Genomic DNA, 114,747 nt, shown 5'->3' with positions numbered 1-114,747 from the left:
ATCAACCCCGCCAGTGCAACACGCAGACCAGCGTGAATAGCCGCCGCGCGGTGCTGAAATCGACATCGATTTTGCCTTGAAGCCGCGCCTGCAAGGTCTGCGAGCCTTCATTGTGCAGCCCGCGCCGTCCCATGTCGATGGCTTCGATCTTGCTCGGCATTGCCGAGCGGATCGCCTCGTAATAGCTTTCGCAGATCAGAAAATAATCGCGCACGACGCGGCGCATCGGCGTGAGAGACAAGATATGCGTAGCCACCTCCTCACCGTTCTCGCGGCTTATGGAAAAAATCAGCCGCTTTTCGAGCAACGAGAGCTTCAGCTTGTAAGGGCCGCCGACAGCGTCACCGACAGGATGAAAGGCGTTCTCCTCGACCAGATCGAAAATAGCCACCGCACGCTCATGCTCGACATCGGGCGTAGACCGGCCGATGGTTTCATCGAGCTCGACATCGACAAGACGGGCATTGGGAGCGCCAGCACTCATGATCCCTCATAGATTAAGGCGAATGGCCACCGAATTGGCGTGCGCATCAAGTCCTTCGGCGCGCGCGATTTCAATCGCCGCCGGACCCAGCGCCCGCAACTGATCGGGCCCGAGTTTCAAAAGCGAGGTGCGCTTCATATAATCAAGCACCGAAAGCCCCGATGAAAACCGCGCCGAACGCGCCGTCGGTAAAACGTGATTGCAGCCGCCGACATAATCACCGATCACTTCAGGCGTATAGGCCCCGATGAATACCGAACCGGCATTACGGATTTTTGGCAAAAGCGCCTCCGGGTCGGCTGTGGCAATTTCAAGATGCTCTGCGGCAATGCGGTTGGCAAGCGGGATAGCGGCCTCAAAATCATCGACCAGAATGACGGCACCGAAATCGCGCCAGCTCGCGCGCGCGGTCTCGACACGCGGCAAGGTTTTCAGCTGGCGTTCGACTGCGCCCTCGACCGATTTTGCAAAAGTCTCGTCATCCGTCATCAGGATCGACTGCGCAGCGGTGTCGTGTTCTGCCTGCGCCAGAATATCGGCAGCGAGCCAGTCGGGATTGTTGTCCTTGTCGGCAATGACCAGCACTTCCGAGGGGCCTGCAATCATATCGATACCGACGGTGCCGAAAACAATGCGCTTGGCGGCCGCCACATAGGCATTGCCGGGACCGACGATTTTTGCAACAGGCGCAATCGTCTCCGTGCCATAGGCAAGAGCAGCAATGGCTTGCGCACCGCCAACCCGGTAAATCTCCGACACACCGGCCAGACGCGCTGCCACCAGCACCAGCGGATTGAGAATGCCGTCCGGGGATGGCACCACCATAACGATACGCTCGACGCCCGCGACCTTGGCGGGAACCGCATTCATCAGCACGGAACTTGGATAGCTCGCCGTTCCGCCCGGAACATAAAGACCAACCGCCTCGATCGCCGTCCAACGCGAGCCAAGCTCGACGCCCAGCGCATCTGTATAACGATCATCCTTCGGCAATTGCCGCGCGTGATGCTTTTCAATGCGCTCATGCGCCAGTTTCAGTGCCTCGATGGTGGAGGCCGGAGCGGCTTCGAAAGCTGCGTCGATTTCATCGCTCGTTACGGCAATGCCGGTCTTTTCCAGATCGATACGGTCGAAATGGCGCGAGTAATCGATCAGCGCGGCATCGCCTTCGTGGCGCACGCGCTCGACGATTTCACGCGCGGTGCGGTCCACATCCGCAGAAGCCTCGCGCTTGCCCGAAAGAAAAGCCACGAACTGGCGTTCGAAGTCGGGATCGTTTTGTCTGAGCGTCGTGACCACGCTTTATTCCTTCAAATGCTGATTAACTTGGACCGTGTGCAAGCCGTCCTGTCAGACGCCGTGACGCGGCAGGGATTCGGTTTCCCATGCCGCTCCCAGATCACTCAGTTGCGCTTCAATACATTCCACCGCAAGACGGATAGCTGCATTTGCGGAAAATGTCAGTTCTATTGTGCCAGCAGGCGTTTCGCCGGGCGCGAAACGGATTGCCAGCAGCGACAGAACATCGTCGGGCTTCGTACGGTCAACACCAGCAAGCTGCGCCGACAGCACGCGGTTGAAATGCAGGGCCGTGCGGCGGCGCTGATATTGCGGTTTGCGAAACAGTTTTGGCCGCGCCTCTTCCCATGCAAAACGGTTGGCGGTCAGAACAAACCGCTGTTCCTTCGCCAGATATTGCAGGTCGGATATTTTGAGAACCGCGTCCTGAAGATGGGTAGACAACACCTGCAAATCTTCTTCATCCAGCGCCGCAAGCTTCAACATTTCCATATCCGGCATCGTTTCCCGCTATTTTCAGATGACATCGTGCCAAGTTTTACATGCCGACACAAAAAAATCGACAGGCTTTTCAATCTGTTGCTGTTCGTGTTTTGAAAAAGCCAAAACACGCGTTCCGGCTTTAGAGCGCCGTGCGTCCATCCTGCCGCACGAAGGTCGCTCTAACTTATTGAATCTACGTATCGTACTATCCTAAAATTCCGCTTTCCGGACAGTACGATGCGCTAGACAATCAACCGCTGATGCGCTCCACATTAGCGCCGCAGCGCGAAAGCTTTTCTTCCAGACGCTCGAAACCGCGATCGAGGTGATAGACGCGGTTGACCGTGGTTTCGCCTTCAGCAGCAAGACCGGCAATGACCAGCGATACGGAAGCACGCAGATCGGTCGCCATGACCTGCGCACCCTTAAGGCGTTCGACGCCCTCAACCGTGGCCGTCTGGCCGGAAAGCGAGATTTTTGCACCCAGTCGCGCCAGTTCCTGCACATGCATGAAACGGTTTTCAAAAATCGTCTCGGTAATATGCGAGGTGCCTTCTGCCATGGTCATAAGGCCCATGAACTGCGCCTGAAGATCCGTTGGGAAGCCGGGGAAAGGATCGGTGGTGACATCGACCGGATGAATGCCGTGGCCGTTGCGCACCACGCGGATACCGCTATTGGTTTCAGTGATCTCAGCACCCGCCTGACGCAATGTGTCGAGTGCCGAAGAAAGCAGGCTGCCTTCTGCGCCTTCCAGCAATACGTCGCCACCGGTCATGGCAACCGCCATGGCATAGGTGCCGGTTTCAATACGGTCCGGGATAACGCGCACACGCGCACCCGACAGGCTTGTGACGCCCTCAATGTGGATCGTGCTGGTGCCTGCACCCGAAATCTTTGCGCCCATAGCATTGAGGCAGTCGGCGAGATTGACGACCTCCGGCTCGCGCGCCGCGTTCTCAATGACCGTTTCGCCCCTGGCAAGCGCTGCGGCCATCAGCATGACATGGGTGGCGCCGACCGAAACTTTCGGGAATGTATAATGCGCACCGACGAGCCCGCCTTTGGGCGCACGCGCCTTGGCATATCCGTTTTCGATATCAATCTTGGCACCCAGCGCCTGGAGGCATTCGAGCAAGAGATCAACCGGGCGTGTGCCGATGGCACAGCCACCCGGCAGCGACACATTGGCCTCGCCCATGCGCGCCAGAAGCGGGCCGATCACCCAGAAGCTCGCACGCATTTTTGAAACCAGCTCATAGGGCGCTGTGGTGTCGACAATGGTGCGCGCAGTGAAATGTATGGTGCGCGAATAGGCACCATTCTGGTGCTCGCGGCGGCCATTGACTGAATAGTCGACGCCATGATTGCCCAAAATGCGGATCAATTGTTCGACATCGGCCAGATGCGGCACGTTTTCGAGCGTCAGCGTATCGTCGGTGAGAAGCGAGGCGATCATCAGTGGCAACGCGGCATTTTTGGCCCCGGAGATGGGAATGACGCCATTGAGCTTGTTGCCGCCAATGATTTTGATGCGATCCATGCTGTTTCACCTTCCAAGCCGGCGCGTGGCGTCCGGTAATCAATTGGAGCCGTCGCCAGTTGCCTTCGAGGCGCGGCGGCAATGTCTGATAAAATAGAGCGTCTCGCGGCAAGACTACGTTTGATTGCGAATCGCTTTCTGACGGTAATCTTTGCCGGGAACAGGAACGCGCTTTTACCTTAGGCGCGCATGATCTTCAAGAAAGGGTTTTTGCGTCATTAAAGCGCCGTGCATCCATCGGGGCGCACAAAGGTCGTGTCTCAATATTTTATCTACGCATCATACATTCCAAAAATCTTAACCGATTTTGGGGCCGATTCTGTTGTCCTATATGTCGCCCTGGTCTTTTTCTTCGCTGGCAGCGGAAATACCATCGTTGCGCAGATCAGCCTCGCCTGCACGGCGCGAACGCGCCTGCTCCTTACGGCGCATCAGATTGGTGCGCAACTGCTCTGCCAGCCGCTTTTTGTGGCGGTCCGCCTGATCCTGCTTTTCCGGATTTACTGTCTTGTCGCTCATGGCCTTGTTTACACCGTTAGAAAGCGACGTGAAATGCCCATTTTTAACGATTTCCACATTCTGCAAAAAGAATTTCGCATGGTCGCTTGCGATTTGCCGAATGATGTGGCAGAAGTCCGCCGCACTCAAGAGATTGCTGCGGTAGCTCAGTGGTAGAGCACTCCATTGGTAATGGAGAGGTCGGGAGTTCAAACCTCCCTCGCAGCACCAGTAAATTCCTTTTATTCAAGCTATATTTGAAGGCGTTGCATCAGTTGCATAATTAAATGCAGATCGATATGTCGTGAATCACGCGGCAAGCAGCGATGTGAAAAAGGAATTATCGTCGGCCAAGCTTGCCGACGCATCACTTACGAAACTAAAGCGTGCTACATTTTATCGTATCAGGTAGAAATCCGGCATCACACGTTATTGTCATGGACATCTGACTGCAATTCATAAAGCGGGGCCAGCATTTGTGCCTCAAAACCTTGCGGCAGGAAATCCATTGTCACCTTGCCCGCGCCCAGCAAACCCATCCTGATGAGCTTGGTACCAAAACCTTTGCGGCTCGGTTTGGAGACTTCAGGGCCGCCCTCTTCCTTCCAGTGCAAGAAAAGATTGTCAGTATTTTCATCCGTCACAATAGACGCTTCGATATGAACGCGACCCTTGTCGTTGGAAAGCGCGCCATATTTTATGGCATTCGTCATCAGTTCGTGAATGAGCAGAGAAGTAGAAGCTGCTCCCTTAGAGCCGATCGCAATATCGGGTATTTCAGTGTCAACCCTGCCCTCAACGCCGAGTGCCGAAACGATACCGCCAATGATCTGCGCCAGCGCACCCTGGGAGGTCCTGCCAAGCCTGAGCACGTCATGCGCATTGCTGAGCGCTGAAAGGCGCTTGGCGAAAATGTCGAGCTTCTCGCTGTCGACATCGTGAAACGTCTGGTTGGCAATGGCGTTGACTACGCTAAAGGTGTTCTTGATCCGATGCGCCAGTTCAGCATTGAAGACGGCGGCGTTCTTTTCCGCCTGAACCTTGGCCGTCGCCTCGATGACCGTATCCATCATGCCGCCGACGCTGCCGTCTTCCAAACGGATCGGACTATAGCAGAAGGTGAAATAGCATTGTTCAGGATAGCCATAGCGCTCGATAAGCAACGGAAAATCTTCGATGAACGTCGCCTCACCCCGATAGGCTTTTTCGGCAATCGGCGCGATTTCGTCCCAGGCTTCAGACCAGATTTCGTTAAAGGGACGCCCCATGCAGTTCTTCTTGGCGCCGAGAATCGGGCGAAACGCATCATTGAAAAGCGTGATATATTGCGGGCCCCAGACAACCGCCTTCGGAAAATGCGACGCCAACATCATCTGCACAACCGTGCGCAACGACGCCGGCCATGTATCTGGCGTTCCCAAAGGATTTTCGGACCAGTCAATTTTTTTGATCTCCGCAGCCGAACAGCCATCGGCATGCAGGAATTTAAACCGAGCACCCATCCCAACTAACTCCAATCTACACTAGACAGCACAGGGAATAGAAAGGATTTAGCTGCTAATTTAGTAGCAAATATAGCTGAGAAATTTTTGATTTAAAATAGGAAATCGAAAGCTGGCAGCAGGCGGCCCCGATGCTGTGGCAATGCCGGGCACAAAAAAACCGCTGCGGGCTTGTCGCCCGGATCGTCTGCCATTACTCAATGCTCCGATACGAAGCGGCCACTTTTAGAAATCAGGAGAATTCATCTATGCTGTGGACCTTATTCGGCATTCTTTCGGGTGCCTGCATCGCGCTTCAGGCACCCATTAATGCGGCGCTTTCGCGCGGCCTTGGCTCTCCTGTTACCGCCGCCGCCATTTCCTTTCTGGCGGGCGCTATCATTCTGGCACTGGTCGCAGCGATTACAACAAAAGCCACCGGCACCATACCCAATTTCCATATACCGCCGGCATGGCTGTTTGTGGCCGGCGGCGCGCTTGGATGCATCTATGTGACAACGTCGATCATACTGACACCCCATATTGGCGCCGCCGCCGTCATGGGCCTTGCTGTTACAGGGCAACTACTGGCTGGGCTCGCCGTTGATCGTATAGGTTTCATGGGTATGGCGGCACGTGAAATCACTGCAGGGCGTATTGGTGGCGCAGTTCTGCTCCTCACTGGCGCATTGATGATCCGCTTTCTTTAAAAAACCGCGCTGTCGGAGTGCATCCCTGAAAGGGTGAACCAATTTCAGGAGGCGCGGCACTAAAATGCACAGCGCGGCTTTATAGGCTAACCCTTGAACGTATAATCGGCAATCGATTGCGGTTTCATTTCAATGGAAAAGCCCGGCAGTGACGGCGGCATGTAGGCCGCATTCTTGATCACGCAAGGGTCGAGAAAATGCTCGTGCAAATGATCGACATATTCGATTACCCGGCCATCGAGTGTACCGGAAACCGCGACATAATCGATCATTGAGAGATGCTGCACATATTCGCACAAGCCAACACCGCCCGCGTGCGGCCAGACAGGCTTATTATACTTTGCGGCAATCAGAAGCACCGCCAGCACTTCATTCAAGCCGCCCATGCGGCAACTATCGATCTGTACGATATCGATGGCACCTTCAGCGATGAACTGCTTGAACATGATGCGGTTCTGGCACATTTCACCGGTTGCCACCTTCACATCGCCAATGGCTTCGCGGATCTTGCGATGACCTGCAACATCATCCGGGCTGGTCGGCTCCTCAATGAAGAACGGCTTTGAGAAGGCAAGCCTGTTGACCCATTCGATAGCCTGATCGACTTCCCAGACCTGATTGGCATCGATCATCAGATAACGATCCGGGCCGATCACCTCACGAGCGATAGTAAGCCGCCGAATATCGTCTTCCAGATCGCGGCCAACCTTCATCTTGACGTGGTCAAAACCCTGATCGATCGCCTCCTGACAGAGACGGCGCAGTTTGTCGTCATCATAGCCAAGCCAGCCTGCCGAGGTCGTATAGCAAGGGTACCCCTTGGCTTCGAGATTTGCGATTCGCTCCGCCTTGCCGCTTTCGGCCTTGCGCAGGATTTCGACTGCTTCGTCGCGGGTCAGCACATCGGTTAGATATCGGTAATCGACGATATCGGCGATTTCCTCGGGCGAAAGCTCGGATACAAGTCGCCACACCGGCTTGCCGGACTGTTTGGCGAGCAGGTCCCAGAACGCGTTGACCACGGCTCCGGTTGCCAGATGCATCGCACCCTTGTCCGGCCCGATCCAACGCAACTGGCTATCACTGGTCAAATCGCGCCAGAACTTTCCCGGTGCTGCACGAACCTCGTCGAGGTCAGTGCCAACCACCAGATGGCGCATGGCAAGAATGGCTTGGCAACAGATATCATTGCCGCGACCGATGGTAAAAGTCAGACCATGGCCTTTCATCGCTTCGTCATCCGTATCGAGAATGACATAAGCAGCGGAATAATCAGGGTCCGGGTTCATCGCATCCGAACCGTCCAGACTTTGCGACGTCGGAAAGCGCAGATCGAAGACGCGCAGATCAGTGATTTTTGTCATGATTTGTCTGCCATCAGCTATCAGCGCGCACGTTTTGCTTCTGTGTACCCAGACCTTCGATACCGAGTTCGACGACATCGCCAGCCGTAAGGTAACGCGGCGGCTTCATGCCCATGCCGACACCCGGGGGCGTGCCGGTGGAGATAATGTCGCCGGGTTGCAGCGACATGAACTGCGAAAGATAGGACACCAGATGACGCACGCCATAGACCATGGTCTTGGACGAGCCGTCCTGCATGGTTTCGCCGTTGACCTTAAGCCACATAGCAAGGTTCTGCGGATCGGTAATCTCGTCCTTGGTCACCAGCCAAGGGCCGGTGGGGCCAAACGTGTCGCAGGATTTGCCCTTGGTCCACTGACCGGCGCGCTCGGTCTGGAAGGCGCGTTCCGACACATCATGCACGGTGCAATAGCCGGCAACATAATCGAGCGCATCTTCTTCCGAGACGTATTTCGCGGTCTTACCGATCACGATGCCAAGCTCGACTTCCCAGTCGGTCTTTTCCGATCCGCGCGGGATAAGAAGATCATCATTGGGGCCGACAATGGCCGAAGTGGCTTTCATGAAAATAACTGGCTCTGGTGGCACAGTCATGCCGGATTCTGCTGCGTGATCGGCATAGTTGAGACCGATGCAGATAAACTTTCCGGTACCGGCAACGCAAGGGCCAAGGCGCGGATTTCCTTCGACTTTGGGCAGCGCATTCACATCGAGTGCACCAAGCTTTGCCAGCGCATCGGGGTTGAGGGTTGCACCCGACAAATCGGAAACATGGGCTGATAGATCGCGGATCGTACCATCAGCATCGAGAAGGCCCGGCTTTTCCTGTCCGGTTGCGCCATAGCGAAGAAATTTCATGGGGTTACTCCTTTGGGGGCATTAAGCGGGTGGAGACAGGGCTAGATGCTCCAGCCGCCATCAATGTTATAGGCCTGACCTGTCGTATAGGTGGCACCGGCGAGATAGACGGCGAGATCGGCAATTTCTTCCGGCTGACCGATACGGCCAATCGGTTGACGCGCAATGAAAGCGGCGCGTTGTTCCTCGTAATCGCCCTGTGCCCGCAGGCGGTCCCGCAAGGACGGGCTTTCCACCGTGCCGGGGCAGATGGCGTTGCAGCGGATGCCCTTGGCCACGTAGTCAGCGGCGACAGACTTGGTCAATCCGATGACGGCAGCCTTGGTCACGCCATAGGCAAAGCGGTTTGGAACACCCTTCACGCTCGACGCTACTGAAGCCATATTGACGATAGAGCCGTCTCCCCGCTCCAGCATACCCGGCAACACGGCGCGAATGGTGCGGATCATCGCCTTGACATTGAGATTGACAGCAAAATCGAGATCTTCTTCCGCCATGTCGAGGATAGAACCGCCATGGACGACCCCGGCACAGTTGAACAGAATATCGACCTCACCAATCTCGGCGATCGTTGCCTTCACTTCCGTCTCGTCAAGCACATTGAGCTTGCGCGTGATAATGCCCGAAACGCCTTCGATCTCTTCGAGTGCAGCCTCGTTGATGTCGGTTGCATAAACTGTGGCTCCGGCCTCGGCAAAAGCCAAGGCGCTGGCCCTGCCGATGCCTTGGGCGGCCGCTGTAACCAGTGCTACTTTGCCATCAAATCGTATTGTCATGTTATGCCTTCCGTTCGACAAGCAGAATGTGGTCGCAAGCCAGCACCACTTCATCCCGCTGATTAAGCACTTCGCAACGCTCGGTCACACGGCCCATATTTGCGCGCTTTGGGTCGTTTTCTTTTGCGCTGATCGTTACACGCGTGCGGATCGTATCGCCAATATGCACCGGACGCACGAAACGAAGTCGGTCATAGCCATAGGAAAATGCAACCGGATTAATCAGTGTCGCAGTCAGTCCGACGCCGATGGCAAAGACCATCGTGCCATGCGCGATACGTTGGCCACCGGGTAGGGTTTTTGCAAATTCTGCATCCATATGGTGCGGAAAGAAATCGCCGGTGTGGCCTGCATGAACCACGAAATCCGTCTCTGTGATGGTGCGGCCAGAGGTTAAGCGCTCATGGCCCAAAGCGTAGTCTTCAAAATAGATCGTCTGCTCGCTCATCATCAAAACTCCGGCTTTGCGGCAAGCGGCGTGGCCGGCAAGCTGCTCGACTGATAGGCGGCTTCGACCAGAGCCATGGTGTGCCAGGCATCCTCGACCGAGCCGGTCAGTTCTGCATCCTCGCAGCAAGCAAAACGTTGCAATTGCGCCATACGATTGAGGAAGGCATCCGGGAACCACGCACCTTCAAGCGGCACCTGCACCCAGTCGTCCTGATTCTTGGCTTTGATCCAGAGCTCATCCGGCTCGCCATGCGGATAGTCGAGATTGACGCCAAGCTTGACATAGGCCGCACCTTTTGTGCCACAGATACGAAACTCGCAGGCCTGAAATTTGCGCCCGAAGCCATGGTCGTGATTGATCGACAGCGCACAACGCACGCGGTCGCCATAATCGAGGATCGCCGCCGTGCGGGTTTGCGCGACATCGTGATTGGGATGGCCAAGCGTTTTGGCATGTACGCCTTGCGGATTGCCAAGCAGACCGCGCACGAAATCGAGATAATGGATCGAATGCATGGTGAGTTCGATGCGCGGCAGGCCTTTGAGGAAAGCCCATAAGTGCCAAGGTGTATCAAGTGCCAGCCAAGCGTCAAAGTCCACCACTTCGCCGAGCAGGCCCTTGTCGACGGCATCGTAAAGAGCCAGCATCATCGGCGCGAAACGAAGCTGGAAATTGACCGCAGCTTTCAGCTTGCGCTCACGGCAGATTTTCAGAATTTGTGTTGCCGCATCAAGATCGGCACCCATCGGCTTCTGGATCAGAACGGCAGCCCCGTGCGGCAATTGCGAGAGAATAGAAGCATGGGCTGACGGCGGCGTTGCCAGATCGAAAATCGCGCCTTCGACTGCCAGCGCCTCATCTATATTAGAAAATGCTTTAATTCCGAATGGCTCAGCGAGTTGCTTCGCCTTGTCCCAGTTTGGGTCGAAAATACCCGCCACCCGAAAACCGCCCTTTTTATAGGCCGGCAGATGCGCGTCGCTGACAATGGAGCCTGCACCGAAAATGACGATTGGTCTGGGCTGTGCCGGTTTGGGCCACCATTGCCGCAGGCTCTTGGGATCGAAAGCTTTAGTCATGGTGAAAGACCTCCTCCATCATTGCCCACCACTCGCCGTCTTTTCGCGTGTCGAGCGGCTTCTGGCACGGCATGCAGACCGACCACCATTGCTGGTTTTTGGGATTATCCGCCATCTTCTTCATGTCGGCGTCAAAATCCGCGCCGACATACTCCCATGTCGCAAACAACAAGTTTTCCGGCTCTTTCAAAAAGATCGTGTAATTGGTGATGTTGCATTCAGAAATGAGCGCCAGAATTTCCGGCCACACGCTCGCATGCAGCTTTTTATATTCCGCCACTTTCTCCGGGTGCAGCCCGATCAACATGCCCATTCTTTGGGGATTTAGGCGGGGATTTAGGTGCTGCATGTCATTCTCCCTAGACAGCAAGACTCTTGCCGCTTGCGCTATCGAAAAGATGCGCCTGCGACAGATCAAAATGCATGGCGACTTTTTCGCCCGGATTAAGTTGACGCGGGTTCAACATACGCGCCACCCATTCCTTGCCTGCAAATTCAGCAAAGACCAGCGTTTCATTGCCGAGCGGCTCGGTGATGGAAACCGTCAAATCCTGTTCATGCGATGTGCCTGCATCACCCGAAGACAATCCATGACCGCTCGGAAACAGATCATCCGGACGAAGACCAAATGTGACCTTGGCGCCATCGCTGACTTTATCCTTGAACTGTGCCGGCACCGGAAGGCGGTCGCCATTATCGAAAACCAGTTCAGCCCCTTCGACGCTCGCTTGAGCCATATTCATCGGCGGCGAGCCGATAAAACCCGCAACGAACTGCGTAGCGGGACGCTTGAACACTTCATCGGGCGTTCCGACCTGCTCGATGTATCCGTCGCGCATAATGACGATGCGGTCGGCAAGCGTCATGGCCTCAACCTGATCATGCGTCACATAAACCACTGTCGATTGCACCTTGGCATGCAATTTCTTGATCTCGGTGCGCATCTGCGTTCTGAGTTTTGCATCGAGATTGGATAGCGGTTCGTCGAACAAGAACACTTCCGGGTTGCGAACGATGGCGCGGCCCATGGCCACGCGCTGACGCTGGCCACCGGAAAGCTGCGCCGGACGGCGCTCCATCAGCGCTTCGAGGCCAAGAATGCTCGATGCCTCATTGACGCGACGGTCGATTTCGGCTTGCGGCTGTTTAGCGATCTTGAGCGAAAAGCCCATATTCTCACGCACCGACATATGCGGATAAAGTGCATAGGACTGGAACACCATTGAGATGTTGCGGTCACGCGGTGGCAGATCGTTGACGTGCTTGCCGCCGATTTCCAGTGCGCCATCGGAGATCGATTCAAGCCCTGCAATCATGCGTAAGGTCGTTGATTTTCCGCAGCCGGACGGGCCGACAAGCGCGACAAACTCCTTGTCGGCGATTTCCAGATTGATGCCATGCACCACTTCAATAGTGCCGTAGCGCTTGACGAGATTTTTGATGGAAAGCTGTGCCATTCTATTAACCTTTAACCGCGCCGAATGTCAGACCAGCCACAAGATGTTTCTGGACGATGAATGTGAGGGTCAGCGCCGGGATAATCATCACCACGGCAAGCGCGCACATGCCGCGCCAGTCGATGGTGAATTCTGCGGTGTAATCGAGAAGTCCGACAGGAAGGGTTTTTGAATTGACGGAACGGGTGAGCTGGGAAGCCAGCGCATATTCGTTCCATGAGGTCAGGAATGCAAAAATGCCTGCGGTAGCGATGCCGGGACCAGCCAACGGAAATTCCACCTGCCAGAAAGCTTGCCAGCGTGTGCAGCCGTCGATTTGGGCTGCTTCCGCGAGATCCTTTGGTACCTGACGGAAGAAACCGTCGATCAGCCATATGGTGAAGGGGACGTTCAACGCCACATAGGTGATGATCAGGCCGAAATGCGTATCAATAATGCCGATACGCGAATAAAGCATAAAAAGCGGCAGGGACAGCGCAATACCCGGCACCGCACGCGTCAGCATGAGGCCCAGAAATGTTGCCGACTTGCCCCAGAAACGAAAGCGGGCAAAGGCATAGCCGCCCGAGACGCCAATGATCAGTGCAATGATGGTCGATGTCACCGAAATGATCAGCGAGTTGCGGAAATAATCCCAAACCGGAATGCCGCCGCCGCCTGCGCCTGAAAACATCGCGCTATAGGCATCGAGTGTAATCTCACGTGGTATCCAGACCGGCGGTTTGGCCATGATTTCGACCGGCGGGCGTAGCGATGAGAGCACGATCCATATCCCCGGCAAGCAGATCACCGCCATAGCGAGGAACAGGCCGACGAGATAGGCCGCTTTTTTCAACCGGCGGATAAGACGGTACTGATTGTTGGACAGCGTCGTTGACATGATTACCACTCCGCTCCGATCTGCGCGCGAGCGCTCGCAAGCTTGCGGAAGAACATGACCGTGAAGATGATCGACAGCAATATCGCTACATAGGCCATGGCGTTGGCCATCCCCATCTGCGCATCCGAATAAGCAGTGCGCCCGACCAGCGTCCAGATGAGTTCGGTGCGCCGCGCCGGACCGCCATCGGTCATGATTTTCACAATATCATAAGCACGCGCCACATCGAGCGAACGAATGGTCATGGCAATGAAAGCAAAGGGCATCAGATAAGGCCAGATGACATAGCGGAACGTCTGCCACGGTGTGCAGCCGTCAACACGCGCCGCCTCGACTGGGTCCTGCGGCATAGACAAAAGCCCGCCCAAGATAAGGATTGCAAAAACTGACGTCGACATCCAGACTTCGGCCATCAAAATGGCGAATAGCGCAAGATTGCCGTCGATCAGCCATGGAATGGCGCTGTTGGAAAGCCCTAGCGATTGCAGCGCATTGTTGACGAGGCCAATATTGTCATTGAACATGAACTTGAATTGAAAACCGACCAGCACCGGCGAGAACATCATAGGAAACATCATCAGCGTGCGCAGAACTCGCTGACCACGTGTCGCCTTGTTGACGAGCATGGCAAGGCCAAGCCCCAGCAGCATTTCCAAGTTCAGCGCGATAGTGAGAAAGACCACTGTGCGGATGAAGGCCGCCCAAAACACCCAGTCGGTGAGGATGCGCTCATAATTGCGCAGGCCGATAAACCGGAACAGGCTGTCGGGACGCGTCAGGCGAAAGGGCGTAAAGCTTGAATAAAGCGAAAGCGCAAGCGGAAACAACACCACGGCCGCCAGAATAATGAAGGCCGGAAGCAAGAGCAGCACCGGCGGGGGGATTCGTCTGAACATTGTTTTTCCGAAACAGTGAAGCAGCCGGAAAATCCGGCAAAACGGCCCGCCGCTCATGATACGGCGGCGGACCATAGATTATACGGTGATCAGAGTTCGCCAGCGTCTTCCAAAATCTGCACAGCCTTTTCGGCGGCAGCGTCAAGCGCCTGCTTCGAGGTTTTGTCGCCGAGGATCGCGGCCTGCAATTCAGGATAGACGGCGTTGGAAATCTCGATCCAGGATGGTGTCTGCGGTACTGGGAAAGCGGTCTTTGCCGTTTCCTGGAACACAGAAAGCACTTCCTTTTTATATGGATCGGAATCGGCTTGCTCGATCACGTAATCCCAGACCGCAGCGCGGGTCGGGAGTGTGCCTGCTGCCGATTCGTGCTTCTGCGATGCCTCGTTGGTCAAAAACCAGACAAGCGATGCAGCCGCTTCCTTGGTTGCACACGATTCAGTCACCGAGAAACCGTGATGACCCGACCAGCCGGTGCGTTTGCCTGCCGACCCTTCAGGGGCTACGACCACGCCGACATTGCCCACAATCTTGGAGGATTTCGGATCGTTGAAATAGCTCGCCCAGCCCGGCCAATCCAGATTGAGCGCGATTGTGCCCGAGGCAAAGCCCGCACCCAGCTCATCCCAGAGATAGTTGGTGGTGCCAGCGGGAACAGCCTTGGACTTGTAGAGATTGACGAACCAGTCGAGTGCGCGAACGCCTGCTTCCGAATTGAAAGCAGGGTTGCCGTCCTTGTCGAGATATTCGCCGCCTTCAGCCACCAGCATTTCATAGAAACGGCCATTGATGGCCTCTTCCTTGCCTGCAAACTGTGTGCCGTAGAAATTCGGCGGATCAGCAAAGAAGACGGCCTGTTCAGAGACTTCTTTCCAGGTTTTCGGCGGCACCAGATCATAGCCGTATTCTTCCTTGAACGTCGCCTTTCTGGCATCATCCTCATAGAGGCTTTTCTGGTAATAAAGTGCTGAGACATCGTATTGCGCACGCGGCAGCATGATCAGCTTGTCGTCGAGCGTCGAGGCCGCAATGACCGATGGCACGAAACCGTCAATTTCTTCCTTCGGCAGCAGGCCGTTCAGATCGACATAGAGATCGGTATATTGCGGCGCAAAGGACGAATGGTTGGAGCCAACACACCAGTTAATCGAGCGTGAGGCGATGTCCGACTTGATTTCCTTATCAAGCTCAAAATGATTCTTCTTGGACAGGATATTGACCTTGGCACCTGTCGCCTTCTCCCATTCGCCGATGCGCGAATAGAGCGCCTCATATTGCTGGCCGCCGATCAGCTTGGCGTTGATCGTCACCCCATCGAATTTGCCGGGAAGCTCTGCAGCTCCGGCGTGGAGCGCTCCCGTCGACAGCAGGGCAGATCCTGCCAGTACGGACGTCATGAAATATCGCATGCTTTCCTCCTCACATACGGACAACTCCCTTGCCCGCACCCAATTGTAAATTTTATATTCATATGCAAACATAGTATTCATTGCGGGTCAAGCAGCATTCGTATCCTTATCGCTTCCGCTCGCATCGTTGTTCGTATATGAAAAACCGCATTCATGAGGACAAAGCGTTGGAAACAGATGACCGCTATCGCGCCCCCGCACTCGACAAGGGACTGGACATTCTCGAACTGCTGGCGAGCGTCGACGGTGGTCTGACGCAGGCCGAGATTGCCAAGCACCTCGACCGCAGTCCCAATGAGTTCTACCGTATGCTCGACCGGCTGGTGCGGCGCGGCTATGTCACGAGACTGGATGGCGACCGCTATTCGCTCACACTCAAGCTGTTCGGCCTTGCGCATCTCCACGCACCGGTGCGTCGCCTTGCCTCTTTTGCGACACCCTACATGCGCGCGCTCGCAGACCGTTCGCGACAGGCCAACCAGCTTTCCGTCTTTGACCGCGGTTCGGTTGTCGTCATCGCGCAACAGGAAGCGCCCGATTACTGGGGCATTTCCATCCGAGTCGGCTCGCATATCAGCCTGTTCGACACCGGCTCGGGCCACGTGCTTCTGGCATTCCGCTCCACTGAGGAGCGCAAGATGATGATCGCCGAGTATGTTAAGGATAGTGATGCCGTCGAACTGGACGATAGCTTTTACGAACGGCTCGACCAGATCAGGGAACGTGGTTATGAAATGATGCCGAGCGCGCAGGTGGCTGGCGTCTATAACCTATCTGCGCCTATACTGGGGCCGGACGGCACCTGCATCGCTGCCCTCACTTGCCCCTATGTGACGTTAGTCAATTCAGCCTCTGCGCCCGACATCACCCAAACCATCAACTTGCTTCTCAAAACCGTTTCAGACCTGTCACGGCTGGTTGGATCGGACGTCGGCGCAAACGAATAGCCGGCAAACAAACCGGCATACTTTAACCCTACCTCCTTGTTTTTTACCATTTTTGTGAACGTTCAAATTCTCGTTTGAAAACTCTCTTTATTTTTGAAAGGATGCGCGAGAGAATAAGAGGGGGCCTATTTTCATGATTTTCGACACGCATCTACACCTTATCGACAAAAGCGCACTCAGCTATCCGTGGCTTGCCAATACACCGGCACTTAACCGAGACTTTCTTTTTTCGACTTATCGCCGTCAGGCCGAGCGCTGCGGCATTCGCGCAGCACTTCATATGGAAGTGGATGTTGCACCCGATGCCATTCAATCCGAAACAGACCACATTCAAAGCCTAGCCGACCGGTCCGATGGGTTTATCAAAGGCGCGATTGTGTCCTGCCGGCCCGAAGAACCGGGCTTTGCGGACTATCTGGAGAGGCAGCTCGCCAATCCTTTTGTGAGAGGCTTTCGCCGTGTGCTGCATGTTGTACCTGACGAGTTGTCAGAGCAGCCACTGTTTCGGCAAAACATCCAGTTGCTGGAGGGGACGGAACTCACCTTCGACCTCTGCACCCTTCCGCATCAGATCGACAAGGCCGTAGCGCTTGCCGATCTCGCACCGGACGCGCAATTCGTACTCGATCATTGCGGCGTGCCGGACCTCAAATCGGGCGCTCTGGAAAGCTGGCAGAAGGGTATTTCGGAGATAGCACAACGCGATAATGTCATTGCCAAGATTTCTGGCATTGTGGCCTATGCCGAGCCTGAAAGCTGGACGGTGGAAACACTGCAGCCCTATGCCGAACACGTCATAGCGTCTTTCGGCTGGGAGCGTGTCGTGTGGGGCAGCGATTGGCCGGTCTGCACGCTTGCGAGTTCTGTTGATGCCGGGCTTTCGACTTGGGTGGCAGCAACGCATGCGCTGCTCAAGGGGTGCAGCGAGGACGAAAAGGCGTTGCTTCTTTGCGAAAACGCCCTGCGTCTTTGGAAGTTATAAAAGAAGGCTGGCGGTCCCCCGCCAGCCTTCCGCCCCGCCCAAATGTGATCTCATCAGAAACTTTCGCGAAACAATCTGTTCAGATCGGCGATCACCCGCTCCGCCGGTTCATGTGTCTGCAAGCCCTTGTTGAGACGTTCGGATGCCGCTTCCTGAAATGGCATATAGCCGTCATGACGCGGACGTACCCATGCGCCTTCAAGCGTTGCGCGCGTGTCACGATAAAAGCCCGATGCGGCGGCGTTGACAGCCGCGTCTTCCCATGCCGCCGCATGACCCGGCTGTCCATTGGAAGCGGCATAAAGGCCCTTCTGCACCGTGCCACTCGCCACCCAATAGGCAAAATCAATCGCCGCTTGCGCGTGTTTGCCGAAGGCTGAAACGGCAATGCCGGTGCCGCCGAGCGCCGAACCATCCACGCCTGCGCTGCCGTGCGGAATATCGGCAAAACGAATGAGCCTCTCACGGAACTCCGGCATGGAATAATTCACATAGCCATAGACCAGGGGCACACAGGCGATGGCGGAACCCGGTTTAGCCATAGCTTCAAAGGCAGCAATCGGGTCCATGTCGAAACATGCAGGGTCGATCAGCGCCGCAATTTCGAGCAATTGTCCGAAAACCCTGATCCCGGCGTCAAGGCCAATGAATTCGCCCCCAGTGACGCAGGGCGTTTCGCTATTGGCAGCTAGCGTGAAAAAGCTCATCAGCGAATGCGGCGGGCGTAGCGGCAACAGCACCTTTCCCGCACGCGCAAGACACAGCACTTCGTCCCATGACATGGCAGGCACATCAATGAGATCAGGCCGCCATGCCTGCACCTGCGTTGCCGCATCGAGCGGAAAAGCCCATTGCCGACCCTGCCAGTTGTAGCTGGGAAAGGACTGCCCAACCGAACCATTGGCCAGCGCTTGCAATTCAGCCTCACGCCCCTCCACATCGAGCGGAAGCAGGCAATTTTCCTTGGTAATCTGCCCGACATGAGGATGATCAATGACGATGAGATCGAAGTTTTTCGCCAGTTCCTCAACCGGAAAAGCCTCGAAATCCTGCAATGAACGCTTTTCCCATATGATGTCGACGCCCGTATCCTCAAACCATTGTTTTGAGCAGGCGACCATCGGATCATAACCGCGCGGATGGCTCCAGGTCATTCCTTTCAGGGAGCCTTTCAGGGGTCCTTTCAGGCGAATGCTGCTCATAGACCAAACTCCTCGCGAATTTCCTTGCTGTTTTCCCCAATGCGCGGCGCAGCACGCGCGACTTTCGAGCGGAGACCGTTGATGCGCAGTGGCGAACGCGTGGTGGTGATGGACACATCGTCCTCACGCGTCACCGTTTGCAGCATGTCGAGAACGGAAAAACCTTCGCTTGAAAGAAGTTCTTTCCAGTTGAGAACGCGCGAGCACCAGATATCGGCGGGTTCCAGAATGGCGAGCCATTCATCCACCGTCTTCTCGGCAATGCGCGCAGCGATAAGACGCTTGATTGCGTCGCGCTTGGTAAACCAGCTTGACGGATCGTCGGCAAAGGGCGCAAGTGTTGCGGCTTGCAGAAGTGCTGCCAGTTTCGGGATGGGCGTCATGGCAATGGCAAGATAACCGTCTGCAGCCTGATAGACACCGTAAGGGGCGGCGAGATAGGCATGCGCACTGCGAAAGTCGGAGCGTTTTGGCAGGCGTCGACCATCATTGAGATGCGTGGTCAGCACCTCGAACTGAAAATCGACCAGCGCTTCGAGAAGGCTGGTTTCAACATGCGAACCTTTGCCGGAAATGCCGCGCCGCACCAATGCCGCCAGAATGCCCTGGGCTACGGCAGCCCCGGCCAGCATATCGGCGACCGCTAAGCCGAACGGCACCGGGCCCTGTCCTTCATCGCCATTGAGCCACATCAGACCCGAGCGCGCCTGCGCAAGCAAATCCTGACCGGGACGTTTGACCCACGGACCTTCCTCGCCATAGCCGCTGATCGATGCATAGACGAGACGTGGATTGATCGCCTTCGCCTCTTCGTAATCGAGCCCAAGCCGTTCGATCACACCGGGGCGGAAATTCTGGATCAGCACATCGGCCTTGGTAATGAGCGTTTTGAGTGAGGCCAGATCATCCGGGTTTTTGAGGTCGAGCGCCAGGCTTTCCTTGCCACGATTGATAGCATGGAAAATGGTCGAATCGCCGCCAATCTCGGTATCGCTCAGATAAAGCCTGCGCGAAAGATCACCGCCATCAGGCCGCTCGATCTTGATGACACGCGCACCCAGATCCATCAGACGCAGCGAACAATAAGGCCCCGACAGAAACTGGCTCATATCCACGACGACAAGACCGCTTAAGGGCAATTCACTTTCCGGCATCAGGAATGCCTCCTCACAAAATTTCTTATCTGAATATAATCTTCACATATGGATTTAATCAAAACAAGCCAGAAATCAGCATCCAGCAAAGGAAAAACGAAAACGCCACCCTTGCGGGCGGCGTTGAAAAATACGCTTAGTGCTTTTGAAGGATCAGATTTCGTTGCTGGCCACTTCGAGCAAGGTCCAGACATGGTCAGCAAAGGAGTTCCACACTTCGATCCGATAATGGTCTGCATCCCACTTCATCAGAATGATCTGGGCGTGATCGAAAATAGTGCGGTTAGCGCCAGGCGCCTGCATTTTGGCGAGATCAAGCGGGGATGCGGCGTTGAGCAGCCATTCGGCCTTGGGGCCAATGATGTCGATGCCGGTTTCGCGATGGCTGACGTCGGTCAGGCTATGTTGTTCTTTTTCATATAGCTTCGCAAATGATTGGGAGATAGCATCCGTCCTGGCTTCGTCAGCCCAGATATACCACTCATCCGGCCCAAGGCAGGCAACAGCAGTATCGCCGGTCCTGACAAGTGCGCCGATCTTCTCGGGGATTTTTGCGCCCAATGCCTTTTCAGCCAGAGCGCGCTTTTCGGATGCTATGCGCAGGCTGAAACGAGCGGAATCGTCAGCGGCATGGATTTCCACACGGCCCGGAATAACGACCTTGCGGCTCGCATAAGGTTTTGTCTCGACAAGCATGGCTCAATCCCTATCCATTCAATCTCTTGCCTTCGGGGTCATAGAAAACCATGCCCGAAACCACCGCTTCATGCACTGCCCCGTCGGCCATTGGTACAAAGAGTGTTTCGCCCATGCGCGCCTTGCCGCCAGAAACCAGTGCCAGCGCAATTGAGCGGCCCAGCGTCTCGCTCCAGTAAGACGAGGTGACATGGCCGAGCATGGTCATCGGCAGCGCCTGTTTGGGATCGGCAACAATCTGTGCACCTTCTTCAAGCACAAGCTTTGGATCTTTGGTTAGAAGGCCGACCAGATGCTTACGCTCGGCTTTCAGCATGTCTGGGCGGGAAAGCGAACGTTTGCCGACAAAATCCGGCTTTTGCTTGCCGATGGCCCAGCCAAGACTGGCGTCGTCGGGTGTTACCGTGCCGTCCGTATCTTGTCCTACAATGATATAGCCTTTTTCGGCGCGCAGCACGTGCATCGTTTCGGTGCCGTATGGCATGATGTCATATTGCCTGCCCGCCTCATAGAGCGCTTTCCAAAGCGACAGGCCATAGCGCGACGGCACGTTGATCTCGAAGCCCAGTTCGCCGGTAAAACTCATGCGGAAGAGCCGGGCGGGTACACCCAAAAATTTGCATTCAGCAACCGACATATGCGGAAAAGCTTCATCGGAAATATCCAGGCCTTCGACCATCGGCTCAATGAGCTTGCGCGCATTGGGACCATTGATCGCCACGACTGCCCATTGCTCGGTGGTCGAAGTGAGTGAGACTTTAAGGTCCGGCCATTCGGTCTGGAGATAATCCTCCATCTTGTTGAGAACCTGTGCCGCACCACCGGTGGTGGTGGTGACATGGAAACGGTCCTGCGTCAGTCTGCCAACCACACCATCGTCGCGAATAAAGCCGTCTTCACCAAGCAGCAAACCGTAACGGCAGCGCCCGACGCCGAGTTTCATCCATGGGTTGGTATACATGCGGTTCATGAATTCTGCAGCGTCCGGTCCAACCACTTCGATCTTGCCGAGCGTAGAGGCATCGAACATGCCCAGCGATTCACGCGTTGCCTTGCATTCCCGCGCCACGGCCTGATGCATGTCTTCGCCGGCTTTGGGGAAATACCAGGCACGCCGCCAAAGCGAAACCGGCTCAAAGGCTGCGCCGTGCTGCTCGGCCCAGGCGTCAATCGGCGTCTTGCGCGTGACATCAAACAGTTTTCCACGATTATAACCGCAGAAAGCACCAAAGGTCGTCGGCGTATAGGGCGGACGGAAGGTCGTCAGCCCCACCTGCGGCACCGGACGGCTCAGCGCGTCGGATGCCACCGCCAGACCGTTGATGTTCGAGGTCTTGCCCTGATCCGTCGCCATGCCATTTGTAGTATAGCGCTTGACGTGTTCGATGGAACGAAAACCCTCACGCACCGCAAGCCTGATATCCTTGGCAGTGACATCGTTCTGGAAATCGATGAATGCCTTGGCTTTTCCGGGGTCACGATCTGTTGGCAAGTCGCGACAGCTCACGCCATCGCAGATAAAATCACCGGCAACCGCATATTCGCCTATCTTCGCTTTATATCCGGCATCAAGGGCTGCGGCATTGCCCGCTTCGGCACCTTCACGCAGAGCGCTTTGCAGATCAAAATTGCCATTACCGGCACCGGCAACACGGCTTTCCTCAGTACGCTCGCCCGGCAAATAAATCTGGCGTTCTTCATCCCAGATAAGCTTGCCCTTGGTGTGCGAGAAAAGATGCACGCTTGGGTTCCACCCGCCCGACATCAACACCACATCACAGGGAATCGTGCGTGCGGGGCCTACCGAACCCTTATTGACCGGATTGACCCGCACGGAGGATACCCGATGACGCCCGCCGGTGTCGCTCACCGTCCAGCCTGTCAGTGTCTCGATGCCGAGCATTTTGGCGCGGTTGATCAGACTATCGGCCACCTGTTCGCGCACATCCACGATGGCAGGAACAGCGACGCCTGCCACCGCCAAATCGAAGGCGGCGAGCCATGCGCTATCATGGCTTGTGGCAATCACGGCGCGGTTTCCAACCTTCACACCATACCGGTTGAGATAGGTGCGGGCGGCGGACGCCAGCATCACGCCCGGCCGATCATTACCGGCAAAGATCAGCGGCTTCTCAATCGCGCCCTGCGCCAGCACGACCTGACTTGCACGCACGCGCCACATGCGCTCGCGCGGCGCATTGGAAGCGGGCTTCGCCTGATGATCGGTCAGGCGCTCGCAAAGGCCGAGCATATTCTGGTGATAATAACCAATCGCCGTGGTGCGCGGCAAAAGCGTGACATTGGGATTGGTCTTGAGCGCTTCGATCGTCTCGCTCACCCAGTCCCAGCTTGCACGGCCATTAATGACGGGCTCAGGCTCGGACAACAGCGACCCGCCGAACTCCGCTTGCTCGTCAACAAGCATGACTTTCGCGCCGCTTTTGGCAGCTTCAAGCGCTGCCGCAAGCCCTGCGGAACCGCTACCCACCACAAGAACATCGCAGAACGCATAACGGCTGGCATAGGTGTCGGGATCAGGTTCTGACGGCGATTTGCCAAGACCGGCAGCGCCCCGGATAAAAGGCTCGTAAACCTTGTTCCAAAAGCTCTTCGGCCACATAAAGGTCTTGTAGTAAAAGCCTGCAGAGAGGAACATGAAAAGTGCGTCATTGATCGCACCGACATCATGTTTCAGCGACGGCCAGTGGTTCTGGCTCTCCGCTTTCATACCGTCATAGAGTTCGAGCACCGTTGCGCGGCTGTTGGGCTCAAAACGCCCCGGCCCACGCGTAATGCCCATCAGGGCATTTGGTTCCTCGGAGCCGGCAGAGAGGATGCCGCGCGGACGGTGATATTTGAACGAGCGCCCGACGAGATGCTCACTATGCGCAAGCAAGGCAGAAGCCAGCGTATCCCCTTCGAAACCAGAATAGGACTTGCCGTTGAAAGTAAAACGCATGGGCTTTTGCCGGTTAACGCGGCCCCTGTCATTCAAACGCATGTCACTCATTCCTTCGTCTCCCCAACAGGCTTTTCCGTCAGAGTAGGCTTGGCTTCACCGGCCTGGTAGGTAGCGGTAAACTTGTCGCTCACCGTGTCGCGCACTGCATTGAAAAACCGACCGCAGCCGTTGATATGCCGCCAGCGCTCATAATGGGTGCCTCGCGGATTGGAGCGCGTAAACAAAAAATCGCGCCATTCATCATCTGAAAGGGCGGAAGGATCAGTTGGTCGCGCAATATGCGCTTCCCCCGCATAGGCGAATTCGAGTTCCGGGCGTTCCATCTCGCAATAAGGGCAACGGATCAGCAACATTTTGTGTTTCCCCTGTTCTTTAATGCGCGACAGCCGCCGCAGCCGCTTCATCGATCAGGCGGCCCGTGGCAAAGCGTTCAAGCGTAAACGGCGCGTTGATTGCGTGCGGCTCGTCGCGGGCAATCGTGTGGGCAAAGACATGCGCAGCACCCGGCGTTGCCTTGAAACCACCCGTACCCCAGCCGCAATTGACATAAAGCCCTGGCACTGGCGTCTTGCCGATGATCGGCGAGCGATCGGGCGTGACATCGACGATGCCGCCCCATTTGCGCAACATGCGCATGCGCGTGAAAATCGGAAATACTTCGCAGATCGCCGCCAGCGTATGCTCGATCAGTGGCAGGCCGCCGCGCTGGCTATAAGAAACATATTGATCCGTCCCCGATCCGATCACCAGTTCGCCCTTGTCGGACTGGCTGATATAGGCGTGAACCGAGTTGGACATGACCACGCAAGGAAAGATCGGCTTGACCGGCTCCGAAACCAGCGCCTGCAACGGATAGCTTTCAAGCGGCATGCGCACCCCCGCACTATCCATGACCACAGACGTGCTGCCCGCAGCCGACACGGCGACCTTTTTTGCCTTGATGAAACCGCGCGGCGTTTCAACGCCCGTAACCCGTCCGGTTGCATCGCGGCGGATCGCCAGAACCGGGCAGTTCTGGATGATATCGACACCGCGGCTCGTGGCACCGCGCGCATAGCCCCAGGCCACCGCATCATGACGCGCCACACCACCGCGTCGCTGAAGCGTTGCGCCCACCACCGGATAGCGCGCATTGGATGATATATCGAGCGGCGGACAATAGGCCTTTGCCTCTTCTTTCGTCAGCCATTCATTGTCGATGCCATTAAGCCGATTGGCATGAATATGGCGTTTGAAACTCTGCACGTCATGCACCGAATGCGCCAGCATCATCACGCCGCGCTGCGAAAACATGACATTGTAATTCAAATCCTGGCTTAGCCCTTCCCAGAGCTTGAGCGCATGGTCATAGAGATGCGCGCTTTCATCATAAAGGTAATTGGAGCGGATGATGGTGGTGTTGCGCCCGGTATTGCCGCCGCCAAGCCAGCCCTTTTCGATCACCGCGACATTGGTGATGCCGTGTTCCTTGGCAAGATAATAGGCAGCGCCCAGACCATGCCCGCCAGCGCCGACGATAATGACATCATATTCGGCCTTGGGTTCGGCATCTGGCCATTGTGGTGCCCAGTTCTTGTTGCCGGACAGCGCGTTCTTGATAACGGAAGCAAACGAAAAACGGGACATTGAAACCACCAGTATAACGGTTCACACACCCATATGGCGCGTAAAAAACCTCTGACGATATTTGTATTGGCTCGCGGATCAGTTCGACAGCAGGCTTGCGTCATAAGACGTCATAAATACGACATGGGCACCATTTGGCGACATGCAGTCTGACATCGGCAATTTAAATGCTCTACCGCCTATCCTATATGTCATACAATGCAAAAACGAGGACCATCATGAATATCGGTGAGGCAGCAAAAGCATCCGGCATATCGGCCAAAATGATACGCCATTATGAAACCATCGGCCTCATCGAAGAAGCTGGCCGCACGGCATCAGGCTATCGTGTCTATAGTCAGAAGGATGTCGAGACGCTGCGCTTTATCCGCCGCAGCCGTGATCTCGGTTTTCAGGTCAATGAGATCAGGGCCTTGCTCGCCTTGTGGCGCGACCGCAACCGAGCCTCATCAGACGTCAAGCAAGTGGCGCTTACGCATATAAAGGAACTGGAAGCCAAGATGCACCAGTTACAGGAAATGGCGGATATTCTGCGCCACCTTGCGCATCATTGCCATGGCGACGACCGCCCGGATTGCCCGATCATTCATAGTCTTGCGGATAATGCCGCTGAACCGCCCGCACGTCGCGTTGCGCGCAAGGGTGAATTGCTGCACGGCAAGAACTGACAGGAAACAAACGCCGGGACATATCCCGACGTTTGTTTATGGGTTCAGTTTTTCGGTAATGTATAGGCGATCACATAATCGCCCGGCTTGGTGCCAACCGAACCATGCCCCCCTGCAACCATCAACACAAACTGCTGGTCACCAACCGTATAGGTCATAGGCGTGGCCTGCCCACCGGCGGGTAGACGCGCCTCCCACAAAACCTTGCCATCGGTCAGATTATAAGCGCGCAAATAATCATCGACGGCGGCACCGAGGAAGGCAACACCACCCGCCGTGATCATCGGACCGCCGATCCCCGGCACACCGACCTTAAACGGCACCGGCACCGGTGCCATGTCGCGGACCGTGCCATTACGGTGCTTGTAGACGATCTTGCCCGTGCGCAGATCGACACCCGTAACATACCCCCATGGTGGTGTTTGGCACGGAATGCCCAGCGCACTTACAAAAGGTCCCATGAAGACACCATAGGGAGCGCCTTCATTGCGGTTCAATCCCTGTTCGCTGGCTTTTTCATCCTCGCCCTTGGGTGGTATCTGGTCGCGCGGGACCAGTCGCGAGGTGAAAGCGAGATAGGTCGGCATGCCGAACATAACCTGCCGTACCGGATCAACCGCTACACTGCCCCAATTGAACACACCGAAATTGCCGGGATAGACGATCGTGCCCTTGAGCGATGGCGGCGTATAGCGGCCTTCATAGAAATGCTGGCGGAACTTTATCCGGCAGGCGAGCTGGTCAAACATCGTCACGCCCCACATGTCTCTTTCACGCAAAGGCGGAGGACTGAAGGTAAGATCGGAAATCGGTTGCGTCGGCGATGTGTGATCTTCCGGAATCGCGCCGGTAGGAGCCGGAACCTCCCGAATAGGGATGATCGGCTCCCCGGTGCGCCGGTCCAGCACATAGAGATCGCCCTGCTTGGTCGGTCCGACCAGCGCCGGCGTGCCGTCGATATCAATGAGCACCGGCTGGGCAGGCACATCCATGTCCCACAAATCGTGATGCACCGTCTGGCGCACCCAGCGTACCTGCCCCGTATTCAAATCAAGCGCCACGATGGAAGAGGAATATTTCTCCACATGCTCGCTGCGGCCCATCCCAAGCTGATCCGGCACCTGATTACCGAGAGGCACATAGATTAGGCCGAGCTTTTCATCGGCACTGGAGACCGACCAGCTGTTAGGCGAATTGGTCGTATAATGCTGTCCTTCCGCCAAGGGCGCAGTATCGTCGGGGTTACCGGAATCCCAATTCCAGATCAATTCACCCGTGCGAATATCGAAGGCGCGGATGACGCCCGATTGTTGTTCCGTCGAATAATTGTCGTTGACGGCGCCACCCACGATAATCTTGTCGCCGGAAACGACTGGTGGAGAGGTCGAATAATAATAGCCCTCAGGGTTATATTTCATGCCATGGCCAAGATCGAGGCTGCCGCCATCGGCGAAACTCTCACAGATTTCACCAGTGGCTGTATCGAGCGCGATGAGACGCGCATCGGAGGTGGGCAGATAAACACGTTCGGCACATTTTTCGCCCGCCGTTGCACTAGCATCCTTCCAGTAGCTGACGCCACGGCAGGTCTGGTGCTGGCGGTCGGTATTAAAGCCAACCTTGGGGTCGAATTTCCACTTTTCCTTACCGGTTGCCGCATCAAGCGCAATGGCCCAGTTATGCGGCGTGCACAAATAAAGCGAATCGCCGATCTTGAGTGGCGTCACCTGATAGGTGGTTTCGCTGACATCCTGCGGCTGTTTCACATCGCCGGTCTGGTATTGCCAGGCGACTTGCAGTTTAGCGACGTTGTCCGGGGTGATCTGGGCCAGCGGAGAATAACGCTGGCCATAGGGTGTGCGACCATATTGATGCCACTCGCCATCCGGCACGTCGCCGCCCAGATCGGGCGTAGCCGTGACCTGTTCGGTCGGGAGATCGCCCGAAATATCGTAAGGGTCCTGCGTCAGTGCATAGCCTGCAACGGCAACTGCAGCGACGCTAGCCAGTGTCAGCGGAAGTCCGCCGCCATTGAGCGGCTTGCGGATCCACGGCGTCAGGAGCCAGAAGCCCAGCAGCACGATAATGCCGCCGCGGCTGCCCAGTTGCCACCAATCGAAGCCGACCTCATAAACCGCCCAGCCGAGTGAGCCGAGGATGATCAGCGCATAGACCCAGAGCGCTGCCGCATTTCGTTTCATGAGAAGGAACCCCGCCAGCAGAAAACCGGCGGCGGCGATGAGATAATAATAGCTTTCACCACCAAGAGTGGTGAGCCAGATGCCACCCGCGCCAAGCACGAGCCCGATCAGGAACAGAACGATGGAAGTCAGGGAAACAAGCAAGACTATACCCCTTGAAACAGTGCGTACGGTTCGGACAGAGCGAACCAGTTGCATGAGATGCGAACGACTACTGATTGGGTAGCAGTACGGCGGCAAGACCTGCCGCCGCGACGCTGCCTGCGGACCAAATTAGGGGAATGGCCAGAAAAATCCAGAGGATAAAGAAAAACTTGAAAATCACATCCGGAAATGCCGGCCTTTTTAACTCACGCCAAAGCGCTTTTGAACCGCCGCAACCTGAGCGCATTGGACAAAACAAAAATACTCGAAAGCGCCATGGCACCCGCCGCAAGCACCGGCGAAAGCAACGTGCCGGTCAGCGGGTAAAGAATGCCTGCGGCAACCGGGATCAGCGCCACATTATAGGCAAAGGCCCAGAACAGGTTCTCGCCGATATTGCGGATGGTGGCTTTCGATATGGCAATCGCATTGACCACGCCGCGCAAATCACCCGACATCAGCACAACATCAGCACTTTCAATAGCGATGTCGGTACCGGTGCCAATCGCGATGCCGACATCGGCGGCGGCCAAGGCCGGCGCATCATTGATGCCGTCGCCGACGAAAGCCAGTTTCTTGCCGTCCGCTCCCAGTTTCCTCAGCACTTCGACCTTGCCGTCGGGAAGAACTTCCGCCTCAACTTCATCAATGCCAAGTTTTTTTGCAATAGCCTCTGCCGTACGTCGATTGTCGCCGCTGATCATGACCACTTTCAGCCCCTGATCATGCAGCGCAGAAATGGCCGCAGGCGTGGTTTCCTTGATCGGATCGGCCACGGTGATGATGGCGGCAAGCTTGCCGTCGATAGCCGCATAAAGCGGTGATTGCCCTTCATCGCCAAGTCGGCTGGCATCCTCAGAAAAGACCGAAACATCCGCACCGATCTCGCGCATATAGCGATCCGCACCGATTGCCACCTCATGACCGGAAACATTTGCTTTGAGTCCAAAGCCCGGCACGGATTGAAACTCGGAGACATCAGGCAGTTTCAATCCCTTGTCTTTTGCTGCGGTAACGATTGCCTCGGCAATCGGATGTTCGGAGCGCATTTCAACCGCTGCCACCTGAGCCAGCACGTCATCAGCCGCAAAACCTGTCGTGACGGCAAAATGCGCCAGAGCCGGCTTGCCCTTGGTCAGCGTTCCGGTCTTATCGACCGCGATGATGCTCGCCTCGCGCAAGGTCTGCAACGCATCACCCCGGCGAAACAACACGCCAAGCTCCGCGGCACGCCCTGTGCCGACCATGATCGACGTCGGCGTTGCAAGACCCATCGCGCAGGGGCAGGCGATGATGACCACGGCGATAGCATTGACAAGTGCATAGCCGATCATGGCGGTTCCGCCAACCGCAATCCAGACGACGAATGTCAGCAAGGAAGCTGCCAGCACAGCAGGCACGAACCAGCCGGTCACCTTGTCGACCATGGCCTGAATGGGGAGTTTGTCGGCCTGCGCATCCTCGACCATGCGAATGATCTGCGAAATCACCATGTCGCGACCAACCTTGGTGGCGCGGAAGGAAAAACTGCCCGTTTTGTTGATCGTGCCGCCGACGACATTGGCACCCTCAGCCTTTTCCACCGGAACCGGCTCGCCGGTGATCATCGCTTCATCGACAAAGGACGAACCTTCGATCACCTCGCCATCGACCGGAACTTTTTCGCCCGGACGCACCTGCACAATGTCACCGGCCCGCACATCATCCAGCGCTACATCAACAGTCTCGCCATTGCGAACAACACGCGCTGATTTTGCCTGCAAGCCAACCAGACGGCTGATCGCGGCACTGGTGCGACCCTTGGCGCGCGCTTCAAGATAACGTCCCAGCAGGATGAGTGTGACAATAACGGCTGCGGCTTCGAAATAGACATTGACCGTGCCGTCCGGCAAAAGGCCGGGCGCAAAGGTGGCTACCACCGAAAAGCCCCATGCGGCGAGCGTTCCCACCACCACAAGCGAATTCATATCAGGAGACCCGCGCAAAAGGGTGGGAATACCCTTCCTGAAAAAGCGCAGGCCCGGCCCAAACAGCACCAGAGTGGTGAGCACAAATTGCAGATACCAGCTATTTTGCATGCCCAGCGTGTCCATGACAAACATGTGCATGGCCGGAATCAGGTGCGACCCCATTTCCAGAATGAAAACCGGCAGTGTCAGGATAGCCGCAAGTAAAACGCTCTTTTTAAGCTCACTCGCTTCGGCGTCGCGCTTTTCGCTTTGCGTAACAGGAGCTGCTGGCTGCGTGTCATCGCTTAAAGATCGCGCTTCATAGCCCGCTTTTTCGACAGCGTGAACAAGGTCTGAAATTGCAACCTGACCCGAAAGTTCGACATGGGCGCGTTCGGTTGCCAGATTAACGTTTGCCTGTGTGACGCCGGAGACGGCACTGAGCGCCTTTTCGACCCGGCCGACACAGGAGGCGCAACTCATGCCCTCGATTGCGAGATCAACACTTGATGATGGCACATCATACCCGGCCTTGCGAATGGCTTCGACCACGGCAGGCATATCGGGCGTATCTTTGAATGTCACGTCCGCCTTTTCGGTGGCAAGATTGACCGAGACCTTACCCACCCCCGGCACCTGGCTCACAGCTTTTTCAACCGTGGAGACACAGGACGCGCAATGCATACCTTCGACGGGAACCGCAAAATGCAGGCTTTTCGGATAGGTGGACGTGTTCATGATCGGTCCTCAAATAACAATGCTTGATACTAAATAAGGCTTCCCACCGTGGGAAGGTCAAGCCTTGATGTTGATGAAACACGCATGGCTTGACCCCTTGTTCATTCCGGCCTATGCATGGAGCCACAAAATTCGTTGGGGTGCCTTTGCAAGAGGGCTGAGAGACGCGGTTACGCGTTAACCCATTGAACCTGATCCGGGTAATACCTGCGTAGGGAACGGAGTTTGGCACGTCTGGCGCGGAGAAATACACCCTCCATGGGGAATTCCCCAAAGCCGTTCATGGCGTCTCATCTTTCCGTTCGGAATGAGAGACGACAAAATGGACTTTAGACAAAACCTCTCCCGAACATCGACAATACCGATATGCTTGACTATTGCCGGTTCGGATTCGGGCGGCGGTGCGGGCATTCAGGCCGATCTCAAGACATTTTCAGCGCTTGGCACCTATGGCGCAAGCGTGATTACCGCTATCACCGCGCAGAACACCCTTGCCGTAACCGCCGTTCACGATGTACCTGCCGATATCGTCAGCGCCCAGATGAAGGCCGTACTGGACGATCTTGACGTCGCAGCCATCAAGATCGGGATGGTGTCAGTCCCTGCCACTATTCAAGCGATTGCCGAGGGCTTGAACCGCTTTTCCGGTTCAGTCGTGCTTGACCCGGTGATGGTTGCAAAATCTGGCGACCGGCTATTGAGCGAAGCCGCGATTTCGACCTTACGCGAAAAACTGATCCCACTTGCAACCGTGCTTACGCCCAACAGGCCGGAGGCCGCCTGTCTGCTTGATGTGAGCCTTGCCATCAATGACGACGAGGCGGAGGCGCAGGGCTTTGCCCTGCTCGGTCTTGGCGCGAGCGCCGTGCTCATGAAAGGCGGACATGCGGAAGGCGACACCTGCACCGATCTGCTGATCCGCGACGGTCAGCCCACGCTGCGGCTCGAAGCGCCGCGCATCGCCACCAAAAACACGCATGGCACCGGCTGCACGCTATCCTCAGCCATCGCGGCCGGATTGGCCAAGGGGCTACCGCTCGATGAGGCTTTACGTGACGCACACGACTATCTGCACCAGGCCATTCTTGCCGCCGATCATTTGCAGGTCGGTTCCGGTCACGGGCCGGTGCAGCATTTTCACAATCTCTGGGAGCACGCATGATGCGCGTCACCATTATCGGGGCCGGGGTTGCGGGTCTTGCCTGTGCTGCTGAGTTTAGCGATCACGGCCATGCCGTCACAGTGATCGCCAAAAGCACGGAAATCGGTTCGGACAGTTGTTCGTGGTTTGCGGGCGGCATGCTGGCACCTTGGTGCGAGGGCGAAAGCGCTGAAGAGCCGGTGGTGCGGCTCGGACAGGAGGCAATTTCGTGGTGGGAGCGCCATGTCTCGACGCTCAAGCGTAAGGGAACGCTCGTCATCTCGCATACCCGCGATGCCACCGAATTACGCCGCTTTGCCCGCCGCACGGAAAACTTTGAAACCATCGATGAGACATTGATTGGAACGCTGGAGCCGGACCTTGCAGGACGCTTTCGCCAAGGTCTGTTCTTTGGCGATGAAGCCCACCTCAATCCACGCAAAACCTTGATCGAACTGGCCGGGGGGCTGCAAGCAAAGGGCGTCACTTTCCATCTCGGAACCGATGCCAAAGAAAAAGACATCAACGCCGATATTATTGTCGATGCGCGTGGGCTTGCAGCGCGTGACCAGTTGCAGGACTTGCGTGGGGTGAAGGGCGAAATGCTGGTCGTTCGCTCGCCCGACATCAATTTTTCGCGGCCCGTGCGGCTCCTGCACCCGCGTATTCCGCTCTATATCGTGCCGCGCGGTGACGGCATCCACATGATCGGCGCGACGATGATCGAAAGCGACGCGCAGAGCCACATTTCCGTACGCTCCACGCTTGAAATGCTGAGCGCGGCTTACGCGCTGCATCCGGCCTTTGGTGAGGCGGAAATTCTCGAAACCGGCGTCGATGCCCGCCCGGCCTTTGCCGACAACCTGCCACGCGTGCGCAAGCGCGGCAACACCATCTATGTCAACGGGCTTTACCGGCACGGATTTCTGCTTTCGCCTGCGGTAGCACGCATGGCCGTTGAAGCGGCAACAGCGCCTGAAAAGCACCCCGAATTTCTGGAGGAACTGGCATGACCATTATTCTCAACGGCGAGAGGGTCGAAACCGCTGCCGCCACTCTCGCAGCCCTCATTGCTGAAATCGAACTCGATAAGGCGGTGGTTGCAACCGCGCTCAATGGTGAGTTCGTCGCAAGCGATGAGCGCGAAACAACCACAATTTCCAATGGCGACCGCATCGAAGTTCTCGCGCCGATGCAGGGAGGCTAAGATGCTGAAATTTTATGGCAAAACATTTGAAAGCCGTCTGCTGCTTGGTACGGCACAATATCCCTCGCCTGCCATTCTGGCTGACAGCGTTCGCGCGTCAAAAGCAGGTATCGTCACTGTGTCGCTCCGACGTGAGAGTGGAAACGAACGTGCGGGGCAAGATTTTTGGCGTCTCATTAAGGAATTGGACGTCGCAGTCCTGCCCAACACCGCCGGCTGCCACACATCGCGTGAGGCTGTGACGACAGCCAAAATGGCGCGTGAGGTCTTTGGCACCGACTGGATCAAGCTTGAAGTCATCGGCGATCACGACACGCTACAACCCGATCCGTTCGGGCTTGTGGAAGCAGCACGCATTCTCTGCGACGATGGCTTTGAGGTCTTTCCCTATATGAACGACGATCTCGTCGTTGCCGAAAAGCTCATCGAAGCAGGCTGCAAGGTGCTGATGCCATGGGGTGCGCCAATCGGTTCCGGGCGCGGGTTGAACAATGTCTACGCGCTCAAAACCATGCGCGCGCATTTTCCAAAAATTCCGCTGGTGGTCGATGCTGGTATCGGCGTGCCGTCGCACGCGAGCGCCGCCATGGAACTGGGTTTTGACGCCGTATTGATCAACACCGCTGTTGCCAAGGCAGGCGATCCGGCTGCCATGGCGCGTGCCTTTGGGCTGGCGATCGAGGCAGGACGCCTTGCCTATGAGGCCGATGCCATCGAGGCGCGCGATATGGCTTCCCCCTCCACGCCGCTGATTGGAAAGGCATTTGTGTAATGGTTCTCGATCCCTTCTATCCGATTTTCGATAGCGCCGAGTGGTGTGAGCGCATGGTGCCGCTCGGCATCAAGCTCGTGCAATTGCGCATAAAAGATAAAAGCGATTCGGAGCTTCGCACTGAAATCCGTGCCGCACGCAGCATTTGTGCGGCGCATGACTGCCAGCTCATTGTCAATGATTATTGGAAACTCGCCATCGAAGAAGGCTGCGATTTCATCCATCTCGGTCAGGAAGATCTGGACGAGGCCGATCTCCACACCATCCAAAACGCCGGTCTGAAACTCGGTATTTCCAGCCACGATGAGGCGGAACTCGATCGCGCATTGGCTCTCAAACCCGCCTATATCGCGCTTGGCCCTGTCTACCCTACCATTTTGAAAAAGATGAAATGGCATGAACAGGGACTGGAGCGCGTTGGTCAATGGAAAAAAGCTGTCGGCGGCATTCCACTCGTGGGTATTGGCGGCATGAATGTGGAACGTGCGCCGGGCGTTTTTGAAGCTGGGGCCGACATCGTTTCCGTTGTCACCGACATCACACTCAATCCCGATCCAGAAGCCCGGGTAAGGCAATGGATCAACGTGACCCGACCTTATTTAAGGTAGTTTCTGGAGGACTAAATGAAAAAACTGGTTTTTGCTGCGCTTTTCAGCGCCACCCTTTCGCTCGCCCTGACGTCTGTGTCGGCGGCGCAAACCAACGACAAATTCAAGCTCATTCTCGATTGGTATGTGAACCCGGATCACGGGCCAATAATCGTCGCCGACAAGCTCGGATACTTCAAGGATGCCGGGCTTGATGTGGAAATCATTGCCCCCGCGGATGCTGCCGTACCGCCCAAGATGGTCGCGGCGGGAGAGGCCGATCTGGCGATTTCCTACCAGCAGCAGGTGCATCTCGACGTTCATGCCGATATCCCGGTCATCCGCGTCGGCACACTGGTCGATTCGCCGCTCAACTGCCTGATGATCCGTGATGACGGCTCGATCGATAAGCTCGCCGATCTCAAGGGCAAGAAGATCGGCTTTTCGGTGGCCGGTGTCGAGCGCACCCTGCTTGGCACAATTTTGGGCCAGCACGGCGTAACGCTGGACGAGGTCGAACTGATCAGCGTCAATTTCTCGCTGGCACCTGCGCTGATGTCGAAACAGGTCGATGCGGTCATCGGTGCCTATCGCAATGTTGAATTGCATCAGATGACCGTCGAAGGCGTGCCGGGCAAATGCTTCTTCGTCGAAGAGGAAGGCGTGCCAGTCTATGACGAGCTGGTCTATGTTGCAAACAAGAACAAGCTCGATGCAGCCGAAAAGGACCGCATTTCGCGCTTTCTCGCGGCAACCGAAAAAGCCGCACAATATATCGTCAATCACCCTGACAAGAGTTTTGAACTCTTTGCGTCCTATAGCAGTGAACTCAATGACGAGTTGAACCAGCGCTCCTGGAAAGACACGATCGCACGTTTTTCGCGTTCACCGGCAAGCCTCGATTACGGCCGCTGGAGCCGCTACGAAACCTATCTCCACAAGAACGGTCTCGTGTCCTCCATCCTGCCGGTCGAAGACCTCGCCATCGACGTCAATGTGGAAGGAAAAAAGTAATGAGCAAGCCCGATTATTCGTCCCGACTGTTTACCAAACTGCGTGCGGCAACGCTTGATCACTGGACGCCCTATATCGAGCATGAATTCGTGTTGCGGCTTGCCGATGGCACGCTGCCCAAAGCGGCATTCCTGCATTATCTCCGGCAGGACTATGTCTATCTGCATCACTATGCCCGCGCTTTTGCGCTTGGCGTGTTGAAGGCGGAGACGAGAGAGGAAACCAAGCTCTGTGCCGATGTCATGCACCGGCTGGCAACAACCGAACTACCGCTGCATGTCGGCATTTGCGGGCGCGAGGGTATCAGCGAGGATGATCTTTACAACACAAATGAGGAGCCGGAAAACCTCGCCTATACGCGCTATGTGCTCGATTGCGGACAAGCGGGCGACTTTCTCGATCTTTTAACCGCGCTCATCCCCTGTGCACATGGCTATGGGGAAATTGGGCAAAACCTTGCGGCTATCGCAAAACCCGGCACGCCCTATCAGGAATGGATCGATACCTATGCGGGACCTGATTATCAGGACATGTGCCACACATTTGGAAAACTGTTCGATCAGGCAGCCATTAATCGCATTGGCCTAGATTTCGAGAACAGTCCGCGCTGGCCGAAATTGTGCAAGATATTTGCAACCGCCAGCCGACTGGAAGCGGATTTCTGGTCGATGGGTCTGAAGGCAAGTCTGAAAGCGGGCTTAAAAGCAGCATAATGGAAAAGCGCTCCCGGAAAAGGCGCATCGCCGACGGATTTCTGTCGGCGGGCGTGGTACTCGGCCTATGGCAGGCCGTAGTCAGCATCTGGCAGATGCCGCGCTTCATCCTGCCAGCACCGCTCGATGTCGTGCGCGCGCTGATCAGTAATGCGCAACTGATCTCAGACAATGCCGTCGTAACCTTCGGCGAAGTGCTAGGCGGTTTTGCACTTGGTGGTGCGGTCGGCATCGTCACGGCTATTTTGCTGATGATGTCGCCTTTGGCGCAGCGTCTCGTCATGCCGGTGATGGTTTTCAGCCAGGCGATCCCGATTTTCGCGCTTGCCCCCATTCTCACCCTCTGGCTCGGCTATGGCCCCTCATCGAAAATAGCCGTCACCATATTGATGATTTTTTTCCCGGTCGTTTCAACCTTTCTCGACGGTATGCAGCGCACCGAACGCACGCTGATCGATGCTGCCGAGATCCTTGGCGCCAAACGCATCCATATCCTGTTTCGCGTGCGCATCCCCGCAGCCTTTCCGGCGCTCGCCTCTGGTCTTACGCTCGCCAGCGTCTATGCGCCGATCGGTGCCGTTGTCGGCGAATGGGTCGGTGCTTCCAAGGGGCTTGGCTATCTGATGCTACTCGCCAATGGCCGCGCCAAGGTGGATCTGATGTTCGCCTGCCTGTTCGTACTCGCTGCCTTCACCATGATCCTGCACGCAAGTGTTTCACATTTTTCGCGAAGACTGGCGGCATGGCCGCGCAAGCGGTGATGATTTTCTGCCACAAGGCGACACAATCTTGATTTTACCCCTTGGCGAAAGATTATTGCTCATTTACTGTGCACACATGTTTAACACTGGCAGGAGGTCGAAATGCGTCATCTTTACCCATTTTCGTCGGTGCCCGGTGTTAATGCGGGCGCATCCAATTCGTAAGTAAGCGCCCTTGAGCCCGTCTTCCCGGGCTTCCTTCTAAACTCCCCAACTTTGTCACAGCTCTTTTGAGCTATTTGTTTTTGTCTCCGTTTTCATACACCGTGCGACACAGATTACGCCTCACTGGTTTGGAAATACTTTTAAGGAACCAGAATCCGTCTTCGGGCGGGCTGGTATGGTTGCTATGACCCGGTTTCGTATAACATTCCGGGGGCCTGCCTTCCGCAGCGTCCTCGGCTACACTTTCAGTCACTGGCGATGTCAGCCTCTGCGGCTGACGCTGATGATAATCGGCATGCTTCTGGCAACAGCCGCAGATGTCCTTACACCGCTTTATTCGGGGCGGCTGGTCGATGCGCTTTCGCTTGGCCACGACAGCGCCTGGAACGCCGCCATTTCAGCGCTGATCATGTTGCTCGCGCTCGGTGCGCTGGCGCTAATCTCGCGGCAGGTGTCGTTCTATATTGTCACCGACTTCACGCTCAAAATCATGAGCGACATTGCAGCAAGCGCTTTTCAAAAATTGCAACGCTTTTCGACCGACTGGCACGCCAATGCCTTTGCCGGATCGACGGTGCGCAAGGTTACGCGCGGCATGTGGGCGCTCGATCTTCTCAATGATACGCTCATTCTCGCCCTGCTGCCATCGCTGTTAATGCTCATCGGCTCGGTTGCGCTCATGACATGGTATTGGCCGCTGATGGGACTGCTGGTCGCCATCGGCTCGGTGATGTTCATCGCCGCGACAATCGTAATTTCTCTGGGCCTCGTCGCCCCTGCCGCAACGCTTGCGAATAGCTGGGACACGCGCATGGGCGGCGCGCTTGCCGATGCCATTTCCTGCAATGCCGTGGTCAAGGCTTTCGGCGCGGAAAAGCGCGAGGATGGGAGGCTTGCAAAAGTCATCGCCAAATGGCGCGGGCGCACGCGGCGCACATGGCTGCGCGGTACGCTCAACGGCTTTATTCAAGGCTCGACCCTGCTCGTCATGCGTGGCGTGGTGCTTGTCTTTGCGCTGTATCTGTGGAGCATGGGGCAGGCGAGTGCTGGTGACATCACTTTCGTGCTCACCGCCTTTTTCGTGTTGCAGGGTTATTTGCGCGATATCGGAATGCATGTCCACAACCTGCAACGCTCGGTCAATGATATGGAAGAGCTGGTCGCAATCGAGGCCGAGCCTTACGGCATCGCCGACCGTCCGCATGCACCTGCGATCCGCATCGGCAGTGGCGAAATCCGTTTCGACCGCGTGACCTTCCATTATGGCAATCACGCGGCGCCGCTTTATCGCGATTTCTCGGTCAAAATCGAAGCAGGCGAGCGCGTCGGGCTGGTGGGTCATTCGGGTTCGGGCAAAACAACCTTCGTCAAGCTGATCCAGCGGCTTTACGATGTCACGGGTGGCGCGATCCTGATCGACGGGCAGAACATCGCCGCAGTGACACAGGCGTCGCTCAGATCGCAGATTGCCATCGTGCAGCAGGAACCGATCCTGTTTCACAGGACTTTGGCCGAAAACATCGCCTATGCGAAACCCGGTGCCAGTCAGGCGAAGATTGAGGAAGCGGCACGCCTTGCCAGCGCGCATGATTTCATCAACCGCTTGCCAAAAGGCTATGGCACGTTGGTGGGTGAGCGCGGCGTGAAACTTTCAGGCGGCGAACGCCAGAGGGTTGCCATTGCGCGTGCCTTTCTGGCCGATGCGCCGGTACTGATTCTCGATGAGGCAACGTCGAGCCTTGATTCGGAATCGGAAGTGCTGATCCAGGAAGCAATGGAACGGCTGATGGTCGGACGCACCACGTTGGTGATTGCGCACCGCTTGTCCACAGTGCGCGCCCTGGACCGGCTTCTGGTTTTTGACCGTGGTGAAATCGTCGAGGAAGGCGATCACGACGCCTTGATCCGCAAAGCCGACGGCATTTATCGCCGTCTTTTCGAGCGGCAGGCCCTGGAACTGACCAAGGGGCTTGAACTGCCGTGAAAGCCCACCCGGTTCCCTTTATTTTAAGGGAACCGGGCCGGATGACTGGCGGATAATCAGCTTGTAATCGAGCTGACGCGCAAGCGCGGTGGTCCCGCTTTCGATCTGGCTGAGCAGCATATCGACGGCCCCGCGCGTCATCTCAAACACCGGCTGGCGCACGGTGGTGATCTGCGGTGAAATCATGCTGGCAATGGCGCTGTCGTCAAAGCCGACAACAGTGAGATCGCCCGGAACGGAAAGACCTTGATCATGCGCCATCTGAATGACTGCCGCCGCCATATCGTCATTGGATGCGAAAATCGCCGTGGGTCGGTTTTCAAGCGCCAGCAGCTTTCTGCCCGCCGTCAGCCCGCTTGCAAAACTGAAGCCACCCTGCACCTCAAAGTCGGGATTATGCTCGATGCCAGCGGTTTCCAAAGCGTGTCGATAGCCGATAAGGCGCAATTCGGCGGAGCGGTGCGTTGCATCACCAATGACGATGGCAATCCTGCGGTGCCCGAGCTTTAAAAGATAATCCATCAGATCAATGGCGGCAGCCTCATCGTCGATGACGACGTTGTTTTTGGAATGCACGTTCACATCGCCCGCAACGCGTGCGAAGGGCATCGCAGAGGCCGTCAGTTCGTTTAAAATCTCTGGATCGTCCGACATGGGAGGCGTGACGATGATGCCGTCAAGGCCAGAAGCATGTGCTGTCTCAATCAGCGCCCCGCGAATATCGGCGCGGTTTTCAACCGGAAAGATCAGCAGACGATAGCGTGTGCCGCGCAGCCGCTCCAACGCCCCCATCTGCAATTCGGTGGCATAGCTGGCACTAGGATTCTCAAAGAACAGCCCGATCAGATGCGAGCGCCGCTCCACGAGACTGCGAGCTGCCACATTGGGCCGATAGCGCAATTGCGCGCCCGCTGCGCGCACCTTTTCACGGATCGCATCACGCACATTCGGCTCGTCATTATAAACACGCGAAACAGTCTTGATCGACACGCCTGCAAGTCGTGCCACATCATGGATCGTCGCTCTTTTTTCCGGCATGCTCATATAGGCGCAATTACTCCCCTCCCCTTACCTAACCTTTTTGCCGGAAAACGAAAAGGCCAAACAATTCAAGGCACCGAGCAAACATTCGAGCGGGTAAGAAATCGCTTTTCGCGTCCGTTGTCGAGCGAGAACATGCCGCCGCGTCCCGGCACGACATCGATGATCAGCTCGGTATGTTTCCAAGCCTCATATTGCGGCCCACTGATATAAAACGGCGCACCGCCGATCTCGCCGAGCTTCACATCGCTATCGCCAAGCAGAAAGTCGCCTTGTGGATAGCACATGGGCGATGAACCATCACAGCAGCCACCCGACTGGTGGAACATGATCGGCCCGTACTCAGCCTCCAATTCAGCAATGAGTTCAAGCGCTGCATCGGTTGCGCTGACCTGCGGCTCCTCCACCTCTCTGGTCATATCTTCCTCCCGGAAACGATAAGGCCGCCGCAAAATACGGCGGCCTTTTCCATCATGCCCTTCTCAATGCGTCAGGTCCATGACCACGCGGCCTTCGATCTGACCGGCGCGCATTTCATCGAAGATCGCGTTGATATTGTCGATCTTGTCGGTACGGATCGTCGCCTTGACCTTGCCATCGCCTGCGAAATCAAGCGATTCCTGCAAGTCGAGACGCGTGCCGACGATGGAGCCGCGCACCGTGATGCCGTTAAGCACCATATTGAAGATCGAAAGAGGAAACTCACCTGCCGGCAGGCCATTCAACGCAATCGTGCCGCCGCGAGCGGCCATGCCAATTGCCTGTTCAAAAGCCTTTGGCGAAACCGCCGTCACCAGTACGCCCTGCGCGCCGCCATCGGTTTCCTTCTTGATGAAAGCTGCCGGATCGTTATGCGTCTTGGCATTGACCGTCACCGTTGCGCCAAGCTTGCGGGCAAGATCGAGCTTCTTGTCGTCAATATCGACGGCAGCAACATTCATACCCATGGCCTTGGCATATTGTACCGCCATGTGGCCAAGGCCACCAATACCGGAGATCACCACCCAGTCACCCGGCTTGGTGTCGGTAACTTTCAGCCCCTTATAGACAGTCACACCAGCGCAAAGCACGGGGGCTATTTCGTTGAACGCGATGTTTTTGGGCAAATGCCCGACGAAATTCGGATCGGCCACCACATAATCGGCAAAGCCACCATTGATGGAATAGCCGGTATTGAGCTGTTCCTCGCACAGCGTTTCCCAACCACCAAGACAATGCACACAATGGCCGCAGGCGGTATAGAGCCATGGCACACCAACGCGATCGCCTTCCTTGACGTGTTTGACGCCACGCCCCACCGCCGAGACAAAACCGACACCTTCATGACCGGGAATGAATGGTGGATTAGGCTTGACCGGCCAGTCGCCTTCAGCAGCATGCAGATCGGTGTGGCAGACGCCCGACGCCTGAACGGCGACCTGAATCTGCCCATCGCCGGGTTCCGGAATTGGAACCTCGTCGATGGTCAGCGGCTTGCCGAATTCACGAACCACGGCGGCTTTCATGGTTTTTGCCATAGGATATTCCTTTCATGTCTCACACGACCGGACCGGCAGTGCCGGTCCGGTACTTTCCCTGGGAGGAAGGATCAGAAGAAACCGAGTTTCTTGGGGCTGTAGCTCACAAGCATGTTCTTGGTCTGCTGGTAGTGATCGAGCATCTTCAGGTGATTTTCACGGCCAATGCCCGATTGCTTGTAACCGCCAAAGGCGGCATGGGCCGGATAGGCGTGATAGCAATTGGTCCATACTCGTCCCGCCTGAATGGCGCGACCGAAGCGATAGGCGCGGTTTCCATCGCGCGTCCATACGCCCGAACCCAAACCATAAAGCGTATCATTGGCAATTTGCAGGGCTTCCTCGTCGTCCTTGAAAGTGGTGACGGAAACGACCGGACCAAAGATTTCCTCCTGAAAAACCCGCATCTTGTTGTTACCCTTAAACACCGTCGGCTTGACGTAGTAACCGCCCGCCAGATCGCCCGGAAGCTCGTTGCGCTCGCCGCCGATGAGCACTTCAGCACCTTCCTGCTTGCCGATATCCATATAGCTCAGGATTTTTTCGAGCTGCTCGCTGGAGGCTTGCGCGCCCACCATGGTCGCGGGATCAAGCGGGTCGCCCTGCACGATGGCTTCCACGCGCTTCAATGCCTTTTCCATGAACTGATCGTAGATTTTCTCATGGATCAGCGCACGGCTCGGACAGGTACAGACCTCGCCCTGATTGAGCGCAAACATCACAAAGCCTTCGATTGCCTTGTCGAGATAATCGTCGTCTTCAGCCGTGACGTCCGAGAAGAAGATGTTTGGCGATTTACCGCCCAGCTCCAGCGTCACCGGAATGAGATTTTGGCTCGCATATTGCATGATCAGACGGCCGGTCGTCGTCTCGCCGGTAAAGGCGATCTTGGCGATACGCGGGCTTGAGGCCAGCGGCTTTCCGGCTTCCAGACCAAAACCGTTGACCACATTGAGAACACCGGCAGGCAAAAGATCGGCGATCAGTTCCATCAGAACAAGAATGGAAGCAGGCGTCTGTTCGGCAGGCTTTAGCACCACGCAATTGCCCGCGGCCAGCGCTGGTGCAAGTTTCCAGACCGCCATCAGGATCGGAAAATTCCACGGAATGATCTGCCCGACCACGCCCAGCGGCTCATGAAAATGATAGGCGACGGTGTCGTGATCGATTTCGGAAATGCCGCCTTCCTGTGCGCGGATAGCGCCCGCAAAATAGCGGAAATGATCGACCGCCAGCGGCAGATCGGCGGCGGTTGTTTCGCGGATTGGCTTGCCATTGTCCCATGTTTCGGCAGCAGCCAATTGCGCAAGGTTTTCCTCGATGCGGTCGGCAATACGATTAAGGATAAGCGCACGTTCCGCAACGCTGGTCTTACCCCAAGCGTCCTTTGCGGCGTGTGCCGCATCGAGTGCGGCTTCCACATCAGCTGCTTCCGAACGCGCCACTTCGCACAGAACCTGACCATTGACGGGTGAAGTGTTTTCGAAATAACGGCCCGATTTGGGCGCAACCCATTTGCCGCCGATGAAGTTTTCATAGCGTTTCGCGAAAGCCGGTTTTACCGTGCGGCTGAATTCAACCTTGTTCATGATATTCCTCCCGAGATAGCGTCACTCCATTGACGCCTTACCTTCAGGATGAAACCACGGGCGACAAGAGTCATCCCGATCCTGTCACCTCGCATGGCCGTGTGTCGCAATATTGAGACAGTTGCGTCGGATGATTTTCCAATGCGCACGGCTGTCACGTAGCTCTATGTCAGTGTGAGCGCATGATCTTGAGCCGGTTGAGCTTGCGGTGCAACGTGGCACGGCTGATGCCGAGAAGGCCAGCAGTCGCGGAAATATTGCCTTGCGCCCGCGCAAGAGCACGCAGAATGACGCTACGCTCGGATTCGGCCATATCCTCGCGAGGATCGGCATGCCAGCCAAGTAGATCGGCGGCAGGAAGTGGCACCGCAAGAGCCGCATCATCAAGATTGAGCGCAAGCCGCGCGGCCCGGGTGGCGCCGATGACCAGGTCGTCCCGGTCAACCGCGATCAATGCACTGCCGGTCCGATCCGCACTGGGGGCCAGCATGATACGCGAATCATGAAAGGCCTGTCGGAAGTTTTCAGCCTCAATGCGCCGCGCCGCATCTATCACAGCCACTGAAATCAATTGTGCAAAAGCCTCCGTCAGGTCGGCCCGGCAGGAGGAAACGTCAAGCGCTGCCATCAGGCGACCCTGATGATCGTGGATCGGAGCCACGGTGCAGGAAAGCCCGGTATTACGCGCATGAAAATGCTGGTCGCGATGGATCGTCAGCGCCCGTTGCTCGACAATGCAGGTGCCGATCCCGTTGGTGCCTTCGCTTTGCTCACTCCAGACAGCGCCCGTCCAAAGGCCCCAGCGATAGAAGGTATCGTCGTCACTGACAGCACCGCGCCGCTCGACCGGCACGCCCTGACTGTCAGCCAGAAGCACACAGCATCCAACCCCGCCAACCGCCAGGTAGAGCCGGTCCATACTGGCCTGCGCCACGCTGACCAGCCGCTCAATATGCCCGTGCGCTTCGCGAAACTCGTATTCGGAAAGTGTGTGAACGCAACCCTGATCTGCAGGATCAAGCTTGTGTAGTTCGGCGGAGCGCTGCCACGAGGCAACCAACGCAGAGCGCGCCGAGCCACCGGTATGAATCGCAGAAAGAATACGGTCCGCATGCGTTTTTTCTTGCGGCGTGCCCATCTTTTCCTCCCAGAGGCTTGTGACCGCTGACTGGAGAGATAATGACAAGTCGTGGTCAGGCTGGCAAGCGCTGTCTGACGGAAGATAAAAGTGAACCGAAGAAATATTCATCGGCCGCAAGTTCAGATCATCACATCAAAATAGGGTGTCAGGCAGTAAATTTTATGCCGGTGCGGGCAAGAGCAGACACTTGTCGTTCGAAAGATTCAGTCCATCTATCGAACGACAATGGAGGGCTGACCCTACCCGCACCGAGCATTAAAAATATTCTTAAAATTTCCTCGAAGTATCTATTAAATATATGCTTATGCTAGCATAGAATATGGACTGAAAAAATTCCAATCTTTAGTTGCCAATTTAACGACCCCAATAAATCAGGATGGGTCCTCTGCCATAAACGCTTTCAGCGCCGCCGTTTGTTCTCCATCGAAGCGAAGGCCGAGCTTCGTGCGCCGCCATAAGATGTCATCGGCACTCCGTGCCCATTCATGCGCCATCAGATAGCGTACTTCAGCTTCATAAAGATCGGCACCAAAATGGCGTCCAAGCGCCTCAAGCGACGCCGCTTGCCCCAGCACCCTTTCAACGCAGGTGCCATACAGACGGAACAGACGACGGGCATGACTTACAGAGAGAAAAGGGTAGGCAGCACATAGCTTCTGCAATTCCAGCTCGAAATCCACCGCGCGGAAAGAGCCACCCGGAAGAGCCGCCGCATGCGTCCACGGTGCACCCTTCTTACCCAGATGGTGCTCGATTTTTTCCAGCATGTGCTCGGCAAGCCTGCGCGCCGTGGTCAGTTTGCCGCCAAAAACGTTGATGAGCGGAGCAAGCCCTTCCGGCGCGTCGTCCTTCAACACATAATCGCGCGTAGCTTCCTGTGCCGTGCTGGCCCCATCATCATAAAGCGGTCGCACACCGGAATAGGTCCACACTATATCGTCGCGGCGAACGGCTTCAGCAAAATATTCGCTCGCAGCCGCGCACAGATAATCTGTCTCGGCTTCGGTGATCGCAACCTTGTCCGGCTCGCCGGTATAATCCTGATCCGTTGTGCCGATAAGGGTGAAATCATCTTCATAGGGAATGGCGAAAATGATGCGCCCATCATTGTTCTGGAAGAAATAGGCGCGCGGGTCCTCAAATTTTTTTCGCACGACAATATGACTGCCTTGCACCAGACGGACATTGTGTAACTGCCGGTCGCCCTCGACACCCTGAACGATGCGATCAGCCCATGGGCCAGCCGCATTGACCAGAAGGCGGGCACGAACCTCCTCACGCTCACCGGTATCGGCATGTTCAACCGTCACCGTCCAGCCGTCCTTATCGCGACGCGCCGCAACCACCCGTGCGCGCGTGGCAATTTGCGCACCGCGATCGGCGGCATCACGCGCCGTCAGCGCCACAAAACGCGCATCATCCACCCAGCAGTCGGAATATTCGAAAGCCTTGGTGAAAAGCGGCTTTAAGGGCTTTGCCGCCGGATCGACCCGCATATCCAGCGTTTTTGTGGCAGGAAGTTTCTTGCGTCCGCCCAGATGATCATAGAGGAACAAGCCCAGTCGCAGTAGCCATGCCGGACGCACCCCGCCCTTGTGATAAGGCAGGATGAACCGCATCGGATGAATGATATGCGGGGCATTGGCCCACAGAACCTCGCGCTCCATCAGCGCTTCACGCACCAGACGAAACTCGTAATGTTCCAGATAACGCAAGCCGCCATGAATGAGCTTTGTAGCCCGCGATGACGTACCGCTGGCCAGATCGTTCATTTCCGCGAGAAAAACCGAAAAGCCGCGCCCTGTCGCATCCCGCGCGATACCGCAGCCATTGATGCCGCCGCCAATCACGAAAATATCGAATGTTTTTTGCTGCATGCCGGTGAACCCTGATAATTCAGCCTTTACCCGCAAATGAATATAATAAATTTCATACGAAAGTAAATCGAAAACAAAACGAAACTAGATATCTGTTTCCGTATCGCCGGTTCCCGCCAGCGTTTCGATAAGCCTGACATCATGATCCAAGCACAGCTTGCGCAATTGCGGCGAGGAGCAGCGGTCGGTGATAAATGTATGAACTTGCGAAATATCGCCGATACGCACCGGCGCGGTCCGTTCAAGCTTGGTCGCATCGGAAACGAGAATCACATGGCGCGCATTGGCAAGGATGGCCTGCGCAACCTTCACCTCGCGGAAATCGAAATCGAGCAGTGCGCCGTCGTCGTCCATGGCGGAGGCACCGATAATCGCATAATCCACTTTGAACTGGCGGATGAAATCGACCGCAGCCTCGCCGACGATGCCTCCATCGGAGGCGCGCACCATACCGCCTGCTATCACCACCTCAATCGCAGTGTGGACGCGCAGGATATTGGCAACATTGATATTGTTGGTGATGACCATCAGCTGGCTGTGGCCGATAAGCGCATGGCTGACCGCCTCGGTGGTTGTGCCTATATTGATGAACAGCGATGCTCCATCCGGAATGATTTCAGCTGCCGCCCTGCCGATGGCTTCTTTTTCATGGGCTGCAATGCGACGGCGTGCTTCATATTCCATGTTTTCAACGCCGGAGGGATAAAGCGCCCCGCCATGGATGCGCCGCAGCAGACGCGCCCTGCAAAGATCATTAAGATCCTTGCGCACGGTCTGCGGTGTCACATTGAATTCAGCGGCGAGATCATCAACCAGAACCTGTCCCCGCCTGCGGGCAATTTCCAGAATGGTATTGTGGCGTGTTGTGAGCTGCATGGCGATCCCGGCGATGAAATTCTGTTTGCAAGCTAATTTCGCCGGTTTGCCGGAGAAATCAACCTTCGTTTACGCAATGCCTATAGCCTAAAGCATACCCAGACATGAAGCAGATGCTGTGTAAGTTTATGGAACGCTTCAAACAACGGATATCAGGGCGACTCGCCTGTGTTCGCAAGAAGACAAACGCGCAAAACCAGACCAGACCTTCAGCTTCGAATGCGAGGCTACCAATTTTTAACCACGACCGTTCACGCGGTTTTAAGCTAAATGCCGTGTTAATGCCAACATGGAACAAGAAAATAAATCTTTGCGGAAAAAGCGCTCATCAATAGTCGAACCAGCTCTTCGCGGTGCGGTATTGGCCACGCCGCTGGTTGCCGCATTGCTGGCCATCTATGTCGCCTACGGGTCGGACAACCGTATATCTGTTGCTATCGACAAGACAATCACCAGCGCCATTACGACAAACAACTGATTTTTGTGAACGGTTTTTACGCATTCGGTTCGCAAGCGGTCCGAACAGCCCCTCAAACAAAAGGCAAATTTTTGATTTTGTTTGGTCGGAGTGAGAGGATTCGAACCTCCGACCCCGTCGTCCCGAACGACGTGCGCTACCAGGCTGCGCTACACTCCGAACCAATGGTCTTGCGCGCGAGCGCGACCAATGCGGCGGCTTATAGCGCCGCAACATGCAGGCTGCAAGTGCGTTCATCTGATTTTTTTGCCACAATTTGCAAGCCGCAGAGCAAATACCCGCGGATCAGGTCCGAGATCTTGAGAAAGCAGGCGCATCCCCTGCGCCATAGGCCACGAAATGCGGGTTGGCAAAGCCCCCAACACCTTCTCCAGAACCTTGACCATAGTTTAGCGGATGGCCGTCGAGGCACGTTGTCATGCCTCCGCTTGCGCGCAGCACCGCGTCGCCCGCTGCCGTGTCCCATTCCATGGTCGGGGAAAAGCGAGGGTAAATATCCGCGTCGCCTCGTGCGATCAGGCAGAACTTAAGCGATGACCCCACCGATACATGGTCGGAAATCTGGTTATCGTGCAAAAAGCTTTCAGTCTCAGGCGTATCATGCGAACGGCTGCACACCGCAATGCGCGTCTCGCCCGCAACCCGCGCCCGGATCGCGCACCGCTTTTCCACCTGATGGTCGGCATTTGTCGTCACTTCTTCCGCAAAATGACCAGCGCCGACAAAAAGCTGGTTGCGCGCCGGGGCATAGACCAGCCCCGCCACCGGAGCGCCATCCTCGATCAAGCCTATATTGACGGTAAAATCCCCATTGCGCTGCAGGAATTCCCGTGTTCCATCCAGGGGGTCCACCAGCAAAAACCGCCGCCCCAACGTTGTAGGCATGCGACCGGCGGCGACTTCTTCCTCCGCCACGACAGGAACATCGGGGAACGCGATTGCAATGGCGGCCAGAAGGATGGCCTCGGCGGCATGGTCGGCCTCGGTTACAGGCGAAAGATCGTGCTTGTGCACGACCGCGCAACCATTGACGTAATGCTTCATGATGATGCGACCAGCTTCAAGCACCGCATCTTCCAGCGGACCGAGCATTGTTGCGCCGTTCGAAGCGGCTTTGGCGGAGGCTTTTATGTTCATCGTTCAAATCGACCAGGAATCGCTACCATAACTGCCGATGATACCACGTTCGGCAAGATACTTTTCCACCTGCGCAACCAATTCGTCAATGCCGCGTCCGCTCGTCTCCAGACGCAGCTCGGGGTCAAGCGGCGCTTCATAGGGCGAATCGATACCGGTAAAGGCCTTGATCTCCCCGCGTAGCGCCTGCGCATAAAGCCCTTTCGGGTCACGCGCCATGCATTCCTCAATCGGCGTATCGACAAAGATTTCGATGAATTCGCCTTCCGGCGATCGCGCCCGCACCCGCTCGCGCTCGGAGCGGAACGGTGAAATGAACGACACCAGCGTAATCAGCCCTGCATCGGCCATAAGGCCTGCCACTTCACCAACCCGGCGAATATTTTCGGCACGGTCGTCATCGGAAAAACCCAGATCGCTGTTAAGGCCATGGCGGACATTGTCGCCGTCCAGCAGATAGGTATGCTTGCCCAGCGCATGCAGACGCTGTTCGAGCCGGTTGGCGATGGTTGATTTTCCGGAAGCAGAAAGACCGGTAAACCACAATACCGCCGGTTTCTGGAATTTTTGCGCGGCGCGAAGCTGCTTGTTGAGATCGAAGGCTTGCAGATGCACATTCGTTGCGTGCCGCAACGTATGATCGATCATACCGGCAGCAATCGTTGCATTGGTCAACCGGTCGATCAGAATGAATGCTCCAGTCGCACGATTATCGGCATAGGCGTCGAAGACAATCGGCTCGACAGTTTGCAGATGGCAAAGACCAACCTCGTTGAGTGCGAGATGCGCCGCATCTTCCTGCGCAAAACTCTCGACATCAATGCGGTAGGCAATGTCATTGACGCTCACCGGCGTCTGATCGGTTTCCGTGCGCAGCAAATAGGAGCGCCCCGGCTGCAACGCCTCTTCGCCAAACCACACAAGTTTTGCCGCAAAACGATCCGCCACTTCCGGTCGCGCTTCCGCCCCCACCAGCATATTGCCGCGCGAAACCTCGATCTCGTCTTCAAGAACCAGTGTCACCGCCTGTCCCTCCGAGGCGCGCGAAAGATCGCCGTCATGGGTGGCGATGCGCTTGACGCGCGATGTCTTGCCGGATTTGGCGACCACGATGCTGTCGCCTGCTGCAATCGTGCCAGACGCGACCGTACCGGAAAACCCGCGAAAATCGAGATTGGGACGATTGACATATTGCACCGGAAAGCGGAGCGGCTTTTCAGCCACGGCCGTATCGATACGCACGCTTTCCAGATGCTCGAGCAGATGGGGTCCCTCGTACCAGCCGATGCGCGACGAAGATGCGGTGACATTGTCGCCAAACCGCGCCGAAAGCGGAATCGGCTGGATGCATGTAAAGCCGAGCGAACCAGCAAATTCCGTGTAATCGGCAACGATACCATCGAATACGTCTTGTGAAAAATCCACCAGATCGATCTTGTTGACCGCCAGTACGACATGCCGGATGCCCAACACGGAGGCGATGAAGGAATGGCGGCGCGTTTGTGTCAGAATGCCCTGACGCGCATCGACCAGCACCACGGCGAGGTCAGCCGTGGAAGCACCAGTCGCCATATTGCGGGTATACTGCGCATGGCCCGGCGTATCGGCGACAATGAATTTTCGGCGCGGGGTCGAGAAAAAGCGATAGGCGACATCGATGGTGATGCCCTGCTCACGCTCGGCCTCTAGACCATCAACCAAAAGCGCAAAATCAAAATCATCATCGGTGGTGCCGAATTTGCGGCTGTCATTCTTGAGACTTGCAAGCTGGTCTTCAAAAATCAGCTTGGTGTCGTAAAGAAGCCGTCCGATCAGCGTGGATTTACCATCATCGACAGAGCCGCAGGTGAGGAACCTGAGCAGCGTCTTTCGCTCCTGATCAGCAAGATAATCACTGACGGCAGCATTCGTCTCAGAGGGTTTTATGACAGCATTCATCAGAAATAGCCCTCGCGCTTTTTCTTTTCCATAGACCCGGATTCGTCGCGATCAATGGCGCGACCCTGACGCTCGGAGGTGCGGGCGATGAGCATTTCCTCAACGATGCCCGACAGTGTGTCGGCGTTCGATTGAATCGCGCCGGTCAGCGGATAGCAGCCAAGAGTGCGAAAACGCACCAGCCGCTTCTCGACTTTTTCGCCGAGTTGAAGCTTCATGCGCGCATCATCGACCATGATCAGCATGCCGTCCCGTTCGACCACCGGGCGGCGGGCGGCAAAATAAAGCGGCACAATCGGGATGTTTTCCTGCAGGATATATTGCCAGATATCGAGCTCAGTCCAGTTGGAGAGCGGAAAGACGCGGATCGATTCATCCGCTGCCACACGGGTATTATAAATCTTCCACATTTCCGGGCGCTGGTTTTTCGGGTCCCAGCCGTGCTGTGCATTGCGGAAGGAAAAGATACGCTCCTTGGCGCGCGACTTTTCCTCATCGCGCCGCGCACCGCCAAAGGCAGCATCGAATTTATATTTATCGAGCGCCTGACGCAGCCCTACCGTCTTCATGACATGGGTGTGGACATTGGAGCCATGGCTGAAGGGACCGACACCGTCACGCACGCCGTCTTCATTGATATGCACCAGCAGATCAATGCCCTTTTCACGCGCCTGGGAATCGCGAAATTCGATCATCTCGCGAAACTTCCACGTCGTATCGACATGCAGGAACGGAAAAGGCGGCGGAGCAGGATAAAACGCCTTCATCGCAAGATGCAGCATGACAGACGAATCCTTGCCCACCGAATAAAGCATGACCGGATTGGAGAAAGTGGCCGCGACCTCCCGGAAGATATGGATTGCCTCTGCTTCAAGACGTTGCAGATGCGTCAGGTTCTTGGCAAGCGATGCGTGATGCACGTCATTTTCTCCCGGAGACCGGCTTTGCTTGAACACGTATCCCGAAAACCGTTTCACGCTTTTCCGGATACGCTCTAGTGTCAGGTCCTAAACTCGATACTGGCGGGAGGGGGAAGCATTGCTTTCATCCGGCTCAGACTGGATGCTCCGGCAAACAGCACCGAAACATGATGGCCGATATTGTCGTGAAAAGAGGAAGAAAAGGGAAAGAATGCTTTCGCGTATTAAGGGCCGAGAGCGCTAAAAACTTGCAGACTTTCTCTTGCGGGCAGAACAAACTTGCGCCGATTTTAAAACACGATTTTTCCGTCAAGCAATAGAAAATCCTATAGATCTTATAGTATTATGTTGAGAGATCGGGGGCGAGAAAACATCCAACTGGCCAAACCGCCGCCGGACATTGGGGGAGATTACAGAAGGCCGAATGTACGCGCCTTGGCAACAGCCTGCACCTTGTTGACCGAAACCAGTTTCGTGAGCACGTTGCTGATATGAAAATTGACGGTGCGGGTAGAAATATTGAGAATTGCGCCGATGATTTCGGCTGTCTTGCCCTCGCTGGTCCAGCGGAGGATTTCGCGTTCACGTGCGGTCAGGCAGACTTCATTGGCGCGGTTGATATGTGGCACGTCCACCAGTTCATACATCGACAGATGCAGTATATTGGTGATCATTTGCAATTGCCGCCGCAGCAAGGCAATTTCACCCTCTGTGAGCGCTGGGCCAGTGCGCAGGAGCGTCAACATCCCGAACACCCCTTGCGCTGCCCAGCAAGGCTGCGAGATACCGACTTTCAACCCGAAGCTTAGCGCATCGGCCCATAATTTCGGCGCATCGGTATAAAGCTTCTGCGACCAGATCAACGGCTCGATACTATTTAGCCCGAGCCGGATCAGTGGATCGATTTCGACATATTTCTTATCGCCATAAAGATCACGCCATCCGTCTGGCATATCCTCGTGCAACACCCATTTAACTGTCCCGTTCAACGAAGGAACCGACATGATATAAGAAACATGCTGAAAGCCGATTTCGTGTGCAAAATCCTTTACGTATTCAAATAACTGGTCTGCATTGTCGGCTGACTGCATGGCATCGCATAAGAAGTCCCATTTCATGGCTGCCATCCCTAACTTGTTTTTAAATTATGACTTATACAACCTAAGGGATAATCAAACCGTATCCTGCATACTATAAATAGCATGTTTTACCGGTCTCTTCTACAAGGATTGATTCCAAGATCATGCGTCTGTTTCAAAAAACGCATATTTGTCAATTGATCGTATTTTCCTAAAATATAAATTGGAATATGGCCACGGAGAAGCGCCATCGTTGTTGTGGGATGCTTTCTGATCAGAAAACCTTTTCACAAATGCACCCCGCCGATCACATCGATCATCTGTCCCGTGGTCCAACGCGCATCCTGCGAAAAGGAAGGGATTTACATCCGCCATTTCATCGGCATGCCCGAGCCGGGAGATCACAGATCTTGGCTCCGGGGGCTGATTGTCAGTCAGCCATTCGGCAAGATACGTTTTGATGTTGCCACAAGGTATGGGCGAATATGCACCGGACACGAATACACATTCCTTGCCCGCTTTGACGGCGCGCTCATTCAGGGCATGTCGATGCAGGCCTGTGACGGTGCCTTGGTCGGAATTGCCCTGTCGGCATGGCCGGACAACCCGACCTGCCGCGAACGCTGTTGGAACAATCAAGCAAAAAGTGCCGGTCAAACCGGCAATTCTATCGCTCAGGCAGCTTCCTCATTCACATCGCTTGGGATGTAATTGAGGATCGGCGCCAGCCAGCGCTCGACCTCCATCAAGGACATGCCCTTGCGGCTCGCATAGTCCTCGACCTGATCGCGTTCGACCTTGGCAACACCGAAGTAATAGCTATCCGGGTGCCCAATATAGAGCCCCGACACTGATGATCCCGGCCACATCGCAAAACCTTCCGTCAGTTCCACGCCGGTGGTGTTCGTGGCATCAAGCAGGCGGAACAGAGTGGCCTTTTCCGTGTGGTCGGGCTGCGCCGGATAGCCGGGAGCCGGACGGATACCGGCATATTTTTCGTGGATCAGATCATCGTTGGAAAGGTCTTCCTCGGGCGCATAGCCCCAGAATTCCTTTCGCACGCGATGGTGCATGAGCTCGGCAAAGGCTTCTGCAAAACGGTCGGCCAGCGCCTTGACCAGAATGGACGAATAATCGTCATTTGCACGCTCAAAACGTTCGGCAATGGCGATCTCGCCAATACCTGCCGTCACCACGAAGCCGCCGACATAATCTTTTTTACCGCTTGCCTCGGGCGCCACGAAATCCGACATCGCCACATTGGGACGGCCATCGCGCTTGCTCAGTTGCTGGCGCAGCGTGAAGAAGGTCGCCAATTCTTCAGAACGGCTTTCATCGGTGAAGAGTTTTATATCATCGCCGACGGCGTTTGCAGGCCAGAATCCAATCACGGCGCTGGGCGTGAACCATTTTTCGTCGATGATCTTTTTGAGCATCGCCTTCGCATCGTTCCACAGCGCGCGCGCCGCCTCACCCTGTTTTTCATCGTCCAGAATTGCCGGATAGCGACCCTTCAACTCCCATGTCTGGAAGAACGGCGTCCAATCGATATAGTGGGCGATTTCGGCCAGATCGTAATCGTCAAAAGTCTTTGTGCCTAAAAAGCTTGGCTTTGGCGGCTGATAGTCCGACCAGTCAACCTTGACCGCATTGTCGCGCGCCCGCGACAGTGGCAACCGCTGTTTGTTGGCTTCGTTGCGGGCGTGGGCGGCGGCCACCTTTGCATATTCCGTTCTGACACCGTCAATATAACCGTTCTTGTTTTCCGGCGACAACAGATTGGACACCACACCCACCGCACGGCTGGCATCGATCACATAGACCGCCTGCCCACGATCATAGCGCGGATGTATTTTCACTGCCGTGTGCACGCGGCTGGTGGTCGCCCCGCCGATCAAAAGCGGAATGTCAAAGCCTTCGCGCTCCATTTCGGATGCGACGTGCACCATTTCATCGAGCGAGGGCGTAATCAGCCCTGAAAGACCGATAATATCGACATTTTCAGTGCGCGCCGTCTCAAGTATCTTCTGTGTTGGCACCATCACGCCAAGATCGATGATTTCGTAATTGTTGCAGGCAAGAACAACGCCCACGATATTCTTACCGATATCGTGCACATCGCCCTTCACGGTTGCCATCAGCACCTTGCCGGCACTCTGACGACCCTCACCGCCGCTCAACCGCTTTTCCTCTTCCATATAAGGCAGAAGAACCGCCACCGCCTGTTTCATGACGCGCGCGGATTTGACCACCTGCGGCAAGAACATCTTGCCGGAGCCGAACAGATCGCCGACCACATTCATCCCCGCCATCAGCGGACCTTCGATCACATGCAGCGGACGCGCGGCGGCAAGGCGCGCTTCTTCGGTATCGGCCTCGATATATTCGGTAATGCCGTTGACAAGCGCGTGCTCCAGGCGCTTTTCAACGCTCCATTCACGCCATGATAGATCTTGTGCCTTAGCTTCTTTCCCGCCCGTGCCACGATAGCGTTCGGCGATTTCCAGCAAGCGTTCGGTTGAATCCTCACGCCGGTTGAGGACCACATCCTCGCAGGCCTCGCGCAGCTCCGCGTCTATGGTGTCATAGACGGCAAGCTGGCCCGCATTGACGATGCCCATATCCATACCGACCTGAATGGCATGATAAAGGAAGACGGCATGCATCGCCTCGCGCACCGGTTCATTGCCGCGAAAAGAAAATGAAAGGTTCGACACACCGCCTGAAATATGCGCATGCGGCAGGGTTTCGGTGATGCGGCGCGTCGCATTGATGAAATCGACGCCGTAATTATTGTGCTCCTCAATGCCGGTCGCAACCGCAAAGACATTGGGATCGAAGATGATATCTTCGGGCGGAAAGCCGACCTGCTCGGTCAATATCTTGTAGGCGCGGGCGCAGATTTCGACCTTGCGCTGTTCAGTGTCTGCCTGGCCCGTTTCGTCGAACGCCATGACGACGACCGCCGCACCATAGGCGCGCACCAGACGCGCATGATGCAGAAAGGCTTCCTCGCCTTCCTTCAGCGAGATCGAATTGACGATGCCCTTGCCCTGAATGCATTTGAGCCCAGCCTCGATCACGTCCCATTTGGAACTATCGATCATCACCGGCACACGCGCAATATCGGGTTCTGCGGCAATCAGGTTGAGATATTCGACCATGATCTTCTGGCTGTCGATCAGGCCTTCATCCATATTGATGTCAATAACCTGTGCACCATTTTCAACCTGATCACGGGCAACGACGAGAGCAGCCGAATAATCGCCTGCGGTGATCAGCTTGCGGAACCGTGCAGAGCCCGTCACATTGGTACGCTCGCCAATATTGACGAAGGGAATATCCTTGGTCAGGGTGAACGGTTCAAGGCCCGACAGGCGCATCAAGGGTTCAAGCTTGACCGGCTTGCGCGGTTCGTGTTTCGCCACAGCTGCGGCAATGGCGCGGATATGATCGGGCGTCGAGCCACAGCACCCGCCAACCACATTGACCAGCCCTTCGCGCGCAAAATCTTCGATCTGCGCGGCCATGGCCTCCGGGCTTTCGTCATATTGCCCAAATTCATTGGGCAGACCCGCATTGGGATAGGCACAGACGAACGTATCAGCGATCGACGAGATTTCGGCGAGATGCGCGCGCATAGCGTTCGCTCCCAGCGCGCAGTTAAGCCCGATGGTGAACGGCCTTGCATGGCGCAGCGAATACCAGAACGCCGTCGGCGTCTGGCCCGAAAGCGTGCGGCCGGACAAATCGGTGATCGTGCCGGAAATCATTACCGGCAGGCGAATGGCCTTTTCGATGAACACTTCTTCCGCCGCAAAGATTGCAGCCTTGGCATTTAATGTGTCGAAAATGGTTTCAATCAGGATGATGTCGGAACCACCATCGATCAATCCCCTGATCTGCTCGGCATAGGCAATGCGCAGATCATCGAACGTGACAGCACGGAACCCTGGATTGTTGACATCCGGCGACAGCGAAGCGGTGCGGTTGGTCGGCCCCAGAGCCCCCGCCACAAAACGGCGACGGCCATCCTTCTGCTCGGCGCGAAGGCAAGCGCGTCGCGCCAGACGTGCGCCATCGCGGTTCAGCTCATAGACGGCATCTTCCATGCCGTAATCGGCCTGCGCAATGGTCGTCGATGAAAAGGTGTTGGTTTCCAGAATATCCGCACCGGCCATGGCATAGGCATAGTGGATTTCCTCGATTGCCTTTGGCTGCGTCAGCGTCAGCAGATCATTATTGCCCTGCAACTGGCAATCACACGCCTCGAAACGCTCGCCCCGAAAGTGCTCTTCGTGAAAACCCAGGCCTTGAATCTGTGTTCCCATGGCGCCATCGAGGATCAAAATACGCTCGCGCGCAGCCTTGGTGAGCGCTGCCAGAATCTCGGAACCGTCCGGTTTTGCCGGGGTTTCGCCAAAGAGATCGTCAAGGGAAGATGCCATGGGGGATTTAGCCTGTATTCCATATGCCTGATTGCGAAGCCGCTTAATGACATAAACATATCTTTATGTCAAATCTCGCGCGGTGTGATAAAGCTCACCCGAAGCCTATCACTAGACTGTTGCCAAAGCGAAAAAATAGTGACCGCGCAAGGCCTCTAACCCGCCACAATGCGGGAGCGAGAATGACGCGTTATAACGCGATCGGTCGCAACTGGCCTTTCGGAATTATGGGTGAAGAGAAGGAGGAATCGATGAAGAAAATAGCGTCGTCCCTGTTCGCCGCCTGCCTGTCGTTCGGGCTTACGCTTGGCTTCAGCTTACCTGCGCTGAGTAGCCCTGCACAGGCAGGTGTAATTGCGGCTAAGCCCGTTTCAGGCGCACAGAACACGATCGAGAATGTACAATATCGCGAATGGCAGCAATGGCCGGAACGCAACTGGCGCGACCCACCGCGTTACCGCCATTATCGTTACGACCGCCCCCCGCCGCGCCATTGGCGTGATGATCGCGGCTATCGCCCGCGGCATTACCGTCCGGCACCCAGATATCGCGGTGGCAACCCGCATGTGCGCTGGTGCTTTAACCGTTACCGTTCCTATCGGGCTTACGACAATACGTTCCAGCCCAATTACGGTCCGAGACGGCAGTGCTATTCGCCCTATCTGTGAAACAAAACAGCCCCGGTAAACCGGGGCTGTTTTTATAATCCGCGATTATCAAGTCACGTAAGCGCCAATGGAGGCTGCGACCAGCCCGATGGCACAGGCGATCATCACGCCGTAAACCCGGGGCTTGTCGAACAGAACCGCAAAGGCTGCAAACCAGCTCACCACTGCCGCACCCAGTGCAAAAAGAAATCCGGCCTTATCGCCATGTATGAGATTGGCCGTCATGAGCCCGCCGATGATCAGCGCACCGAAAACGATCATCAAGCCTGTGGCATACCGTTCATAATCGTCCATTTAAATTCCTTGGCTCCGGTATTGTAAAACTGCACCGGAAATTCTCATCAATCTGTCTGGCCATTTGAAGGCGTGAACGCAACGCGCCACAAACCCGGCCGATGATGTCACACAATCATTATTCGTGGCGTTCTTCAACTGCTTCGCTGCAACATCCGCTGTAAATATTGCGACTTTGCGGCACGTCATCGCTTTCATGGATAAAATCCATGTTATCCTGCAAGACATGGAAACATCCGGAATCAGCATTTTTGAAACCGTGATCGGCTTTTGCGGCATTGCTTGGCGCAAAGCCAGAATTATCGGCGTTGAAATAGGAAGTGCTGATGAAACTGAAATCCACCACCGGCTCACAGAGCGAATTGCCGACGCAGAAACGATTTCCCCGCCAGACTACGTTCGCGAGGCGATTGCCCAGATAAAAACCCTGCTATCAGGTGGAACACCGGATTTCTCGCATCTTCCACTGGCGCTTGATGGGCAGCCCGATCTCAACCGCAAGGTTTATACGATCATATCCGAACTCAAGGTTGGCGAAACCACCACCTATGGCGCGATAGCGAAACGGTTGGGCGATGTCAGCCTCTCGCAAGCGGTGGGGTATGCGCTTGGCAAAAACCCGTTTCCGATCATCGTGCCATGCCACCGCGTTCTGGGCGCCAATGGCAAGGTCGGCGGTTTTTCGGCTGCGGGCGGGACCGCGACCAAGCTGAAACTTCTCAATATAGAACGTGCCAGAACCACGAGCGAACCGGACCTTTTTGGCGGATTGCCGCTTCAGGAGCGTCCGCAGGTCGATTGACACTCAGCCCTTGCTGCCCTTGTCTGCCAAAACATCAGCCGAAAAACGCAATTGGCGCATCGGTCGCACATGCTGCGTTGTGGCATCGTAGGTCGGATGTTTCTTGAAGGCGAACAGCGCATCCTCGTCCTTGAACTCGGCATAGACGACGAGATCAATCTCATTGCCCATCGGATCGACCTTGGCATTGGGCAGAACCTCGAACACGTCGCAATAAGGAATGGTGCCCAGTCGCTCCAGGCCCTTGCGGACCTCATCAATGTCCTGACCGGGCTTAACGCTGAAGAAAACAATATGGCGGATCACGTTCTGCCTCCAAAATCCTGATGCGGCCTCTTACCCCATCAGTCGATCAAGCAAAACCATAAAATGATCAGGAAGATTTGACGCGCCGCCAGGAAAAGCCGCCTTCCTCAAGCACCGAGCCACGACCGGGCTGATAATAGCCGGGTGTGTCGACAAGGCGGTTTTCGCCAAGCCGTCTGTGGGCGACTGCATTTGTCACCTGCAATGTGTCGAAACCGGTGCGCAGCATCAAGGCTGCCTGATCGATCAGCACATCGCCATAAGCGCGCAATTCGCCCTCAAAGCCTGCACGGCGCAAAACTTCCGCCTTGGAATAGGAACGTCCATCAGTATAGGCGGGAAATTCCAGTGCTATGACCGGCAGCGCGTCCAGTCGATCCAGCAACGGCTCGATCTTTTCGCCCGGTGCCACCGACACGCCGATACGGCGGTTGGAGGCGCGGCGCAGTTCCTCATCAAGACCGAGCCAGACGGCAAGCGGAATGATCACGGCCGGCGCATCGGCGGCCACTTCCAAATCATCGGCAAAGACATAATCGTCCTCGCGAAACCCCTGCTGCGACCAGAGCTTTGTTTCAGGTGCCGTTTCACTCATTTCTGGTCACTCATTTCTGGTCCAAAACTCCAAAAACCTGTTTGTTGCTCGCGCGCATCTTATCCGAAAATCGTTACACACTTTTCGGGATGCGCTTTAAGTTATCGGCAAGTCCACCCAGGTGAATGCCGCATTCGGTCTTTTCCGATCCGGCCCAGCGTCCAGCGCGCTGATCCTCGCCCTCGCTCACAGGTCGCGTGCAGGGCATGCACCCGATGGAACGATAGCCTTGGGCCACCAGCGGATGGACGGGAAGATCGTGTTTTCTGGCATAGGCCTGCAAATCATCCGATTTAAGACGCGCCAACGGATTGATGCGAATGCGCGGACCGACCGATTCAAAAACCGGCAGTGCATTGCGGGTCGAAGCCTGAAACTGCTTGCGTCCGGTCATCCACGCGTCAAAGGGTGCGACCGCACGCGCCATCGGCTCAACCTTGCGGATGAAGCAGCAACGATCCTTGTCGGTCATCGACAGTGCACCGAACGGATCATCCACCTTCACACTGTCTTCCAGCGGTAGAATATCCTGCACATGGGTGAGGCCCAGATGATCCACGAGGTTGCGGCGATAATCGAGCGTTGCGCGAAAATGTTTTCCCGTATCAAGAAACAGCACCGGCGTTGCCCGATCGATTGCTGAGATCATATGCAAAAGCACAGCCGACTCCGCCCCAAACGATGAGACGACCGCAATACGCCCCGCAAACAGATCGTGGGTGGCAAGCGCTATCACTGCCTCCGGCGCGGAGGCACCATGGCTTTCTTCAAGCAAACGGGCCTTCGCCTGCGCCTTTTGATCAAGATCAGGCAGCACGGCTCACCTCGCCATAAAGCGCGCGTTTGAACGGCTCCATGCCGACGCGGCGATAGGCAGCAATAAAAGTTTCCGCTTCGTTTTCGCGCAAGTCCAGATAGGTATCGACCAGCGTTTCGATGGCATCGACCACGTCTTCAGACGAAAAGCCGCGTCCGGTGATGTCGCCGATTGAGGAATGCTCATCCGCCGAACCGCCCAGCGTAATCTGGTAGAGCTCCTCGCCCTTTTTCTCGACGCCCAGAATGCCGATATGGCCGACATGGTGATGGCCGCAGGCGTTGATGCAGCCGGAAATTTTTATCTTGAGATCGCCTATTTCACTCTGGCGTTCAAGATCGCCAAAACGCTCGGAAATGCGTTGCGCCACAGGAATGGAGCGGGCATTGGCCAGCGCGCAATAATCCAGTCCGGGGCAGGCAATGATATCGGTGATCAGCCCGGCATTCGGCGTTACCAGACCATCGGTCTGCAACAGGTCGAACACGGCTGGCAGGTCCGCTTTGGCGACATGCGGTAGCACAAGATTTTGCTCATGGCTGACGCGGATTTCATCAAAGGAATAGGTCTCCGCAATATCCGCCACCAGTTCCATCTGCTCAGCGCTTGCATCGCCCGGAATGCCGCCGATGGGTTTTAGCGAAATGGTGACGACCGCATAATCAGGGTTCTTGTGCGGCGTGACATTACGCCTAACCCAGGCGTCGAAAGCCGGATCGGATTTTTGGGTTGCGGCGAGAATGCCCCAACCTTCTGGACGCGGGCCCAGATCGGGCATACGGAAATAGCTTTCAATGGCATCAAGATCGCTTTGCGGCAGTTGCAACTCACCGTAACGAATCTGCTCCCATTCCGCGTCGATATCCTTCACCAGTTCCTCGACACCGGTTTCATGCACTAGGATCTTAATGCGCGCCTTATATTTATTGTCGCGACGACCATAAAGATTATAGACGCGGACGATCGCCGTCACATAGGTCAGCATATCCTCGAGCGGCAGAAAATCTCTGATCTTCTTTGCGATCATCGGCGTGCGCCCCTGCCCGCCGCCAATATAGACGGCAAGCCCCAGATCGCCGTTCGCATTTTTCTTCAGTTGCAAGCCGATATCATGCACCTGAATGGCGGCGCGATCATGATCGGAGCCGACGATTGCGATCTTGAACTTGCGCGGCAGATAGGAAAATTCCGGGTGCAGCGACGACCATTGCCGCAGGATTTCGGCGAGTGGGCGCGGATCGGCCACTTCGTCGGCGGCAGCCCCCGCAAAATGATCGGCAGTGACGTTGCGAATGCAATTGCCCGAGGTCTGGATGGCGTGCATCTCGACTTCAGCAAGCTCTTCGAGAATTTGCGGCACGTCTTTGAGCGCAGGCCAGTTATACTGGATGTTCTGGCGGGTGGTGAAATGCCCGAAACCGCGATCATAGACACGCGCAACGTGGCCGAGCTTGCGCATCTGTCGGCTCGACAGCGTGCCGTAGGGTACAGCGACACGCAGCATATAGGCATGCAATTGCAGATAAAGACCGTTCATCAGCCGCAGGGGCTTGAACTGGTCTTCCGTCAGTTCGCCGGATAGGCGACGCTCGACCTGATCCTTGAACTGTGCAACGCGGGCCACAACGAAGTCGCGGTCAAATTCATCGTAACGATACATGGGACTTTTCCGGTAATCAGATCAGGATAAGTGCTTTAACGGGCTCTGTTTACGCATGGCTTTTCCTCATCGAAGCAGGATCAGCAATCCGTCCAGTGGGCTGATTTCCCTGTGGAGACGGCTCCCAGTTTTGGGAGCCATGCGGTTGACCAAGCGTAACAATGGTAGGGCCGGAAAGGCGGATACGTTCGCGCAGGCGAATGGGATAAAGCCCTTCGTCGCGTTCCTCGACATCGATGACATTGACATCGACAACCAGATTGGCGCGCCCCGCAGCCTTGCCAGAAGCCTCCAGCGCCGTAATGGCCTCAGTGTGACGTGCGACAAGTGCCCCATCAATGGTTTCCCGCCATGATCCGTCCGCACCAAGCCACACGGCCTGCCCATCGATGAGGCGGTTTGCGGTAAGAACTTTTACAACCATTTTCAAACTCCTCTTGATCAGGCAGCAACCGCAACCGGCTTGCGAGCCAGCGCTTGGGCCTTGCCGATTGCCGCGCCGGCAACGGCGTCACCGATGATGACCATGACCGGCCCGCAAAGCGCGCGCTTCTCAAGCTCCGGCAAATCCTTCAATGTGCCATGATAAAGCCGCTTGTCGCTGCGGCTGGCATTTTCAATCACCGCGACAGCCGTATCTTCATGCAGCCCTGCCGAAATCAGGCGGCTTGCGACCGATGCAGCGACACTCGCCCCCATATAGACGGCGATGGTCGCGCCTGAGACGGCGAGCTTGGCCCAGCCCGGAAGCACATCGCCCGCCATATCGTGGCCGGTGGTGAAAACCAATGAGGAGGCGACACCGCGCAAGGTCAATGGCAATTCCATATCAGCCGCCGCGGCAAAGGCCGACGTAATGCCCGGCACGACCTCGAAACCAATGCCTGCGTCGCGCAACGCCGCCATTTCCTCGCCGGCACGCCCGAACACCAGCGGGTCGCCGGATTTCAAACGCACAATGTGCTTGCCTTCGCGTCCCAACCGCACCAGAAGCGCATTGATCTCGCTCTGCTTTTTGGAATGACAGCCCTTGCGTTTTCCCACTGCCAGCCGCTCGGCATCACGCCGTCCCATGGCAATCACGCTTTCGGGTACCAACGCATCATGCACGATGACATCGGCCTCCATCAGCACGCGATGCGCACGCAGCGTCAAAAGATCTTCCGCACCAGGCCCCGCACCGACCAGCCAGACATAGCCGAAGGAAACAGAGTTTTGCGCAATCAGATCACCTGCAAGCGCCTGCGCTTGTGCGAGATTTCCGTGCTCGACGGCACGCGACACGGAGCCCGTGAAAAACGCCCGCCAGAAAGTGCGCCGCGCCAAACCTCTTGGCAAAAACCTTTCCACTTTTGGACGCCAGCTTTCGGCAAGATGCGCGAGATCGCCGAGGCGCGGCGAAAAGGCGGCATCGATACGCGCACGCACCATTTGTGCCAGCACGGGTGCGGAGCCTTCCGTGCCGATGGCAATCGCCAAGGGCGCACGGTTGATGATGGCAGGGGTCAGAAAATCACAAAGAGCCGGACGGTCCACCACATTGACCGGGATTTTATGCGCCTTTGCGGTGACCGCAATTTCACGGTCCTGATCCTCATCGCCGGTTGCGACGAAGACGAGCTTTGCTCCGTCCAGATGTTGGGCCGCAAATGGTGCAGCCACATGCTCCACGCTATGGCTTATGATAAAATCGGCAACATGCGGCTCAAGCATTGGTGCGACAATGCGCAGATGCGCTGATGTTTGCGCCACAAGGCGCGCCTTGTTGAGTGCTTCTTCGCCACCACCGACGATCACCACAACCTCGCCCGCAACGCGGAAGAAGGCAGGAAAATCAGCCAGTAAACGGGCAGGCACTTGAGACACGGCATAATCCTCTTGAAAGACAGGAGCATTATTCCGCGTGCAGGTAATTTTTATAAGAAACGGGCTTGCGCGTGAAAATCACGCGGAGCATCACTTTTTCTCAAAAATGCACTTTTGAAGATTTTCATTCCTGTTTACCGCAAATCATATCCCATAAATTTTATATGATTTACAAATATTTAGCTGTAACAGCCGGAAGCGAAAAAAGCGGGTACATGTTTTGGCCAGCGTCTTGGCAACACGGCCACGAGATCAAAGCGCAGTGAAAGCTCAGCATAATCGCTCTGGCGTTGCAGCCATAAATCAGCCGCCGCCTCGATACGGCGCATGGCTTCAGGCGTCACGGCAAGGTGCGCTGCTTCAAGCGTGGCGCGTGCTTTCACTTCAACAATAAGAACAAGACGACCACGCCGCGCGATGAGGTCGATCTCGCCAAGCCGTGTGCGATAGCGCCGCGCAACGATGCGATAGCCTTTGAGCATCAGTGCCAATGCGGCCAAACGCTCAGCGCTATGTCCGCGAAAGAAAGCCTTTTGCTTTTTCTCGCGGAATTGGCTCATCAGGCTTTCGCCTTCAGCTGCATCAAACGCTGATAGAGCAACGATTTTTGCCCGCCAGTCATGCGTGCCGCTTCACCGGCGGCCTTCGATGGTGGCAATTCTTCAGCCAACGACAAGAGCAATCGATCGACCTCTTCTTCGCTTTTCGGTGAATTCTCACCCGAAGGCGGACCGACCAGCAGTACAACCTCGCCACGAATACGGTCCTCACCGTCGAACTGCTGCGATAACGCGCCCAGAGATGTGGTGACGATGGTTTCATAGGCCTTGGTCAGTTCACGGCAAAGCGCGGCGTCACGGTTCTCACCAAACACCGCAACCATATCGGCAAGCGTCGTTGCGGTACGATTGGGCGATTCATAAAACACCAACGTCGCATCGATATTTTTAAGACTTTCAAGTTTCGATTGCTTCTGCCCGTGTTTGACCGGCAAAAAGCCGCAAAACATGAAACTGTCGGTCGGAAGGCCCGATGCGGCCAGTGCCGCCAGAATGGCCGATGCGCCCGGCACCGGCACGACTTTCAAGCCCGCCTCACGCGCTTCGCCAACCAGACGAAAGCCCGGATCGGACACCAGTGGTGTACCAGCGTCCGACACCAGCGCCACGCTTTTACCCGCCGCAAGGGCTGCAATCAGTTTCGGCCCCGCCGCATCGGCATTATGCTCGTGATAACTCACAGGACGACGCACAATGCCATAACGGTCCAGAAGTACGCGTGTAACGCGGGTATCTTCACAAGCCACGATATCCGCACTTGCCAGTGTTTCCAGCCCCCGCAAGGTCATGTCGCCAAGATTGCCGATGGGGGTCGAGACGATATAAAGCGCAGGCTCAATGGGGCGGGCATGCATGGTTGTGCCACCCACCACATAATCGCGTTTCGTCTCGTCGTTGATTTCAGTCATATCTTTCCTAAGCCGCCAAATCCGCCACAAGCGCATCCAGCACCAGCGCACCATCGGGCGTTGCGCGGATGAAATGGCCGTCCATCGGCTCGATCATGCCGGATGCGACCAGCCTTTCAAGGCGTTTGCGGTCGATATCATGACCGGTCAAACGGCGATACCGCTCCAGGTCGATGCCTTCGCGTAGGCGCAACCCCATCATCAGAAACTCGTCACCCTGCTGATCGGCTTTCAGATATTCTTCCTCGATAATACCATGGCCATGGTTCTCGACCTTTTCCAGCCACGTCTCGGGATGTTTTTCGGTGATCGTCACCGTGCGGGTGCCATTTTCCACGAAACGGCCATGCGCACCGGGACCGATGCCCACATATTGCCCATAGCGCCAGTAAACGAGATTATGCTGCGATTCCCGCCCCGGAACCGCATGATTGGAAATCTCATAGGCGGGAAGACCATTGTCCGCCGTCACCTTTTGCGTCTCTTCATAGAGCGCTGCTGCATGATCGGGATCGGGCGTGGTGAGTTTTCCGGCCTTCCACAAATTATAGAACTGCGTGCCTTCCTCAATCGTCAACTGATAGAGCGACAGGTGATCGGCGGCAAGGCTGATGGCTTCCTTCAGCTCCGCGCGCCAGGCTTCAAGCGTCTGGTTGGGCCGCGCATAGATGAGATCGAACGACAGGCGCGGAAAAATCTCACGCGCAAGCCGGATAGCGGCCTTTGCTTCTTCAACCGAATGCATACGGCCCAGACGGCGCAGATCGGGATCGTTCAGCGCCTGAATGCCGAGCGAGACGCGATTGACACCCGCAGCACGATAGCCGCGAAAGCGTTCGGCTTCCACACTTGTCGGATTGGCTTCGAGCGTCACCTCGATATCGGGTGCCACCGACCAGCGCGCGGCAATACCATCGAGCAGGCTTGCCACCGTTTTGGGCTGCATCAAAGATGGTGTGCCGCCGCCCAGAAAAATGCTGGTGACGGTGCGTGGGCCTGTGCGGGCGCGTAAGCTATCCATTTCGCGGTTGAAGGCATCAGCAAAGCGGCTCTGATCTACCGGCTGATGACGGACATGGCTGTTAAAATCACAATAGGGGCATTTGGCGAGACAAAACGGCCAATGCACGTAAACACCAAACGCGCTTTCTCCATCACTACGAGCGATCGGCAGAATATCAGCCATGTCGTGGGATGGGGAAAAATGGTGGTTCATTCGGCAGCACTCGCCACGACGCCCAGTTTCTTCTCGGCGAAAAGCTTGAAGGCACGCGCACGATGCGAAAGTGCAGACGCGTCACCCGGCGTCCAGCCGTGCTTTTCATCCGCGCTCATTTCGCCAAAGGTTTTTTCATAACCGTCAGGCTGAAACACAGGATCATACCCAAAGCCGATATCGCCACGTGGTGGCCAAATGAGCGTGCCTTCGGCTTCGCCGCGGAAGTATTCCGCCTCACCGTCTGGCCATGCAAGACAAATCACCGACACAAACCGCGCCTTGCGCTTTTCTTTCGTGGTAGCGCCCTTTTCGCGCAACAGGTCTTCGACCTTCTGCATCGCCATGGCGAAATCGCGGCTGCCGCTTTCTGTTTCCGCCCAGTCTGCGGTATAGACACCGGGATCACCATCAAGTGCATCGACCATCAGGCCAGAGTCATCCGACAATGACGGCAGACCCGTGGCTTTTGCCGCCGCAAGCGCCTTGATATAGGCGTTTTGCTCGAAAGTCGTGCCGGTTTCGTCCGGCTCGGGCAGACCAAGCGCTGCAACCGAGCTGACTTCAAAACCGAAAGGGCCGATCAGCCCGTCGAATTCGCGCAACTTGCCGGCATTGTGCGAAGCCACGATAAGCTTGCCTTTTTCAAGTTCTCTCATCTTAGTTCCATAATTTGGGTTCGGCGAATTCCAGCGAATTTCCGGAAGGATCGCGAATATAGATCGAACGCGCGCCGTTGGGCCATTCGAAATCAGATTCAATTGAAATGCCATGCTTTTGCAGATGCGCGCACCAGTTTTCAATTTCCGTGCGCTCGGCAGCAAAACAGGCATGTCCCGGTCCGCTTGTACCATGGGTCGGCACCGGCAGCGCGTCACTTTCTGGCGGCTTCAGGGTTTCTTCCGCCTTAAACAGCAGCAATATGCCATCCCCACAGCGAAAGAACGCATTGCGATCACTGGATTTCCCGACCGGCTCCAGCCCCAGAATATCGCCATAAAAGCGGATCGCCTCGGCAATATCGCGGACGTAAAGCGCGGTTTCAAGAATACGGGTCGCTTGCATGATCGGACCTCTCCTGACGAGCATTAAATCAAAGCGGATGGAGCGGCGCCTTCTCTATCAGGCGCCCTCTACTATCAGGCGACAGCCATCTTCTGCAAGGATACGAGGCGATTGATGCCACCGCGCGCCAGTTGCAGCAAATTAGAAAACTCTTCTTCCGAAAATGGCTCACCTTCGGCGGTGCCCTGAATTTCGACAATGCCGCCTGAGCCGGTCATAACGAAATTGCTGTCGGTCTGGGCAGCCGAATCTTCCACGTAATCGAGATCGAGAACAGCCTCGCCCTCATAAATACCGCAGGAAATGGCGGCGACATGGTCTTTCAACACTTTTTCCACACGCACCATCTGCCGTGATTCCATCCAGCGCAGGCAATCATGCAGCGCCACCCACCCACCGGTGATCGCCGCCGTGCGCGTGCCACCATCGGCCTGAATGACATCGCAATCGACCGTAATCTGGAATTCGCCCAAAGCCTGCATATCAACAACGGCGCGCAACGAGCGTCCGATCAGGCGCTGAATTTCCTGCGTGCGTCCGCCCTGCTTGCCGCTTGCCGCTTCGCGGCGCATGCGATCACCGGTCGAGCGCGGCAACATGCCGTATTCGGCTGTCACCCAGCCCTTGCCGGAATTTCGCATCCAGCCCGGCACTTTTTCCTCGAGGCTTGCCGTGCACAGCACATGCGTGTCGCCGAACTTGACCAGACAAGAGCCTTCCGCATGTTTGGAGATGCCGCGCTCGAAAGATACGGCACGCATTTCGTCAGCGCTACGCTTGGATGGACGCATTTAACAATTCCTCAAATTCAGTTTTCCGTGCGGCTTTTTAGGCCGGGACGCCGCAAATAGAAAGGGATTTCATCGCGCCTGGCACTTTCACGGGTGCCAAAGCCTTTGACGCCCGCCACGACAAGCTTATATTCAGGTTCCGTTTAGAAAGCACATTTGATCCGCCATGATGAAAACGCCAGAACATCAGCTTCTTAATTCGCTCGACCAGCGCTCGCGCGAAATTTTTCGGCTGATCGTCGAAAGCTACCTCAATGACGGCGATCCTGTCGGCTCACGCAACCTGTCGCGACTGGTGCCGCACACGCTGTCCCCCGCCACCATCCGCAATGTGATGAGCGATCTCGAACATCTGGGCCTCATCTATGCACCGCATATCTCAGCGGGGCGTCTGCCAACGCATATTGGCCTGCGCTTTTTCGTTGATGCCTTTCTGGAAGTGGGCGATTTGCCGCCCGGTGAACGCTCTTCCATCGAAGCGCAGGTGCGGGCGGCTGGCAATGGCAACTCGGTCGAAAGCCTGTTGACTGAAGCAAGTCAGGTCTTATCTGGCCTCTCACGCGGTGCCGGGCTTGTTCTCGCGACAAAAGCCGAAGGCGCCCTCAAGCATATTGAATTCGTGCGCCTTGAGCCGACACGCGCGCTTGCCGTGCTGGTGATGCAAAATGGCGATGTCGAAAATCGTGTCATCGACCTCCCCGCCGGTATTTCCACCTCGCAACTGATCGAAGCCTCGAATTTTCTCAATGCTCATATTCATGGGCAAACCCTGTCGGAAACCCGTAATGCACTCAAATCGCTTATGGAAGAAACGAGGCGCGAACTCGATGCGCTTTCGCAGGCCTTAGTCGAACAAGGGCTTGCGGTGTGGAGTGGCGCAGGAGCAGATCAGCCGGCGCGATTGATTGTACGTGGGCGCGCCAATCTATTGGAAAACATCAACGCGCAGGAAGATATCGAGCGCCTGCGCCACCTGTTCGATGATCTGGAAACCAAGGATGGCATGGTGCAATTGCTTGACCTTGCCGAAACCGGCTCCGGTGTGCGCATTTTTATCGGCTCGGAAAACAAGCTGTTTTCACTTTCCGGATCATCGCTGGTGGTCGCACCCTATCGCGACAGCGAGCAACGGGTGATCGGCGCGCTCGGCGTGATCGGCCCGACACGGTTGAATTATGCCCGTATCGTGCCGATGGTGGATTATACCGCCCAGATCGTCTCACGGCTGCTGCGTTAGGTTTGTGTTTCTATGCATGCCTTTATCACAAAACCAGTTCCCACTTTTGGGCGACACGCTTGAGGAAATGTCAGACTTGACGGGGTAACCGAAATTAAGCCTTGATTTTAAAGGCGCGAAACTCGATATCCGAGCCCACGTACTATTCACGTATTATTCAAGACGGAAGCAGTATTATGACCGACGACAAGAACAAGCCTCAAAACCCCGATCTTGAGCAACGCGACATCAATAATCCGAAGGATCGCGAGGCGCTGAGCCGCGCTGCCAACGATTTTCTGAAAAGCCGTAAGGCGGAAGCGCGTGCGGAAGTCGCAGAAGACGAGATCGAAGCGGAAATCGACGACACCGCAAACCGCCTTATCGCGCTGGAAGCCGATAATCGCGAGCTGAAAGACCAGCTTCTGCGCGTTGCCGCCGAAATGGAAAATCTACGCAAGCGTACGCAGCGCGATGTGCAGGATGCACGCACTTATGCAGTGACCAATTTCGCCCGCGACATGCTTTCGGTTTCCGACAATCTACGCCGTGCGCTCGACGCGATCCCCGCTGACGCCGGTGAAAGCGATGCCAATTTGAAATCACTGGCCGAAGGTGTGGAAATCACAGAGCGCGGTCTCTTGCAGACGCTCGAACGCCATGGTGTGAAAAAGCTTGAACCGGAAGGCGAGAAATTCGACCCGAATTTCCATCAGGCCATGTTCGAGGTCCCCAATGCCGATCTTCCCAACAACACTGTGGTGCAGGTCGTTCAAGCCGGGTTCGCCATTGCCGACCGCGTTCTGCGCCCGGCCATGGTCGGTGTTTCCAAGGGCGGACCGAAGGTCGTAGCCGACACGCCTGCCAGTGAGCAAAGCGAAGATCAGAACTGATCTTTTTAGCATTTCTAATGGCCTGATTTTCAAGCGGTGGAGCATTCCACCGCTTTTTCTACAACAGTAGCATCCCATCGGGGTGCTTGAAGAAGGTGCGGTGTGAACATTTCCGATTGGGCCAATTTTGCCGGTGTTTTCATTTTTGCAGCAACCGGCGCGCTGGCCGCATCACGCCGTCAGCTTGATATTATCGGCTTTGTCTTTCTCGCCAACATTACCGGCATTGGCGGCGGCACAATACGCGATCTCATTCTGGGCGATGCGCCGGTGTTCTGGGTAAAGGAGCCTGCCTACCTTCTCGCCGCAACATCAGCCGCCATTCTTGTCTATTTCACAGCCCACCGGGTCGAGTCGCGCTATCGTGTGCTTTTGTGGTGCGATGCAATCGGCATGTCTGCCTATAGCGTCATGGGGGCTGCCAAGGGGCTCGCGCTTGGCTTCAGTCCGTGGGTTGCTCTGGTGACCGGCATTTTCACGGCGACACTCGGCGGCATCTTGCGCGACATGGTCGCTGGCGAGCCATCCGTTCTCATGCGCCGCGAAATCTATGTTTCAGCAGCCCTTGCTGGGGCCTGCGTCTATGTCGTGCTGGAAAGCACCACCACGATCAATCCGATCATCAGCGCCGTCAGCGCAGGCTCGATTGCTTTTCTGGTCCGCGGGGGCGCGCTTGCATTCGGCTGGAATCTGCCGGTTTATAAAAGCCGACCCGGTCGCACCGAAGCTGAACTCAAGCGCGACCAGATCGTACGGGACAACGATTAAATCAGGCCAGTCCCGCCTGCTTGGCTGCATCTTTGAGGCTTGCCTGTGGGCGAGGGCCCATCTGCTGAATGATGATGCCCGCCGCCAGAGCGCCAAGCTCTGCGCATTCTTTGAGCGGACGCTCCTGTGTCAGACCTGAGAGAAATCCCGCGGCAAAGAGATCGCCCGCGCCGGTCGTATCGATCAGCTCTTCGATCTCAATGGCCGGAACTTCGATGGTCTCATCGGGCGTTATGACAACGGCTCCCTTTTCCGAACGCGTAATGACCGAAAGCGCGCAATCCATGCGCATTGCAGCAATTGCCGTTTCCAGAGATTCAGTCTTGTAAAGCGACTTGGCCTCTTCTTCATTAGAAAAGACGATATCGACGGTTTTCTTACGCATCAGCTCGAGAAACTCGTCGCGATAGCGGTCGACGCAGAACGGATCCGACAGCGTCATGGCCATCTTGCGCCCGGCCTCATGGGCAATTTTCGAGGCCATGACGATCGCTTCCTTGGCGCGTGGCGGGTCCCACAGATAGCCTTCAAAATAGGTCACCTTGGCATCCGCGACCTTGGATGCCTCGATGTCTTCCGGTCCAAGTTCGACGCTGGCACCAAGATAGGTGTTCATGGAACGCTCGCCATCCGGCGTCACAAAAATCATGCAGCGCGCGGTCGGTGTCGCATCATTTTCCAGCGGACGCGTGTCGAAGGCCACGCCCTGCGCGCGGATATCATGGGCAAAAACGCGGCCCAGATGATCAGTCGCCACCTTGCCGAAATAGGCCGAACGCCCACCGAGACTGGCAATACCTGCCGCCGTATTGCTGGCGCTGCCACCCGACATTTCGGTCACAGCACCGTTGATGCGCTTGTAGAGCAGTTCCGCGCGATCGGCATCAATCAGGTTCATCGCGCCTTTGACGATACCATTGGTTTGAAGAAAGGCGTCGTCGCTACGCGAAAGAATATCGACAATGGCATTGCCGATGCAAAGAACGTCATATGTGGCCATGAACGCGAAAGGCTCCCCTTTATAAAGTCCCAACCCATCCGTTTTAAGCGCAACTTATTCCGAAAATCGTTTCACATTTTTCGGGATGCGCTCTAACCATATCGGGACCAATGTGGATGCGGGTTTAGCCTTTTGCAACGGATTTGGCTACCCGCGACACGCTTGTTGGATGGGGAGAAATGCTTGCGGCGGACGCTGATTGTTCCTATTTCCTTTTCATCCCAAGCCAGAAACTGAGGCGAAAATGATCATAAATGCCGCCCTGAAGGCCCTCAGCCGCCTGTTCACACCGGAATTCCGCTCAGTTTTCTGGAAAACGCTCGGGTTGACGCTCCTGCTGCTCGCCGGCTTATGGATATCGATCCGTCAAATTTTCTTGAATTATGGCTGGCCATGGCTCGAACAATTGCTGCCGGGCATGCCCGCATGGGCTGGATGGCTGGGTATTGTCGCAGCTATCGCGGCGGGACTTGGCCTGGCACTGGTTCTTGCGCTGATGATCGCCCCTGTCACTGCCCTCATCGCCGGTCTTTTCCTCGATGACGTCGCGGAAATCATCGAGCGTGAGGATTATTCTCTCGATCCAGCCGGAACGCCACTGCCGCTTGGCCGCTCGATCATCAGCTCACTTAAATTTCTCGGCGTGGTAATTATCGGCAATATCGTGGCGCTGATCCTGCTGTTCGTGCCAGGCGTCAACCTGATCGCCTTTTTCGTGATCAACGCCTATCTGCTCAGCCGGGAGTTTTTCGAGTTTGCCGCCATGCGCCATCATTCCGAAGCGGAAGCCAAAGAACTGCGCTCGCATTATGGCGTCAGCATTTTTCTGGCGGGGCTATTGATTGCGGGCTTCATGGCAGTGCCGCTTCTCAATCTGCTCACCCCGCTTTTCGCCGCCACCATGATGGTCCATCTGCATAAGGCGATTTCACAACGCGAGCAAAGCCGCCTCTCCCCGCCCGCACGTTGAAACAAAACACGCTTTGAAAAAAGCGCGGTCGCCGCTAAAGTCGATGCAAATCTTATGTCAGGCGGCTTGCAATGAAACTGATCCCGGCAATCCTGTGCGTTCTCGCACTCATGCTTTCCTCAGCCCCTTCTTTCGCCGAAGTGCGCTTCGGCAAGAATGTGCGCGTTGGCGGCCATGATTTCTCGAACCAGACGTTCAACAAGAAACGCCGTGGCAAGATTTACATCTATGAAGGCAAGCCGAAGACTGAAGGCTGCACATGGAAACGAGGTCGGGACGGCTCACGCGTCAAAGTCTGTCATCTGCAACGCAAGCCGGTGAAACGTTCGCGCCGTTAACAGTCTTAAAGTGGCAATAATGCTGCCGGGATATCGCACGTTTTGGCCGGATATTTGCAGATATCGGCAATCACACATTTCTCGCATTCGGGCTTGCGGGCCTTGCAGGTATAGCGCCCATGCAGAATCAGCCAGTGATGCGCGTGCTGCATGAATTCTGACGGAATAACCCGCACGAGGATCGCCTCCACCGCATCCGGCGTCTTGGCAGGCGCAAGACCGATACGGTTGCCGATGCGCAAGATATGTGTATCCACCGCCATGGTCGGCTGGCCAAAAGCCATATTGAGCACCACATTGGCCGTCTTGCGTCCCACGCCTGGCAATTTCACCAGTTCATCGCGCTCACCCGGCACGTTCCCGCCATAATCGCGGATCAGCGCCTCAGACAAAAGAATGACGTTTTTGGCCTTGTTGCGCCAAAGCCCGATGGTGCGGATATAATTACCGACCGTCTCTTCGCCCAAAGCCCGCATTTTTTGTGGCGTATCGGCAACGGCGAACAATGCGCGTGTTGCTTTGTTAACACCGGCATCCGTCGCCTGCGCTGACAACACAACCGCCACCAGAAGCGTAAAAGCATTAACGTGTTCAAGCTCACCCTGCGGCTCCGGGCGCTGGATCGAAAAGCGGCGGAAAATCTCATGGACTTCATCGGCGGTATAAAGCGTACCCGCCAAACGGCGCGGACGGCGGATCGTATCTGTATCTGTCGCAGATTTTACGAGCGATTTGATTTTGGCCTTTTGCATTCTGTCTCTATACTGATGTCCGTTCCTGGAAAACAACCCGCAGCTTGACGCAGCCCCCTTGGTCAGGTTCCGGTCCCAAGAGCATAGAGGCCCGGTATCATGCATCATCCAGACGGCGCGACGCCTGACAGGTTCGACACTCCGATTTTTAAAGCCCTGCTGACGCCCTATCGTTCGCTGGGTCGCAAAGGTTTCAAGCTTCTGATGGCAGCATTGATTGCCTGCTGGCTTTTTGTCGTTTTGCTGTTCTGGTCCATCGGCGCATGGCCGATCATCGGGTTCTTCGGCCTCGATGTTCTGGCAATCTATCTGGCGTTTCGGCTCAATTATCGGGCGGCGCGTGTGCGTGAAGAAATTTCTGTCTCGCGCACAGAGCTGCATATTCGTCAATATGCCGCCTCCGGCAAGCTTAAGGAACATCGCTTCAATCCGTTCTGGACCCGGTTTCGCGTGGCGCGAAAACCCGATATCGGTATTACCGACATGCGGGTTGAAAGCCGCAATGACGGCGTGGCCATCGGCAGCTTCCTCCATCACGATGATCGCGAGCTTTTTGCCAATGCCTTTGGCGCAGCATTGGCAAAAGCGCGGCGTTGAGCCCGACCAGCAACACTGGCAGCTAACCCGCAAGCCTTGCCTGTTTTATCACTATCCCAAGCTTCAGCACTTGAAGTCCGGCTTTTCACAAGCCATATCAGGTATCGAAGCAAGATGCCTTAGGGGTCTGCTTCGTGACGGTCGCTTCTGATCAAGGACTGATACAATGACACGAATGACACCGTTTTCGAGCCCTTTGCTGCTCGGATTCGACACGATGGAAAAGACGCTGGAACGGATTGCCAAATCCGGAGACGGCTACCCACCCTACAATATTGAACGCCTGCGCGGCGATGCAGGTTCAGAACGTCTACGCATCACGCTTGCCGTCGCAGGCTTTGCGAGCGACGACCTCGAAGTGATGACGGAAGACAACCAGCTTGTTATCCGCGGTCGCCAGAGCGATGATAGCGAACGCGAATATCTGCATCGCGGTATTGCCGCACGCCAGTTTCAGCGTGTGTTCGTGCTGGCCGATGGCATGCGTGTGGTGGGCTGCGAGCTCAAAAACGGTCTTCTCGCGGTCGATCTCGACCGCCCGGAACCCGAACGGCTGATCAAGAAAATCAACATAGCTGTTAAAGACTGAAAAACGTTCAGGTTTCGTTCAGTTAAAAAAGCTATACTATCAAGACGAAGCTCTGATGTGGCATGGTCGCAAATGATGTGCCGCGAGAATGGAGGCTAAGACCATGAACAGACAGATTCTCACCGAAAACGAATTCGCTCATCTGGGTGAAGGTGAACTCGCCTATGTGCGCAAGATCCGTTCTGACGACCTTGCCCGCAGCTTCCCCGCCCTTCCCCCCATTGAGCCGGGCCTTGAATTATGGGCGCTTTTTGGCGCCAGCGGTGAACCGATCGTGCTTTCCGATGTGCGCGCCACCGCACTTCAGGGTGCGCATGAGCATGAGTTGCGCACGGTTCTGTTGCATTAAAACGGGCTCTTCAAAGCCACCTCAAACAAGGCCGCAGTTGATATAACTGCGGCCTTTTGATTGGTTTCAATCTGATTGAATAAGACAATCAGGCGGCGTTTGAAGCCGGCTGCGTCGTCAGGAATGAATAAAGCGCCTGCGCATCAAGGGTTCCGCGCAATTTTGCGACCACATCGGGATCACGCAGCATGCGTGCGATGCGCGAGAGGGCTTTGAGATGATCGGCACCGGCATTTTCCGGAGCCAATAGCAGGAAAACAAGATCGACAGGCTGATCGTCCAACGCTTCGAAATCGACCGGCGTCTCAAGGCGTGCGAAGATGCCAGCAATCTTGTCGATATTGACAAGCTTGCCATGCGGGATCGCAATGCCGCTGCCGACCCCGGTGGAACCGAGGCGTTCGCGTTGAAGAATTGTCTCAAAGACTTCACGCTCAGGGAGTCCGGTCAGTTCGGCGGCTTTCTCAGACAAAATCTGCAAAAGCTGCTTCTTGGAGCTGGCTTTCAACGCAGGGATGATCGCCCCTGGCTGAATCAGATCACTAAGATCCATTCTCTCCGTTCCTTCTTCAATCAGGCCGCTTACGGCCCGGTTTAGGAAAGCGCACCCCTCTTTATCAAAGAGGCGTGCGCTTCAGGTTTGCCGTCAGGCGCCGGGTGCGGCCTGGCGGGTGACCGTCGATGGATCTACCCAGCCAATATTGCCGTCCGCGCGACGGTAGACGATATTCACTTCATCATTGCCGGCATTGCGGAACACCAGAACTGGATTTTCGATCAGGTCCAGCTCCACCACCGCCGATGCCACGGACATGGTGCGCAGCGAGATCGACGATTCTGCAACGATCGCTGGCGCATAATCCGCCGGAAGGTCCTCCTCCTCATCCAACAGCGGTGCCATAACACGATATGCCACGTCATCATAGATCACATTTGGCTGGGTCGCCGGTCGCGATTTCAGGCGACGATTATAGCGACGCAAGCGCGTTTCAATCTTTTCCGCCGCCGCGTCGAAAGCCAGCTGCGGGTCCTGCGCCTCGCCCGTGCTCTGAAGTGCAGCACCACTATCAAGGAAAAGGGTGCAGTCCGCACTGAAACGCGAGCCGGATTTGGTCAATGTCACTTGCCCGGAAAAGCCATGGTCGAAATATTTGCCGACAGCCTCGTTAACCCGATCGACGATTCGGGTCGTGAAAGCTTCACCGACATCCATATGCTTTCCAGATACACGCAGAGTCATTTGGCACACCTCATTTGCGTTACAACAGGAACCAGTCTAATCACAAGACAAGCGAAGAGCAAAGCAAACTGGCATTAAAGATGACTTCCATTTCTCTGGATTTCCAGCCGGTTCCCACAAGCTAGCAAAGTTCCAAAATTTACGCCGAAAACCCTCAATAATGTCATTCCGTCGCGGAGCCCCTGACGGCAACCCCGCACCGCTGTTCTTACGCAGCCTGTCTTATGCAACGTCCCAAACGCATGTTCGTTGCCCTGCGACAACAATACCTTTCCTTGCCACCAATGGCCAGCCAGACAAGCCCTGCCTGACGCCTTCCGGTCCGGTCTGTAACGCGAGCGGGCTTCTATTGTGTCCGCAAGGGCTTGTCAATTGCCCATTTTTCCAGTCCCCTAACCTGGGGTAATTTGATTTCCACAAACTTTGATCGATTTTTTCTGATGAAACAGTGCCCGATGTTCAAAAATTCAAAGCGAACAACCTGCATGCGAAGAACATATAATGGCTCAGGAGGCGGCTTGCCGCGCCCTTTTCTCACGCCGGCGCTGCACGGACGAGGCAATATTCATGGCCTCGCGATATTTCGCCACCGTCCTGCGCGCAATCTCCACCCCATCCTTTTTCAAGGCATCGACAATCGCATCATCGGAGAGAACATCACCGGGCGTTTCAGCCTCGATCATCTGCCGGATGCGATGGCGCACGCTTTCTGACGAATGCGCGTCACCGCCTTGCGTGGATGCAATGGAAGCGGTGAAGAAATAGCGTAGTTCAAACGTGCCGCGCGGCGTTTGCATGAATTTGTTGGCCGTAACGCGGCTAATGGTCGATTCGTGCATACCGACAGCATCCGCCACAGTGCGCAGATTGAGCGGTTTAAGATGCGTCACGCCATGATGCAGGAAGCCGTCCTGCTGGCGCACGATCTCCTGGCTGACTTTCAAAATAGTGCGCGCGCGCTGATCAAGACTGCGCATCAGCCAGCCAGCCGTCTGCATGCAATCGGAGAGAAAGATCTTGTCTTCCGCTTTGGCGCTGGCGCTTACCTGCGCAAAATAATCATTATTGACGATGAGCCGCGGCATGGCTGCCGGATTCAATTCGATCGCCCAGCCGCCATCCTGCATAGCCGTAACAATGGCGTCGGGCACGATGGCATCGGCGGCAGCCACCTCAAACAGGGCACCGGGTTTGGGATCGAGTGCGCGAATTTCTGAAAGCATATCCAGAATATCGGACTGATCAACGCCGCAGAGCTTCATCAGCATCGCAAAATCGCGTCGTGCCAAAAGATCGAGATTTTCGACCAGCGCGTGCATAGCCGGATCGAAGCGGTCCTTGAGCCGCAACTGAATGGCCAGACATTCGCGCAGATCGCGTGCGAAGAGCCCGGGCGGATCAAATGTCTGCACAATTGCCAGCACACGCTCGACCGCCTCAGGCTCGACACCGAGGTTTTGAGCAAGGCTCAAAAGATCGCCGCGCAAATACCCGCTTTCATCCAGCGCATCCGCGAGCGCCATGGCGATGAATCGATCCGATGTGTCCGAAAATGTCAGCGTGATTTGATCAGACACATGGTCGGCCAGAGAGACGCGACTTGCCGTCACTTGATCGATATCATAGCCGCCCGCGCCCTGCCCCGCCTCAAAGGAAGGCGACTTCCATTGGGCGGCAATATCGGGATTGATTGCATCAAAACGCCCCGGATCATCGGGGAAAATATTTTCAAGCGAAGTATCGAAGGTCGAAGACAGGGTTTCGGAAGCTTCCGGTGCCTCCGTCCTGAACCAGCTTTCACCATCTTCCAAGGCCTCGATGGCCTCTCCACTCTCTATTGCGTCGCTGGGTTGTCCGCCATTAACCGGCCCTTCGGCTTGGTTGTAGCCATCATATTCATCAGCGCCGCCTGTGAAATCGTCATTGGCCGCCTCTATTCTGTCCAGAAGCGGGTTTTTTTCGATTTCCAGATCGAGAAACTGCTCCAGCTCGACATGCGTCATCTGCAACAGCCGGATCGACTGCATCAGCTGTGGTGTCATCACCAGCGACTGCGATTGACGGAAATCAAGCTTTGGCGAGAGTGCCATAAAGTGTTTTCATCCCCCGATTGCCCCTTTCGGCACTTGCTCAGTGCAATTACCGGCTGTGTGAATGAAAACTGGTATGAACCTTGCTTGTCAATTCAGAATGTGCGTTTTTTAATTAAAAGTGGAAAAGAGTCGCGGCTTTAGAGCCTTTGTGCGTCCTTTCGGACGCACAATGCTATCGGCATGACCAGAGCTCAACGCAGACGAGCCGGAACGAAGGTAAAATCAGAGCGTGAACTGATCGCCGAGATAGAGGCGGCGCACATCGGGATTAGCGACGATCTCGGCCGGGCGGCCATGGGTCAGGACCTGACCGGCATGAATGATATAGGCGCGGTCGATAAGGCCAAGCGTTTCACGAACATTGTGATCGGTGATCAGAACGCCAATGCCACGGCTGGTGAGATGGCGCACGAGCTGCTGGATGTCGGAAACCGCAATCGGATCGACACCAGCAAACGGTTCATCGAGCAGCATGAAATTTGGACGCGAGGCAAGCGCACGCGCAATTTCGAGACGCCGACGCTCACCACCCGACAGCGAAATGGCGGGCGCTTTACGCAAATGCGCAATGTGAAACTCTTCCAAAAGCGCATCGAGTTCAGTCGCCCGCTTCTTGCGGTCTTTTTCGACCACTTCCAGCACGGCCTTGATGTTGTTCTCCACCGAAAGCCCGCGAAAGATCGAAGCTTCCTGCGGCAGATAGCCGATGCCAAGCCGCGAGCGGCGATACATTGGCATTGAGGTAACGTCAAAACCGTCGATCTCGATCGAACCGCTATCGGCAGGAACCAGACCCGTCACCATATAAAAGCAGGTTGTCTTGCCCGCGCCATTAGGTCCCAGAATACCAACCGCCTCGCCCGCCCGCACGCCAAACGACACACCGTTAACGACCTGACGGCCACGATAACTCTTGCACAGGCCCCGCGCTACCAGCGTGCCTTTCAGGCGCTCTTCTTTTCCGGGCTGAGCGGGCATTGCCTCAGCCTCGCCGTTTGCAGATACTGCGCTTTCCGCCACGGCCTTCGGCTGGGCGGCTTTCTTATTCCCGAACAATGCCACGTGTGCTCCGGTCAGTTTGGCCGGGGCGCCGCACCGCCCTGCTGTTGATTCTTGGGCGCCATGATGATGGAAACGCGTCCCTTGCTACTTTTGCCACGGCAGCTTTCGACATTGGCGCGGCCCGTATCCATGTGCGCCGTCAGCTTACAGCCTGTAACGACATTGTCGCCGTCGGTGAGAACCACTTTCTCGCCCTGCAGGACCATGATCTGATTTTTGGCGTCATAGCGCCCGGTATCACCGGTTGCGACCTGGGTGCCGGACTTAAGATAAACCTTGCCGGAAATATCGATGTGATCGATGCTCGACGAATCAAGCCCACCAACACCGCCGCTACTGGCCGGTTCGGCGGCCTCGCCATCATTCTGTTTCGCCTTGTTATAATAAACGGTCATCAGACCGGCTTTCAAAAGTGCATCACCCTGCGCGACCGAAACATTGCCGGTAAAGATGGCAATACCTTCCTTGTCCCGCATTTCAAGCCTGTCGGCATCAATCTTGACCGGCGCCTTGCTGTTTGAAAGCTTCAAACCGTTGACGGCGCTGCTATCGGCACCTTGCGCCAAAGCCGTGGCAGGAACGGCGGCGAGGCCGAGCGCCAGAACCGCAAATCCCACCCGCCTCGCGCGAGCCATAGTTCCCTTGATCATCTTGCCCGTCTCACGTTCCATAAATCTGTTCAGTTGTCACACACCACTGGCACCGGAAGCCAATGGTTATTGTGCGAACCCGAATATCCCCGCACAATAGTAAGCATTTTGCAGCCAAATGGGAACATTCAGCCCCACAAAAACCAAATAAAACCTGTCTGCTCCGATCACAAGATCAAACTAGGGTCTGATCATCGCATTTGATCACGGCACTTTGTTTCCCGAAACCGCGCTTCCATCAATCGTCATATGGACCTTGTGCTCGAAAATGAGGACCTTGCCATTGTCCTTCACCTGCATGCGGTCGGCGAGAATATGTGTTGTACCATTTCGGATATCGACCGGCTCATCAGTTGTGATCTGTCCGCTCTTCAGATTAACATCCGCCGACCGCAGCACAGCATGCAACCCGTCATCCGTGGTTACGACAAAGTTCTTATCAAGTTGCAAACGCCCGTTTGCATTATCATAAAGACCCGATTCAGCCTCGACCTTCGCGGTTCCATTATCGCCTACCGGTAGCTCAGCCGCTATACCTTCCAGCGCGATTGTACCGCCGTTTTTTGCGTCCTGCGTCGCCTTTGCCGCTGTCATGGAATAGGGGCGGTTATCCTTTGTATAACCATTGAGATGCGGGCTGCTCATGACGAGCTTGCCGCTTTCGCCGCCCGTATTCAGATCGATCTTGATCGGTGCCGCAGGCGTTGCAAAGAACGTATACCAGGAAAACACGGCACCCACGATGACCGCTGCGACGGGCAGCGCAGTCTTGAGGACACGCACGCGCACCGAATGACGCTTTGCGGCGTGAAACAGTGCGTCAGCTTTCTGCGAGGCACCAAAGCGCGCACCGCTGTTGCTGCGCACGGGTGACGCTGCGGCGTGTATCGCATCATTATTGGTCGTATCGGCGGCCATGTGGTCCTTTGGTTCGCTGCTTTGCTATTCTCAATACGTCGCTCACCTCCTCCTTGAGAGAACGATGTCCTAAATCAATATGGTTTATTTGGGATAAATTACTCGCTTGCTCAAGTGAACAATCGCAGCGCAAAATACCGCACCCGTTCGCAAAACAGAGCGTTTTTATCGTATACTATTGATAATTCATAGTTATTTCTATTTAACTGAAACAGGTAGATCACTAATCAATTCTTCGATACCACAAACTAACACCCGCTTACAGTCTTGGCGAAAGCGTCTTTGAGCCGAAACCATGACGAATGTCGCTTGCCGCAGACCGACATTCGGGGCAAAAAGGCGCAACGCATACTTTTAAAGAGCATGGATGGACATAAATGGCCCAGGAAGCCGAAGCTTTGATCGAAAGACGAAGATTGCGTAGAAAGCTGACTGTCTGGCGCGCAGCCTTCCTGTTGCTTCTGGTAGCCCTTATCGCCGGCTTCGCAACATGGTCGATGCGCGGCGCCAATCTCAGCCAGCAGCATATCGCAAAGGTGCGCATCGAAGGCACAATTTTTGAGAATGAAGAGCTTCTCAAACGCCTTGACCGCATTGCCAAAAACGATGCCGTCAAGGGCGTGATCGTGGTCCTCGATTCGCCCGGCGGCACGACTGTCGGCGGCGAGACCATCTATGAAGCCATACGCAAGATCGCTGAAAAGAAGCCGGTCGTTACCCAGGTCGGAACCCTTGCAGCATCCGCAGGTTACATGATCGCCAGCGCGTCCGACCATATCGTGGCGCGCCAGACCTCCATCGTAGGCTCCATCGGTGTCCTGTTTCAATATCCCGATGTGTCGAAACTTCTCGATACAGTGGGTATCAAGGTCGAGACCATTAAGTCGACGCCGCTGAAAGCCGAACCCAATTATTTCAGCCCCGCCAGCGAAGAAGCCAAGGGCATGATCCGCAACATGATTATGGATTCCTATGCCTGGTTCGTCGATATCGTTGAAAAACGCCGCGGTTACAGCCACGATGAAGCGCTCGCACTTGCCAATGGCTCAATCTTTACCGGACGGCAGGCACTTGAAAAGAAGCTGATCGATGGCCTTGGCGGTGAGGATGAAGCCGTCGATTGGCTCAAAAGCAAGGGACTGTCCGACAAGCTTCCACGCATCGAATGGAAGCCGGTCAGCGAAGAAACAGGGTTTTCGCTGCGCGATCTTATCATTCATGCAGGCGCAAAACTGCTCGGCGTGCCTCAAAATGCCGAAGGTATCATCAATCAGATCGCCAAAGAGCGCATCTTCCTTGACGGACTTCTTTCGGTTTGGCACGTTGAGGGCAAGCCGGATACCAATCCGGCGAATTAATGCCCAGCCTTTCGGGATAAACAACAAACAAAGGTTTAAAACCGTGATCAAATCGGAACTCGTTCAGATTATCGCAAGCCGTAATCCGCATCTTTTCCAGCGCGATGTCGAAAATATCGTCGGTGCGGTTTTTGACGAGATCACCGATGCGCTGGCCGAGGGTAATCGCGTCGAGCTACGCGGTTTTGGCGCTTTTTCCGTCAAGAACCGTCCAGCGCGCAGCGGTCGCAACCCACGCACCGGCGAAACGGTTTCCGTGGAAGAAAAGTGGGTGCCTTTTTTCAAGACCGGCAAGGAGCTGCGCGACCGTCTCAATGGCGCCGCCTGATTACTGATCATGGTCGCAAAACGCGTTGCCACAATTGTCATTCTGGTGCCGGTCGCGGTCATCCTCATCGCGTTGTCAGTGGCAAATCGCGCGCCCGCCACGCTGACGATCGACCCGTTCAATCCCGGCAATCCAGCTCTTTCCTATAGCGCGCCATTTTTCATCTGGTTGTTCGGTGCGCTTCTGGCAGGCGTTCTGATCGGTTCCACTGTGACGTGGCTGACGCAGGGCAAGCACAGGCGCAAGGCCCGCAACAATCAAAAGGAAGCGCTCGAACTGCTTCAACGCGCGGAAGCGGCTGAAAAACGCAATCTGCCGCAAGGTTTATCTCATTCATAAACGTAATTTCTCTTTTGTTTCGACGCCAATTGGCCTACCTACAGCGCAAAAGCATCAGCGGAGTGTGTGGTGAAAGCGCCAAAGGGCAAAGGCAAAAAACAGGCTGGCGACAGGCAAGCGGCCCAGAAAGCAGGCAAGCAGGAACGTGGCTTTGAACGTCCGCGGCAGGATGCACCGTTCAAAAAACCGCGCCCACAATTCGCCAAAGCAGCCCCCCAAACACCGGAAGACAAGCCAGCTACCGCGCTGCGCGAGATAAAGCCCTATTCCGGCATGCGTCCAGCTGAAAAACTGCCTCTCATTCTCCAAACCGAGCCCACGACCGATTATGCATTGCTTGACAGCGGCAACGGCTTAAAACTCGAACAATACGGCCCTTATCGCATCATCCGCCCGGAAGGACAGGCGATCTGGCTGCCACATCTTCCGCAAGGCGAATGGGACAAGGCCGATGCCGTCTTCACCGGTAATACCGATGAGGAAGGCATGGGGCGCTGGGCGTTTCCTAAAATTCCGCTCGGTGAAACATGGCCGATGAGCCATGATGGCATTTATTTTCATGGCCGCTTTACATCTTTTCGCCATGTCGGCGTCTTCCCCGAACAGGCCGCGCATTGGTCCTATATGGACGCGCTCATTCGCGAAAACGTCAAGGCCGGTCGTCCGGTCAAGGTGCTCAATCTATTTGGCTATACCGGGCTTGCCTCGCTTGTAGCGGCACGTGCGGGTGCCGAAGTCACCCATGTGGATGCGTCCAAGAAGGCGATTGTCTGGGCGCGGGAAAATCAGGACATGGCCGAACTGTCGCAAAAGCCGATCCGCTGGATCTGCGAGGATGCCATGAAGTTCGTCGCCCGCGAGGAGCGACGCGGCAGTTTCTACGATATTATCCTGCTGGACCCGCCCGCCTATGGCCGTGGCCCGAATGGTGAGGTCTGGCAATTGTTCGAGCACCTGCCTGCCATGGTCGATACCTGCCGTTCGATTCTCACGCCAAAACCGCTGGCCGTCATTCTCACGGCCTATTCGATCCGCGCCTCGTTCTTCGCTATTCACGAACTGATGCGCGACCGTTTCACCGGGCTTGGCGGCACGGTCGAATCGGGCGAACTCATCCTGCGCGAGCGCTCCGGTGACAATGGTACCGGGCGCGCGCTTTCAACATCAATGTTCAGCCGCTGGGTAGCCAAATGAGCCGTAACGACGATTTTTCCAAAAGCGGTCATTCCAGAGCCGAACATTCAAAAGTTGGTCAGGTCAAGGAAGCCACAAGCCTTGCCAATCCAATCGTCAAGGATTTGCGCTCGCTGGCGCTGAAAAAATTCCGCGACCAGCAGGGCGTATTCCTGGCCGAAGGGCTGAAACTTGTCATCGATGCATTCGAGCAGGACTGGCGCATCAAGACGCTTGTTTTTGCCAAATCAGGCATGGGCAACAAGCTTGTCGAGCAGGTGGCGGCACGCACCTTCGCCAAGGGCGGACTGGTGCTCGAAGTCACCGAAAAAGTCATTGCCGCCATCACGCGGCGCGACAATCCGCAAGCTGTAGTTGGCGTTTTCGAGCAGCAATATCAGCCGCTTGCCCCATTGAAGCCCAGAGATAACGACGTCTATATCGCGCTTGATCGCGTACGCGATCCCGGCAATCTCGGCACCGTCATCCGCACGGCGGATGCGGTTGGCGCCAAGGGCGTGATCCTGATCGGCGACACCACCGATCCTTTTTCGCTCGAAACCGTGCGCGCCACCATGGGGTCGGTTTTCTCGGTGCCACTCTACAAGGTGAGCGAAGCCGAGTTTCTCAACTGGCGCAAGGGCTTTTCCGGACTGGTTGTCGGTACGCATCTAAAAGGTGCTGTCGATTACCGCACCATTCCCTATGCCAAAAAGCCGGTTGTGCTTTTGATGGGCAACGAGCAGCAGGGGCTGCCGGATGCGCTTGCCGAAACGTGCAGCAAGCTTGCACGCATTCCGCAAGCCGGACGTGCCGACTCGCTCAATCTCGCCATTGCCACCGGTGTCATGCTCTATGAAATCCGCCGCGAAGCTCTTGCACTCGATGAAAGAGGCTGATCCATGAAGCGTCATGCGGTTCTGTCTTCGCTTCTGATCGTCGTTCTTGCGGTATTGATCGATCAGGTCGTCAAATATTGGGTCGAAACAGGCATGGATTATGCCCAGCAGATCGACCTTTTTCCGTTTCTGGCGCTGTTTCGCACCCATAATGAAGGCATAGCCTTTTCGATGCTGGCAGGTCTTCACGACTGGGGGCTGATTGCCATCACCCTCGTGGTCATCGGCTTCGTGCTTTATCTGTGGTGGACCAATGCGCCGGACCGCGTACTTGCACGCTATGGTTTTGCGCTGGTGATCGGCGGCGCAATCGGTAATCTCATTGACCGCGTCATGCATGGTTATGTGGTGGATTACGTGCTGTTTCATCTGCCGACATGGTCGTTTGCCGTGTTCAATCTGGCCGATGTCTTTATTACCTTGGGCGCGGGTCTGATTATTCTGGAAGAATTTTTAGGCTGGCGACGCGAACGCGCGGCGCGCTGATAATCGAAGTCATGTCCACAGATCGCTTGATCGCCGCTCACCTTTCACATAACCTTCACATGTGGATTTACAATATTTTTTAAAGGGATAGCACCGCCCACCCGAAATGACACATTGGTGACATGCTTCTGTCATGCTCACGTAGCACAAAATCTTTAGGACGCTGGCATCGCGCGGTTGAATTCCGCGCTGTAAGCGCACGGAGGAGAGAACGGATTTCCCTGTGTTTTTGAGACACAAGCCGTTCAGCAATGCGTGACTAGACAAATCAGGAGCGAATCATCATGACAGTACTGCTTGGAATGGGCCAGCAAATCATTGATGATACGATCATGTCAGGTTTAGAAGCACCACAGACCCTGTTTTCTCCCACCGATGGGCCGATTGTTCTCGGACGCATCGGCGCGCTGGAAGTTCGCCTTGCCAATTCACGCGAGGCAATCGAGGCGGCGCAGGACCTTCGTTTCCGCGTATTTTTTGAAGAGATGGGCGCGCGCAAGGAGACCATTGAAGAGGTGGAAACCCGCGATGCCGACCGTTTCGACGCGATTTGCGATCATCTGCTGGTCTATGACACTGCGTTACCAGTTCCCGAGCACCAACAGATCGTCGGCACCTATCGCCTGATGCGCAGCGAGCAGGCCGAAAAGGCGCACGGCTTTTATTCAGCTGATGAATATGATGTGCAGCGGCTGGCACTGTCGCGCCCTACCCTTCGTCTTCTCGAACTGGGCCGATCCTGTGTTAAGGCCGAATACCGATCAAAGCGCACGGTCGAGCTTTTATGGCAGGGCGCATGGGCCTATTGTCGCCGTCATTCCATCGATGTGATGTTCGGCTGCGCCTCGTTCCACGGTGCGGTTCCGGCAGCGCACGCGCTCGGCCTGTCCTTCCTTTATCAGAATTGCCGTGCCACGCCCGACTGGGATGTACGCGCACTGCCGCATCGCTATCAGCCGATGGACCTGATGCCGAAGGAAGCCATCAACAACAAGGTGGCATTGTTCTCGATGCCGCCACTGGTGAAAGGCTATCTTCGCCTTGGCGCGATGATCGGCGATGGTGCTGTCATCGATGAGGCTTTCGGCACCACGGATGTGTTCATCATCCTGCCAATCGAGCGTATTTCGAGCCGTTACATCACCTATTACGGCGCGGAAGCAAATCGTTTCATGAAATAAAAAAGGCGAAGATTTCGCTTCGCCCTTTTGTTTTATGAGCGACCAGCCAGTGATTTCAGCTTGTAGATAAGATCAAGCGCTTCACGCGGGGTCAGCTCATCCGGGCTGATTTCGGCAACCGCTTTGGACAAGACATTGTCCGTGGCCGCGGCTTTCGCTTTTGGTTGCTCCTGTTTCAGCACCACCGAAAACAGCGGCAGATCGTCGATCAGCTTGTCGGCCTTGCCCGATGTCTCGCCAGCCTCCAACTGATGCAGCACGTCACGAGCGCGATTGACCACCGCTTCCGGCAGTCCGGCCAGACGTGCAACCTGTACGCCATAGGACCGGTCCGCGGCCCCCTTGGCCACTTCATGCAGGAAGACGACATCATTGTCCCATTCCTTCACCCGCATGGTAACGTTGGAAAGCCGCTTGAGCTTTTCCGACAAAGCCGTCATTTCATGGAAATGCGTTGCGAACAATGCGCGGCAGCGGTTTTTCTCATGCAGATATTCAACCGCCGCCCAGGCAATCGACAACCCGTCGAAGGTCGCTGTGCCTCGCCCGATCTCATCGAGTATAACCAACGAACGCTCGCCCGCCTGATTGAGGATTGCCGCAGTCTCCACCATCTCAACCATGAAGGTCGAGCGCCCGCGTGCCAGATCATCGGATGCGCCGACGCGGCTGAAGAGTCGATCGACCACGCCGATATGAGCTGACCCAGCAGGCACGAAAGACCCCATCTGGGCCAGAATGGCAATGAGCGCATTCTGGCGCAGGAAAGTCGATTTACCGCCCATATTGGGGCCAGTTAGAAGCCAGATCGCGCCATCGCCGTTGTCCTCGGTAGGCGAAAGATCACAATCATTGGCAACGAACGGATTGGCCGCCTGACGGCGCAAGGCCTGCTCGACCACCGCATGTCGACCGGCCACGATGTTGAACGACAGGCTGTCATCGACCTGCGGACGGCAATAGCCCTGTTCTTCCGCAAGCGTGGAAAGCGCTGCCGAAACATCAAACATCGCAAGGGCAGCACTTGCTGCACGAATACGATCGGCATGGCTTACGGATTCAGCCGTCAATTCCTCAAAAATCGCAAGCTCGATGGACAGCGCGCGGTCGGCGGCGTTGGCGATCTTGCTTTCGAGTTCCGCGAGTTCCGTGGTCGTGAAGCGCATGGCATTGGCCATGGTCTGACGATGGATAAAGCGCCCCTTGGCTGCATCCGTATCAGTCATGGCGCCTGAATTGTTGGCCGTCACCTCAATGAAATAGCCAAGCACATTGTTATGCTTGATTTTCAGCGACTTGATGCCGGTTTCCTCGATATAATCGGCCTGCAAACCAGCAATCACGCGGCGAGACTGATCGCGAAGCGCGCGCATTTCATCGAGTTCATCATTATAGCCCGCACGCACGAAACCGCCGTCTCGTTTTAAAAGCGGTAATTCATCGGCAAGCGCCCGGTCGAGATGGGCAGAAAACACTGCTGGCATGGCGGCAAGCGCATCACACGAATGGGCCAGTTCGTCCGGCATAAACGCGCCTTCGAGCAGCGAGACGATTGATCCTGCGGCTTCAAAGCCACGCGCCAGAGCCCCCAGATCACGCGGGCCACCGCGCCCGACCGCAAGGCGCGACAATGCACGCGGCATGTCGGGCACGCCTTTCAACTCGACCCGCAAGCCCTCGCACAGCGCCTGTTCGCTCAAAAGCCATGACACTGAATCAAGCCGCAGCGCAATCTCACGGGGATCAGTCAGGGGCGCGGTCAGCCGCTCGGCCAGAAGCCTCGCCCCACCACCCGTCACCGTGCGGTCAATGGCTTTAAGCAAACTTCCGTCGCGATTGCCCGATATGGTACGCACCAGTTCGAGACTGGCGCGTGTTGCCGGATCGATAAAAATCGTTCCCCCTTCATGCTCGCGCTCGGGCCGCATCAAGGGCGGGCGTTCGGCAATCTGCGTCTTTTCGATATAGGCTATGGCACCGGAAATGGCGGAGAGTTCAACCCGGCTGAACTGCCCGAAACCATCGAGCGTTGCCACATCATAATAACGCTGGATGCGGCCCCCTGCTGCCGCACTGTCGAACAGCGTTGCGGGCTGAGGCGAGACGGCCTTGCCGACCAGATCAAACGTGGGGCGCAGTTCCTCATCATGAAAAGCCGTGTCGGCCACCACCAATTCCCGTGGATCGACGCGCATGATATCCGCATAGAGCCGCTCCGGTGTGGTCTCTGAGACGCGGAATGTACCCGTTGAAATATCAATCCACGAAAGCGCCAGGGCATTGTCGCCCTTGGTGCGGCCCAGCGCCATCAGGTAATTGGACTGCGAAGGATCGAGCAGCTTTTCTTCCGTCAAGGTGCCGGGCGTCACGAGACGGATCACATCACGGCGAACCACCGATTTCGCACCGCGCTTTCTCGCCTCCGCCGGGTCTTCCACCTGTTCGCAGACCGCCACACGATAACCCTTGGCAATCAGCTTTTGCAGATAGTCGTCAGATGCATGCACCGGCACGCCGCACATGGGGATGTCTTCGCCCAGATGCTTACCGCGCTTGGTCAATGTGATGCCAAGTGCGCGCGATGCCTCAACCGCATCATCGAAAAACAGCTCGTAAAAATCGCCCATACGATAGAAAAGCAGCGAATCGACATTCGCAGCTTTGATCTCAATATATTGCTCCATCATGGGCGTGAGGCGAACAGCCGTATCCTGCACGGGTTTTTCCCCTGCTTCCAATTGCCCCTCACCGACCTTCGCTTCCATGCAAAACCTTCATTTCTTGCGATTTAAATCCATTTAAAGACATGATTGTATAAAATGCACGCCGTTTGGGATCAAATCTATTCCACATGCGCTGTTTACACTCAAAGCCTCTGGCGGTATCGAATGCGACCCGCACATTATTTCGGAGCGAACATGACAGTCTCACAGCCGAAGGGCAACACATCAGAACGCGCACCCACAGCCAGTGAGAAGGAAGCCCTCGACTTTCACGCGCAGGGCCGCCCCGGCAAGCTGGAAATCAGCCCAACCAAGCCAATGACCACGCAACGCGACCTGTCGCTGGCCTATTCTCCCGGTGTTGCGGTTCCGGTCAAGGCCATCGCCGAAGACCCCAACCTTGCCTATGATTATACCGCCAAGGGCAATCTGGTCGCCGTCATTTCCAATGGAACGGCAATTCTGGGCCTCGGAAATCTCGGTGCGCTCGCCTCCAAGCCGGTGATGGAAGGCAAGGCGGTGCTGTTCAAGCGCTTTGCCGATATCGACGCCATCGACCTTGAAGTTGACACCACCGACATCGATGCCTTTATCAATTCCGTACGCTATCTCGGACCTTCCTTCGGCGGCATCAACCTCGAAGACATCAAGGCACCTGATTGCTTCATCATCGAGCAACGCCTGCGCGAAATGATGGATATTCCGGTTTTCCACGATGATCAGCACGGAACGGCGATCATTGCGGCAGCCGGCATGATCAATGCGCTCCATATGACCGGACGCGACATCAAGACGACAAAGCTCGTCTGCAATGGCGCGGGTTCTGCCGGTATCGCCTGTATCGAACTCATCAAGGCCATCGGTTTCCCGTCCGAAAACGTGACACTTTGCGACACCAAAGGCGTCGTCTATCAGGGCCGCGAAGAAGGCATGAACCAGTGGAAATCTGCGCATGCCATCAAGACCTCGAAACGCTCGCTTGCTGACGCGCTCAAGGACGCCGATATTTTCTTCGGCGTTTCGGCAAAGGGTGCGCTGACCAAGGAGATGGTTGCCTCCATGGCGCCCAATCCGATCATTTTCGCCATGGCCAATCCCGACCCTGAAATCACGCCGGAAGAAGTGGCGGAGGTGCGCGATGACGCCATTGTTGCAACCGGGCGTTCGGATTATCCGAACCAGGTCAACAATGTGCTGGGCTTCCCCTATATTTTCCGTGGTGCACTCGACGTGCGCGCAACCACCATCAATGACGATATGAAGATCGCCGCCGTCCACGCTATTGCGGAACTGGCACGTGAAGACGTGCCGGATGAAGTGGTTGCAGCCTATCAGGGAGGGCGTCCGCGCTTCGGCCCGCAATATATCATTCCCGTACCTTTCGATCCGCGGCTGCTTGCAACCGTCTCGGCGGCTGTCGCCAAGGCGGCCATTGAAACCGGCGTTGCAAAACACGTTATCGAGGATATCGAAGGCTACAAGCAGGAACTTTTGGCACGCCGCGACCCCATAGCCGCCACGCTGCGCAGCATTTACGGGCGTGTGCGCCGGCAGCCAAAGCGCATCGTCTTTGCTGAAGGCGAAGAAGAGCAGGTCATGCGCGCAGCCGTTTCCTACGTCAATCAAGGGCTGGGAACCGCCATTCTGGTCGGGCGCGAGGATGCCGTCAAGGAAACCGCGCAGGTCGCCGGGGTCGACCTTGACCGTCCGGGCATCGAGATCATCAATGCGCGGCTTTCAAGCCGCAATGCAGCCTATGCCGACTATCTTTATGAAAAGCTGCAACGCAAAGGTTACCTGACCCGCGATTGCCATCGCCTGATCAACAATGACCGCAATCATTTTGCCGCCTGCATGGTGGCGCTGGGGGATGCCGACGGCATGGTCACCGGCCTCACGCGCAATTATGCCACCGGCCTTGATGACGTGCGGCGTGTGATCGATTCAAAACCCGGTCATCGCGTGGTAGGCGTATCGATTGCGCTTTGCCGTGGACGCACTGTCTTTATCGCTGATACGGCGGTGCATGAAAAGCCATCTGCCGAGGAACTGGCGGATATCGCAGTCGAGGCCGCCAGCATGGCGCGCCGCATGGGCTATGTGCCGCGTGTAGCGCTCACCGCCTTTTCAACCTTCGGCCATATGGGCGGCGAAAGTGCGGCCCGCGTTCAGGAAGCCGTGCGCATTCTGACTGCCCGTCATGTCGATTTCGAATTCGATGGCGAGATGAGTGCCGATGTGGCGCTCAATCCCAAGCTGATGGAACGATATCCGTTCATCCGTCTGTCGGGTCCGGCCAATGTAATCGTCACCCCCGACAATCATTCGGCCTCAATTGCCGCCGATATGCTTCAGGAACTGGGCGGCGCCACCATCATTGGTCCATTGCTGGTGGGACTGGACCGTCCGGCACAGATCGTAACGATCGGCGCAAAAGACAGCGATATCGTCAACATGGCAGTGATCGCTGCCTATAATGCGACGAATTGATCAACACTTTAATGACCGTCAGAAAGGTCGGGCTTTTCGCCCGGCCTTTTGTTTTGGATGTTCATGGCGTGCAAAAGCCGCTATAGGGAGATAATCCACTCGATCCCTTCCCGATCTCGAACCGGACATTATAGCCGTATGCGCGCCCATGACCTGAAGCTGGATGAAATCGTCAATCCCGAGACGCTGCGCCGCAAGATCAATGAACTGGCGGATTCCACTGAAGAAAACTATTCCAGCGCTTCCGTGCGCAAGGTGGTTTTGCAGGCACTCAAAGACGCGCTGATCCGCGGGCGCAACAATGTTGAAAATATGCTGCGCAAGGACGGCGGCGGCACGCTCTGCGCGAGACGCCTTTCCTGGCTCATGGACACGCTGATTTCAGCGCTGTACGAGTTTACATCGACAAAAGTCTATCCAACCGTCAATCCGTCAAAGGCCGAGAACATGGCCATCGTCGCCGTTGGTGGTTATGGACGCGGGGGACTTGCTCCCGGCTCCGATATCGATCTCTTGTTTTTGCTTCCCTATAAGCAGACGCCATGGGGCGAGCAGGTCGCCGAATATATGCTCTATATGCTTTGGGATATGGGGCTGAAGGTTGGGCATGCTACGCGCAACGTCGATGAATGCATGCGCCTGTCGCGCGAAGACATGACCATCCGCACTTCCATTCTCGACGCGCGTTATCTCACGGGCAATCGCGATCTTTTCAATACTCTCATTACCCGCTTCGATGAAGAAGTCGTCAAGGATACCGGACCTGAATTCATTCAGGCCAAGCTTGCCGAGCGTGATGCGCGCCATCGCAAGGCGGGCGAAACGCGCTATCTGGTTGAGCCCAACGTCAAGGAAGGCAAGGGCGGTCAGCGCGATCTGCACACGCTGTTCTGGATCTCCAAATATTTCTACCGCGTCAAATCCAAGGAAGAGATGGTCAAGCGTGGGGTTCTATCGCGCACCGAACTCCGCCTCTTCAACAAGGCTGAGGATTTTCTCTGGGCGGTGCGTTGCCATATGCATTTTGCAACGCTGAAGGCCGAAGAACGCCTGTCCTTCGATATCCAGCCAGAGATCGCCGAGCGGCTCGGCTATACCGCGCATCCGGGCCAGAACTACGTCGAACGCTTCATGAAGCACTATTTTCTGGTCGCCAAGGATGTGGGCGATCTCACCCGCATTCTCTGCGCGGCACTCGAAGAACAGCAGGCCAAGCATGTGCCGGGCTTCAACCGCATTTTCCTCACCTTTTCACGGCGCAAGCGCAAGCTCTCACAGAGCGGCGAATTTATCGATGACAATCACCGCATCAACATTGCAACGCCGGACGTGTTTCGCGACGATCCCGTCAACATCATCCGCATTTTCCATCTGGCTGACAAAAACGGTCTGGAATTCCACCCCGATGCGATGCAGAGCCTCACGCGCTCGCTGAAACTCATCAATGCGGAACTACGCGAGAACCCGGAAGCCAACCGGCTGTTTCTCGACATCTTGACCTCGCCGCGCAATCCCCAACTCATCCTGCGCCGCATGAATGAATCGGGCGTTCTGGGCAAGTTCATCCCGGATTTCGGCAAGATCGTCGCCATGATGCAGTTCAACATGTATCATCACTATACGGTCGACGAGCATCTGTTGCGCTGCATCGCCGTTTTATCAGAAATCGAGCATGGCGAATTGCAAAGCGAGCATCCGCTTTCCAATCATTTGATGTCCACCACCAAGCGCGACCGCCATCTGCTTTATGTGGCGCTTCTGCTGCATGATATTGCCAAGGGGCGCCCGGAGGACCATTCCATTGCAGGTGCGCGCATTGCCCGAAAACTATGCCCGCGTTTTGGCCTTTCGCCTGCCGAGACCGAAACCGTCGAATGGCTGGTGCGCGAGCATCTCACCATGAGCATGGTGGCGCAGTCCCGCGATCTCAACGACCGCAAGACGATCATCGACTTTGCCGACACCGTGCAAACCATGGAGCGGCTGAAACTCCTGTTGATCCTCACCGTCTGCGACATCAAGGGAGTGGGCCCGGGTGTGTGGAACGGCTGGAAGGGACAGCTCTTACGCACGCTTTTCTATGAAACCGAACTGGTGCTGACCGGCGGCTTTTCGGAATTGCCGCGCACCGAACGCGACCGGCAGGGCCGCGAAGCACTGGCCGAAAAAATCTCTGACTGGCCCAAGGCCGAGCGCGAAGCCTATCTGGGCCTCCTTTACACCAATTATTTCTTGACGGTGAGCCTCGATGATCAGGTGCGTCACGCCAATTTCATTCGCGAGGCCGACCAGAAGGGCCGTGCGCTTGCAACCATGGCCAAGCCGCATACATTCGAGGCTGTCACCGAAATCACCGTGCTTGCCCCCGACCATCCGCGTCTTTTGTCGATTATTACCGGCGCTTGTGCGGCAGCAGGGGCCAACATCGTCGATGCGCAGATTTTCACCACCGGCGACGGGCGCGCGCTCGACACCATTCTCATCAACCGCGAATTCGACACCGACGAGGATGAGCGCCGCCGCGCCGAACGCGTCGGCAAGGTGATTGAGGATGTGCTGGCGGGAAAGGCGCATATGCCCGATGTTCTAGCCAAGCGCACCAAGCCCAAAAGAGCCACAAAAGCCTTCAGTGTCGAGCCGCGCGTCGAGATCAACAACACGCTTTCGAACAAATTCACCGTGATCGAAGTGGAAGGTCTTGACCGGCCCGGGCTTTTGTCGGAACTAACCGGCCTTATTTCCGACCTTTCGCTGGATATTGCTTCGGCACATATCACCACTTTTGGCGAAAAGGTCATCGACAGTTTTTATGTAACCGACCTCGTCGGCCACAAAGTATCAAACGCCACCCGCCAGAACGCTATCAGGCGCAAGCTTCTCGCATTGCTCGACGCGAATGGCACAAAGCGGGCGGCAGCATAGGCCCAAGCATAGGCATTGATATGAGTCTCGTTAAAAAGTTCGCGACCGTCGCATCCGGCACGCTGATGAGCCGCATTTTCGGCTTCACGCGCGAAATGTTCATGGCGGCAGCCCTTGGCACTGGGCCCGTAGCCGATGCCTTCAACGCGGCTTTCCGCTTTCCCAATACGTTTCGTCGCCTGTTTGCCGAAGGCGCGTTCAATTCGGCTTTTGTGCCGCTTTTTGCCAAAGAGATCGAAAACAACGGCATTGATGGCGCACACCGCTTTTCCGAAGAAGTTTTTGGCGTGCTGTTTAGCGTGCTTCTGGTCATCACCATCGTGATGGAACTCTCGATGCCGTTTCTGGTGCGCACGATCATAGCACCCGGTTTTAGCGACGACCCGACCAAGTTCGACAACACCGTGCGGCTTGCCACGATCATGTTCCCCTATCTCGCGTGCATGTCGCTGGCGGCTATGATGGGCGGTATGCTCAATTCCCTGCATCGTTATTTTGCAGCCGCCATTGCGCCGGTCTTTCTCAACATCATCCTGATCGGCGTTCTCGCCTATGCCTGGATGAATGGGCATGACGCGCTCACCGTCGGCTATGGGCTATCCTGGGGCGTAATGGCCGCGGGCATCGTGCAACTGGTGATTGTGTGGGTCGCGGTGCGCAATGCGGGCATAAAAATCGGCTTTCGCAGACCGCGCCTCACTCCTAATGTCAAGCGGCTTTTGGTGCTGGCTCTGCCTGCCGCCATCACAGGCGGCATCACCCAGATCAACCTTTTGATCAACACCAATATCGCATCAGGCATGGAAGGAGCGGTTTCGTCGCTGGTTTATGCCGACCGTATCTACCAGTTGCCTCTTGGTGTCGTCGGCATTGCAGTGGCAACCGTGCTTTTGCCCGAATTGTCGCGTGCGCTTCGTGCAGGCCACATGAACGAGGCCTCCAACCTGCAAAACCGCTCGGTCGAATTCACGCTGTTCTTGACGCTGCCTGCTGCCGCCGCACTCCTTGTCATGTCGGAACCCATCGTGCGGCTTTTGTTCGAGCGCGGACAGTTTGATTGGCAATCGACGCTTACCGTCTCTTCCATCCTCGCAATCTATGGGCTTGGCCTGCCAGCCTTCGTGCTGATCAAAGCGTTCATTCCCGGCTTTTTTGCGCGCGAAGATACACGTACGCCGATGATTTTCGCGGGCATCTCCGTTGTGGTCAATATTTCGCTGGCGCTGACGCTGTTTCCACGTATGGGGCCATCGGGCATAGCCATTGCCGAGATCATCGCAGGCTGGGTCAATGCTGGCCTTTTGTTTGCCACTTTGGTGCGGCGCGGGCACTGGGGACAGGATGCACCGTTGGTAAAACGCGTCCCGCGCCTGATGATTGCAGCAGCAATCATGGCGGTCAGCATTCATTATGCCATCGGTTATTTCCACAATGCCCTTTCCTCGGCGGCACCGCTTGTTGTGCAGGCGTCGACGGTCGGTGCCATTGTCGCGGCTGCCATGTTCATCTATTTCGCGCTGGCCTTTGCGCTGGGCGGTGCCAACATGGCGATGATCCGGCGCAATGTGAAACGAGGCGGCAAAAAAACACCATCCGACGATGCGCAATAATTGCGCTTGAAAGCAGTCAGAGCGTCTGCGAAAACACGCGCATTCAAAATCCCTTCGCTCTCCACCGGCGAAGGCCATTTACTCCATGCAGGAAACCAACATGAGCACGTTCAAACCGCTTGTCTTCTCCGGCGTCCAGCCGACCGGAAATCTTCACCTCGGCAATTATCTGGGGGCGATCAAGCGGTGGGTCGAGGTGCAGGAAACGCAGGATTGCATCTATTGCGTGGTCGATATGCATGCGCTGACCGTCTCGCCTGATCCGGTTGAACTCATGCAATCCACCCGTGAGGTGACGGCAGCGTTTCTGGCCGCAGGCATTGATCCCAAAAAGAGCATCGTCTTCAACCAGAGCCGTGTGCGCCAGCATTCAGAACTGGCATGGGTCTTCAACTGCGTGGCGCGCATGGGCTGGATGAGCCGCATGACGCAGTTCAAGGACAAGGCCGGCAAGGATCGTGAAAACGCCTCACTCGGGCTTTTCGCCTATCCGAGCCTGATGGCCGCCGACATCCTGCTTTATCGCGCCACCGCCGTGCCAGTTGGCGAAGACCAGAAGCAGCATCTGGAACTGACCCGAGACATTGCGCAGAAATTCAACAATGATTATTCTGACCGCATCGCGGCACTTGGCATCGGCACCGACATGCAGGTGGGCGACGAGACGGTCTCGGGCTTCTTCCCGCTGACCGATCCGATGATTTCTGGCCCTGCCATGCGCATCATGTCGTTGCGTGACGGCACCAAGAAAATGTCGAAATCTGACCCTTCCGACCTCTCGCGTATCAACCTGATTGATGACGAAGAGACGATCACCAAAAAAATCCGCAAGGCAAAGACCGATTCCGATGGTCTGCCCTCGGAAGTTGACGGCCTTTCCGGTCGCTCAGAAGCCGACAATCTCGTCGGTATTTATGCAGCCCTTGCTTCCCAGTCGAAACAGGACATTCTCGATGAATTCGGCGGTCGCCAGTTCTCCGAATTCAAGAGCGCACTGGCTGATCTGGCGGTCGCCAAACTCTCGCCCATCACCCATGAAATGCGCCGTCTGGTTGCTGATCCCGCCCATATCGATCAGGTGCTGCGCGATGGCGGAGAACGCGCAAGCGTGATTGCAGAAGAGACAATGCGCCATGTCCGCGAGATCATCGGCTGGCTTCAGGACTGAATAAAGAAGGCCTGAAAAAACATCTGCTAAAGCGTGTTGGATTGAATGCTATTTAAGAAACGCGCTTTCAGTTTTTGTTTTTAAGCATGTCTTTATCGCTTGCGGGCGGGCGGACAGAATGGCAAATTGCGCCCATGGTATCCAAACGATTAAGCCGCGAAGCCGGTCACCGTCGCAAGTTTCTTGCTGTCATCGACGAAACCCCCGAATGCGAGCGGGCGGTCGCCTATGCCGCACGCCGCGCAAAAAATACCGGCGGCTCGCTGGTATTGCTGTTCGTGATCGATAATTCCGAGTTTCAGCAGATACTGGGGGTTGGTGAAATCATGCGCGCCGAGGCCGAGGAACGGGCGCGGACAATATTGGAAAAATTCGCGGCCTCCATGCGCCAGCAGCAAGGGATCGAACCGGAACTAAGCATCCGTGAAGGCGAAACGGCAGAAGAACTGATCAGGCTGATCGAGGAAGACCAGGACATCGCCATTCTGGTTCTCGCCGCAGGTGCCGGCAAGGAAGGCCCCGGCCCCCTGGTACAGTCCCTTGCAGCCCGCGCGCAGTTTCCAATTCCTGTGACCGTCGTTCCTGAAGCGCTCACCGACGAAGACATTGATGCGGTGACGTGATCACCCTATATTGATGGCAAGGTAACCGCCCATCGTGCCGTCGAGCTTGCTTCGCGACGCGGATGCGCTTATTGGAATGGTTCCAGATTTTGTAAACGGAGAACGTGCATGTTCATCCAGACCGAGACCACGCCCAACCCGGCGACCCTGAAATTCCTGCCCGGCAAGGTAGTCATGCCCGAAGGAACGGCCGATTTCCGCGATGCCGCAAGCGCTGGCACTACCTCGCCGCTGGCCGCGAAACTCTTTGCGGTTCCCGGTGTAACCGGTGTTTTCTTCGGCTATGATTTCATCACTGTCTCCAAGGAAGACGGAGAGTGGCAACATTTGAAGCCAGCCATTCTCGGGACGATCATGGAACATTTCATGTCGGGTGCATCAGCCATGGCAGGCAATGCAGATACCGGTGCTGATCATGGTGACGAGGAATTTTTCGATGAAGCCGACACGGAACTTGTCGAAACGATCAAGGAACTGATCGAAACACGCGTTCGTCCAGCTGTGGCACAGGATGGCGGCGACATCACATTTCGCGGTTTTGAGAACGGGACGGTGTTTTTACACATGAAGGGCGCGTGCTCAGGCTGCCCATCTTCTTCTGCCACGCTCAAGCACGGCATCCAGAATTTGCTGCGCCATTTCGTGCCGGAAGTGCAGCAGGTCGAACAGATCTGATCTTAATTTTCATATCTGCATATAAAAAGGCCGCATCAAGCGGCCTTTGTCTTGGCTCATGCAAGCTTTTTACTGCTTGACGATAACCTTGGCGCCCTTCTCGGTACGCTCATAAAGATCAAGAATATCCTGGTTCATCAGGCGGATACAACCAGACGACATTGATTTTCCGATCGACCACCATTCCGGTGTACCATGGATGCGATAGCCGGTATCCCCCCCCTTGTTAAAGAGATAAAGCGCACGCGCTCCAAGCGGGTTTTTGAGCCCTGGACTCATACCATTGCGATAGCGGGCCAGTTCCGGCTGGCGACGGATCATTGCAGCAGGCGGCGTCCATGTCGGCCATTCGCGCTTCATCGCGATACGTGCGGTGCCGGACCAGCCAAAACCTTCGCGTCCCACACCAATGCCGTAGCGCATGGCCTTGCCGTTTGGCATCACGAAATATAGGAATTTCTCGCGCGTATCGACAATGATCGTCCCCGGCGCTTCGCTGGTCGAATAGCTGACGATCTGGCGACGATACTGGCTCGGGATTTTTTCGCTGGGGATCGCCGGGATCGTGTAACCAGCATCACTGACCGACGAATAAGAGGCCGTATAAAAAGTTCCGCCAACCGTGGAGCAGCCGGCAAGCGCGCCAGCAAGAAAGAGTGCCGTCGTCAGTTTAAGAACGCGAAAATCCATGCATTCCCCCAAGAAAATCCAGATTAATGTTGCCGTCATAAGAGCGAATCGCTCGGTCGAGCCAGATGATGCGGCAGTATTGTTAACCGCACGTTAACCGTAAATTGAAAAATTCTTCTTTTTGCCATAATTCTGCGTTTTCGCCATATTTGGCGATCGCATCGCATAAGTTCGCCTTATTTAACACCGGGTTTTTGGTTGTTTCGCTCCCAATTCACGCGCAAAGTAACAATCATGCCCATTGTGATTCCCCACCGGACGCATCCTCTTTCAGACGGAAGACAGTCGGAAAACGCCCTCATCGTGCGACGCGGTGTGCAACGACTTTTTCTGGAAATGGGGCTTGCCGCCCTACCGGAATTGCCGCTTGCGTCCGGCAGGCGTGCGGATCTCATCGCAGTCAGCCGCAAAGGTGAAATATGGATCGTGGAAATTAAATCCTCGATTGAGGACTGGAAGGCTGATCGCAAATGGCCGGACTATCGCGATTATTGTGACCGGCTGTTTTTTGCCACCCATCCGGGCGTACCGCAGGATATTTTCCCGAAAGATTGCGGCTTCATCCTCTCGGACGGATACGGAGCTGAAATCTTGCGCGATGCGCCCGAACACAAGCTTGCGGGCAGCACCCGCAAGGCGCTGATGCTGCGCTTTGCTCGTGTGGGTGCTGCGCGGCTGACAATAGCTGAGCTTGCAGGGTTGGAAGTGCCCGAAACAGACCTTGAATAGACTTAGCCCAAAAATCAGCGAGGCGCGCGCTTGGCCAGGATGCGTTGCAATGTGCGGCGATGCATGTTGAGCCGACGCGCCGTCTCGGACACATTGCGTTCGCACATTTCATAAACGCGCTGAATATGCTCCCAGCGCACACGGTCTGCCGACATCGGATTTTCTGGCGGCGCAACCTTCTCGCCCGGACGGCGGGTCAGCGCTGCAAACACTTCGTCGGCGTCCGCAGGCTTGGAAAGATAATCGATGGCACCAAGTTTTACGGCATTCACAGCCGTCGCGATATTGCCATAGCCGGTCAGCACGATGGCACGGGTATCGGTGCGACGGGTGCGGATGGCTTCGATGATGTCCAAGCCGTTTCCATCACCCAGACGCATATCCACAACGGCATAGGCGGGGGCAGCGGCCTTTGCCGCCGCGATACCTTCTTCAACCGATTCGGCTGTCATCACCTGAAAGCCCCGGCTCTCCATGGCACGCGCCAGACGCTGCAAGAAAGGTTTGTCATCATCAACCAGAAGGAGGGTGGGGTCGCTGCCTATGGCTTCGGTATCTTCCTGCTTCAAGTCGTCCATCGGGTACTTCCTGCCTTAGTTTTTGTATCCTTATTGATATCCCTGCGTCAAAAAGTCAAATAGCCATTGAATCCTTAAAGCAATTCCTGCTGTCTGGAATTCCCATTATACTAGCAAGTAATTGTATTCAATCAATAATTTTGAAAGCACGCACAAAAAGTTGAGCACAGGATTTTTTATACGGACCGCTCATGCGCGGTTAAATGCAGAGCGCGGCCAAATCACCCTGACCTCGGCCCCCTGCCCCGGATTGTTGCGATTACGGAAAGTGATCTGTGCGCCGGAACGCTCCAGTAGCGTCTTGGCGATAAACAAACCAAGCCCCAGACCGCCGCCATGCTGGCTGCTGTCGCGACTACTCATATAAGGTTCCCCGATACGGTCGAGAATTTCTGGTTTAAAGCCATCGCCATCATCCTGAATGGTCACGCTGACTTGATTGTCTTCCCAGCCCCAGGTGACGATGACATTTTCGCGCGCGAAATCGACCGCATTCTCCACCAGATTACCTAACCCGTAAAGAAGACCGGGATTGCGCCGCGTTACCGGCTCCGGCTTCGGCCCTTCCTGCTTGTGCACATCGAGCCTGATACCGAAATCGCGATGCGGAGCAATCACCTCCTCGATCAGCGAGGATAACGGCAGACGCGACATATGCTCCTCGCCCTCCGAAGACAGGCTGGTTAGCCGTTGCAGGATTTCCCGGCAGCGCTGGGTCTGCGAATGCAACAATGCGATATCTTCCGCAAGGCCCGTATCCTGCATATGCGAACGCTGCATTTCCTTGACCACGAGTGCGATTGTGGCAAGCGGTGTCCCCAACTCGTGCGCTGCAGCCGCGGCAAGACCATCGAGCGCGGTGAGGTGCTGCTCGCGCTGCAAAATCAGTTCGGTTGCGGTCAAGGCATCACCGAGCTGACGGGTTTCTTCGGCAATGCGGTAGGCATAGACCCCGGTAAAGCCCAAAGCAGACACGATGGCACACCAGATACCAATGACAAAAAGTAAAGGCAGATCGAGCGTTTCACCCGGATACCAGGGCAGTGGTTCATAGCGAACCGTCAACACCGAGGTGCAGACCACGACCAGAAGGGCCAGCGCCAATGTATGACGCGCCGAAAGCGCGGTGGCCGAAATGATCACTGGCACGACCATCATGATGACGAAGGGGTTTTGAAGCCCGCCGGTCAGATAGAGTAGGCCTGCAAGCTGAAGCACGTCGAAGCCAAGCCCGAGACTGGCGGCCATCGGTGTCAGCCTGTGGCTGGCGGGAAAGCGAAACGAGAGATAGAGATTGAGCCATGCGGAGGCTGCGATCAGCGCAAAGCAGACGCCTATCTGAAACGGAAATTGCAGATAAAGTGCTACAAACATAACCGCTGCCGTCTGCCCGACAATGGCAAGCCAGCGCACGCGGACCAGCGTGGTCAGCCGTGGGCGGCGGGAAAGATTGGAAGCGCGATTGTCAAATTCTGCGTGCATAAAACCCTCATATGGGCTTCTTATGCGGCAACAACTCCGGGAAATGCAAGCGAAACTGAGTTATCCGGTCGCAGGTCCTTATGCGCCGCGCGGCTTCGCTCTTCGCGTGGCTTGCGCATTGGCCGGATCTTCCGGCCAGACATGTTTGGGATAACGTCCACGCATGTCAGAGCGCACATCAGCCCATGAGCCCGCCCAAAAACCCGGCAAATCACGGGTTATCTGGATCGGGCGATGGGCAGGAGACAAAAGCTCCAGCAACAAGGGCACACTGCCATTGGCGATCGATGGATGAGTGGAGAGGCCGAAAAGCTCCTGAACGCGCACTGCCAGAACTGGCTCCTCTGCATCATAGCGGATGGGAATATGCGAGCCGGTCGGCACAGTGAAATGCGTTGGCGCGAGCTGCTCGACATGGCGTTGCCGCTCAAAGGGCACAAGGCTCATCAGGCCATTTTTCAGCGCGTGCGTGGAGATACGGGAAAGCTGCGCTTCACCGGTCAGAAACGGCAACAGCCAGTCTTCAAGCGTTTCCAGAAGATGCTCGTCATTCATTTTCGGCCATGGATCGCCAAGGCCGCGATAGAGCCAGCTCAGACGAAGGCGCAAGATTTGCGCGTCCTTGCTCCATGGCAAGATGTCCAACCCATGCGTGCGCAGCGCCTCTATCACGCCTTCATCGGCGACTGCACCTCTTGGAGCGGCAAGCGACTTTTCAGACAAAGCAACAGCGCCGATCCGCACTGCTTCGCGGGCGCGAAGCGCGTTCTTTTCCGCGTCATAGACGACCTGCCGGCCGCTTTCGATCCTGTCATGAAGCGCCTCGCGGATTTCAGCTTCTGATATTTCAGCCGCCGCAAGAATGCGTGCGCGCCCGGCCCGCCCGGCCATATCCGTCACCACCAGCCAGGATGCGCGGCTGAGGGGTGACGCCTGATCGACCTCGCCGCCGCGACCATTGGCCAGCAAAAACTGCCCCGATGTCCCACGCGCTTTTGCAACGCGGTCGGGATAGGCATCGATCAACATGCGCCCGACGCTGGAATTGGCAGGCGTACCTTCCTTGGCTATCGAACTGACAATCCGCTTTGCAAGACCCTTGGCGCGTTGCGTGCGCGGTGAACGATCATTACGAAAGCGTGAAAAGCGGGTTTCAAGGTCCACATCATTGCCGCCAAGGCCGCGCTCGGTCAAAAGCATGGCGATTTCCGCCGCTTTTTGCGCTTCACCGCGTTGGCCAGCCGCAAGCACCATTGCGGCAAGGCGCACCGGCAAAGCGAACTTGCGCATGGCCTCACCATTACGCGTCAAACGCCCTGTTTCATCAAGCGCACACAGCCGATGCAAAAGTGCTTTTGCCTCCTTCAGCGCCGGTTTCGGAGGTAAATCGAGAAAGGCCAAGGCCGTCGGATCGGTCACCCCCCATGCGGCTGCATCAAGCACAAGGGAAGAGAGGTCGGCCTCCTGAATTTCCGGCGGCGAAAAAGCTGGCAAAGATGCCGTCTGGCCCTGGTGCCAAAGTCTGATGGCGATCCCCGGTTCGGTACGCCCGGCGCGACCGGCGCGCTGATCGGTGCTGGCGCGTGAGACACGCACGGTTTCAAGCCGCGTCAGCCCAGTATCAGGTTCATATTTCGGCAGGCGCGCAAGGCCCGAATCGATCACCACGCGCACCCCATCAATGGTAATCGAGGTTTCGGCTATTGATGTTGCCAGCACCACCTTGCGAAAACCTTTTGGCGCGGGCTTGATCGCCGCATCCTGAGCTTGTCCTTCGAGTGCACCATAGAGTGGTGCAAGGATAACATTAGCCGGCAAAACTCGCTCGAGAATACCTGCAACGCGCTCGATTTCGCCCTGCCCAGGCAGAAAAGCCAGAACGCTGCCGTTCTCCTGACCAAGTACTGTCTGGATTGTACCCACAACCGCATCCTCGATGCGCTGACCGGGTTTGCGGTCTTGATAGCGAATATCGACCGGAAAAGCACGGCCCTCGCTCTCGATGATTGGTGCATCGCCAAGCAGGGAGGCCACGCGTGCGCCATCGAGCGTTGCCGACATGACGAGGATTTTCAGATCCTCGCGCAGCGCCGCCTGCACGTCGAGCGCGAGCGCAAGACCGAAATCGGCATCGAGACTGCGCTCGTGAAACTCATCGAAAAGGACGGCGGCAACACCCTTGAGATCAGGATCGTCGAGGATCATACGCGCAAAGACGCCTTCGGTTACGACAAGGATTTTGGTCTTGACCGAAACCTTGCTTTCAAGCCGCATGCGATAGCCGACCGTCTCGCCCGGTTCTTCATTGAGTAATGCCGCCATACGCCGCGCACTGGCGCGTGCGGCCAGACGCCTGGGTTCGAGAACCAAGATCATATCGTCCTTGCGCCAGTCTGCATCCAGCAGATGGAGCGGCACAAGCGTGGTCTTGCCCGCACCGGGAGGCGCGACGAGCACTGCGCTTGCATGCGTCTTCAATGCCGTGTCGAGTTCAGGCAGAATGCGGGTGACTGGAAGATCGGGCAGTTTCGGCACAGGCGTTTCCATGAAATCGAGTGTTGTGCTGCTTATCCCATTGCGTTGCCTGTCCCGCAAGGCATCACCTCGTGACGAAATAGAATTCCCCCTACGCTGCCGACGACGCGAAGCCATGCTACGAAAGAAAGATTCTGCGCCAATTGACATACTCCCCTACAGTATATAGCTTGTTAAGAGATCGGGAGGTTTCATGCCGCATTCACCGGAAGATAAAAAACGTGCTCTCACACGTCTCAAGCGCATCAAGGGACAGGCCGAGGCACTTGAACGGGCTGTTGAATCCGGCACCGCATGCGCAGCCTTGCTGCAGCAGATCGCAGCCCTGCGCGGCGCCACCAACGGATTGATGGCGGAAGTGTTGGAAAGCCATTTTCGCGAGACGTTTGGGCAGGCGCGCTCGACAATTACGCCGCAAACTGATCCCGATACCGAAATCGACGCCATTATGCGAATTTTGCGGACCTATCTTAAATAGGCGCGTTACAGAAATACGAAGAAGAGGAACACCATCATGAAATCACGTGCAGCCGTTGCATGGGAAGCCAACAAGCCGCTGACCATTGAAACCGTCGAGATCGGCGGACCTCGGGCGGGCGAAGTGCTGGTCGAGATCATGGCGACCGGTGTATGCCATACAGATGCCTACACACTTTCGGGCCTTGATTCGGAAGGAAAATTTCCGGCGATTCTCGGTCATGAGGGTGCTGGCATCGTGCGCGAAGTGGGCGCGGGCGTGACCTCTGTCAAGCCGGGCGATCACGTCATTCCGCTCTACACGCCGGAATGCCGCCAGTGCAAGACGTGCCTTTCGCAACGCTCGAACCTCTGCACCTCCATCCGCTCGACGCAAGGGCAAGGCCTCATGCCCGACAACACCACGCGCTTTTCCTGTGACGGCGGCGATGTGTTCCATTATATGGGTTGCTCGACCTTTTCCAATTTCACCGTATTGCCGGAAATTGCCGTGGCCAAGGTGCGCGAAGACGCGCCGTTCGACAAGATCTGCTATATCGGCTGCGGTGTTACCACGGGCATCGGTGCGGTAATTTATACCGCCAAAGTCCGTCCGGGCTCCAATGTGGTGGTATTCGGGCTTGGTGGCATCGGGCTCAATGTCATTCAGGGTGCACGTATGGTTGGCGCCGACAAGATCATCGGCGTCGATATCAATCCGTCCAAGGTTGAAATGGCCAAAAAATTCGGCATGACCGATTTCGTCAATCCGCGTGAGATCGGCAATGACAAGGTAGTGCAGGCGATACAGGATCTGACCGATGGCGGGGCCGATTATTCCTTCGACGCCACCGGCAATACCGATGTCATGCGTCAGGCGCTCGAATGCTGCCATCGCGGCTGGGGTGAATCGATCATCATCGGCGTTGCGGAAGCTGGCAAGGAAATTTCCACACGCCCGTTCCAGCTCGTCACCGGACGCGTATGGAAAGGCACGGCATTCGGCGGCGCACGCGGGCGGACGGATGTGCCGAAAATCGTCGACTGGTATATGGATGGCAAGATCAATATCGATGATCTCATCACCCACACCATGCCGCTCGACGAAATCAACACGGCTTTCGATCTCATGCATGAAGGCAAGTCGATCCGTTCGGTGGTGGTTTACTAATGAGGGAAAAAACCTTCGTCTCTTGCTGGGATGCATTCGACGATCTGACGCCGCGCGCACTTTATGAAATCCTCAAACTGCGCGTGGATGTCTTCGTGGTCGAACAAAAATGCCCCTACCCCGAGATCGACGGCAAGGATTTCAACGCCTTTCAGCTGCGTATTCTGGATGGAGAGGAACTTGCGGCGAGCTTGCGGGTTCTTCCTCCTGAGACCGAAGGCAAACCGGCGAAAATCGGCCGCGTCGTGGTTCACGCCGATTATCGCGGCTTTAAGCTCGGCCAGCAGCTGATGCGCGAAGCCATCGCCTTTGCGCAAGAACAGTTTCCGGGCCTTGCCATCGAACTTGGCGGGCAGAGCCATTTGCAGAAATTCTATGGCTCTTTCGGTTTCGTGGTCATTTCGGAAGAATATCTCGAAGACGGTATCCCGCATGTCGATATGCGGCTTGCCCCTTCGAAAGCAGCATAGGAGACAACCGATGGAAACCATCTCCACCGCAAAAGGTTTTGGCGGAACGCAGGGCGTCTATCGCCATAAAAGCGAAACCAACCAGTGCGACATGACCTTTGCACTTTTCCTGCCGCCGCAGGCGCAAGATGGTCCAGTGCCAGTGCTGTGGTATCTTTCCGGCCTAACCTGCACGCACCAGAACGTGATGGATAAGGGTGAATATCGGCAAATGGCAGCAGAACTTGGAATTGCCGTCATTTGCCCGGATACCAGCCCGCGCGGTGACGACGTGCCTGACGAGCCGGATAACTGGCAGTTCGGCAAAGGCGCGGGCTTTTATGTCGATGCGACACAGCCGCCTTTTGCCAAAAATTATCAGATGTATAGCTACATCACAGAAGAACTGACCGAACTGGTGGCGAGCGAGTTTCCGCTCGACATGGAGCGACAGGCCATCACCGGTCACTCCATGGGTGGGCATGGCGCACTGACCATTGCGCTCAAAAATCCGGACCGCTTCAAATCAGCATCAGCTTTCGCACCTATCGTGCAACCCTCGACCGCTGGATGGTCAAAACCGGCGCTGGAAAAATATCTCGGTCCCGAAGAGCGGGCATGGCGCATCTATGATGCAGTCAACCTCATCGAGGATGGCTATCGTTTCCCGGAATTTCTGGTCGATCAGGGCGCAGCCGACGGGTTTTTGGAGGAAGGCCTGCGCCCGTGGCTTTTGGAATCAGCCTGCAGACAAGCCGAGATTCCGCTGACGCTGAACATGCACGAAGGCTATGACCATTCCTATTTCTTCATCTCAACCTTTATGGGAGAGCATCTGAAGTGGCATGGTGAGCGGTTGAAGCGCTGATCAGCGCTTCTTAACCTTCATGGGCAGGCCACCCTGCGGCTGGGTGGTAAGCTTCTGCACCGGCCAGGGCTTCGTGGTTTCCAACGCCTCGAAGCGCCGCCCATCAAGCAGCGTCGCCAGCGCAATCACCGCTTCCTGAAGCGCGAAGCTCGCACCGATGCACACACGCGGCCCCGCTCCGAACGGCAGATACTGGAAGCGGTCGATACTGTCGCGATTTTGCGGCCAGAAACGGCTCGGCATGAAGGCGTCAGGCTGATCCCAGTAAAGCCTGTGCCGGTGAATCACCCACGGCATGACGAGGACCGCCGTCCCCTTGGCGATCTTCAGATCACCATAGCAATCATCCTTGGCCGCCTCGCGATTGATCGAAGGGGCTGGCGGATAAAGCCGCATCGCCTCTTCAAAGGCCGCCCGCGTTAGGGGAAGTTTCGCAAGCCAGTCCTGCGGTGGTACATCATGGCCGCCATCGGCAAAGAACGCGTCAATTTCCGCCTCCACAAGCGCACGGTCCTCGGGTGCCTTGGCGAGAAGATAAAGCGTCCAGCCAAGCGCACGCGCCGTTGTTTCGTGGCCCGCCCCGATAAAAGTGATGATATTGTCCTCGATCTCGGCCCGGCTTAAACCCTCAGGGCCTTCAGCGCGTAAAAGCAGCGTCAGGAAATCGCTTGGGACTGCCTCGCCCTTGTCCATGCGCGCTTTGCGCAACGCAATGGTGTCGGCGACAATCTGGCGGAAAAATCCAAGCGATTGCTTGCCGCGCAGGCGCGTAAAGCGCGGCAACCAGTCGGGCAAGCCCAGCAGATCGAAAGGATCAACGCGGCCCATCGTCTCGAACAATTTGTCGATCTGTCGGGCAAAGTCGTTAGCGTCGCCCGCGATTTCACCTGAAAACAACGTTTCAGCCAAAATATCATAGGTCAACAACGTCATGTCATGGGCTACATCGGTGATGACACCATCCGTCCTGTAACGCTCCACGAACAACCGGGAGCGCTCGCGCATAATCTGCGCAAATCCGCCGATATGACGCGGAGTGAAAACCGGTGCCATGGCCTTGCGCGATCGCTTCCAGACGGCACCTTCCGCAGTGAGGAGTCCATCGCGCAAAAGCGGGCGCAGCACACGCTGGCGGATCGCCGACATCGGATAATTTGCGGCCTGATCGACGAGAACATGACGGATAAGCCCCGGATCATTGGCGATGATCGTGCGCATACCCAGCCAGCTTGAATCCACCCAAGGCTCGTTGTAGATCGGCTCGCCCCAGAGTTCGAGCGGATTTTTGTAAACTACCCGCATCATCTCGAAACGCCCCACCGGCGTCTCGCGTGGACGCGGTGCAGGCGGCACAAAAGGTCTTGCCGTATCTTGCGTGTTGGCGATTAAGACGTCCATTCTGACTTACCTCGCAGATCAAAACTGCCCCTCGCATTGTTATGTAAGAGCCAATTGTGGCGCTTCCAGATTTATAATCGCCGCAGAGGAGCAACGGGCAGAAGCATAATCGCCGCATATTTCGTGCCGACCGCGATATGGGCGGCAAAAGGGCAAGAATCCCCGGCAATTTTCGATGTAAAATTTGGAAAAAATGCCTTTAGCGCCTATATTAAAGCCATCTTTGTCGTGTGATTCGACATGTTCTTTAATGCTGCATTCGCAGCAGGTTTTCGAAAGATTTTCATGACCGATACGCCATCGATGAATTCCGAAGCACCCGCCGAATATGGTGCGGATTCCATTCGTGTTCTCAAAGGTCTGGACGCCGTTCGCAAGCGTCCGGGCATGTATATCGGTGATACGGACGACGGCTCTGGCTTGCATCATATGGTCTACGAAGTCGTGGACAATGCTATCGACGAAGCGCTGGCCGGACACGCCACACTCGTCACCGTGACGCTGAATGCCGACGGCTCCTGCACCGTGACCGATAATGGTCGTGGTATTCCGACCGACATTCACAGAGAAGAAGGTATCTCAGCCGCCGAAGTCATCATGACGCAGCTTCATGCTGGCGGCAAGTTCGACCAGAATTCCTACAAGGTTTCCGGCGGTCTGCACGGCGTGGGCGTGTCGGTGGTCAATGCGCTTTCTGTCTGGCTGAGGCTAACCATCCGTCGCGCCGGCAAAATCCACGAAATGAGCTTCACCCACGGCGTGGCCGATGCGCCGCTTGCGGTCATCGGCGAGACGGCGGATGGCGAAACCGGAACGGCTGTTTCGTTCCTGCCCTCGACCGACACCTTCAGCATGGTCGAATTCGATTACGACACGCTGGAGCGCCGCCTGCGCGAACTGGCATTCCTCAATTCCGGCGTTCGCATCAAGCTTGCCGACAATCGTCACGCCGACGTGCGCGAGCAGGTGCTGCATTATGATGGCGGGCTTGAAGAATTCGTCAAGTATATCGACCAGAGCAAAAAACCGCTGATCAGTGAGCCGGTTTATATTCGCAGCGAAAAAGACGGCATGACGGTCGAAGTCGCCATGTGGTGGAACGACACCTATCATGAAAAGGTGCTGTGCTTTACCAACAACATTCCCCAGCGCGACGGCGGTACGCATCTTGCAGGTTTCCGTGGTGCGCTGACGCGTCAGGTGACCGGCTATGCCGATGCCTCTGGAATGACGAAAAAGGAAAAAGTTTCGCTGGTCGGCGACGATTGCCGCGAAGGCCTGACCGCCGTTTTGTCGGTCAAGGTACCGGACCCGAAATTCTCCTCGCAGACAAAGGACAAGCTGGTATCCTCGGAAGTGCGACCCGTGGTCGAAAGCCTCGTCAACGAGGCGCTTTCCACATGGCTGGAAGAGCACCCGACCGAAGGCAAGATCGTGGTGGAAAAGGTCATTCAGGCCGCAGCCGCCCGTGAGGCCGCCCGAAAGGCCCGCGACATCACGCGAAAGAGCAATCTGAGCATCACCTCGCTGCCGGGCAAGCTTGCCGATTGTCAGGAACGGGATCCCGCAAAATCAGAATTGTTCATCGTCGAGGGTGACTCAGCCGGTGGCTCCGCCAAGAGCGGACGTTCGCGCCAGAACCAGGCGATTCTGCCCTTGCGCGGCAAGATCCTTAACGTCGAGCGCGTACGTTTCGACCGTATGCTGTCGTCTGAGCAGGTCGGCACACTGATAACCGCACTCGGCACCTCGATCGGCAAGGACGAGACGCACGGCTTCAACCCCGACAAGCTGCGCTATCACAAGATCATCATCATGACCGATGCTGACGTCGACGGTGCGCATATCCGCACTCTCTTGCTCACCTTCTTCTTCCGACAGATGCCGGAACTCTTCGAGCGCGGCCATCTCTATATCGCGCAGCCGCCGCTTTATAAGGTGACACGCGGAAAATCCTCGCAATATATCAAGAACGAGGCAGCCTTCGAGGACTTCCTCATCGAAACAGGGCTTGAAGAAGCAGCCCTTGAGGCGGCCCATGGCGAAGTGCGTGCCGGTCCCGATCTGCGCGCACTGGTCGATGATGCCCGCACTCTGCGCCAGCTTCTCACCGGCCTGCATAATCGCTATGATCGCTCCGTGGTTGAACAGTCGGCGATTGCAGGCCTGCTCAACCCCGAAGCCTCACGCGATGGCGCCAGCGTGCAAGCCTCCGCCGATATGGTCGCAAAGCGCCTCGACATGATTTCGGAAGAGACAGAGCGCGGCTGGAGCGGCCACGTTACGGGCGAAGGCGGCTACCGTTTCGAGCGCACCGTACGCGGTGTGAAGGATGTCGCAATTCTCGATATGGCACTGCTCGGCTCTGCCGATGCTCGCCAGATTGCGCGTGTGGCGGAACGGCTGGCTGACACATTCGTTGAGCCGCCAGTCCTGCGGCGCAAGGACAAGGCCGACACCGTTTCGGGTCCAGTGGCGTTGCTGGAAGCGATTTTTGCCACCGGACGCAAGGGCCTGACGCTTCAGCGCTATAAAGGTCTCGGAGAAATGAATGCCGAGCAGCTGTGGGAAACCACGCTCGACCCGAATGCGCGTTCGCTGTTGCAGGTCAAGGTCAACGACGCCACGGATGCGGACTCGCTGTTTTCTCGCCTGATGGGCGACGAGGTGGAACCGCGACGCGAATTCATCCAGGAAAACGCATTGAGCGTCGCCAATCTGGATGTGTAATGGTGGCATTCAACCGCTTATGCTCCATAAAAAAGCCCCGCATTGCGGGGCTTTTTCTTGTTCTGACATCAAAACTTATAGGCAACGCCGAGACGGACGTCACTGGTCTTGAACTTGTTGTCGACCTTTGAATATTGAGATTCATAGCTGTGTTTGCCGTAATCCGTATAACGATATTCAAGCCGAAGAACCACATTGTCAGTGGCGGCATAATCCACACCAGCACCAGCAGTCCAACCGGTATAGGTATTGGTCGCCTCGCGACTCTCACCCAGCACTGTAACTTTAGCGCTGATATTGCCGAACGCAACACCACCCGCGATGTAAGGCATAACACGATCAACGGCGTAGCCTGCCCGTGCGCGTAGCGCGCCCGACCAGCGTAGATTACTCTCCAGTGTGCCCGTCACGTCGTCGATAGTTTCAGACTGTTTTCCACTCAGATCATTATAGGTCGCATCGGCATCGATACCCAGCACGACACTATTGCCAAGGTCGAAGTTGTAACCGGCGTAAAGACCGCCAAGGAAACCATCCGGCTTTAAATTGAAGATATTAACATCATCGTCCGGATTAGAAGCGGTCAGGCGCGACTTGCCCCAGCCATAGCCGACCTGTCCGCCGATATAGGCGCCCGACCAGGTGAAGGACGGAGCGATGACGACAGGTACCGGAGCGGGCTCCACAATGGCATCTGCGGCTTGTGCGCCCGAAGCGGCCAGACAGGCACCCGAGACAAGAAGAAATAAATTAAGCTTCATAAAAAAATCTCCTGAATGAAACGTCAATTAAAAATACGGATATATTATTATAGGACGTCTTCAAGGAGGATATATCACCACAGCCACCCTCTCGAAATACTAAGTAATTTATCCCAATTTTGTTGTAATTTTAACTAATAATATTTTAACATATGAGCAATAGGTGTTTATTTATAATTATTATTGTAATACCAAAGATAAAACCATCATAAATTTCTTATTATATTGTCGCAATGAAACATCTTCTGGACACAGAAATTCTGCAAGCATTAATCATAAAAAACCCCGCCAAAGCGGGGTTTTTTGCTATTCAACAAAAGATCAGAACTTGTAAGCGACACCGAGACGGACATCATTGGTTTTGAAGTCATCCTTGACCCGCAAGCCGTTGAAGTCGTGCGATTTGTCGCCGTAATCAGTATAACGATATTCAAGACGCAGGATCACATTGTCAGTCGCGGCATAGTCAAAGCCACCGCCAACGGTCCAGCCACTTAGTGTCTTGCTTTCAGAGAAGTCCACACCATAGATGTCGCCATTATTCTTCACGCTACCGAAAGCCACGCCACCGGCAATATAAGGCAAGAAGCGGTCAAAGGCATAGCCAGCACGGGCACGC

107 protein-coding genes, 2 tRNA genes, 2 pseudogenes and 1 riboswitch (1 of these 112 only partly in view) are annotated in these 114,747 nt (G+C 56.0%); of the genes and pseudogenes, 45 read left to right on the top strand and 66 right to left on the bottom strand.

The genetic code is table 11. The annotated features are described in order from the left end of the window. Position 1: 1 nt before the first annotated feature. From AAIB41_RS11145 to AAIB41_RS11125, 5 genes are all read right to left on the bottom strand, one after another. Entirely contained in the window at positions 2–484 is a 483-nt protein-coding gene (locus AAIB41_RS11145; protein WP_343313436.1) for a UPF0262 family protein, read from the bottom strand. A 6-nt stretch (positions 485–490) separates the two neighbouring features. Continuing rightward, positions 491–1,783 (bottom strand): histidinol dehydrogenase, encoded by a 1,293-nt coding sequence (gene hisD / locus AAIB41_RS11140; RefSeq protein WP_343313435.1) that lies wholly within the window; start codon positions 1,781–1,783, stop codon positions 491–493. 51 nt (positions 1,784–1,834) lie between these two features. Continuing rightward, positions 1,835–2,275, bottom strand: coding sequence for a DUF2948 family protein (locus AAIB41_RS11135; protein ID WP_343313434.1), 441 nt, complete (start codon positions 2,273–2,275; stop codon positions 1,835–1,837). Between the two features lie 241 nt (positions 2,276–2,516). Continuing rightward, positions 2,517–3,809, bottom strand: coding sequence for a UDP-N-acetylglucosamine 1-carboxyvinyltransferase (murA, locus tag AAIB41_RS11130; RefSeq protein ID WP_343313433.1), 1,293 nt, complete (start codon positions 3,807–3,809; stop codon positions 2,517–2,519). Between the two features lie 327 nt (positions 3,810–4,136). Next, positions 4,137–4,328, bottom strand: a complete 192-nt coding sequence (locus AAIB41_RS11125; RefSeq protein ID WP_343313432.1) for a hypothetical protein — start codon at positions 4,326–4,328, stop codon at positions 4,137–4,139. Positions 4,329–4,463: 135 nt separating this feature from the next. Between AAIB41_RS11125 and AAIB41_RS11120 the strand changes: the two genes are divergently transcribed. Beyond that, positions 4,464–4,538, top strand: a tRNA-Thr gene (locus AAIB41_RS11120). Positions 4,539–4,729: 191 nt separating this feature from the next. Here the strand turns inward: AAIB41_RS11120 and AAIB41_RS11115 are convergent. Further along, on the bottom strand, positions 4,730–5,809 hold the full coding sequence (locus tag AAIB41_RS11115; RefSeq protein ID WP_343313431.1) for an HWE histidine kinase domain-containing protein: 1,080 nt from the start codon (positions 5,807–5,809) through the stop codon (positions 4,730–4,732). Between the two features lie 248 nt (positions 5,810–6,057). Here AAIB41_RS11115 and AAIB41_RS11110 point away from each other — a divergent pair, with 248 nt between their 5' ends. Then, on the top strand, positions 6,058–6,498 hold the full coding sequence (locus AAIB41_RS11110; RefSeq protein ID WP_343313430.1) for a DMT family transporter: 441 nt from the start codon (positions 6,058–6,060) through the stop codon (positions 6,496–6,498). A gap of 86 nt (positions 6,499–6,584) precedes the next feature. Here AAIB41_RS11110 and AAIB41_RS11105 read toward each other — a convergent pair whose 3' ends face one another. The 10 genes from AAIB41_RS11105 to AAIB41_RS11060 all read right to left on the bottom strand — a co-directional run bounded on the left by AAIB41_RS11105 (position 6,585) and on the right by AAIB41_RS11060 (position 15,669). Then, entirely contained in the window at positions 6,585–7,862 is a 1,278-nt protein-coding gene (locus tag AAIB41_RS11105) for an L-fuconate dehydratase (protein WP_343313429.1), read from the bottom strand. A gap of 13 nt (positions 7,863–7,875) precedes the next feature. Next, a complete protein-coding gene (locus AAIB41_RS11100) occupies positions 7,876–8,721 on the bottom strand; it encodes a fumarylacetoacetate hydrolase family protein (RefSeq protein ID WP_343313428.1) in 846 nt (281 codons plus the stop codon). Positions 8,722–8,762: 41 nt separating this feature from the next. Then, entirely contained in the window at positions 8,763–9,497 is a 735-nt protein-coding gene (locus tag AAIB41_RS11095; RefSeq protein ID WP_343313427.1) for an SDR family oxidoreductase, read from the bottom strand. A 1-nt stretch (position 9,498) separates the two neighbouring features. Next, a complete protein-coding gene (locus AAIB41_RS11090; RefSeq protein ID WP_343314748.1) occupies positions 9,499–9,945 on the bottom strand; it encodes a MaoC/PaaZ C-terminal domain-containing protein in 447 nt (148 codons plus the stop codon). Positions 9,946–9,947: 2 nt separating this feature from the next. Then, complete coding sequence (locus AAIB41_RS11085) at positions 9,948–11,027, bottom strand: Gfo/Idh/MocA family oxidoreductase (protein WP_343313426.1); 1,080 nt, start codon at positions 11,025–11,027, stop codon at positions 9,948–9,950. Beyond that, entirely contained in the window at positions 11,020–11,376 is a 357-nt protein-coding gene (locus AAIB41_RS11080) for an L-rhamnose mutarotase (protein WP_343313425.1), read from the bottom strand. Before AAIB41_RS11080 ends, AAIB41_RS11085 begins: the two co-directional genes overlap by 8 nt. A gap of 10 nt (positions 11,377–11,386) precedes the next feature. Continuing rightward, positions 11,387–12,484 (bottom strand): sn-glycerol-3-phosphate ABC transporter ATP-binding protein UgpC, encoded by a 1,098-nt coding sequence (ugpC, locus tag AAIB41_RS11075; RefSeq protein WP_343313424.1) that lies wholly within the window; start codon positions 12,482–12,484, stop codon positions 11,387–11,389. Between the two features lie 4 nt (positions 12,485–12,488). Further along, a complete protein-coding gene (locus AAIB41_RS11070; RefSeq protein ID WP_343313423.1) occupies positions 12,489–13,364 on the bottom strand; it encodes a carbohydrate ABC transporter permease in 876 nt (291 codons plus the stop codon). Between the two features lie 2 nt (positions 13,365–13,366). Beyond that, positions 13,367–14,260 carry a sugar ABC transporter permease gene (locus tag AAIB41_RS11065; RefSeq protein WP_343313422.1) on the bottom strand — a complete coding sequence of 298 codons (894 nt, stop codon included), beginning with the start codon at positions 14,258–14,260 and terminating at the stop codon, positions 13,367–13,369. An 89-nt stretch (positions 14,261–14,349) separates the two neighbouring features. Continuing rightward, on the bottom strand, positions 14,350–15,669 hold the full coding sequence (locus AAIB41_RS11060; RefSeq protein WP_343313421.1) for a sugar ABC transporter substrate-binding protein: 1,320 nt from the start codon (positions 15,667–15,669) through the stop codon (positions 14,350–14,352). 167 nt (positions 15,670–15,836) lie between these two features. On the opposite strand from AAIB41_RS11060, the gene AAIB41_RS11055 reads away from it, so the two are divergent. Both AAIB41_RS11055 and AAIB41_RS11050 read left to right on the top strand, forming a co-directional pair. Next, positions 15,837–16,616, top strand: coding sequence for an IclR family transcriptional regulator (locus AAIB41_RS11055; RefSeq protein WP_343313420.1), 780 nt, complete (start codon positions 15,837–15,839; stop codon positions 16,614–16,616). Between the two features lie 133 nt (positions 16,617–16,749). Continuing rightward, entirely contained in the window at positions 16,750–17,598 is an 849-nt protein-coding gene (locus tag AAIB41_RS11050; protein WP_343313419.1) for an amidohydrolase, read from the top strand. Between the two features lie 53 nt (positions 17,599–17,651). On the opposite strand, the gene AAIB41_RS11045 is transcribed toward AAIB41_RS11050, so the two are convergent. From AAIB41_RS11045 to AAIB41_RS11020, 6 genes are all read right to left on the bottom strand, one after another. Beyond that, positions 17,652–18,800: an extracellular solute-binding protein gene (locus tag AAIB41_RS11045; protein WP_343313418.1), complete on the bottom strand. Its 1,149-nt coding sequence runs from the start codon at positions 18,798–18,800 to the stop codon at positions 17,652–17,654. Continuing rightward, positions 18,797–19,957 carry a CaiB/BaiF CoA-transferase family protein gene (locus AAIB41_RS11040; RefSeq protein WP_343314747.1) on the bottom strand — a complete coding sequence of 387 codons (1,161 nt, stop codon included), beginning with the start codon at positions 19,955–19,957 and terminating at the stop codon, positions 18,797–18,799. The genes AAIB41_RS11045 and AAIB41_RS11040 overlap by 4 nt, the downstream gene beginning before the upstream one ends. A 150-nt stretch (positions 19,958–20,107) precedes the next feature. Further along, positions 20,108–20,650, bottom strand: a complete 543-nt coding sequence (locus AAIB41_RS11035) for a sarcosine oxidase subunit gamma (protein ID WP_343313417.1) — start codon at positions 20,648–20,650, stop codon at positions 20,108–20,110. Positions 20,651–20,660: 10 nt separating this feature from the next. Then, positions 20,661–23,660: a sarcosine oxidase subunit alpha gene (locus AAIB41_RS11030; protein WP_343313416.1), complete on the bottom strand. Its 3,000-nt coding sequence runs from the start codon at positions 23,658–23,660 to the stop codon at positions 20,661–20,663. Further along, positions 23,657–23,965 (bottom strand): sarcosine oxidase subunit delta, encoded by a 309-nt coding sequence (locus AAIB41_RS11025; RefSeq protein WP_343313415.1) that lies wholly within the window; start codon positions 23,963–23,965, stop codon positions 23,657–23,659. The genes AAIB41_RS11030 and AAIB41_RS11025 overlap by 4 nt, the downstream gene beginning before the upstream one ends. Before the next feature lie 19 nt (positions 23,966–23,984). Further along, positions 23,985–25,238, bottom strand: coding sequence for a sarcosine oxidase subunit beta family protein (locus AAIB41_RS11020; RefSeq protein ID WP_343313413.1), 1,254 nt, complete (start codon positions 25,236–25,238; stop codon positions 23,985–23,987). 218 nt (positions 25,239–25,456) lie between these two features. Here AAIB41_RS11020 and cueR point away from each other — a divergent pair, with 218 nt between their 5' ends. Further along, positions 25,457–25,906 carry a Cu(I)-responsive transcriptional regulator gene (gene cueR, locus AAIB41_RS11015; protein ID WP_343313411.1) on the top strand — a complete coding sequence of 150 codons (450 nt, stop codon included), beginning with the start codon at positions 25,457–25,459 and terminating at the stop codon, positions 25,904–25,906. Between the two features lie 44 nt (positions 25,907–25,950). Here the strand turns inward: cueR and AAIB41_RS11010 are convergent, their stop codons facing one another. Next, positions 25,951–28,251 carry a glucose/quinate/shikimate family membrane-bound PQQ-dependent dehydrogenase gene (locus AAIB41_RS11010; protein ID WP_343313410.1) on the bottom strand — a complete coding sequence of 767 codons (2,301 nt, stop codon included), beginning with the start codon at positions 28,249–28,251 and terminating at the stop codon, positions 25,951–25,953. Positions 28,252–28,457: 206 nt separating this feature from the next. Continuing rightward, a complete protein-coding gene (locus AAIB41_RS11005; RefSeq protein WP_343313409.1) occupies positions 28,458–30,938 on the bottom strand; it encodes a heavy metal translocating P-type ATPase in 2,481 nt (826 codons plus the stop codon). 126 nt (positions 30,939–31,064) lie between these two features. Then, positions 31,065–31,173: riboswitch (TPP riboswitch) on the top strand. A gap of 87 nt (positions 31,174–31,260) precedes the next feature. Here AAIB41_RS11005 and thiD point away from each other — a divergent pair. From thiD to AAIB41_RS10960, 9 genes are all read left to right on the top strand, one after another. Then, positions 31,261–32,100 carry a bifunctional hydroxymethylpyrimidine kinase/phosphomethylpyrimidine kinase gene (thiD, locus tag AAIB41_RS11000; protein WP_343313408.1) on the top strand — a complete coding sequence of 280 codons (840 nt, stop codon included), beginning with the start codon at positions 31,261–31,263 and terminating at the stop codon, positions 32,098–32,100. Next, a complete protein-coding gene (gene thiO, locus AAIB41_RS10995) occupies positions 32,100–33,092 on the top strand; it encodes a glycine oxidase ThiO (RefSeq protein ID WP_343314746.1) in 993 nt (330 codons plus the stop codon). Before thiD ends, thiO begins: the two co-directional genes overlap by 1 nt. Next, positions 33,089–33,286 carry a sulfur carrier protein ThiS gene (gene thiS, locus AAIB41_RS10990; RefSeq protein WP_343313407.1) on the top strand — a complete coding sequence of 66 codons (198 nt, stop codon included), beginning with the start codon at positions 33,089–33,091 and terminating at the stop codon, positions 33,284–33,286. The genes thiO and thiS overlap by 4 nt, the downstream gene beginning before the upstream one ends. Position 33,287: 1 nt before the next feature. Then, positions 33,288–34,058, top strand: a complete 771-nt coding sequence (locus tag AAIB41_RS10985) for a thiazole synthase (protein WP_343313405.1) — start codon at positions 33,288–33,290, stop codon at positions 34,056–34,058. Continuing rightward, a complete protein-coding gene (locus AAIB41_RS10980) occupies positions 34,058–34,666 on the top strand; it encodes a thiamine phosphate synthase (protein ID WP_343313404.1) in 609 nt (202 codons plus the stop codon). Before AAIB41_RS10985 ends, AAIB41_RS10980 begins: the two co-directional genes overlap by 1 nt. Before the next feature lie 15 nt (positions 34,667–34,681). Further along, the gene (locus AAIB41_RS10975) at positions 34,682–35,659 is read left to right on the top strand and encodes an ABC transporter substrate-binding protein (RefSeq protein ID WP_343313403.1); all 978 of its coding nucleotides are present in this window, start codon (positions 34,682–34,684) and stop codon (positions 35,657–35,659) included. Next, positions 35,659–36,372: a thiaminase II gene (tenA, locus tag AAIB41_RS10970; RefSeq protein WP_343313402.1), complete on the top strand. Its 714-nt coding sequence runs from the start codon at positions 35,659–35,661 to the stop codon at positions 36,370–36,372. Before AAIB41_RS10975 ends, tenA begins: the two co-directional genes overlap by 1 nt. Continuing rightward, on the top strand, positions 36,372–37,133 hold the full coding sequence (locus AAIB41_RS10965; RefSeq protein ID WP_343313401.1) for an ABC transporter permease: 762 nt from the start codon (positions 36,372–36,374) through the stop codon (positions 37,131–37,133). The genes tenA and AAIB41_RS10965 overlap by 1 nt, the downstream gene beginning before the upstream one ends. A 349-nt stretch (positions 37,134–37,482) precedes the next feature. Continuing rightward, the gene (locus AAIB41_RS10960) at positions 37,483–39,282 is read left to right on the top strand and encodes an ABC transporter ATP-binding protein (RefSeq protein WP_343314745.1); all 1,800 of its coding nucleotides are present in this window, start codon (positions 37,483–37,485) and stop codon (positions 39,280–39,282) included. 18 nt (positions 39,283–39,300) lie between these two features. On the opposite strand, the gene AAIB41_RS10955 is transcribed toward AAIB41_RS10960, so the two are convergent. The 7 genes from AAIB41_RS10955 to AAIB41_RS10925 all read right to left on the bottom strand — a co-directional run bounded on the left by AAIB41_RS10955 (position 39,301) and on the right by AAIB41_RS10925 (position 47,323). Continuing rightward, entirely contained in the window at positions 39,301–40,326 is a 1,026-nt protein-coding gene (locus AAIB41_RS10955) for a LacI family DNA-binding transcriptional regulator (RefSeq protein ID WP_343313400.1), read from the bottom strand. 65 nt (positions 40,327–40,391) lie between these two features. Further along, positions 40,392–40,742, bottom strand: coding sequence for a DUF779 domain-containing protein (locus AAIB41_RS10950; RefSeq protein WP_343313399.1), 351 nt, complete (start codon positions 40,740–40,742; stop codon positions 40,392–40,394). A 63-nt stretch (positions 40,743–40,805) separates the two neighbouring features. Next, on the bottom strand, positions 40,806–41,840 hold the full coding sequence (gene adhP, locus AAIB41_RS10945) for an alcohol dehydrogenase AdhP (protein WP_343313398.1): 1,035 nt from the start codon (positions 41,838–41,840) through the stop codon (positions 40,806–40,808). Between the two features lie 71 nt (positions 41,841–41,911). After that, a complete protein-coding gene (gene adh / locus AAIB41_RS10940; RefSeq protein WP_343313397.1) occupies positions 41,912–43,429 on the bottom strand; it encodes an aldehyde dehydrogenase in 1,518 nt (505 codons plus the stop codon). A gap of 169 nt (positions 43,430–43,598) precedes the next feature. Next, a complete protein-coding gene (locus AAIB41_RS10935) occupies positions 43,599–44,567 on the bottom strand; it encodes a GAF domain-containing protein (protein ID WP_343313396.1) in 969 nt (322 codons plus the stop codon). A 374-nt stretch (positions 44,568–44,941) separates the two neighbouring features. Beyond that, positions 44,942–46,447: a glycerol-3-phosphate dehydrogenase gene (gene glpD, locus AAIB41_RS10930; protein ID WP_343313395.1), complete on the bottom strand. Its 1,506-nt coding sequence runs from the start codon at positions 46,445–46,447 to the stop codon at positions 44,942–44,944. An 84-nt stretch (positions 46,448–46,531) separates the two neighbouring features. Next, complete coding sequence (locus AAIB41_RS10925) at positions 46,532–47,323, bottom strand: DeoR/GlpR family DNA-binding transcription regulator (RefSeq protein WP_343313394.1); 792 nt, start codon at positions 47,321–47,323, stop codon at positions 46,532–46,534. Positions 47,324–47,612: 289 nt separating this feature from the next. On the opposite strand from AAIB41_RS10925, the gene AAIB41_RS10920 reads away from it, so the two are divergent. Then, complete coding sequence (locus AAIB41_RS10920; protein WP_343313393.1) at positions 47,613–47,801, top strand: hypothetical protein; 189 nt, start codon at positions 47,613–47,615, stop codon at positions 47,799–47,801. A gap of 82 nt (positions 47,802–47,883) precedes the next feature. Here the strand turns inward: AAIB41_RS10920 and AAIB41_RS10915 are convergent. From AAIB41_RS10915 to AAIB41_RS10895, 5 genes are all read right to left on the bottom strand, one after another. Next, a tRNA-Pro gene (locus AAIB41_RS10915) sits at positions 47,884–47,960 on the bottom strand. A gap of 126 nt (positions 47,961–48,086) precedes the next feature. Beyond that, complete coding sequence (cysQ, locus tag AAIB41_RS10910; RefSeq protein ID WP_343313392.1) at positions 48,087–48,938, bottom strand: 3'(2'),5'-bisphosphate nucleotidase CysQ; 852 nt, start codon at positions 48,936–48,938, stop codon at positions 48,087–48,089. 3 nt (positions 48,939–48,941) lie between these two features. Next, entirely contained in the window at positions 48,942–50,876 is a 1,935-nt protein-coding gene (gene cysN, locus AAIB41_RS10905) for a sulfate adenylyltransferase subunit CysN (protein WP_343313391.1), read from the bottom strand. Continuing rightward, complete coding sequence (gene cysD / locus AAIB41_RS10900; RefSeq protein WP_343313390.1) at positions 50,876–51,796, bottom strand: sulfate adenylyltransferase subunit CysD; 921 nt, start codon at positions 51,794–51,796, stop codon at positions 50,876–50,878. Before cysD ends, cysN begins: the two co-directional genes overlap by 1 nt. 410 nt (positions 51,797–52,206) lie before the next feature. After that, positions 52,207–52,914, bottom strand: a complete 708-nt coding sequence (locus tag AAIB41_RS10895) for a LuxR family transcriptional regulator (protein ID WP_343313389.1) — start codon at positions 52,912–52,914, stop codon at positions 52,207–52,209. Positions 52,915–53,385: 471 nt separating this feature from the next. Between AAIB41_RS10895 and AAIB41_RS10890 the strand changes: the two are divergent. Next, a pseudogene (locus tag AAIB41_RS10890) lies at positions 53,386–53,586 on the top strand (hypothetical protein); the annotation flags it as partial. Here AAIB41_RS10890 and metH read toward each other — a convergent pair. After that, a complete protein-coding gene (metH, locus tag AAIB41_RS10885; protein ID WP_343313388.1) occupies positions 53,550–57,323 on the bottom strand; it encodes a methionine synthase in 3,774 nt (1,257 codons plus the stop codon). The pseudogene AAIB41_RS10890 and the gene metH overlap by 37 nt on opposite strands. 251 nt (positions 57,324–57,574) lie before the next feature. Between metH and AAIB41_RS10880 the strand changes: the two genes are divergently transcribed. Then, the gene (locus AAIB41_RS10880) at positions 57,575–57,991 is read left to right on the top strand and encodes a BA14K family protein (RefSeq protein WP_343314744.1); all 417 of its coding nucleotides are present in this window, start codon (positions 57,575–57,577) and stop codon (positions 57,989–57,991) included. Between the two features lie 48 nt (positions 57,992–58,039). Here the strand turns inward: AAIB41_RS10880 and AAIB41_RS10875 are convergent, their stop codons facing one another. Further along, positions 58,040–58,285: a hypothetical protein gene (locus AAIB41_RS10875; protein ID WP_343313385.1), complete on the bottom strand. Its 246-nt coding sequence runs from the start codon at positions 58,283–58,285 to the stop codon at positions 58,040–58,042. Positions 58,286–58,511: 226 nt separating this feature from the next. Here AAIB41_RS10875 and AAIB41_RS10870 point away from each other — a divergent pair, with 226 nt between their 5' ends. Then, positions 58,512–59,087, top strand: a complete 576-nt coding sequence (locus AAIB41_RS10870; RefSeq protein WP_343314743.1) for a methylated-DNA--[protein]-cysteine S-methyltransferase — start codon at positions 58,512–58,514, stop codon at positions 59,085–59,087. A gap of 3 nt (positions 59,088–59,090) precedes the next feature. Here AAIB41_RS10870 and AAIB41_RS10865 read toward each other — a convergent pair whose 3' ends face one another. The 12 genes and pseudogenes from AAIB41_RS10865 to rph form a co-directional block, all read right to left on the bottom strand. Continuing rightward, positions 59,091–59,393: a Dabb family protein gene (locus AAIB41_RS10865; protein WP_343313384.1), complete on the bottom strand. Its 303-nt coding sequence runs from the start codon at positions 59,391–59,393 to the stop codon at positions 59,091–59,093. Positions 59,394–59,460: 67 nt separating this feature from the next. Continuing rightward, a complete protein-coding gene (locus AAIB41_RS10860; RefSeq protein ID WP_343313383.1) occupies positions 59,461–59,988 on the bottom strand; it encodes a DUF934 domain-containing protein in 528 nt (175 codons plus the stop codon). 73 nt (positions 59,989–60,061) lie between these two features. Continuing rightward, the gene (locus AAIB41_RS10855) at positions 60,062–60,763 is read right to left on the bottom strand and encodes a phosphoadenylyl-sulfate reductase (protein ID WP_343314742.1); all 702 of its coding nucleotides are present in this window, start codon (positions 60,761–60,763) and stop codon (positions 60,062–60,064) included. Positions 60,764–60,794: 31 nt separating this feature from the next. Next, positions 60,795–62,465, bottom strand: a complete 1,671-nt coding sequence (locus AAIB41_RS10850) for a nitrite/sulfite reductase (RefSeq protein WP_343313382.1) — start codon at positions 62,463–62,465, stop codon at positions 60,795–60,797. Positions 62,466–62,613: 148 nt separating this feature from the next. Next, positions 62,614–62,889 (bottom strand): annotated as a pseudogene (locus tag AAIB41_RS10845) (DUF2849 domain-containing protein); the annotation flags it as partial. A gap of 17 nt (positions 62,890–62,906) precedes the next feature. Then, complete coding sequence (gene cysG / locus AAIB41_RS10840; protein ID WP_343313381.1) at positions 62,907–64,331, bottom strand: siroheme synthase CysG; 1,425 nt, start codon at positions 64,329–64,331, stop codon at positions 62,907–62,909. A 179-nt stretch (positions 64,332–64,510) separates the two neighbouring features. Further along, positions 64,511–64,891, bottom strand: a complete 381-nt coding sequence (locus AAIB41_RS10835) for a YraN family protein (protein WP_343313380.1) — start codon at positions 64,889–64,891, stop codon at positions 64,511–64,513. After that, complete coding sequence (gene rsmI / locus AAIB41_RS10830; RefSeq protein ID WP_343313379.1) at positions 64,891–65,799, bottom strand: 16S rRNA (cytidine(1402)-2'-O)-methyltransferase; 909 nt, start codon at positions 65,797–65,799, stop codon at positions 64,891–64,893. Before rsmI ends, AAIB41_RS10835 begins: the two co-directional genes overlap by 1 nt. Positions 65,800–65,806: 7 nt before the next feature. Beyond that, the gene (hemW, locus tag AAIB41_RS10825; RefSeq protein WP_343313378.1) at positions 65,807–67,015 is read right to left on the bottom strand and encodes a radical SAM family heme chaperone HemW; all 1,209 of its coding nucleotides are present in this window, start codon (positions 67,013–67,015) and stop codon (positions 65,807–65,809) included. Next, on the bottom strand, positions 67,012–67,674 hold the full coding sequence (gene rdgB, locus AAIB41_RS10820) for an RdgB/HAM1 family non-canonical purine NTP pyrophosphatase (RefSeq protein ID WP_343313377.1): 663 nt from the start codon (positions 67,672–67,674) through the stop codon (positions 67,012–67,014). The genes hemW and rdgB overlap by 4 nt, the downstream gene beginning before the upstream one ends. Position 67,675: 1 nt before the next feature. Continuing rightward, the gene (locus AAIB41_RS10815; protein WP_343313376.1) at positions 67,676–68,080 is read right to left on the bottom strand and encodes a VOC family protein; all 405 of its coding nucleotides are present in this window, start codon (positions 68,078–68,080) and stop codon (positions 67,676–67,678) included. Between the two features lie 74 nt (positions 68,081–68,154). Next, a complete protein-coding gene (gene rph, locus AAIB41_RS10810) occupies positions 68,155–68,871 on the bottom strand; it encodes a ribonuclease PH (protein ID WP_343313375.1) in 717 nt (238 codons plus the stop codon). Positions 68,872–69,037: 166 nt separating this feature from the next. On the opposite strand from rph, the gene hrcA reads away from it, so the two are divergent. The 3 genes from hrcA (at position 69,038) to AAIB41_RS10795 (ending at position 71,748) form a co-directional block, all read left to right on the top strand. After that, a complete protein-coding gene (hrcA, locus tag AAIB41_RS10805; RefSeq protein WP_343313374.1) occupies positions 69,038–70,108 on the top strand; it encodes a heat-inducible transcriptional repressor HrcA in 1,071 nt (356 codons plus the stop codon). Between the two features lie 176 nt (positions 70,109–70,284). Further along, a complete protein-coding gene (gene grpE, locus AAIB41_RS10800; protein WP_343313373.1) occupies positions 70,285–70,980 on the top strand; it encodes a nucleotide exchange factor GrpE in 696 nt (231 codons plus the stop codon). Between the two features lie 102 nt (positions 70,981–71,082). Continuing rightward, positions 71,083–71,748 (top strand): trimeric intracellular cation channel family protein, encoded by a 666-nt coding sequence (locus AAIB41_RS10795; RefSeq protein ID WP_343313372.1) that lies wholly within the window; start codon positions 71,083–71,085, stop codon positions 71,746–71,748. Position 71,749: 1 nt separating this feature from the next. Here the strand turns inward: AAIB41_RS10795 and AAIB41_RS10790 are convergent, their stop codons facing one another. Beyond that, entirely contained in the window at positions 71,750–72,748 is a 999-nt protein-coding gene (locus AAIB41_RS10790) for an adenosine kinase (RefSeq protein ID WP_343313371.1), read from the bottom strand. A 244-nt stretch (positions 72,749–72,992) separates the two neighbouring features. Between AAIB41_RS10790 and AAIB41_RS10785 the strand changes: the two genes are divergently transcribed. Both AAIB41_RS10785 and AAIB41_RS10780 read left to right on the top strand, forming a co-directional pair. Then, positions 72,993–73,718, top strand: a complete 726-nt coding sequence (locus tag AAIB41_RS10785) for a sulfate transporter family protein (protein WP_343313370.1) — start codon at positions 72,993–72,995, stop codon at positions 73,716–73,718. 71 nt (positions 73,719–73,789) lie between these two features. Beyond that, positions 73,790–74,056 carry a hypothetical protein gene (locus tag AAIB41_RS10780; RefSeq protein ID WP_343313369.1) on the top strand — a complete coding sequence of 89 codons (267 nt, stop codon included), beginning with the start codon at positions 73,790–73,792 and terminating at the stop codon, positions 74,054–74,056. Between the two features lie 5 nt (positions 74,057–74,061). On the opposite strand, the gene nth is transcribed toward AAIB41_RS10780, so the two are convergent. Next, entirely contained in the window at positions 74,062–74,808 is a 747-nt protein-coding gene (nth, locus tag AAIB41_RS10775) for an endonuclease III (protein ID WP_343313368.1), read from the bottom strand. A gap of 99 nt (positions 74,809–74,907) precedes the next feature. On the opposite strand from nth, the gene AAIB41_RS10770 reads away from it, so the two are divergent. The 3 genes from AAIB41_RS10770 to AAIB41_RS10760 all read left to right on the top strand — a co-directional run bounded on the left by AAIB41_RS10770 (position 74,908) and on the right by AAIB41_RS10760 (position 76,343). Continuing rightward, positions 74,908–75,405, top strand: a complete 498-nt coding sequence (locus tag AAIB41_RS10770; RefSeq protein WP_343313367.1) for a DUF2244 domain-containing protein — start codon at positions 74,908–74,910, stop codon at positions 75,403–75,405. 166 nt (positions 75,406–75,571) lie between these two features. Then, the gene (locus AAIB41_RS10765; protein WP_343313366.1) at positions 75,572–75,994 is read left to right on the top strand and encodes an Hsp20 family protein; all 423 of its coding nucleotides are present in this window, start codon (positions 75,572–75,574) and stop codon (positions 75,992–75,994) included. Positions 75,995–76,097: 103 nt separating this feature from the next. Beyond that, entirely contained in the window at positions 76,098–76,343 is a 246-nt protein-coding gene (locus AAIB41_RS10760; RefSeq protein WP_343313365.1) for a DUF1150 family protein, read from the top strand. Between the two features lie 88 nt (positions 76,344–76,431). On the opposite strand, the gene ptsN is transcribed toward AAIB41_RS10760, so the two are convergent. From ptsN to lptC, 6 genes are all read right to left on the bottom strand, one after another. Continuing rightward, positions 76,432–76,896 carry a PTS IIA-like nitrogen regulatory protein PtsN gene (gene ptsN / locus AAIB41_RS10755; protein WP_343313364.1) on the bottom strand — a complete coding sequence of 155 codons (465 nt, stop codon included), beginning with the start codon at positions 76,894–76,896 and terminating at the stop codon, positions 76,432–76,434. A 93-nt stretch (positions 76,897–76,989) separates the two neighbouring features. Next, positions 76,990–77,583, bottom strand: a complete 594-nt coding sequence (gene raiA, locus AAIB41_RS10750) for a ribosome-associated translation inhibitor RaiA (RefSeq protein ID WP_343313363.1) — start codon at positions 77,581–77,583, stop codon at positions 76,990–76,992. Between the two features lie 506 nt (positions 77,584–78,089). Next, a complete protein-coding gene (gene rpoN / locus AAIB41_RS10745) occupies positions 78,090–79,673 on the bottom strand; it encodes an RNA polymerase factor sigma-54 (protein ID WP_343313361.1) in 1,584 nt (527 codons plus the stop codon). A gap of 225 nt (positions 79,674–79,898) precedes the next feature. Continuing rightward, a complete protein-coding gene (gene lptB, locus AAIB41_RS10740; protein WP_343313360.1) occupies positions 79,899–80,738 on the bottom strand; it encodes an LPS export ABC transporter ATP-binding protein in 840 nt (279 codons plus the stop codon). An 11-nt stretch (positions 80,739–80,749) separates the two neighbouring features. Further along, the gene (locus AAIB41_RS10735) at positions 80,750–81,409 is read right to left on the bottom strand and encodes an LptA/OstA family protein (RefSeq protein ID WP_343313359.1); all 660 of its coding nucleotides are present in this window, start codon (positions 81,407–81,409) and stop codon (positions 80,750–80,752) included. A 183-nt stretch (positions 81,410–81,592) separates the two neighbouring features. After that, positions 81,593–82,306, bottom strand: a complete 714-nt coding sequence (gene lptC, locus AAIB41_RS10730; protein ID WP_343313358.1) for an LPS export ABC transporter periplasmic protein LptC — start codon at positions 82,304–82,306, stop codon at positions 81,593–81,595. Positions 82,307–82,683: 377 nt separating this feature from the next. Here lptC and sppA point away from each other — a divergent pair, with 377 nt between their 5' ends. From sppA to AAIB41_RS10695, 7 genes are all read left to right on the top strand, one after another. Next, entirely contained in the window at positions 82,684–83,664 is a 981-nt protein-coding gene (gene sppA, locus AAIB41_RS10725) for a signal peptide peptidase SppA (protein ID WP_343313357.1), read from the top strand. 43 nt (positions 83,665–83,707) lie between these two features. Then, on the top strand, positions 83,708–83,992 hold the full coding sequence (locus tag AAIB41_RS10720; RefSeq protein WP_343313356.1) for an integration host factor subunit beta: 285 nt from the start codon (positions 83,708–83,710) through the stop codon (positions 83,990–83,992). A gap of 9 nt (positions 83,993–84,001) precedes the next feature. Then, complete coding sequence (locus AAIB41_RS10715) at positions 84,002–84,331, top strand: LapA family protein (protein ID WP_343313355.1); 330 nt, start codon at positions 84,002–84,004, stop codon at positions 84,329–84,331. Positions 84,332–84,400: 69 nt separating this feature from the next. Next, positions 84,401–85,525 (top strand): class I SAM-dependent methyltransferase, encoded by a 1,125-nt coding sequence (locus AAIB41_RS10710; protein ID WP_343313354.1) that lies wholly within the window; start codon positions 84,401–84,403, stop codon positions 85,523–85,525. Then, on the top strand, positions 85,522–86,403 hold the full coding sequence (locus AAIB41_RS10705) for an RNA methyltransferase (RefSeq protein ID WP_343313353.1): 882 nt from the start codon (positions 85,522–85,524) through the stop codon (positions 86,401–86,403). The genes AAIB41_RS10710 and AAIB41_RS10705 overlap by 4 nt, the downstream gene beginning before the upstream one ends. Positions 86,404–86,406: 3 nt before the next feature. Next, positions 86,407–86,889, top strand: coding sequence for a signal peptidase II (gene lspA, locus AAIB41_RS10700; RefSeq protein ID WP_343313352.1), 483 nt, complete (start codon positions 86,407–86,409; stop codon positions 86,887–86,889). 284 nt (positions 86,890–87,173) lie between these two features. Continuing rightward, positions 87,174–88,070 carry a GNAT family N-acetyltransferase gene (locus AAIB41_RS10695; RefSeq protein WP_343313351.1) on the top strand — a complete coding sequence of 299 codons (897 nt, stop codon included), beginning with the start codon at positions 87,174–87,176 and terminating at the stop codon, positions 88,068–88,070. Positions 88,071–88,102: 32 nt separating this feature from the next. On the opposite strand, the gene mutS is transcribed toward AAIB41_RS10695, so the two are convergent. Continuing rightward, positions 88,103–90,835, bottom strand: a complete 2,733-nt coding sequence (mutS, locus tag AAIB41_RS10690; RefSeq protein WP_343313350.1) for a DNA mismatch repair protein MutS — start codon at positions 90,833–90,835, stop codon at positions 88,103–88,105. Between the two features lie 153 nt (positions 90,836–90,988). Here mutS and AAIB41_RS10685 point away from each other — a divergent pair, with 153 nt between their 5' ends. From AAIB41_RS10685 to AAIB41_RS10660, 6 genes are all read left to right on the top strand, one after another. Beyond that, complete coding sequence (locus AAIB41_RS10685) at positions 90,989–93,283, top strand: NADP-dependent malic enzyme (protein WP_343313349.1); 2,295 nt, start codon at positions 90,989–90,991, stop codon at positions 93,281–93,283. A 138-nt stretch (positions 93,284–93,421) separates the two neighbouring features. Next, the gene (locus AAIB41_RS10680) at positions 93,422–96,205 is read left to right on the top strand and encodes a [protein-PII] uridylyltransferase (protein WP_343313348.1); all 2,784 of its coding nucleotides are present in this window, start codon (positions 93,422–93,424) and stop codon (positions 96,203–96,205) included. A gap of 20 nt (positions 96,206–96,225) precedes the next feature. Continuing rightward, positions 96,226–97,815, top strand: a complete 1,590-nt coding sequence (gene murJ, locus AAIB41_RS10675) for a murein biosynthesis integral membrane protein MurJ (protein ID WP_343313347.1) — start codon at positions 96,226–96,228, stop codon at positions 97,813–97,815. A gap of 100 nt (positions 97,816–97,915) precedes the next feature. Beyond that, positions 97,916–98,983 (top strand): tryptophan--tRNA ligase, encoded by a 1,068-nt coding sequence (gene trpS / locus AAIB41_RS10670; protein WP_343313346.1) that lies wholly within the window; start codon positions 97,916–97,918, stop codon positions 98,981–98,983. A gap of 86 nt (positions 98,984–99,069) precedes the next feature. Continuing rightward, positions 99,070–99,606: a universal stress protein gene (locus AAIB41_RS10665; RefSeq protein WP_343313345.1), complete on the top strand. Its 537-nt coding sequence runs from the start codon at positions 99,070–99,072 to the stop codon at positions 99,604–99,606. A gap of 108 nt (positions 99,607–99,714) precedes the next feature. Then, entirely contained in the window at positions 99,715–100,281 is a 567-nt protein-coding gene (locus AAIB41_RS10660; protein WP_343313344.1) for a NifU family protein, read from the top strand. A gap of 69 nt (positions 100,282–100,350) precedes the next feature. On the opposite strand, the gene AAIB41_RS10655 is transcribed toward AAIB41_RS10660, so the two are convergent. Continuing rightward, positions 100,351–100,971 carry a L,D-transpeptidase gene (locus AAIB41_RS10655; protein ID WP_343313343.1) on the bottom strand — a complete coding sequence of 207 codons (621 nt, stop codon included), beginning with the start codon at positions 100,969–100,971 and terminating at the stop codon, positions 100,351–100,353. A 234-nt stretch (positions 100,972–101,205) separates the two neighbouring features. On the opposite strand from AAIB41_RS10655, the gene AAIB41_RS10650 reads away from it, so the two are divergent. Then, complete coding sequence (locus AAIB41_RS10650; protein WP_343313340.1) at positions 101,206–101,700, top strand: MmcB family DNA repair protein; 495 nt, start codon at positions 101,206–101,208, stop codon at positions 101,698–101,700. 14 nt (positions 101,701–101,714) lie between these two features. On the opposite strand, the gene regA is transcribed toward AAIB41_RS10650, so the two are convergent. From regA to hrpB, 3 genes are all read right to left on the bottom strand, one after another. Then, positions 101,715–102,278 (bottom strand): global response regulator transcription factor RegA, encoded by a 564-nt coding sequence (regA, locus tag AAIB41_RS10645; protein WP_343313339.1) that lies wholly within the window; start codon positions 102,276–102,278, stop codon positions 101,715–101,717. A gap of 189 nt (positions 102,279–102,467) precedes the next feature. Then, positions 102,468–103,760: an ActS/PrrB/RegB family redox-sensitive histidine kinase gene (locus AAIB41_RS10640; protein WP_343313338.1), complete on the bottom strand. Its 1,293-nt coding sequence runs from the start codon at positions 103,758–103,760 to the stop codon at positions 102,468–102,470. Positions 103,761–103,838: 78 nt separating this feature from the next. After that, a complete protein-coding gene (gene hrpB / locus AAIB41_RS10635; protein ID WP_343313337.1) occupies positions 103,839–106,295 on the bottom strand; it encodes an ATP-dependent helicase HrpB in 2,457 nt (818 codons plus the stop codon). A 193-nt stretch (positions 106,296–106,488) separates the two neighbouring features. Between hrpB and AAIB41_RS10630 the strand changes: the two genes are divergently transcribed. The 4 genes from AAIB41_RS10630 to fghA are packed head-to-tail and all read left to right on the top strand — an operon-like array spanning position 106,489 to position 109,239. After that, entirely contained in the window at positions 106,489–106,773 is a 285-nt protein-coding gene (locus AAIB41_RS10630; protein WP_343313336.1) for a metal/formaldehyde-sensitive transcriptional repressor, read from the top strand. Between the two features lie 36 nt (positions 106,774–106,809). Then, entirely contained in the window at positions 106,810–107,922 is a 1,113-nt protein-coding gene (locus AAIB41_RS10625; protein ID WP_343313335.1) for an S-(hydroxymethyl)glutathione dehydrogenase/class III alcohol dehydrogenase, read from the top strand. Then, on the top strand, positions 107,922–108,392 hold the full coding sequence (locus AAIB41_RS10620; protein WP_343313334.1) for a GNAT family N-acetyltransferase: 471 nt from the start codon (positions 107,922–107,924) through the stop codon (positions 108,390–108,392). The genes AAIB41_RS10625 and AAIB41_RS10620 overlap by 1 nt, the downstream gene beginning before the upstream one ends. A gap of 10 nt (positions 108,393–108,402) precedes the next feature. After that, entirely contained in the window at positions 108,403–109,239 is an 837-nt protein-coding gene (gene fghA, locus AAIB41_RS10615; protein ID WP_343313333.1) for an S-formylglutathione hydrolase, read from the top strand. Here the strand turns inward: fghA and AAIB41_RS10610 are convergent, their stop codons facing one another. After that, a complete protein-coding gene (locus AAIB41_RS10610; RefSeq protein ID WP_343313332.1) occupies positions 109,240–110,637 on the bottom strand; it encodes a cytochrome P450 in 1,398 nt (465 codons plus the stop codon). It abuts the gene before it with no gap. A gap of 285 nt (positions 110,638–110,922) precedes the next feature. Here AAIB41_RS10610 and gyrB point away from each other — a divergent pair, with 285 nt between their 5' ends. Then, positions 110,923–113,367, top strand: coding sequence for a DNA topoisomerase (ATP-hydrolyzing) subunit B (gyrB, locus tag AAIB41_RS10605; protein ID WP_343313330.1), 2,445 nt, complete (start codon positions 110,923–110,925; stop codon positions 113,365–113,367). A 68-nt stretch (positions 113,368–113,435) separates the two neighbouring features. Here the strand turns inward: gyrB and AAIB41_RS10600 are convergent, their stop codons facing one another. Continuing rightward, positions 113,436–114,128 carry an outer membrane protein gene (locus tag AAIB41_RS10600; RefSeq protein ID WP_343313329.1) on the bottom strand — a complete coding sequence of 231 codons (693 nt, stop codon included), beginning with the start codon at positions 114,126–114,128 and terminating at the stop codon, positions 113,436–113,438. Between the two features lie 321 nt (positions 114,129–114,449). Next, a protein-coding gene (locus AAIB41_RS10595) for an outer membrane protein (protein WP_343313328.1) crosses the window boundary here: on the bottom strand, positions 114,450–114,747 show its end. It continues 386 nt past the right edge of the window; only the last 298 of its 684 coding nucleotides appear in the window; its start codon lies beyond the right edge, outside the window — the gene reads right to left on this strand; it ends in the stop codon at positions 114,450–114,452.

The sequence above is a fragment of the Brucella sp. BE17 genome, from assembly GCF_039545455.1.
Taxonomy (GTDB): domain Bacteria; phylum Pseudomonadota; class Alphaproteobacteria; order Rhizobiales; family Rhizobiaceae; genus Brucella.
This window is presented reverse-complemented; position numbering and strand designations above follow the sequence as displayed.

Excerpts from the sequence above, each read along its gene's own strand:
- AAIB41_RS10600 (WP_343313329.1), bottom strand. The coding sequence starts at position 114,128 with ATGAAGCTTAATTTATTTCTTCTTGTCTCGGGTGCCTGTCTGGCCGCT.
- AAIB41_RS10680 (WP_343313348.1), top strand. The coding sequence starts at position 93,422 with ATGCGCGCCCATGACCTGAAGCTGGATGAAATCGTCAATCCCGAGACG.
- AAIB41_RS10640 (WP_343313338.1), bottom strand. The coding sequence starts at position 103,760 with ATGCACGCAGAATTTGACAATCGCGCTTCCAATCTTTCCCGCCGCCCA.
- AAIB41_RS11045 (WP_343313418.1), bottom strand. The coding sequence starts at position 18,800 with ATGAGCAGCATTCGCCTGAAAGGACCCCTGAAAGGCTCCCTGAAAGGA.
- AAIB41_RS10955 (WP_343313400.1), bottom strand. The coding sequence starts at position 40,326 with ATGAGCATGCCGGAAAAAAGAGCGACGATCCATGATGTGGCACGACTT.
- AAIB41_RS11135 (WP_343313434.1), bottom strand. The coding sequence starts at position 2,275 with ATGGAAATGTTGAAGCTTGCGGCGCTGGATGAAGAAGATTTGCAGGTG.
- AAIB41_RS11080 (WP_343313425.1), bottom strand. The coding sequence starts at position 11,376 with ATGCAGCACCTAAATCCCCGCCTAAATCCCCAAAGAATGGGCATGTTG.
- metH (WP_343313388.1), bottom strand. The coding sequence starts at position 57,323 with ATGGCATCTTCCCTTGACGATCTCTTTGGCGAAACCCCGGCAAAACCG.
- trpS (WP_343313346.1), top strand. The coding sequence starts at position 97,916 with ATGAGCACGTTCAAACCGCTTGTCTTCTCCGGCGTCCAGCCGACCGGA.
- rdgB (WP_343313377.1), bottom strand. The coding sequence starts at position 67,674 with ATGAGAGAACTTGAAAAAGGCAAGCTTATCGTGGCTTCGCACAATGCC.
- adhP (WP_343313398.1), bottom strand. The coding sequence starts at position 41,840 with ATGGCAAAAACCATGAAAGCCGCCGTGGTTCGTGAATTCGGCAAGCCG.
- regA (WP_343313339.1), bottom strand. The coding sequence starts at position 102,278 with ATGGACGACTTGAAGCAGGAAGATACCGAAGCCATAGGCAGCGACCCC.
- AAIB41_RS10705 (WP_343313353.1), top strand. The coding sequence starts at position 85,522 with ATGAGCCGTAACGACGATTTTTCCAAAAGCGGTCATTCCAGAGCCGAA.
- AAIB41_RS10975 (WP_343313403.1), top strand. The coding sequence starts at position 34,682 with ATGAAAAAACTGGTTTTTGCTGCGCTTTTCAGCGCCACCCTTTCGCTC.
- adh (WP_343313397.1), bottom strand. The coding sequence starts at position 43,429 with ATGAACAAGGTTGAATTCAGCCGCACGGTAAAACCGGCTTTCGCGAAA.
- AAIB41_RS11060 (WP_343313421.1), bottom strand. The coding sequence starts at position 15,669 with ATGCGATATTTCATGACGTCCGTACTGGCAGGATCTGCCCTGCTGTCG.
- AAIB41_RS11005 (WP_343313409.1), bottom strand. The coding sequence starts at position 30,938 with ATGAACACGTCCACCTATCCGAAAAGCCTGCATTTTGCGGTTCCCGTC.
- AAIB41_RS10965 (WP_343313401.1), top strand. The coding sequence starts at position 36,372 with ATGGAAAAGCGCTCCCGGAAAAGGCGCATCGCCGACGGATTTCTGTCG.
- AAIB41_RS10870 (WP_343314743.1), top strand. The coding sequence starts at position 58,512 with ATGGAAACATCCGGAATCAGCATTTTTGAAACCGTGATCGGCTTTTGC.
- AAIB41_RS11035 (WP_343313417.1), bottom strand. The coding sequence starts at position 20,650 with ATGCTTGTCGAGACAAAACCTTATGCGAGCCGCAAGGTCGTTATTCCG.
- ugpC (WP_343313424.1), bottom strand. The coding sequence starts at position 12,484 with ATGGCACAGCTTTCCATCAAAAATCTCGTCAAGCGCTACGGCACTATT.
- lspA (WP_343313352.1), top strand. The coding sequence starts at position 86,407 with ATGAAGCGTCATGCGGTTCTGTCTTCGCTTCTGATCGTCGTTCTTGCG.
- AAIB41_RS11095 (WP_343313427.1), bottom strand. The coding sequence starts at position 9,497 with ATGACAATACGATTTGATGGCAAAGTAGCACTGGTTACAGCGGCCGCC.
- AAIB41_RS10660 (WP_343313344.1), top strand. The coding sequence starts at position 99,715 with ATGTTCATCCAGACCGAGACCACGCCCAACCCGGCGACCCTGAAATTC.
- nth (WP_343313368.1), bottom strand. The coding sequence starts at position 74,808 with ATGCAAAAGGCCAAAATCAAATCGCTCGTAAAATCTGCGACAGATACA.
- cysQ (WP_343313392.1), bottom strand. The coding sequence starts at position 48,938 with ATGAACATAAAAGCCTCCGCCAAAGCCGCTTCGAACGGCGCAACAATG.
- AAIB41_RS10735 (WP_343313359.1), bottom strand. The coding sequence starts at position 81,409 with ATGGAACGTGAGACGGGCAAGATGATCAAGGGAACTATGGCTCGCGCG.
- thiD (WP_343313408.1), top strand. The coding sequence starts at position 31,261 with ATGGACTTTAGACAAAACCTCTCCCGAACATCGACAATACCGATATGC.
- AAIB41_RS10895 (WP_343313389.1), bottom strand. The coding sequence starts at position 52,914 with ATGAAATGGGACTTCTTATGCGATGCCATGCAGTCAGCCGACAATGCA.
- thiS (WP_343313407.1), top strand. The coding sequence starts at position 33,089 with ATGACCATTATTCTCAACGGCGAGAGGGTCGAAACCGCTGCCGCCACT.
- cysN (WP_343313391.1), bottom strand. The coding sequence starts at position 50,876 with ATGAATGCTGTCATAAAACCCTCTGAGACGAATGCTGCCGTCAGTGAT.
- AAIB41_RS10665 (WP_343313345.1), top strand. The coding sequence starts at position 99,070 with ATGTCTTTATCGCTTGCGGGCGGGCGGACAGAATGGCAAATTGCGCCC.
- AAIB41_RS11020 (WP_343313413.1), bottom strand. The coding sequence starts at position 25,238 with ATGTCCCGTTTTTCGTTTGCTTCCGTTATCAAGAACGCGCTGTCCGGC.
- AAIB41_RS10715 (WP_343313355.1), top strand. The coding sequence starts at position 84,002 with ATGGTCGCAAAACGCGTTGCCACAATTGTCATTCTGGTGCCGGTCGCG.
- cueR (WP_343313411.1), top strand. The coding sequence starts at position 25,457 with ATGAATATCGGTGAGGCAGCAAAAGCATCCGGCATATCGGCCAAAATG.
- AAIB41_RS11025 (WP_343313415.1), bottom strand. The coding sequence starts at position 23,965 with ATGTTGCTGATCCGTTGCCCTTATTGCGAGATGGAACGCCCGGAACTC.
- AAIB41_RS11100 (WP_343313428.1), bottom strand. The coding sequence starts at position 8,721 with ATGAAATTTCTTCGCTATGGCGCAACCGGACAGGAAAAGCCGGGCCTT.
- AAIB41_RS10620 (WP_343313334.1), top strand. The coding sequence starts at position 107,922 with ATGAGGGAAAAAACCTTCGTCTCTTGCTGGGATGCATTCGACGATCTG.
- grpE (WP_343313373.1), top strand. The coding sequence starts at position 70,285 with ATGACCGACGACAAGAACAAGCCTCAAAACCCCGATCTTGAGCAACGC.
- AAIB41_RS10980 (WP_343313404.1), top strand. The coding sequence starts at position 34,058 with ATGGTTCTCGATCCCTTCTATCCGATTTTCGATAGCGCCGAGTGGTGT.
- AAIB41_RS11125 (WP_343313432.1), bottom strand. The coding sequence starts at position 4,328 with ATGAGCGACAAGACAGTAAATCCGGAAAAGCAGGATCAGGCGGACCGC.
- rph (WP_343313375.1), bottom strand. The coding sequence starts at position 68,871 with ATGCGTCCATCCAAGCGTAGCGCTGACGAAATGCGTGCCGTATCTTTC.
- AAIB41_RS10610 (WP_343313332.1), bottom strand. The coding sequence starts at position 110,637 with ATGGACGTCTTAATCGCCAACACGCAAGATACGGCAAGACCTTTTGTG.
- AAIB41_RS10765 (WP_343313366.1), top strand. The coding sequence starts at position 75,572 with ATGACACGAATGACACCGTTTTCGAGCCCTTTGCTGCTCGGATTCGAC.
- thiO (WP_343314746.1), top strand. The coding sequence starts at position 32,100 with ATGCGCGTCACCATTATCGGGGCCGGGGTTGCGGGTCTTGCCTGTGCT.
- AAIB41_RS10625 (WP_343313335.1), top strand. The coding sequence starts at position 106,810 with ATGAAATCACGTGCAGCCGTTGCATGGGAAGCCAACAAGCCGCTGACC.
- hemW (WP_343313378.1), bottom strand. The coding sequence starts at position 67,015 with ATGAACCACCATTTTTCCCCATCCCACGACATGGCTGATATTCTGCCG.
- AAIB41_RS10925 (WP_343313394.1), bottom strand. The coding sequence starts at position 47,323 with ATGCAGCTCACAACACGCCACAATACCATTCTGGAAATTGCCCGCAGG.
- AAIB41_RS10655 (WP_343313343.1), bottom strand. The coding sequence starts at position 100,971 with ATGGATTTTCGCGTTCTTAAACTGACGACGGCACTCTTTCTTGCTGGC.
- AAIB41_RS10950 (WP_343313399.1), bottom strand. The coding sequence starts at position 40,742 with ATGACCAGAGAGGTGGAGGAGCCGCAGGTCAGCGCAACCGATGCAGCG.
- mutS (WP_343313350.1), bottom strand. The coding sequence starts at position 90,835 with ATGGAAGCGAAGGTCGGTGAGGGGCAATTGGAAGCAGGGGAAAAACCC.
- raiA (WP_343313363.1), bottom strand. The coding sequence starts at position 77,583 with ATGACTCTGCGTGTATCTGGAAAGCATATGGATGTCGGTGAAGCTTTC.
- tenA (WP_343313402.1), top strand. The coding sequence starts at position 35,659 with ATGAGCAAGCCCGATTATTCGTCCCGACTGTTTACCAAACTGCGTGCG.
- glpD (WP_343313395.1), bottom strand. The coding sequence starts at position 46,447 with ATGCAGCAAAAAACATTCGATATTTTCGTGATTGGCGGCGGCATCAAT.
- AAIB41_RS11050 (WP_343313419.1), top strand. The coding sequence starts at position 16,750 with ATGATTTTCGACACGCATCTACACCTTATCGACAAAAGCGCACTCAGC.
- AAIB41_RS11110 (WP_343313430.1), top strand. The coding sequence starts at position 6,058 with ATGCTGTGGACCTTATTCGGCATTCTTTCGGGTGCCTGCATCGCGCTT.
- AAIB41_RS10880 (WP_343314744.1), top strand. The coding sequence starts at position 57,575 with ATGAAGAAAATAGCGTCGTCCCTGTTCGCCGCCTGCCTGTCGTTCGGG.
- AAIB41_RS10850 (WP_343313382.1), bottom strand. The coding sequence starts at position 62,465 with ATGTATCGTTACGATGAATTTGACCGCGACTTCGTTGTGGCCCGCGTT.
- AAIB41_RS11085 (WP_343313426.1), bottom strand. The coding sequence starts at position 11,027 with ATGACTAAAGCTTTCGATCCCAAGAGCCTGCGGCAATGGTGGCCCAAA.
- AAIB41_RS11030 (WP_343313416.1), bottom strand. The coding sequence starts at position 23,660 with ATGAGTGACATGCGTTTGAATGACAGGGGCCGCGTTAACCGGCAAAAG.
- AAIB41_RS10770 (WP_343313367.1), top strand. The coding sequence starts at position 74,908 with ATGCATCATCCAGACGGCGCGACGCCTGACAGGTTCGACACTCCGATT.
- AAIB41_RS11065 (WP_343313422.1), bottom strand. The coding sequence starts at position 14,260 with ATGTTCAGACGAATCCCCCCGCCGGTGCTGCTCTTGCTTCCGGCCTTC.
- AAIB41_RS11070 (WP_343313423.1), bottom strand. The coding sequence starts at position 13,364 with ATGTCAACGACGCTGTCCAACAATCAGTACCGTCTTATCCGCCGGTTG.
- AAIB41_RS10630 (WP_343313336.1), top strand. The coding sequence starts at position 106,489 with ATGCCGCATTCACCGGAAGATAAAAAACGTGCTCTCACACGTCTCAAG.
- AAIB41_RS11145 (WP_343313436.1), bottom strand. The coding sequence starts at position 484 with ATGAGTGCTGGCGCTCCCAATGCCCGTCTTGTCGATGTCGAGCTCGAT.
- AAIB41_RS11105 (WP_343313429.1), bottom strand. The coding sequence starts at position 7,862 with ATGACAAAAATCACTGATCTGCGCGTCTTCGATCTGCGCTTTCCGACG.
- AAIB41_RS10875 (WP_343313385.1), bottom strand. The coding sequence starts at position 58,285 with ATGGACGATTATGAACGGTATGCCACAGGCTTGATGATCGTTTTCGGT.
- AAIB41_RS11090 (WP_343314748.1), bottom strand. The coding sequence starts at position 9,945 with ATGAGCGAGCAGACGATCTATTTTGAAGACTACGCTTTGGGCCATGAG.
- hrcA (WP_343313374.1), top strand. The coding sequence starts at position 69,038 with ATGATGAAAACGCCAGAACATCAGCTTCTTAATTCGCTCGACCAGCGC.
- AAIB41_RS10695 (WP_343313351.1), top strand. The coding sequence starts at position 87,174 with ATGACAGTACTGCTTGGAATGGGCCAGCAAATCATTGATGATACGATC.
- AAIB41_RS10780 (WP_343313369.1), top strand. The coding sequence starts at position 73,790 with ATGAAACTGATCCCGGCAATCCTGTGCGTTCTCGCACTCATGCTTTCC.
- lptC (WP_343313358.1), bottom strand. The coding sequence starts at position 82,306 with ATGGCCGCCGATACGACCAATAATGATGCGATACACGCCGCAGCGTCA.
- rpoN (WP_343313361.1), bottom strand. The coding sequence starts at position 79,673 with ATGGCACTCTCGCCAAAGCTTGATTTCCGTCAATCGCAGTCGCTGGTG.
- fghA (WP_343313333.1), top strand. The coding sequence starts at position 108,403 with ATGGAAACCATCTCCACCGCAAAAGGTTTTGGCGGAACGCAGGGCGTC.
- ptsN (WP_343313364.1), bottom strand. The coding sequence starts at position 76,896 with ATGGATCTTAGTGATCTGATTCAGCCAGGGGCGATCATCCCTGCGTTG.
- AAIB41_RS10860 (WP_343313383.1), bottom strand. The coding sequence starts at position 59,988 with ATGAGTGAAACGGCACCTGAAACAAAGCTCTGGTCGCAGCAGGGGTTT.
- AAIB41_RS10760 (WP_343313365.1), top strand. The coding sequence starts at position 76,098 with ATGAACAGACAGATTCTCACCGAAAACGAATTCGCTCATCTGGGTGAA.
- rsmI (WP_343313379.1), bottom strand. The coding sequence starts at position 65,799 with ATGACTGAAATCAACGACGAGACGAAACGCGATTATGTGGTGGGTGGC.
- AAIB41_RS10935 (WP_343313396.1), bottom strand. The coding sequence starts at position 44,567 with ATGGGCACGCCGCAAGAAAAAACGCATGCGGACCGTATTCTTTCTGCG.
- murA (WP_343313433.1), bottom strand. The coding sequence starts at position 3,809 with ATGGATCGCATCAAAATCATTGGCGGCAACAAGCTCAATGGCGTCATT.
- AAIB41_RS10785 (WP_343313370.1), top strand. The coding sequence starts at position 72,993 with ATGATCATAAATGCCGCCCTGAAGGCCCTCAGCCGCCTGTTCACACCG.
- gyrB (WP_343313330.1), top strand. The coding sequence starts at position 110,923 with ATGACCGATACGCCATCGATGAATTCCGAAGCACCCGCCGAATATGGT.
- AAIB41_RS10685 (WP_343313349.1), top strand. The coding sequence starts at position 90,989 with ATGACAGTCTCACAGCCGAAGGGCAACACATCAGAACGCGCACCCACA.
- AAIB41_RS10650 (WP_343313340.1), top strand. The coding sequence starts at position 101,206 with ATGCCCATTGTGATTCCCCACCGGACGCATCCTCTTTCAGACGGAAGA.
- murJ (WP_343313347.1), top strand. The coding sequence starts at position 96,226 with ATGAGTCTCGTTAAAAAGTTCGCGACCGTCGCATCCGGCACGCTGATG.
- AAIB41_RS10815 (WP_343313376.1), bottom strand. The coding sequence starts at position 68,080 with ATGCAAGCGACCCGTATTCTTGAAACCGCGCTTTACGTCCGCGATATT.
- sppA (WP_343313357.1), top strand. The coding sequence starts at position 82,684 with ATGGCCCAGGAAGCCGAAGCTTTGATCGAAAGACGAAGATTGCGTAGA.
- AAIB41_RS11115 (WP_343313431.1), bottom strand. The coding sequence starts at position 5,809 with ATGGGTGCTCGGTTTAAATTCCTGCATGCCGATGGCTGTTCGGCTGCG.
- AAIB41_RS10790 (WP_343313371.1), bottom strand. The coding sequence starts at position 72,748 with ATGGCCACATATGACGTTCTTTGCATCGGCAATGCCATTGTCGATATT.
- AAIB41_RS10920 (WP_343313393.1), top strand. The coding sequence starts at position 47,613 with ATGGAACAAGAAAATAAATCTTTGCGGAAAAAGCGCTCATCAATAGTC.
- AAIB41_RS10985 (WP_343313405.1), top strand. The coding sequence starts at position 33,288 with ATGCTGAAATTTTATGGCAAAACATTTGAAAGCCGTCTGCTGCTTGGT.
- AAIB41_RS10835 (WP_343313380.1), bottom strand. The coding sequence starts at position 64,891 with ATGAGCCAATTCCGCGAGAAAAAGCAAAAGGCTTTCTTTCGCGGACAT.
- AAIB41_RS10960 (WP_343314745.1), top strand. The coding sequence starts at position 37,483 with ATGACCCGGTTTCGTATAACATTCCGGGGGCCTGCCTTCCGCAGCGTC.